This window comes from Dyella thiooxydans, assembly GCF_001641285.1.
Lineage (GTDB): Bacteria > Pseudomonadota > Gammaproteobacteria > Xanthomonadales > Rhodanobacteraceae > Dyella_A > Dyella_A thiooxydans.
The window spans coordinates 115,195-227,643 of the sequence record NZ_CP014841.1 but is presented as its reverse complement, the minus strand read 5'-3'; the positions used below and the strand labels follow the sequence as shown (position 1 = coordinate 227,643).

99 protein-coding genes (2 of these 99 cut by a window edge) are annotated in these 112,449 nt (G+C 68.9%); 41 read left to right on the top strand and 58 right to left on the bottom strand.

From position 1 onward, the window contains the following. From ATSB10_RS00990 to ATSB10_RS00980, 3 genes are all read right to left on the bottom strand, one after another. A protein-coding gene (locus tag ATSB10_RS00990) for a hypothetical protein (RefSeq protein WP_063674280.1) crosses the window boundary here: on the bottom strand, positions 1-403 show its start. 413 nt of this gene lie to the left of the window's left edge; 403 of the gene's 816 nt are visible here — the first part of the coding sequence; it begins with the start codon at positions 401-403; the stop codon falls past the left edge of the window. Between the two features lie 566 nt (positions 404-969). Next, on the bottom strand, positions 970-1,956 hold the full coding sequence (locus tag ATSB10_RS00985) for a malate dehydrogenase (RefSeq protein WP_063670016.1): 987 nt from the start codon (positions 1,954-1,956) through the stop codon (positions 970-972). Between the two features lie 114 nt (positions 1,957-2,070). Continuing rightward, positions 2,071-3,270: a pyridoxal phosphate-dependent aminotransferase gene (locus tag ATSB10_RS00980; protein WP_063674279.1), complete on the bottom strand. Its 1,200-nt coding sequence runs from the start codon at positions 3,268-3,270 to the stop codon at positions 2,071-2,073. Positions 3,271-3,459: 189 nt separating this feature from the next. Here ATSB10_RS00980 and ATSB10_RS00975 point away from each other — a divergent pair, with 189 nt between their 5' ends. After that, positions 3,460-3,717, top strand: coding sequence for a GlsB/YeaQ/YmgE family stress response membrane protein (locus ATSB10_RS00975; protein WP_063670015.1), 258 nt, complete (start codon positions 3,460-3,462; stop codon positions 3,715-3,717). A 38-nt stretch (positions 3,718-3,755) separates the two neighbouring features. On the opposite strand, the gene ATSB10_RS00970 is transcribed toward ATSB10_RS00975, so the two are convergent. The 5 genes from ATSB10_RS00970 to ATSB10_RS00950 all read right to left on the bottom strand — a co-directional run bounded on the left by ATSB10_RS00970 (position 3,756) and on the right by ATSB10_RS00950 (position 9,083). Beyond that, positions 3,756-4,160, bottom strand: a complete 405-nt coding sequence (locus tag ATSB10_RS00970) for a YidB family protein (RefSeq protein ID WP_063670014.1) — start codon at positions 4,158-4,160, stop codon at positions 3,756-3,758. Between the two features lie 148 nt (positions 4,161-4,308). Beyond that, complete coding sequence (locus ATSB10_RS00965) at positions 4,309-4,818, bottom strand: peptidylprolyl isomerase (protein WP_063670013.1); 510 nt, start codon at positions 4,816-4,818, stop codon at positions 4,309-4,311. A 111-nt stretch (positions 4,819-4,929) separates the two neighbouring features. Further along, positions 4,930-6,768: a 3-hydroxybutyrate oligomer hydrolase family protein gene (locus ATSB10_RS00960; RefSeq protein ID WP_083966026.1), complete on the bottom strand. Its 1,839-nt coding sequence runs from the start codon at positions 6,766-6,768 to the stop codon at positions 4,930-4,932. Between the two features lie 115 nt (positions 6,769-6,883). Continuing rightward, positions 6,884-7,660: a slipin family protein gene (locus ATSB10_RS00955; RefSeq protein ID WP_063674274.1), complete on the bottom strand. Its 777-nt coding sequence runs from the start codon at positions 7,658-7,660 to the stop codon at positions 6,884-6,886. Between the two features lie 52 nt (positions 7,661-7,712). Then, on the bottom strand, positions 7,713-9,083 hold the full coding sequence (locus ATSB10_RS00950; RefSeq protein ID WP_236886466.1) for an NfeD family protein: 1,371 nt from the start codon (positions 9,081-9,083) through the stop codon (positions 7,713-7,715). Between the two features lie 156 nt (positions 9,084-9,239). Between ATSB10_RS00950 and ATSB10_RS00945 the strand changes: the two genes are divergently transcribed. Continuing rightward, the gene (locus tag ATSB10_RS00945; RefSeq protein ID WP_063670011.1) at positions 9,240-9,899 is read left to right on the top strand and encodes a response regulator transcription factor; all 660 of its coding nucleotides are present in this window, start codon (positions 9,240-9,242) and stop codon (positions 9,897-9,899) included. Positions 9,900-9,933: 34 nt separating this feature from the next. Then, positions 9,934-10,506 carry a cysteine hydrolase family protein gene (locus ATSB10_RS00940; protein WP_063670010.1) on the top strand — a complete coding sequence of 191 codons (573 nt, stop codon included), beginning with the start codon at positions 9,934-9,936 and terminating at the stop codon, positions 10,504-10,506. An 82-nt stretch (positions 10,507-10,588) separates the two neighbouring features. On the opposite strand, the gene ATSB10_RS00935 is transcribed toward ATSB10_RS00940, so the two are convergent. From ATSB10_RS00935 to ATSB10_RS00925, 3 genes are all read right to left on the bottom strand, one after another. Continuing rightward, entirely contained in the window at positions 10,589-13,912 is a 3,324-nt protein-coding gene (locus ATSB10_RS00935; protein WP_063670009.1) for a hybrid sensor histidine kinase/response regulator, read from the bottom strand. A 787-nt stretch (positions 13,913-14,699) separates the two neighbouring features. Then, on the bottom strand, positions 14,700-15,737 hold the full coding sequence (locus tag ATSB10_RS00930) for an extracellular catalytic domain type 2 short-chain-length polyhydroxyalkanoate depolymerase (protein WP_157468964.1): 1,038 nt from the start codon (positions 15,735-15,737) through the stop codon (positions 14,700-14,702). 82 nt (positions 15,738-15,819) lie between these two features. Next, the gene (locus ATSB10_RS00925) at positions 15,820-18,030 is read right to left on the bottom strand and encodes a TonB-dependent receptor (protein ID WP_063670008.1); all 2,211 of its coding nucleotides are present in this window, start codon (positions 18,028-18,030) and stop codon (positions 15,820-15,822) included. Positions 18,031-18,235: 205 nt separating this feature from the next. Between ATSB10_RS00925 and ATSB10_RS00920 the strand changes: the two genes are divergently transcribed. The 3 genes from ATSB10_RS00920 to typA all read left to right on the top strand — a co-directional run bounded on the left by ATSB10_RS00920 (position 18,236) and on the right by typA (position 22,929). Continuing rightward, on the top strand, positions 18,236-19,633 hold the full coding sequence (locus ATSB10_RS00920; RefSeq protein ID WP_063670007.1) for a GntP family permease: 1,398 nt from the start codon (positions 18,236-18,238) through the stop codon (positions 19,631-19,633). Between the two features lie 292 nt (positions 19,634-19,925). Continuing rightward, complete coding sequence (locus ATSB10_RS00915; protein ID WP_063670006.1) at positions 19,926-20,621, top strand: alpha/beta hydrolase family protein; 696 nt, start codon at positions 19,926-19,928, stop codon at positions 20,619-20,621. A gap of 478 nt (positions 20,622-21,099) precedes the next feature. After that, entirely contained in the window at positions 21,100-22,929 is a 1,830-nt protein-coding gene (typA, locus tag ATSB10_RS00910) for a translational GTPase TypA (protein WP_063670005.1), read from the top strand. 72 nt (positions 22,930-23,001) lie between these two features. Here the strand turns inward: typA and dsbG are convergent, their stop codons facing one another. The 8 genes from dsbG to ATSB10_RS00870 form a co-directional block, all read right to left on the bottom strand. Continuing rightward, complete coding sequence (dsbG, locus tag ATSB10_RS00905) at positions 23,002-23,760, bottom strand: thiol:disulfide interchange protein DsbG (protein WP_063670004.1); 759 nt, start codon at positions 23,758-23,760, stop codon at positions 23,002-23,004. Further along, positions 23,757-24,611 (bottom strand): TlpA family protein disulfide reductase, encoded by an 855-nt coding sequence (locus tag ATSB10_RS00900; RefSeq protein WP_063670003.1) that lies wholly within the window; start codon positions 24,609-24,611, stop codon positions 23,757-23,759. Before ATSB10_RS00900 ends, dsbG begins: the two co-directional genes overlap by 4 nt. Positions 24,612-24,698: 87 nt before the next feature. Further along, complete coding sequence (locus ATSB10_RS00895) at positions 24,699-25,676, bottom strand: c-type cytochrome (RefSeq protein WP_063670002.1); 978 nt, start codon at positions 25,674-25,676, stop codon at positions 24,699-24,701. Then, on the bottom strand, positions 25,673-26,347 hold the full coding sequence (locus tag ATSB10_RS00890; RefSeq protein ID WP_063670001.1) for a c-type cytochrome: 675 nt from the start codon (positions 26,345-26,347) through the stop codon (positions 25,673-25,675). Before ATSB10_RS00890 ends, ATSB10_RS00895 begins: the two co-directional genes overlap by 4 nt. Beyond that, entirely contained in the window at positions 26,337-27,305 is a 969-nt protein-coding gene (locus tag ATSB10_RS00885) for a molybdate ABC transporter substrate-binding protein (RefSeq protein ID WP_063670000.1), read from the bottom strand. Before ATSB10_RS00885 ends, ATSB10_RS00890 begins: the two co-directional genes overlap by 11 nt. Positions 27,306-27,331: 26 nt before the next feature. After that, positions 27,332-28,216, bottom strand: coding sequence for a metalloregulator ArsR/SmtB family transcription factor (locus ATSB10_RS19640; protein ID WP_083966024.1), 885 nt, complete (start codon positions 28,214-28,216; stop codon positions 27,332-27,334). Between the two features lie 139 nt (positions 28,217-28,355). After that, a complete protein-coding gene (locus ATSB10_RS00875; protein ID WP_063669999.1) occupies positions 28,356-28,634 on the bottom strand; it encodes a hypothetical protein in 279 nt (92 codons plus the stop codon). Positions 28,635-28,662: 28 nt separating this feature from the next. Further along, entirely contained in the window at positions 28,663-29,271 is a 609-nt protein-coding gene (locus ATSB10_RS00870; protein ID WP_063674268.1) for a class I SAM-dependent DNA methyltransferase, read from the bottom strand. Between the two features lie 108 nt (positions 29,272-29,379). On the opposite strand from ATSB10_RS00870, the gene ATSB10_RS00865 reads away from it, so the two are divergent. The 3 genes from ATSB10_RS00865 to ATSB10_RS00855 all read left to right on the top strand — a co-directional run bounded on the left by ATSB10_RS00865 (position 29,380) and on the right by ATSB10_RS00855 (position 32,579). Further along, positions 29,380-29,667, top strand: coding sequence for a hypothetical protein (locus tag ATSB10_RS00865; RefSeq protein WP_063669998.1), 288 nt, complete (start codon positions 29,380-29,382; stop codon positions 29,665-29,667). Positions 29,668-29,784: 117 nt separating this feature from the next. Then, positions 29,785-31,368 (top strand): DUF1800 domain-containing protein, encoded by a 1,584-nt coding sequence (locus ATSB10_RS00860; RefSeq protein WP_063669997.1) that lies wholly within the window; start codon positions 29,785-29,787, stop codon positions 31,366-31,368. 8 nt (positions 31,369-31,376) lie between these two features. Next, positions 31,377-32,579: a DUF1501 domain-containing protein gene (locus tag ATSB10_RS00855; protein WP_063669996.1), complete on the top strand. Its 1,203-nt coding sequence runs from the start codon at positions 31,377-31,379 to the stop codon at positions 32,577-32,579. 9 nt (positions 32,580-32,588) lie between these two features. Here ATSB10_RS00855 and ATSB10_RS00850 read toward each other — a convergent pair whose 3' ends face one another. The 3 genes from ATSB10_RS00850 to ATSB10_RS00840 are packed head-to-tail and all read right to left on the bottom strand — an operon-like array spanning position 32,589 to position 34,348. Continuing rightward, positions 32,589-33,032: a DUF1579 family protein gene (locus tag ATSB10_RS00850; protein WP_063669995.1), complete on the bottom strand. Its 444-nt coding sequence runs from the start codon at positions 33,030-33,032 to the stop codon at positions 32,589-32,591. Positions 33,033-33,059: 27 nt separating this feature from the next. Beyond that, entirely contained in the window at positions 33,060-33,983 is a 924-nt protein-coding gene (locus tag ATSB10_RS00845) for a sensor domain-containing protein (protein ID WP_063669994.1), read from the bottom strand. Then, entirely contained in the window at positions 33,983-34,348 is a 366-nt protein-coding gene (locus tag ATSB10_RS00840; RefSeq protein WP_017461925.1) for a PadR family transcriptional regulator, read from the bottom strand. Before ATSB10_RS00840 ends, ATSB10_RS00845 begins: the two co-directional genes overlap by 1 nt. Before the next feature lie 655 nt (positions 34,349-35,003). Here ATSB10_RS00840 and ATSB10_RS00835 point away from each other — a divergent pair. Together ATSB10_RS00835 and ATSB10_RS00830 are read left to right on the top strand one after the other, a co-directional pair. After that, positions 35,004-36,083 (top strand): GGDEF domain-containing protein, encoded by a 1,080-nt coding sequence (locus tag ATSB10_RS00835; protein WP_169816692.1) that lies wholly within the window; start codon positions 35,004-35,006, stop codon positions 36,081-36,083. Positions 36,084-36,096: 13 nt separating this feature from the next. Then, positions 36,097-38,997: a putative bifunctional diguanylate cyclase/phosphodiesterase gene (locus tag ATSB10_RS00830; protein WP_169816691.1), complete on the top strand. Its 2,901-nt coding sequence runs from the start codon at positions 36,097-36,099 to the stop codon at positions 38,995-38,997. Positions 38,998-39,257: 260 nt separating this feature from the next. Here the strand turns inward: ATSB10_RS00830 and ATSB10_RS00825 are convergent, their stop codons facing one another. Then, a complete protein-coding gene (locus ATSB10_RS00825; protein ID WP_063669991.1) occupies positions 39,258-39,590 on the bottom strand; it encodes a helix-turn-helix domain-containing protein in 333 nt (110 codons plus the stop codon). A gap of 270 nt (positions 39,591-39,860) precedes the next feature. Between ATSB10_RS00825 and ATSB10_RS00820 the strand changes: the two genes are divergently transcribed. From ATSB10_RS00820 to ATSB10_RS00810, 3 genes are all read left to right on the top strand, one after another. Then, positions 39,861-41,516, top strand: coding sequence for a methyl-accepting chemotaxis protein (locus ATSB10_RS00820; RefSeq protein WP_083966021.1), 1,656 nt, complete (start codon positions 39,861-39,863; stop codon positions 41,514-41,516). 92 nt (positions 41,517-41,608) lie between these two features. Next, the gene (locus tag ATSB10_RS00815) at positions 41,609-43,504 is read left to right on the top strand and encodes a putative bifunctional diguanylate cyclase/phosphodiesterase (RefSeq protein ID WP_169816690.1); all 1,896 of its coding nucleotides are present in this window, start codon (positions 41,609-41,611) and stop codon (positions 43,502-43,504) included. Between the two features lie 126 nt (positions 43,505-43,630). Then, positions 43,631-44,503: a CHAD domain-containing protein gene (locus tag ATSB10_RS00810; RefSeq protein ID WP_063669988.1), complete on the top strand. Its 873-nt coding sequence runs from the start codon at positions 43,631-43,633 to the stop codon at positions 44,501-44,503. Positions 44,504-44,587: 84 nt separating this feature from the next. Here the strand turns inward: ATSB10_RS00810 and ATSB10_RS00805 are convergent, their stop codons facing one another. The 7 genes from ATSB10_RS00805 to ATSB10_RS00775 all read right to left on the bottom strand — a co-directional run bounded on the left by ATSB10_RS00805 (position 44,588) and on the right by ATSB10_RS00775 (position 52,111). Beyond that, on the bottom strand, positions 44,588-45,082 hold the full coding sequence (locus ATSB10_RS00805) for a hypothetical protein (RefSeq protein ID WP_063669987.1): 495 nt from the start codon (positions 45,080-45,082) through the stop codon (positions 44,588-44,590). Next, positions 45,082-46,002 (bottom strand): HAAS signaling domain-containing protein, encoded by a 921-nt coding sequence (locus ATSB10_RS00800; RefSeq protein WP_063669986.1) that lies wholly within the window; start codon positions 46,000-46,002, stop codon positions 45,082-45,084. The genes ATSB10_RS00805 and ATSB10_RS00800 overlap by 1 nt, the downstream gene beginning before the upstream one ends. Then, the gene (locus ATSB10_RS00795; protein WP_063669985.1) at positions 45,999-46,346 is read right to left on the bottom strand and encodes a PadR family transcriptional regulator; all 348 of its coding nucleotides are present in this window, start codon (positions 46,344-46,346) and stop codon (positions 45,999-46,001) included. Before ATSB10_RS00795 ends, ATSB10_RS00800 begins: the two co-directional genes overlap by 4 nt. Before the next feature lie 85 nt (positions 46,347-46,431). Next, positions 46,432-48,234: a GGDEF domain-containing protein gene (locus ATSB10_RS00790; RefSeq protein WP_063669984.1), complete on the bottom strand. Its 1,803-nt coding sequence runs from the start codon at positions 48,232-48,234 to the stop codon at positions 46,432-46,434. Between the two features lie 12 nt (positions 48,235-48,246). Next, entirely contained in the window at positions 48,247-49,869 is a 1,623-nt protein-coding gene (locus ATSB10_RS00785; protein ID WP_063669983.1) for a methyl-accepting chemotaxis protein, read from the bottom strand. Positions 49,870-50,069: 200 nt separating this feature from the next. Further along, complete coding sequence (locus ATSB10_RS00780; protein ID WP_063669982.1) at positions 50,070-51,449, bottom strand: ATP-binding protein; 1,380 nt, start codon at positions 51,447-51,449, stop codon at positions 50,070-50,072. Continuing rightward, positions 51,446-52,111, bottom strand: a complete 666-nt coding sequence (locus tag ATSB10_RS00775; protein ID WP_063669981.1) for a response regulator — start codon at positions 52,109-52,111, stop codon at positions 51,446-51,448. The genes ATSB10_RS00780 and ATSB10_RS00775 overlap by 4 nt, the downstream gene beginning before the upstream one ends. Before the next feature lie 160 nt (positions 52,112-52,271). Between ATSB10_RS00775 and ATSB10_RS00770 the strand changes: the two genes are divergently transcribed. From ATSB10_RS00770 to ATSB10_RS19135, 10 genes are all read left to right on the top strand, one after another. Further along, a complete protein-coding gene (locus tag ATSB10_RS00770; RefSeq protein WP_063669980.1) occupies positions 52,272-53,654 on the top strand; it encodes a TolC family protein in 1,383 nt (460 codons plus the stop codon). After that, entirely contained in the window at positions 53,651-54,733 is a 1,083-nt protein-coding gene (locus tag ATSB10_RS00765; RefSeq protein ID WP_063669979.1) for an efflux RND transporter periplasmic adaptor subunit, read from the top strand. The genes ATSB10_RS00770 and ATSB10_RS00765 overlap by 4 nt, the downstream gene beginning before the upstream one ends. A gap of 14 nt (positions 54,734-54,747) precedes the next feature. Then, on the top strand, positions 54,748-57,795 hold the full coding sequence (locus ATSB10_RS00760; protein ID WP_425478208.1) for an efflux RND transporter permease subunit: 3,048 nt from the start codon (positions 54,748-54,750) through the stop codon (positions 57,793-57,795). A gap of 31 nt (positions 57,796-57,826) precedes the next feature. Next, positions 57,827-58,855 (top strand): YncE family protein, encoded by a 1,029-nt coding sequence (locus ATSB10_RS00755; RefSeq protein WP_063669977.1) that lies wholly within the window; start codon positions 57,827-57,829, stop codon positions 58,853-58,855. 161 nt (positions 58,856-59,016) lie between these two features. After that, a complete protein-coding gene (locus tag ATSB10_RS00750; RefSeq protein WP_063669976.1) occupies positions 59,017-59,724 on the top strand; it encodes a dienelactone hydrolase family protein in 708 nt (235 codons plus the stop codon). A gap of 314 nt (positions 59,725-60,038) precedes the next feature. Further along, positions 60,039-61,241: a M23 family metallopeptidase gene (locus ATSB10_RS00745; RefSeq protein ID WP_169816689.1), complete on the top strand. Its 1,203-nt coding sequence runs from the start codon at positions 60,039-60,041 to the stop codon at positions 61,239-61,241. Continuing rightward, a complete protein-coding gene (locus tag ATSB10_RS00740) occupies positions 61,238-62,068 on the top strand; it encodes a CDP-diacylglycerol diphosphatase (RefSeq protein ID WP_157468962.1) in 831 nt (276 codons plus the stop codon). Before ATSB10_RS00745 ends, ATSB10_RS00740 begins: the two co-directional genes overlap by 4 nt. 119 nt (positions 62,069-62,187) lie before the next feature. After that, positions 62,188-64,230 carry a glucosidase family protein gene (locus tag ATSB10_RS00735; protein ID WP_063669973.1) on the top strand — a complete coding sequence of 681 codons (2,043 nt, stop codon included), beginning with the start codon at positions 62,188-62,190 and terminating at the stop codon, positions 64,228-64,230. Positions 64,231-64,321: 91 nt separating this feature from the next. Beyond that, a complete protein-coding gene (locus ATSB10_RS00730) occupies positions 64,322-64,600 on the top strand; it encodes a hypothetical protein (RefSeq protein WP_063669972.1) in 279 nt (92 codons plus the stop codon). Between the two features lie 104 nt (positions 64,601-64,704). Continuing rightward, the gene (locus ATSB10_RS19135; RefSeq protein WP_157468960.1) at positions 64,705-65,154 is read left to right on the top strand and encodes a hypothetical protein; all 450 of its coding nucleotides are present in this window, start codon (positions 64,705-64,707) and stop codon (positions 65,152-65,154) included. A 111-nt stretch (positions 65,155-65,265) separates the two neighbouring features. Here the strand turns inward: ATSB10_RS19135 and ATSB10_RS19130 are convergent, their stop codons facing one another. After that, complete coding sequence (locus ATSB10_RS19130; protein WP_157468958.1) at positions 65,266-66,621, bottom strand: hypothetical protein; 1,356 nt, start codon at positions 66,619-66,621, stop codon at positions 65,266-65,268. Between the two features lie 202 nt (positions 66,622-66,823). Between ATSB10_RS19130 and ATSB10_RS18825 the strand changes: the two genes are divergently transcribed. The 3 genes from ATSB10_RS18825 to ATSB10_RS00715 all read left to right on the top strand — a co-directional run bounded on the left by ATSB10_RS18825 (position 66,824) and on the right by ATSB10_RS00715 (position 68,683). Next, positions 66,824-67,447, top strand: coding sequence for a uracil-DNA glycosylase (locus tag ATSB10_RS18825; RefSeq protein ID WP_083966017.1), 624 nt, complete (start codon positions 66,824-66,826; stop codon positions 67,445-67,447). A gap of 331 nt (positions 67,448-67,778) precedes the next feature. Beyond that, a complete protein-coding gene (locus ATSB10_RS00720; RefSeq protein ID WP_236886465.1) occupies positions 67,779-68,258 on the top strand; it encodes a GNAT family N-acetyltransferase in 480 nt (159 codons plus the stop codon). Continuing rightward, positions 68,255-68,683 carry a hypothetical protein gene (locus ATSB10_RS00715; protein ID WP_063669970.1) on the top strand — a complete coding sequence of 143 codons (429 nt, stop codon included), beginning with the start codon at positions 68,255-68,257 and terminating at the stop codon, positions 68,681-68,683. The genes ATSB10_RS00720 and ATSB10_RS00715 overlap by 4 nt, the downstream gene beginning before the upstream one ends. Before the next feature lie 236 nt (positions 68,684-68,919). Here ATSB10_RS00715 and ATSB10_RS00710 read toward each other — a convergent pair whose 3' ends face one another. Next, positions 68,920-69,183: a hypothetical protein gene (locus ATSB10_RS00710; protein WP_063669969.1), complete on the bottom strand. Its 264-nt coding sequence runs from the start codon at positions 69,181-69,183 to the stop codon at positions 68,920-68,922. Between the two features lie 123 nt (positions 69,184-69,306). Here ATSB10_RS00710 and ATSB10_RS00705 point away from each other — a divergent pair, with 123 nt between their 5' ends. Further along, complete coding sequence (locus tag ATSB10_RS00705) at positions 69,307-70,017, top strand: hypothetical protein (protein ID WP_063669968.1); 711 nt, start codon at positions 69,307-69,309, stop codon at positions 70,015-70,017. A 144-nt stretch (positions 70,018-70,161) separates the two neighbouring features. Then, positions 70,162-71,112: a peptidylprolyl isomerase gene (locus ATSB10_RS00700; RefSeq protein WP_063669967.1), complete on the top strand. Its 951-nt coding sequence runs from the start codon at positions 70,162-70,164 to the stop codon at positions 71,110-71,112. A gap of 120 nt (positions 71,113-71,232) precedes the next feature. Here the strand turns inward: ATSB10_RS00700 and ATSB10_RS00695 are convergent, their stop codons facing one another. Next, positions 71,233-72,795 carry a methyl-accepting chemotaxis protein gene (locus ATSB10_RS00695; RefSeq protein ID WP_205631078.1) on the bottom strand — a complete coding sequence of 521 codons (1,563 nt, stop codon included), beginning with the start codon at positions 72,793-72,795 and terminating at the stop codon, positions 71,233-71,235. Positions 72,796-73,010: 215 nt separating this feature from the next. Beyond that, positions 73,011-74,876 (bottom strand): ABC transporter ATP-binding protein, encoded by a 1,866-nt coding sequence (locus ATSB10_RS00690; RefSeq protein WP_063669966.1) that lies wholly within the window; start codon positions 74,874-74,876, stop codon positions 73,011-73,013. A 134-nt stretch (positions 74,877-75,010) separates the two neighbouring features. Between ATSB10_RS00690 and ATSB10_RS00685 the strand changes: the two genes are divergently transcribed. From ATSB10_RS00685 to ATSB10_RS00670, 4 genes are all read left to right on the top strand, one after another. Then, positions 75,011-75,694, top strand: a complete 684-nt coding sequence (locus ATSB10_RS00685; RefSeq protein WP_063669965.1) for a PadR family transcriptional regulator — start codon at positions 75,011-75,013, stop codon at positions 75,692-75,694. A gap of 10 nt (positions 75,695-75,704) precedes the next feature. Then, positions 75,705-76,478 (top strand): siderophore-interacting protein, encoded by a 774-nt coding sequence (locus ATSB10_RS00680; protein ID WP_063669964.1) that lies wholly within the window; start codon positions 75,705-75,707, stop codon positions 76,476-76,478. Positions 76,479-76,613: 135 nt separating this feature from the next. Beyond that, complete coding sequence (locus ATSB10_RS00675) at positions 76,614-78,809, top strand: AsmA family protein (protein ID WP_063669963.1); 2,196 nt, start codon at positions 76,614-76,616, stop codon at positions 78,807-78,809. Between the two features lie 52 nt (positions 78,810-78,861). After that, entirely contained in the window at positions 78,862-79,791 is a 930-nt protein-coding gene (locus ATSB10_RS00670; protein ID WP_063669962.1) for a DMT family transporter, read from the top strand. 3 nt (positions 79,792-79,794) lie between these two features. Here the strand turns inward: ATSB10_RS00670 and ATSB10_RS00665 are convergent, their stop codons facing one another. Beyond that, complete coding sequence (locus ATSB10_RS00665) at positions 79,795-80,697, bottom strand: LysR family transcriptional regulator (RefSeq protein ID WP_063669961.1); 903 nt, start codon at positions 80,695-80,697, stop codon at positions 79,795-79,797. A 112-nt stretch (positions 80,698-80,809) separates the two neighbouring features. On the opposite strand from ATSB10_RS00665, the gene ATSB10_RS00660 reads away from it, so the two are divergent. The 4 genes from ATSB10_RS00660 (at position 80,810) to ATSB10_RS00645 (ending at position 83,997) form a co-directional block, all read left to right on the top strand. Continuing rightward, positions 80,810-81,451 carry an NAD(P)-dependent oxidoreductase gene (locus tag ATSB10_RS00660; protein WP_063669960.1) on the top strand — a complete coding sequence of 214 codons (642 nt, stop codon included), beginning with the start codon at positions 80,810-80,812 and terminating at the stop codon, positions 81,449-81,451. Between the two features lie 60 nt (positions 81,452-81,511). Next, positions 81,512-82,441 carry a 23S rRNA (adenine(2030)-N(6))-methyltransferase RlmJ gene (locus tag ATSB10_RS00655; protein WP_063669959.1) on the top strand — a complete coding sequence of 310 codons (930 nt, stop codon included), beginning with the start codon at positions 81,512-81,514 and terminating at the stop codon, positions 82,439-82,441. A gap of 63 nt (positions 82,442-82,504) precedes the next feature. Continuing rightward, a complete protein-coding gene (locus tag ATSB10_RS00650; RefSeq protein WP_063669958.1) occupies positions 82,505-83,017 on the top strand; it encodes a Slp family lipoprotein in 513 nt (170 codons plus the stop codon). A 71-nt stretch (positions 83,018-83,088) separates the two neighbouring features. After that, complete coding sequence (locus ATSB10_RS00645; protein WP_063669957.1) at positions 83,089-83,997, top strand: cation diffusion facilitator family transporter; 909 nt, start codon at positions 83,089-83,091, stop codon at positions 83,995-83,997. 10 nt (positions 83,998-84,007) lie between these two features. On the opposite strand, the gene ATSB10_RS00640 is transcribed toward ATSB10_RS00645, so the two are convergent. Then, positions 84,008-84,400, bottom strand: coding sequence for a VOC family protein (locus ATSB10_RS00640; protein WP_063669956.1), 393 nt, complete (start codon positions 84,398-84,400; stop codon positions 84,008-84,010). A gap of 171 nt (positions 84,401-84,571) precedes the next feature. Between ATSB10_RS00640 and ATSB10_RS00635 the strand changes: the two genes are divergently transcribed. Beyond that, positions 84,572-85,189, top strand: a complete 618-nt coding sequence (locus ATSB10_RS00635) for a GNAT family N-acetyltransferase (protein WP_205631077.1) — start codon at positions 84,572-84,574, stop codon at positions 85,187-85,189. 142 nt (positions 85,190-85,331) lie between these two features. Next, complete coding sequence (mfd, locus tag ATSB10_RS00630; RefSeq protein ID WP_063669955.1) at positions 85,332-88,850, top strand: transcription-repair coupling factor; 3,519 nt, start codon at positions 85,332-85,334, stop codon at positions 88,848-88,850. Between the two features lie 4 nt (positions 88,851-88,854). Here mfd and ATSB10_RS00625 read toward each other — a convergent pair whose 3' ends face one another. From ATSB10_RS00625 to egtB, 3 genes are all read right to left on the bottom strand, one after another. Further along, positions 88,855-89,841, bottom strand: coding sequence for an NAD(P)/FAD-dependent oxidoreductase (locus ATSB10_RS00625; protein WP_063669954.1), 987 nt, complete (start codon positions 89,839-89,841; stop codon positions 88,855-88,857). A gap of 125 nt (positions 89,842-89,966) precedes the next feature. Continuing rightward, entirely contained in the window at positions 89,967-90,944 is a 978-nt protein-coding gene (gene egtD, locus ATSB10_RS00620; RefSeq protein ID WP_063669953.1) for an L-histidine N(alpha)-methyltransferase, read from the bottom strand. Next, positions 90,941-92,191, bottom strand: coding sequence for an ergothioneine biosynthesis protein EgtB (gene egtB / locus ATSB10_RS00615; protein ID WP_063669952.1), 1,251 nt, complete (start codon positions 92,189-92,191; stop codon positions 90,941-90,943). The genes egtD and egtB overlap by 4 nt, the downstream gene beginning before the upstream one ends. A gap of 211 nt (positions 92,192-92,402) precedes the next feature. On the opposite strand from egtB, the gene ATSB10_RS00610 reads away from it, so the two are divergent. Next, complete coding sequence (locus tag ATSB10_RS00610; protein WP_063669951.1) at positions 92,403-92,834, top strand: DUF6491 family protein; 432 nt, start codon at positions 92,403-92,405, stop codon at positions 92,832-92,834. Positions 92,835-92,904: 70 nt separating this feature from the next. On the opposite strand, the gene ATSB10_RS00605 is transcribed toward ATSB10_RS00610, so the two are convergent. The 3 genes from ATSB10_RS00605 to ATSB10_RS00595 form a co-directional block, all read right to left on the bottom strand. Next, positions 92,905-93,339 (bottom strand): hypothetical protein, encoded by a 435-nt coding sequence (locus ATSB10_RS00605; RefSeq protein WP_063669950.1) that lies wholly within the window; start codon positions 93,337-93,339, stop codon positions 92,905-92,907. Between the two features lie 65 nt (positions 93,340-93,404). Beyond that, the gene (gene rlmKL / locus ATSB10_RS00600; protein ID WP_063669949.1) at positions 93,405-95,591 is read right to left on the bottom strand and encodes a bifunctional 23S rRNA (guanine(2069)-N(7))-methyltransferase RlmK/23S rRNA (guanine(2445)-N(2))-methyltransferase RlmL; all 2,187 of its coding nucleotides are present in this window, start codon (positions 95,589-95,591) and stop codon (positions 93,405-93,407) included. Beyond that, positions 95,588-96,115, bottom strand: a complete 528-nt coding sequence (locus tag ATSB10_RS00595; protein ID WP_063669948.1) for an alpha/beta hydrolase — start codon at positions 96,113-96,115, stop codon at positions 95,588-95,590. Before ATSB10_RS00595 ends, rlmKL begins: the two co-directional genes overlap by 4 nt. A 61-nt stretch (positions 96,116-96,176) precedes the next feature. Here ATSB10_RS00595 and ATSB10_RS00590 point away from each other — a divergent pair, with 61 nt between their 5' ends. Beyond that, entirely contained in the window at positions 96,177-96,734 is a 558-nt protein-coding gene (locus ATSB10_RS00590) for an N-acetylmuramoyl-L-alanine amidase (protein WP_063669947.1), read from the top strand. Positions 96,735-96,740: 6 nt separating this feature from the next. Here the strand turns inward: ATSB10_RS00590 and ATSB10_RS00585 are convergent, their stop codons facing one another. The 16 genes from ATSB10_RS00585 to flgL all read right to left on the bottom strand — a co-directional run. Further along, entirely contained in the window at positions 96,741-97,349 is a 609-nt protein-coding gene (locus ATSB10_RS00585) for a flavin reductase family protein (RefSeq protein WP_063669946.1), read from the bottom strand. Positions 97,350-97,443: 94 nt separating this feature from the next. After that, the gene (locus ATSB10_RS00580; protein ID WP_063669945.1) at positions 97,444-98,685 is read right to left on the bottom strand and encodes a flagellar hook-length control protein FliK; all 1,242 of its coding nucleotides are present in this window, start codon (positions 98,683-98,685) and stop codon (positions 97,444-97,446) included. A gap of 79 nt (positions 98,686-98,764) precedes the next feature. Beyond that, entirely contained in the window at positions 98,765-99,202 is a 438-nt protein-coding gene (gene fliJ / locus ATSB10_RS00575) for a flagellar export protein FliJ (RefSeq protein ID WP_063669944.1), read from the bottom strand. Then, a complete protein-coding gene (fliI, locus tag ATSB10_RS00570; protein WP_063669943.1) occupies positions 99,199-100,563 on the bottom strand; it encodes a flagellar protein export ATPase FliI in 1,365 nt (454 codons plus the stop codon). Before fliI ends, fliJ begins: the two co-directional genes overlap by 4 nt. Continuing rightward, positions 100,560-100,994 carry a hypothetical protein gene (locus ATSB10_RS19125; protein ID WP_157468952.1) on the bottom strand — a complete coding sequence of 145 codons (435 nt, stop codon included), beginning with the start codon at positions 100,992-100,994 and terminating at the stop codon, positions 100,560-100,562. Before ATSB10_RS19125 ends, fliI begins: the two co-directional genes overlap by 4 nt. Then, positions 100,991-101,632 (bottom strand): flagellar assembly protein FliH, encoded by a 642-nt coding sequence (locus ATSB10_RS00565; protein ID WP_063669942.1) that lies wholly within the window; start codon positions 101,630-101,632, stop codon positions 100,991-100,993. Before ATSB10_RS00565 ends, ATSB10_RS19125 begins: the two co-directional genes overlap by 4 nt. Further along, complete coding sequence (fliG, locus tag ATSB10_RS00560) at positions 101,632-102,636, bottom strand: flagellar motor switch protein FliG (protein ID WP_063669941.1); 1,005 nt, start codon at positions 102,634-102,636, stop codon at positions 101,632-101,634. The genes ATSB10_RS00565 and fliG overlap by 1 nt, the downstream gene beginning before the upstream one ends. Continuing rightward, a complete protein-coding gene (gene fliF, locus ATSB10_RS00555) occupies positions 102,629-104,323 on the bottom strand; it encodes a flagellar basal-body MS-ring/collar protein FliF (protein WP_063669940.1) in 1,695 nt (564 codons plus the stop codon). Before fliF ends, fliG begins: the two co-directional genes overlap by 8 nt. A 44-nt stretch (positions 104,324-104,367) precedes the next feature. Beyond that, the gene (fliE, locus tag ATSB10_RS00550; protein ID WP_017461979.1) at positions 104,368-104,715 is read right to left on the bottom strand and encodes a flagellar hook-basal body complex protein FliE; all 348 of its coding nucleotides are present in this window, start codon (positions 104,713-104,715) and stop codon (positions 104,368-104,370) included. 75 nt (positions 104,716-104,790) lie between these two features. Next, positions 104,791-106,188, bottom strand: a complete 1,398-nt coding sequence (locus ATSB10_RS00545; protein ID WP_063669939.1) for a sigma-54 dependent transcriptional regulator — start codon at positions 106,186-106,188, stop codon at positions 104,791-104,793. Between the two features lie 419 nt (positions 106,189-106,607). Further along, positions 106,608-107,159, bottom strand: a complete 552-nt coding sequence (locus tag ATSB10_RS00540; protein ID WP_063669938.1) for a PilZ domain-containing protein — start codon at positions 107,157-107,159, stop codon at positions 106,608-106,610. Positions 107,160-107,215: 56 nt separating this feature from the next. Next, positions 107,216-107,518, bottom strand: coding sequence for a flagellar protein FliT (gene fliT / locus ATSB10_RS00535; RefSeq protein WP_017461982.1), 303 nt, complete (start codon positions 107,516-107,518; stop codon positions 107,216-107,218). Beyond that, a complete protein-coding gene (gene fliS / locus ATSB10_RS00530) occupies positions 107,518-107,940 on the bottom strand; it encodes a flagellar export chaperone FliS (RefSeq protein ID WP_017461983.1) in 423 nt (140 codons plus the stop codon). The genes fliT and fliS overlap by 1 nt, the downstream gene beginning before the upstream one ends. A gap of 20 nt (positions 107,941-107,960) precedes the next feature. Continuing rightward, entirely contained in the window at positions 107,961-109,406 is a 1,446-nt protein-coding gene (gene fliD / locus ATSB10_RS00525) for a flagellar filament capping protein FliD (protein WP_063669937.1), read from the bottom strand. A gap of 355 nt (positions 109,407-109,761) precedes the next feature. Further along, complete coding sequence (locus ATSB10_RS00520; protein ID WP_063669936.1) at positions 109,762-111,216, bottom strand: flagellin N-terminal helical domain-containing protein; 1,455 nt, start codon at positions 111,214-111,216, stop codon at positions 109,762-109,764. A gap of 307 nt (positions 111,217-111,523) precedes the next feature. Then, on the bottom strand, positions 111,524-112,449 hold the 3' portion of the coding sequence (gene flgL / locus ATSB10_RS00515) for a flagellar hook-associated protein FlgL (RefSeq protein ID WP_063669935.1). Its footprint extends 298 nt past the window's final position; 926 of the gene's 1,224 nt are visible here — the last part of the coding sequence; the start codon falls outside the window, past its right edge; it ends in the stop codon at positions 111,524-111,526.

Here is a 112,449-nt window from a genome sequence, read left to right as displayed (position 1 = left end):
GCTCCGCATCTTCCGTGGCGGCTTCCGCGTCTTCCGGAATCGGTGGCAGCGGCGGCAACTTCACCCGCGCCTGTGCGCGACGTGCAGCAAGGATGTCGCGCTTGCGCAGCGCCAGCTCGCCGCGCTGGAACACCGACAGGCTGCGCCGTCCCAGGTGCTGGTCGATCATCCACAGGTGTACGTCGTCCATCGACTGGAAGTTCGGGTGCTGCACGGTCTGGAACGGCAGGCCATGCTGCTGGCAGATCGCGTAGCGGTGATGGCCGTCGATCAGGATCTCGCCCCACAGCACCAGCGCATCGCGGCAACCTTCGGCGAGGAGGCTGCGCTCCAGCGCCTCGTATTCCTCGGGCGTCATCGGCTCGATGTAGGCCTTGAGTTCTTCGTTGACGACGATGTTCATGCGGCGCGTGCCCAACCATGCAAAACGGTCGGGCATTTTAGGGATTGGGGGCGCGCAGCGCTGCCTTGTATTTCGGCGCGCCACATGCGCTGAAGCGCGGCGATGCAAAGCGAGCCGTCACTCAACCCCCTTCGGGAGTCGAGCGGGTCGGGACGAAAAGGCCCGTAGGGGAACGGGCAGGACGCCCGTTCCTTTTCGTCAGGGCAGGAGCCCTGTCGAAAAGCCCGGCCCGACCCGCGTGCCTGGAGCGCCAACGGCGCGGAAGGACGACAGACGCAGGGTGCCGTTCTCTTTGGTTACTTTCTCTTGGGCAAGCAAGAGAAAGTGACTTGGCGGCCGAAGGACGTCGAAAGCGCTTTTGAGTCTGCAACAAGTGCGCACGCCCATCCGCGCACCGCCTCGCCAATGCGGTGCGAAGTCACTGGATCCCAGCTTGACCAGCCTCCGGCTGTTGAAAAGCTCCTCGCTGGGATGACGCTGAGGAAACATCTAGCAAGGTCGGCGACGATCGAACAAAAAGAAAGGGCGGCCGAAGCCGCCCTTCCCTCAAGCCGAAACGAAGCGGCTTACTTCTTGGCGAACAGATGCTCGACGCCGGCGCGCTCCTCGCGCAGTTCCTTGTCGGTGGCATCCATGCGGGCGCGCGAGAAATCGTTGATCTCCAGGCCCTGCACGATCGCGTACTTGCCGTTCTTGATGGTCACCGGGTAGCCGTAGATCACGCCCGGGGCGATGCCGTAGGAGCCGTCCGACGGGATGCCCATCGAGACCCAGTCGCCCTCGGCGGTGCCCAGTGCCCACGAGCGCATGTGGTCGATCGCGGCCGAGGCGGCCGAGGCGGCCGACGAGGCGCCACGGGCCTTGATGATCGCCGCGCCGCGCTGCTGCACGGTCGGGATGAAGTCGCTCTCGTACCAGCTCTGCTCGACCAGGCTCAGTGCCGGCTTGCCGTCCACGGTGGCGTGGTGCAGGTCCGGGTACTGGGTGGAGCTGTGGTTGCCCCAGATGGTCATCTTCTTGATGTCGGTGTTGTGCTTGCCGGTCTTCTCGGCCAACTGGCTCATGGCGCGGTTGTGGTCCAGGCGCACCATCGCGGTGAAGCAGTTCGGATCCAGGTCCGGGGCGTTCTGCTGGGCGATCAGCGCGTTGGTGTTGGCCGGGTTGCCGACCACCAGCACCTTCACGTCGCGCTTGGCGTGGTCGTTCAGCGCCTTGCCCTGCGGGCCGAAGATGGCGCCGTTGGCTTCCAGCAGGTCCTTGCGCTCCATGCCCGGGCCGCGCGGACGCGCACCGACCAGCAGGGCGTAGTCGACGTCCTTGAAGGCGACGTTGACGTCATCGGTGGCCACCGTGCCGGCGAGCAGCGGGAAGGCGCAGTCGTTCAGCTCCATCACCACGCCCTGCAGGGCGGGCAGCGCCGGGGTGATCTCCAGCATGTGCAGGATCACCGGCTGGTCCGGACCCAGCATGTCGCCCGCGGCGATGCGGAACAGCAGGGCGTAACCGATCTGGCCGGCGGCGCCGGTGACGGCAACTCGAACGGGGGCTTTCATGGTGGGACTCCTTCAGTGAGGTGGGTTCGTTGTAGGAGCGCACCCTGTGCGCGATTGCCTCATATCGGATTGGGAAAAAGCAATCGCGCACAGGGTGCGCTCCTACAGGGGGCTTCAGGTGAGTTCGGCGAAGAATTGGGAGATGCGGTCGAGGCCCGGCTGCAATTGGGCCGTGGGGCAGGTGTAGGAGATGCGCATGGCGCGCGGCTCGCCGAAGGCCGAACCCGGCACGCAGGCCACGCCCTTGGCTTCCAGCAGCGCGGCGCAGAAGCTCACGTCGTCGGTGATCGTGTGTTCGCCGTGGCGCTTTCCGAACGCGCAGGAGATATCCGGGAACGCGTAGAACGCACCCTGCGGCCGCGGGCACACCACGCCGGGGATCGCGTTCAGCGCGGCCATCACCGTGTCGCGCTTGGCGGCGAACTCGGCGCACTTGGCCTGCGGCACGTCCTGCGGCCCCGTGAGCGCGGCCACCGCAGCGGCGGTGATCACTTCCGGGATGCTGGTGATGTGGTTGGAGTTGAGCGTGGTGACCGCCTTCGCCACCGACTCCGGTCCGGCGATGAACCCGACGCGCCAGCCCGGCATGCCGTAGGTCTTGGACAGCGAATCGACGAACACCAGGCGGTCTTTCAGCTCCGGCCTCACGTGCACGAAGTTGTGGTAGCCGATGCCGTCGAACACCATCGAGTTGTAGATGTCGTCGGTAATGATCCAGGTGTCCGGATACTTCACCAGCACGTCGGCGAGCGCGGCGATTTCCTCGCGCGTGTAGACCATGCCGGTGGGGTTCGACGGGTTGTTGAACAGGAACACCTTCGGCTTGCGCTTCAGCGCCGCTTCCAGCTGCGCGGGCACCAGCTTGTAGTTCTGGTCCGGGCCGCAGTGCAGGATGTTCGCCTTTGCCCCGACGATGTCGGCGATGTCGCGGTAGGTGGTCCAGAACGGTGCGGCGAAGCAGATCTCGTCGCCTTCGTCGAGCATCGCCTCGGCCAGGTTGTACAGCACCTGCTTGGCACCGATGCCGATGGAGAGGTTCATGCGGCCGTAGCCGGTCAGGCCCAGCGCCTCGATGTGCCTGAGGAAGGCATCCAGCAGCCCCTCGGCGCCGCGGTTGCTGCCGTACTGGCCGGAATCGTGGCTGAGCGACTCGCGCGCTGCGGCGTACACGTGCTCGCCGGGCAGGAAGTTCGGCACGCCGATGGAAAAGCTGATGACGTCACGGCCGGCAGCCTTGAGCTGCTTGGCTTTCTCGGCGATCAGCATGATCGCGCTGGGCTTGGCGCGACCGACGCGCTGGGCGAGCTGGGGCATGGTGTCCTCGAAGGGATTTGCGGTCAGCAAACCGGCGAAGTTTAACACGCGCCTACCGGCCGCCGGTCAGGCCACACCACCAAGGTCGTAACCGCGGCAAGATGCGCGAAGTGCCGCCGCAGCGGCCTGCGACGCCGGGATGGCGCGCGGAACGGGCCGGAGCGCCCACCGCCGGAGGAGGTTCCGCAGATGCATTGGCTTTGGGTATTCCTGGTCGGCCTGGTGGTCGGCGTGATCGCCAAGCTGCTCACCCCCGGGCGCGACCCGGGCGGCTTCATCGTCACCGGCCTGATCGGCATCGCCGGTTCGCTGCTGGCGACCTGGGTCGGGGTCCACGTGCTGCACATGTACGCCCCCGGCCAGTCGGCCGGCTGGATCGCCTCGGTGATCGGTGCGGTGGTCCTGTTGCTGGCCTACCACATGGTGTTCAAGAACAAAGCCTCCTGAGCGAGGGGCCCGGTGCACCGGCGCCGGGCCCCTGCCGTTCAGCCGAACAGCTTGCCGGCCAGCCCGGCCAGTGCGCTCAGATCGACGCCACCGGTGCCCGACGGCACCTGGCCATCCGGCGTCAGGTGGTCGACCGCATGCGGAAGCACCTGCGACAACTGGCCGAGCAGCGCCTGCGGATCGGTGCCGAGCTTGCTCGCCATCGACTCGATCACGCCACCCAGGCCACCATTACCCAGTGCCTGGCCGAGCTGGCCCGGAGACACCGGCTGATTGGCGCCGGTACCCACCCAGGACTGCACCGCATCGCCCAGGCCGTGCTGTTGCAGCATCGCCACCAGCCCCTGCACGCCGCCGGCGCGCTCGATCAACTCGCCGGCCACCCCCAGCAGGGATCCGCCGCCCTGCCCGCCTCCGCCCATCAGATCTCCCAGCAACGACATGGCTCGAACTCCCTGGACCGGCGCGCCACCGCGCCTCGTCCGCCGAGCATAGGCCGATCGATCGGTCGCAACCACCGCGTGGCATGACAGGCCTGAAACGACAGCGGCCACCCGAAGGTGGCCGCCAAATATCGCCTGAAGACCGGGCTCAGCCGCGGGCGTCGAGGATCGCGTTCCACTCCTTCACGCGCTCGGCCTGGGCCGCCAGCAGCGCATCGACGTCGCCTTCGACGGTGGCCTTCTCGATCACGTCGCCCTGGCGGATCGCGTCGACCACGGCTTGGTCCTCGGCGCCCAGCACTTCGCCGAACACGCTGTGCTTGCCGTCCAGCCATGGGGTGGCGCCGTGGGTGATGAAGAACTGGCTGCCGTTGGTACGCGGACCGGCATTGGCCATCGACAGGATGCCCGGCTTGTCGTGGCGCAGCGACGGGTTGAACTCGTCCTCGAACTTGTAGCCCGGGCCGCCGGTGCCGGTGCCCAGCGGGCAGCCGCCCTGGACCATGAAATCGGCGATCACGCGGTGGAACGACAGGCCGTCGTAGTAGCCGCGGCGCACCAGGTTGACGAAGCTGGCGACGGTAACCGGCGTCTTGTCGTCGTGCAGGCGCAGGCGGATCGGGCCGCGGTTGGTCTGGAGCGTGAGCTGGATGGACATGAGGCAATCCTTGGGTTCGGGTGGAACGCGTCGCCGCGCCGGGGCGCGGCGGCAAACGGCCGCCAAGAATAACGCAGGCACCCGGCGCGCGCCGAGCAGGCACGGCGGCGCTCAGGGCAGGTCCAGCATCTCCCGCCGCAGCATGCCCTCGCCGCGGGCGGAGGCCGCCGGTGTCGGCAGCGCCTTCGGCCAGGATGCCCCCTCGAACAGATGCGCCCACATGCGGTCCAGCGCCGCGTAGCCGTACGGCATCAGGGGTACGTGCGCGGCGCCGAACCCCGGCACGGCGAGGAACGCGTCGAAATGCTGGGCGTACGGCACCCGCCAGTACAGCGGCGCGCGCCCCTCGCTGCGCAGCCAGGCGATATAGGGCTCGGAGCTGAAGGCGGTCGGCAGCAGGCCGTCGCCGGCGCCGTGCAGCACCCACAGCGGCAGGTCCGCCCGCGGCAGCTTCACCGCGGTGGCGGCGATGCTGGCATGCAGCGTGCGCGCCTCGCTGCCGTCGCCGGTCCACAGGTTGCGCAGGCAGTCGAGCCCGGCCAGGGTCGGATCGTCGGAGTGGTCCATGCCGCCACGCAGGGCGATGCCGTTGCCGGGCGGGATACCCGAACCGTCCGCCCACCAGGATGCGCGCGTCGCCGCGCCGGCCGGCGCCGGATGGTTGTCCTTGTCGATCGTGACGTAATGGAAGCCGCACGGCATGTCGATGGCGCCGGTACGGGCATAGGACGACGCATAACCGGCAGCGATCACCCGCCACAGATCGAACGCTGTGGTGCTGGCCGCGGTCGCCATCGCCTCGTCGGTCCAGCCATGGGAGCGCAGCCGCTCGTAGGCCGCCTCGCCCTGCGCCGCCACCGTCGCACCCGGCAATCGACCGTCGGTGTGCAGGCTGGCGCAACGCTGGATCCACGCCGGCGGGACCGAGCCGTCCGGCGCACGGCCGAAGGGTACCCGGGCGAAGCGTGGCGAGGTCAGCGCACAGGGCAGCCAGATCGCCGCCTCGGTGGCGTAGTCGTACATCGGTCGGCCGTGGCCCGCGACGTAGACGTTCGGCTCCAGCGCCACCACGCCGGCGAACAGGTGAGCATCGTCCAGCCCGGCGGCCTGCAGCACGGCACCGCCGCCGTTGGACAGCCCGGTGGCGATGATCCTCGTGTTCTGCGGCGTGAACGGCGCCTGCCCGGGAAACGCGCGATCGAGCATGGCCAGCCCGAACTGGGCCGCCTGGATCACGTCGCGGCCCCAGTCGGCTTCGGGGTTGTCGCCGGAGTGCATCTGCTTCACCGCGATGCCGGCATCGGCCGGTGCCGGCTGCGGCTCGAACTCCAGCACCGCCTCGCCACGCTTCGCGCGCGTGCCGTCCAGCTGCACCCCGCTGTCGTCGGCGTAGTTGAAATACCCCGGACCGGTGCCCTTGTCGGTGTAGGCCACCGCGCAACCTTTCGGCAGGCCCCAGGCGCCAGCCAGCGAGATCGCGCCATAGACACCGCGCGAGCCGGACGACGGCGCCACCACCAGGCAACGATGCACCGGGTCGAAATGATCCGGCACCTGCAGCAGCACGCGATGCGGCTGGCTCGCGCCGGGCACGCGGGCGAAGGCCTGGTACTCGCGTCCCGGCACGTTCGGCACGCCACCGTAGACTGTGCCGTAGCCGCCCAGAGGGCCGAGGTCGGCGATGCCTTTCCAGTTGGTCTGGATCGCGCGCCGACGCAGTTCGGCGGATGTCGGATGCTCGGGATCGGCGATCGGCGAGGGGGCGCCGGCGAGGCCGGCCAGTCCCAGGCCCGCGCTGAGCAGGTCGTCGTGGTCGCGATGGTCGGTGACGCGGACGTCGCCGACCAGGAATCCGGGATGGGTCATCGCCGCCTCCGGTGGGGATGGGAGCGCAGCACAGGCCGGCAGGGCCAGCGCCAGCAGCGGCAGGCAGAAGGTGCGCAGATTCATCCGTGCACCATAGCAACCGCCTGCTTGGCCGCCATCGTACGAAAGTCCATGCCGGTGCACCGCATGCGCCGGAACATGCCGCGGCCGACCGGGGCCGGCCGCGGCCACGAATGGCTCAGTCCGGCCGCGTACCGCCCAGCTTCTGCGGCAAAGCCTCCATCAACGGCTTGATCAGGTCCAGCGGCAGCGGGAACACGATGGTCGACGACTTGCCGTTGGAGGACATGTCGGCCAGCGTCTGCAGATAGCGCAACTGCAGCGCCTGCGGCTGCTGTGACAGCATCTGCGCCGCATCGCGCAGCTTCTCCGAGGCCTGCATCTCGCCATCGGCGTGGATCACCTTGGCGCGACGCTCGCGCTCGGCCTCGGCCTGGCGGGCGATCGCGCGGACCATGGTGTCGTTGAGGTCGACATCCTTGATTTCCACGTTGGCCACCTTGATGCCCCACGGATCGGTCGCCTCGTCGAGGATGCCCTGCAGCGTCTGGTTGATCGATTCGCGCTGCGAAAGGATCTCGTCCAGCTCGTGCTGGCCGAGCACCGAGCGCAGCCGCGTCTGCGCCAGCTGGCTGGTGGCCTGGTAGAAGTCCGACACCTGCAGCACCGCCTTGTCCGGCTCCACCACGCGGAAGTACACCACCGCGTTGACCCGCACCGAGACGTTGTCGCGCGAGATCACGTCCTGCGGCGGCACGTCCATCACCATGATGCGCAGGTCCACCCGCAGCATCCGTTGCACCACCGGCACCAGCAGGATCAGGCCCGGCCCCTTGGTGCCGGTGTAGCGGCCCAGCGTGAGCACGACCCCGCGCTGGTATTCCGGCAGCACCTTGATCGAGGAAAACAACAGGAACGCCACCAGCAGCACCAGCACACCCATGAATCCGAACATGTCCATCTCCATCCGTTACAGGAAAGCCGCCGGCGGACCGGCGGCGCATCGATCAGGCCGGCGCGACCCACAGCAGCAGGCCGTTCCGGCGCAGTACCCGCACGTGCGCTCCCGCGGGCAGCGCAACCTCGGCGCGTACCCGCCAGCGCTCGCCCAGCACCCGAGCCCAACCCTCCGCGCCGGGTTCCAGCGCCGCCAGCAGCTCGCCTTCGGCATCGCGCAGGGCATCGTCGCCGCTGATCCGCCGCGCGCGACGCGCGGCAAGCACCAGCCACAGCAGCAGTGCCAGCAACAGCGACGCGGCCACCGCGATCCCGGCGATCACCCCGATGTTCACCGCATACCCCGGTGTTCCCGAATGCATCAGCATGACCGACCCCAGCACGAACGAAATGACCCCGCCGACACCGAGCGCGCCGATCGTCGGCGTCAGTGCCTCGGCCACCAGCAGGCCGATACCCAGCGCCATCAGCGCCAGCCCGGCGTAATTCACCGGCAGCAGCTGCAGCGCGTAGAACGCCACCAGCAGGCAGATCCCGCCAACGATGCCGGGCAGCATCGCGCCCGGATGCAGCGCCTCCAGCAGCAGGCCGAAGATGCCGGCGAGCAACAGCAGATAGGCGATCGTCGGATCGGTGATGACGGACAGGAAGCGGACGCGAGCCCCTGGCGCGAAATCGCGCACCGTGGCGCCGCGCAGGTGCAGAGTCACCTCGCGCTCGCCGACCCGCACGGTGCGGCCGTCGGCCTGGGCCAGCAGGTCGGGCAGGTCGGTGGCGATGAGGTCGATCACCCGCTGCTGCTTCGCCTCGGTCGCGGTCAGCGTGGCCGCTCCACGCACCGCCTGCTCCGCCCAGGCCGCATTTCGGCCGCGCAATTGCGCCAAGGAACGGAGGTAGGCGATGGCGTCGTTGAGCACCTTGTGCGTCTCGGCATCGCCGCCGGGCCCGGCGAGCGACGACGGCGAACCGGATGAGGCCGCGCCCGCGGGGACGGGTGTGGCCTTCGGCAGCGGCAGCGGCGTGCCGCCGCCCAGGGACACCGGCGTCGCCGCCCCGAGGTGCGTGCCCGGCGCCATCGCCGCGAGCTGCGCGGCGTAGAGGATGTAGGTGCCTGCCGAGGCGGCCCGTGCCCCGCCCGGCGCCACGTAGACCAGCACCGGCACCGGGCTGGCCAGCATGTCGGCGATGATCTCGCGCATCGATCCGGCCAGCCCGCCCGGGGTGTCCAGCTGCAGCACGATCGCGCGGGCGCCGGCAGCAACCGCCTGGCGACTCGCGTCATGGACGTATTCCGCGGTGGCCGGACCGATCGCCCCGTCCAGCGCGATCCGCGCCACCATCGGCGGGGCGTCCGCCACCGTCGCGGCGCGCACGGCCGATGCCATGCCGAGCAGCAAGGCCGCGATCGACAGCAGTGACATCGGGTATCGCCACATCCCTGCCATGTCCGTCGTCCTCCGGGCGCCTCGACACTACCCCGAGCGTAGCGCGTCGAGTGTTCAGAAGCAGATAGCGCGGGAGCTGGACGTGACGATCCACCCTCGACGGCACCGGCGGGCCCGGCTACCGTTCGATGGATGACCCGCCTGCTGATCGCCGACGACCACCCGCTGTTCCGCGCTGCCCTGCACCAGGCCGCGGCCGGCAGCGTGGCCGGCTGCACGGTGCTGGAGGCAGCCGATCTGCACGGCGCGCTGGAAGTGCTGCGCACGGATGCCGACATCGACCTGGTGCTGCTCGACCTGCACATGCCCGGCAGCCAGGGGCTGACCGGGCTGGCCGCGCTGCGCGGCCAGCATCCGGGTGTGGCCGTGCTGGTGGTATCCGCGCACGACGAACCGCGGGTGATCCGCCGCGCGCTCGACCACGGCGCCGCCGGCTTCATCCCCAAGAGCGCCAGCCCCGCCGAGATCGGCGAGGCGATCCGCTGCGTGCTCGACTGCGGCACCTGGCTGCCGCCGGCGCTGGCCGAGAGCGTGGCCGCCCTGCCCGCCGACCCGGCCGACGGCGATCTGGCCGCCCGGCTCGCCAGCCTCACCGAACAGCAGTACCGCGTGCTGGTGCTGCTGGCCGACGGCCTGCTCAACAAGCAGATCGCCGACCGGCTGGCGATCCAGGAGCGCACGGTGAAGGCGCACGTCACCGCGATCTTCGAGAAGCTCGGCGTGCGCAACCGCACGCAGGCCAGCGGCGTGCTGAAGGCACTGGAGCTGGGCGAACCCGCGCGGGTCGTCTGATTCACCCCTCATCCCCCGACGAAGGAGACTACCCATGACCGACGCCTCCCGCGCCGACACCGCCCTGCTGTTGATGGACCTGCAGCCCGGGATCCTTGCGAACTACGCCGACGCCGACTACCTGCCGCGCATCCGCCGCGCGCTGGCCGCCGCCCGCCACGCCGGACTGCCGGTGATCTGGGTCCGCGTGGCGTTCCGCGACGGCTACCCGGAAGTGTCGGCCGACAACGCGATCTTCGCCGGCATCCGCGGCAGCGGCCGCCGGCTGGAATCGACCGAAGCCGCCGGCATCCATCCGGACCTGGCAGTGCAGCCGCAGGACGTGATCGTCACCAAGCGGCGCATTGGCGCATTCGCCGGCAGCGACCTGGACGTGGTGCTGCGCGGTGGCAACATCCGCCACCTGGTGCTGGCCGGTGTCTCCACCAGCGGCGTGGTGCTGTCCACCGTGCGGCTCGCCGCCGACCTCGATTACCGCCTCACCGTGCTCGCCGACGGCTGCATGGACGGCGATGCCGAGGTGCATCGCGTGCTCACGGAAAAAGTGTTTCCGCGCCAGGCCACCGTGCGAACGATCGACGACTGGATCGGGCACGTCGCCGCCTGACACTCCCCTGTAGGAGCGCACCCTGTGCGCGACGGCTTGTCCGCCGCCGGCACAGAAGACCATTCGCGCACAGGGTGCGCTCCTACACCGGGGCCTGCTGTGCGCTGGCCACACGCTGCAGCACCTGGCGCAGGGCCAGCGGCTTCAACGGCTTGTGCAACACCACCGCGCCGAGATCCTGCAACCGCTGGCGCAGTTCGCTGTCGCGGTCGGCGGTGAGGATCACGGTCGCGACGTCCGCGTGACGCTCGCGCAGCTGCACCCACACGTCGATGCCGGTGCGGCCGGCGTCCAGGTGGTAATCGAGGATCTGGATGTCCGGCCGCCACGGCGCGGCCAGCGCCTGCTCGGGCTGTCGCGCCGCATGCACCTGCCAGCCCCAGCCGGCGAGTAGATGCTCGAGCGCCGCCAGCGCTGCCGGCTCGTTGTCCAGCACCAGTGCACGGCCCGATGCCACCGGCAGCAGCGAGGACACCGGCGGCACGGCCGGGCGCATCGGCCGCGCCAGCGGCAGCACCAGATGGAACACGCTGCCGCGCCCCGGCGTGGAACGCAGGCCCAGCGGATGCTCCAGCAGCGCCGCCATGCGCTGGGCGATCGACAGGCCCAGACCCAGGCCCTGCCCGCCCGCCGCGCTGCCGCGTCGGAACTCCTGGAAGATCAGCTGCTGTTCCTCCGGCGCGATGCCCGGGCCGGTGTCCCACACCTCCACCCGCACCATGCCGCCACGACGGCGCACGCCGAGCAGCACGCGGCCGCACTCGGCATAGCGCAGCGCGTTGGAGAGGAAGTTCTGCAGTACCCGGCGCAGCAATTGCGGGTCGGTGCGCACCCAAGCACGGGTGGCCACGGTGTCGAAGCGCACGCCACGGTCGCGGGCGATCGCCCGGAACTCCGCGGCCAGCGGGTCGAGTACCTCGGCCAGTGCCAGCTCGCGCGACTGCGGGTGCAGGCGGCCGCCCTCCAGCCGGGCGATGTCGAGCAGGCCGGCGAGCAGGCCTTCGGTGGCCGCCAACGCACCGTGGAGGTGCTGCGTGGTGGCGGCATCGGCACCGCGCTCGGTGAGCGTATGTGCGAACAGCTGCGCCGCGTGCAGCGGCTGCATCAGGTCGTGGCTGACCGCGGCGAGGAAGCGGCTCTTCGCCTCGTTGGCGCGCTGCGCCTCTTCCGAGGCCTGCACCAGCGCGCGGGTGCGCTCGTCCACGCGCTGCTCCAGCGTCTCGTTGATGCGCTTGAGTGCCCGTTCGGCCTGGCGGAACGCGGTGACGTCGGTGAAGGTGGCGACGAAGCCGCCGCCGGGCATCGGGTTGCCGCGGATCTCCACCACGGTGCCGTCGGGAAAGCGCCGCTCGGACAGGTGCCGCGTGCCGGAGCGCATGTGCTGCAGGCGGCGCTGCACGCGCGCCTCCAGCGTGTCGGCGTCGAACACCTCGCCGACGATGCCCAGCGCCACCGCGTAGCGGGTCAGGTCGGCCACCGGCCGTCCCACCTGCAGCAGCTCGGACGGGTAGTCGAAGAGGCTGGCGTAGCGCGCATTCCAGGCCACCAGCCGCAGCTCGGCGTCGACCACGCAGATGCCCTGGCTCATGTTTTCCAGCGCCGCCTCCAGCACGCGCTGGTTGAAGCGCAGGTCCTGTGCCGCCTCGCCGACGATGGCCGCCACGGTGTCCAGGTCGCCTCGGCCCTGCCGGTGCACCACCTCCAGCAGCAGACGGGCCGACGCCGCGCCGATCACCGCGGCCAGTTCGTGCTCCACCTCGGCCATGCGTGCCGCACCCGCCGGCCCCTGCGCCGGCGACTGCGCGAACAGGTGCTCGACCCGCTCCGGCGGCAGGAAGCGCACCGCCAGCGCGCGCAGCTCGGCCACGCCGACGTCGCCGACCCCGGATGCGCCGGTCGCCTTGCCGTAGCGGGTACCGGCGACCCAGCCGATCACCGCCACGTTCACCGCCAGGCTCAGCACCACCGCGCGACCGAGCCGGCTCCAGTCGCCCAGCCCGAGCAGATGATCCGGCCCCAGCCAGTCCAGCCCGAACGGCCCGGCCAGCAACCACCCTGGCGCCTCCGGCAGCACCACCGGCAGCAAGGTGTAGAACCACACCACGGTGCCGAGAGCGAGCCCGGCGAACACCGCGCGCGGCCCGAGCTGCGGCCGGTACACCGCCACCAGCAGGGCCGGCGCCAGCCCGGCGAGGGCGGAGAAGGAAATCGCGCCGATGTCCGCCAGCGCGTCGTTGCGCGCCAGCACGCGGCTGTAGCCCCAGGCCAGCAGGACCACCGCGAGGATCGCCACCCGGCGCTGGATGAGCACCTGCCCGCGCAGGTCGCCACGCTCGCCGCGGCCCCAGCCGGCACGCACGCGCAACGGCGCGATGAAGTGGTTCACCACCATCAGGCTCAACGCCAGCGTCGCCACCACCACCATGCTGGTGGCCGCGCTCAGGCCGCCGAGGAAGGCGACCAGCGCCAGGCCGTGCTGCTCGCGCGCCATCGGCAGCGCCAGCACGTAGAGATCCGACGGCACGCCCTGCGGCCCCAGCCAGGCATCGCCGAGCTTCGCCAGCGGCAGGATCGGCAGGGCGATCAGCACCATGTACAGCGGAAACAGCCAGCGTGCGGTGCGCACGTGGCGCTCGTCGCGGCACTCCACCACGCCGGCGTGGAACTGGTGCGGCAGGGTGAACATCGCCAGCGCGCCGAGCAGGATCAATGCCGGAAAGCCGCGACTGTCGTGCGGCACCGGCATCGGTGGCGGCAGGTTGGCCGGCAGCGGCGCGAACAGCAGCGTGCCCAGCGCCAGCATCGCGCCCAGCTTGAACAGCGACTCGAACGCCATCGCCAGCACCAGGCCGCGGTTGTGCGCCGTGGTCGCCGCCCGCCGGGTGCCGAACAGCATCGCGAACAGCGCCATCAGCAGCGCCACGTACAGCGCCGAATCCTGCCACGGCTCGGATTCCCCGAGCTGGCCGCGGTTGAGCGTGGCGTAGCTCATCGCCACCGCCTTCAGCTGCAGCGCGATGTACGGAACGATGCCGATGATGATCACCGCGGTGACCAGCGCCGCCAGCCCGGCGTGGCGGCCGAGGCGCACCGAGACCAGGTCGGCGATCGAGCCGGCGTTGTACTCGCGCGCCAGCTGCACCAGCCGCTGCAGCACGGTGACGGCGAGCAGGTACATCAGGATCGCGCCGACGAAGGTCGGCGGCAGCCACCAGCCGGAGCGGCTGGCCTGGGTGACCGTGCCGTAGAAGGTCCACGAGGTGCAGTGGATCGCCAGCGACAGCGCGTAGACGATCGCCCAGCGCTTCTCCAGCAGATGCGGTCGACGCTCGCCGAACTGGGCCACGCCGAACAGCAGGCCCAGCCACAGGAGCGCTGCGGTGGCGATCAGGGGGGTGCTCAGCATGACTTGTGTGCCTTGGGGAGCCACTTCAGTCGCGACGACGCCGGATTCCTCCAAGGCCTCGAAGCAAAAAGCTTTCGTCCTCCTGCGGAGGGCGAGTCACTTTCTCTCGCTTGCCCGAGAGAAAGTAACCAAAGAGAGGGGCACCCCGATGGCGCGCCCTGCGGGCATCCTGCCCTCCGGGTGCGCGGGTGGGTTCCGGGGGTTCGCCGACAGGGCTCCTGCCCTGACGTCGAACTGGCTCGCATCCATGCGAGCCCCCCCTGCGGGGCCTCTCCTACACCCACCCGCCGCGCCATAGGGGCCCCGGATAGAGCAGCGCGCCCCCAGCGCACACTTCTTAAAAGAGCCAGAGCAACAGCAAAGCATCGCTTTGCGGTTGCTTTGCTGTTGCTCTGGCTTTTCAGCCTTTCGGCTTTCCACCGAGTGCGGGCCAGGATGGCCCGCTGCCCTACCCGGGGCCCCTGTGCGGCGGTGAGGTGGGGACGACAGGCCGCGTAGCGGTCATCGGCACGGACGCCGATGACTTTTCGCCCGGACAGGAGTCCGGTCGAAAAGCCCGACCCCGCCTCACGGACTTGCCGCCCATGGATGGGCGGCAAGCGCCAAGCGGGGTGTCGTTTTCTCTTGGTTACTTCTCTTTTGGACAGGCAAAAGAGAAGTAACTCGCCCTCCGCAGGAGGACGAAAGCTCCTCGCTCTGAAGCCTATGGCTCCAAATGGAGCGAGAGCGTCACGCACAGGGTGCGCTCCTGCAGCCCGACGAAAATGCGGGCGGCGGCAGGCCGCCATCAGTGCCCCGCGGGCAACCCAAGTGCGCGCACGGCGTTGGCCAGCCAGCGCAGCTGCACGCCCTGGCGGGTGTCGTAGTCGGAGCCGGAGTATCCCCACCAGTCCCAGCATGCCTGCGGATTCAAGGGCGCGAAGCTTGCGCGGGTCTGAGGATAAAGCACCGCCACGCCGTAGACGTCGGCCCAGCGGTTGAAGCCGGCATCCTTCACGAACGCCTCGCCGATCGCATCCGCGTTCTGCTTGCAGCCGTGCAGCGCCACCACCAGGCCGCAGGGCTTGCCCGCGGCGCAGGCCGGCGGCAGGTAGAGATACCCCTTCGCCGCCAGCAGCGCATCCTTGCCGTCCGGGCGCAGCGCGTCCTGGTCGAAGCTGCGCAGCGTGCCCTGCGCCTCGGTCGCCGCACGGGCCGGCGCGCCGAACAGCTGACGGAAAATCTCGCCCGCCGCATCGAAGCCGCAGTGGCCGAGATACGGCGACACGGACTTGTCGCAGTCCTCCCCGGAGGCGGCCACCGGCAGGTTGTGCGCGAACGCGCGGCCGCCGTCGTCGACCACCTGCATGCCGGCCAGCGCAGGCGAGCCGGCCTTCAGCTGCTGATAGAACTGCGCGCCAGCCTCGGCCACCGCCGGCGCCACCGTGGCGTCGTCGCGACCGTGCAGCAGGTACACATGCGCCCCGGCCAGCGCATCGAGCGAGCCGAGCTGGCCGGCCGCCGCGCGCTTGCGCGCACTCGCCACCAGCGCGGCCACGTCGATCGCCGGCGCGCCCTTCATGCAGCTGGACAGTGCGGTCTGCAGGTTGCCGCCGGCGCAGCCGTAGGGACCGCCGGCGACCATCGCCGCATCGTGGAACAGTTCCGGATAGGCCAGCTGCGCCTGGGTCGCCATGTAGGCGCCGGACGAGAGACCGACCACGGCGGTGCGCCCGGCCTCCAGGTGCAGCTTCGGCAAGCCGCCGTCGTCGTGCGCGGCACAGGCCGCGGCGGTGCCGAACAGCAGGCCCAGGGCGGTCAGGCGCAGGCGGTGGAGCATGGACATGGCGAATCCTCTCGATCCGGAAAAACAACGGCCCGCGCGACCGGGGAGCGCTCGCGCGGGCCCTTGAGGCGGGGAGACTGCCTCAGAACGTGTAGCGCGCGCTCAGCGTGACCATCCGCGGGGCACCGTAGAAACCGGTGATGATGCCCAGCGAACCGATGTTGTAGCCGGTGGTGCGGTACGACTTGTTGGCCAGGTTGGTGCCCTGCAGGCTGAGGCTCCACGGCTGGTCGATCTGCCAGATGATGCCCGCATTCCACAGCCCGTAGGCGCCCTGGGCGATCAGCGGCGACAGCGTCGTCTCCGGGTACACCATGGTCTGGTAGGTGTAGTTCACGCGGGCGGTCAGGCTGCCGCCGTTGCCGACCGGGCGGGTGTTCTCCAGCGACAGGCCGCCGGACCACTTCGGTGCGTTGGTGAACTTCTGCTGGTCGGCGATGTTGACGCCACCGCTGAGGAACTCGGTGTATTTCGTATGCAGGTAGGCGAAGTTGCCGCTGAGCGTCCAGCCGTCGGCCGGCTTCCAGGCGAACTCTTCCTCCAGGCCGTCGATGTGGCCCTTGCCGGCGTTGGTGAAGTCGCCGAAGAAGCCCTGGCTGCCGTTGGGCAGGGTGTACGAGGTGAACACCGACAGCTGGATGTCCGAGTACACGTTGCGGAACAGCGCGGTGTTCATCATCAGCGCGTCGTCGAAGAAGGTCATCTTGCTGCCCAGCTCGTACGACTGCACCTTCTCGTCCTTGATCGGGCGGCACGAGGTCGGGATCGCCGTGCAGTTGGCGCGGATGTTGTAGCCGCCGGAGTGGAAGCCGGTGCTGTAGCTGGCGTAGAGCTTGACGTTGTCGTTGACGCTCCAGTCCAGCGAGACCTTCGGCGAGGCGTTGTTGGTGGTGTGCGAGCCGGAGAAGTTGGCCGCCACCGAGATCGGCGTGCTGAAGGTCTCGTCGGCGTAGCCGTAGTTCTGGATCAGCGCGCTCTTGGTCTCGCGGGTCATGCGCACGCCGACGTCGAGGCTCCAGCTCGGATTGATGTCCCAGGTGAAGTCGCCGTAGGCGGCCAGGCTGCGCGTGCCGATGCGCCCGCCGGTGCTGCCGTAGAGCGAGTAGCCCAGCGTGCTGTAGGGCGGCGAGCCGAGGAAGATGTTGTGGATCTGGCCGCTGGCCGAGCCGTTGAAGTAGTACAGGCCGGCCACGCCGTGCAGGCTGCCGCCGGCGTCGTAGTTGGCCTGCAGCTCCTCGCTGAACTGGTGGTCCTTGTACATCGCGGTGACGTCGGCGATCTTCTCCGGCAGCGTGTCGAAGTCGATCGCGGTGTCGGTGTGCGAGCCGCGCACGGCGGTCACCGACTTCAGCGTCCAGTCGCTGCTGGCGACCCAGTTCAGGGTCAGGCCGGTGCCGTACAGCGTGGTGTTGTTGAGCTGGGCCATGCCGCCGCGGGTGTCGAAGTTGCTCGACAGCGGCGCGTAGGCCGGATCGAACTTGTTGGCGATCAGCATCTTCGCGCCGCGCGGGTTGGAGTTGTCGCGCACGCCGTCCACTTCGAGCTGGGCGTTGAAATGGTCGCTGGGGAAGTATCCGATCGTCGCCCGGGCCGAGTTGGTGTTCTTGTTGCCGTTGCGGCTGCCGGTGTTGAGGTTCTTGCCGAAGCCGTCGTTGTGCTCGCTGGCGACCGCGGCACGGCCGCGCCAGACCTTGTCCGCACTGGCGCCGCCGATACTGGCCTTGATGTCCTTCTCGCCGTGGGTGCCGGCGGTCACTTCCACCGCGCCCTCGGTCTTGGTCGGCAGCGGATTGGAAACGTACTTGATCGCGCCGCCGATGGTGTTCTTGCCGTACAGGCTGCCCTGCGGACCGCGCAGCACCTCGATCCGGCTGACGTCGAACACGTCCAGCACCGCGCCCTGCGGGCGGGCCACGTAGACGTCATCGAGGTAGATGCCCACCGCCGGGTCGAAGCCCCAGGTCGGGTCGGCCTGGCCGATGCCGCGGATGTAGGCGGTCAGCGTGGTGTTGGAACCGCGCGCGGCATAGATCTGCAGCGACGGTACCTTGCCCTGCAGGTCGGCCAGGTTCTGCACGTTCTGCTTTTCCAGCGACTGCGCGGTGAACGCGCTGACCGCGATCGGCACGTCCTGCAGCGTCTCCTCGCGCTTGCGCGCGGTCACCGTGATCTGGTCGAGCTGCTTGGCCTTGTCGACGCTCGGCGCACCTGCGGTGTCCTGCGCGTGCAGCACGGGGCTGCCGGACAGGCCGATCACCAGGCCGATCGCGAGACTGAGATGCGTGCGCTTCATGGTTTCCCCTTCCCTTCGGTGAGCTGGTCGCCTCGGGGGCGACTCGCGTGGACGCAGCCATCGACGATGGATGCCTGTTGGCTGGCAAGCCTAGGCAGCGGAGGGCGCCGTCACACTTGTACCTTCGTACAGTGCCGATGGCGGCGGGGGGTGCGGATACTGCGGACCCCATCGTGATCCACGCCACCGCCGAGGAACCGCAAGGATGGCCTTCCTGATCGTGCTCGCCGCGCTGTGCTTCCTGATGTTCGCGGCGTACCGCGGCTACAGCGTCATCCTGTTCGCGCCGCTCGCCGCGCTGGGCGCGGTGCTGCTGACCGAACCTTCGCTGGTCGCGCCGATGTTCACCGGCCTGTTCATGGAGAAGATGGTCGGTTTCCTGCGACTGTACTTCCCGGTGTTCATGCTCGGCGCGCTGTTCGGCAAGCTGATCGAGCTGTCCGGCTTCTCCAAGGCGATCGTGGCGGCGACCATCGGCCTGGTCGGGCGCAGCCGCGCGATCCTCTCCATCGTGCTGGTGTGCGCACTGCTGACCTACGGCGGCGTGTCGCTGTTCGTGGTGGTGTTCGCGGTGTACCCGTTCGCCGCCGAGCTGTTCCGCGCCAGCGACATCCCCAAGCGGCTGATCCCCGGCACCATCGCGCTGGGCGCGTTCACCTTCACCATGGACTCGTTGCCGGGCACGCCGCAGATCCAGAACATCATCCCCACCGCGTTCTTCGGCACCACCGGCTGGGCGGCGCCATGGCTGGGCACGATCGGCGCGGTGTTCATCCTCATCGTGGGCCTGAGCTACCTGGAGTGGCGCCGCCGCCAGGCCGCCGCGGCCGGCGAAGGCTATGGCACCGACCTGGTGAACGAGCCGGCGCCGTTCGAGCACGGCAAGCTCGCCCACCCGCTGCTGGCGGTGCTGCCGCTGGTGCTGGTCGGCGTGGTGAACAAGCTGCTCACCGACCTGATCCCGCGCCTGTACGGCGCCAGCAGCTCGTTCCTGCCGGCAGTGATCGGCACCCCGAAGCCGGTGGTGCAGGAGACGGCGAAGATCGCCGCGATCTGGGCGGTGGAAGGTGCGCTGCTGGTCGGCATCCTGTGCGTGCTCGCCGCCGCCTGGAAACCGGTGACCCGCCGCTTCGCCGAGGGCAGCAAGGCGGCCGTGGGCGGTGCGCTGCTGGCCTCGATGAATACGGCGTCGGAATACGGCTTCGGCGCGGTGATCGCCGCCCTGCCCGGCTTCAAGCTGGTCGCCGACGGGCTGCGCGCGATCCCGCATCCGCTGGTCAACGAGGCGGTGTCGGTGACCGCGCTGGCCGGCATCACCGGTTCGGCCTCGGGCGGCATGAGCATCGCGCTGGCGGCGATGGCCGACACCTTCATCCACAACGCCCAGGCCGCCGGCATCCCGATGGAAGTGCTGCACCGCGTGGCGGCGATGGCCTCCGGCGGCATGGACACGCTGCCGCACAACGGCGCAGTGATCACCCTGCTGGCGGTGACCGGCCTCACCCACCGGCAGTCGTACAAGGACATCTTCGCGATCACCGTGGTGAAGACGCTGGCGGTGGGCGTGGTGATTGCGGTGTATGCGATGACGGGGCTGGTGTGAGCGCCACCCGCGGCTCGTATAGAACCTGCTCGTATAGAACCTGTAGGAGCGGCTTCAGCCGCGATGCTCTTGCTCCTGATGCACAACTGAAGCCTGGAGCATCGCGGCTGAAGCCGCTCCTACAGCAAGCTTGTTGAACCTTGATGCCGCGGCACTAAAAGCCAACCCCCCCCCCGCCCGACATCCCTCCCCCGGCGCCCACCACGCCGCGATGTCGCTACCGATCCGGCACCGCGCACCCGCGCGGCGCCATCCGCCTCGTCACCGAGGCCCGTAGCGAAGGAGGAAAGACATGATGTCGATCAAGCACGTCCTGCTCGCCCTGCTGCTCCTGATACCCGCCACCGCGGCCCACGCCGTCTGCCACGACACCGTGGTGATGGTCCACGGCAACACCGGCAGCCCAAGCGACTTCGTCAACACCTACAACCTGCTGCGCCAGAACGGCTGGAGCGACGCGCAGATCGTCCGCCCGTCCTGGGGCGACCCTTACTGCGCCGCCTGCAACGACCACAACGGCAGCGAGGAGACGCCGGTGAAGAACGCGATCTCCAGCGCCATCGCCGGTTCGTGCAGCGGCAGGATCGACGTGATCGCGCACTCCATGGGCGTGACCCTGGCCATGCGCGAGATCGACAAGCTCGGCGTGGCTTCCAAAGTGGACACCTTCATCGGCATCGCCGGCGCGGTGCATGGCCTGTGGAGCTGCGGGGTGTACCCGTACAACGTGCTCACCAGCACCTGCGGCACCTACGGCCTGTCGATCGGCAGCCCGCTGCTGGAGTCCTTTGCCGGGCACCGCTACGGCACGCACATGTACTCGTTCAAGTCGTGGATCGACGAGATCAACTGCTACGGCGGCGTGTGCACCGTCGATGGTGTGCATACCTCGTCGATCCCCGGCGAGGACGCCAGCTTCGACTACCCCTACGGTCACTACCAGCTGCTCTGGTACACCGCCGCCGACCAGATGGCGCTGATCCGGTAGGAGCGCACCCTGTGCGCGACCGGCCTCCCGCCACCCGACGAAGCGCGTTCGCCCACAGGGTGGGCTCCTACCGAAAAGGCCCTGGCCCCGTAGGAGCGCACCCTGTGCGCGACCAGCCTCCCGCCACCTGACGAAGCGCGTTCGCCCACAGGGTGGGCTCCTACAGAAAAGCCCCGGCCCCGTAGGAGCGCACCCTGTGCGCGACCGGCTTCCCGCCGCCCGACGAAGCGCAGTCGCCCACAGGGTGGGCTCCTACAGAAAAGGCCCCGGCCCCGGTAGGAGCGCACCCTGTGCGCGACCGGCTGCGCCAGCCTGAATCGCCCGATCCCCCGGCCTTGGGCGCACCGGGTGGCCGGCGCCGCCTGAACCGCCCGGCGCGGCGGCGCAGCAATCTGTCACACAAGCCCGTATAATCCGGCGGTTATTCCTTCAGCCCACCCTTCAGGCGGCCCCCATGGCGCCCGCCGAGCCTTTACCCATGTCTATCGAAAACCTGCGCAACATCGCCATCGTCGCCCACGTCGACCACGGCAAGACCACCCTCGTCGACCAGTTGCTGAAGCAGTCCGGCACCCTGGCCGAACGCACCGTGCTGGCCGAGCGCGTGATGGATTCGAACGACCAGGAAAAGGAGCGCGGCATCACCATCCTGGCGAAGAACACCGCGATCACCTGGAACGGCAACCGCATCAACATCGTCGACACCCCCGGACACGCCGACTTCGGCGGCGAGGTGGAGCGCGTGCTGTCGATGGTGGACACCGTGCTGATCCTGGTCGACGCGCTGGACGGCCCGATGCCGCAGACCCGCTTCGTGACCCAGAAGGCGTTCGCGATGGGCTTCAAGCCGATCGTGGTGATCAACAAGATCGACCGCCCGGGTTCGCGCCCGGAGTGGGTGGTGGAGCAGGTGTGGGACCTGTTCGACCGCCTCGGCGCCACGCCGGAGCAGATGGACTTCCCGATCGTCTACGCCTCGGCGCTGAACGGCTACGCCTCGCTGGACGAGAACGCCCGCGAAGGCGACATGACCCCGCTGTACGAAGCGATCATGCAGCACGCACCGAAGCCGGAAGTCGACCCGGACGGCCCGTTCCAGATGCGCATCAGCCAGCTGGACTACAACAACTTCGTCGGCGTGATCGGCATTGGCCGGATCCAGCGCGGCACCCTGAAGAAGAACATGCCGGTGGCGATCATCGACCGCCACGGCAAGAAGCGCCAGGGCAAGGTGCTGCAGGTGCTGGGCTTCCTCGGCCTGGAACGGATCGAGCAGGACAGCGCCGAAGCCGGCGACATCGTCGCCATCTCCGGCATCGCCGACCTGACCATCTCCGACACCGTCTGCGCGCTGGACACCCCGGAGGCGCTCCCGGCGCTGACCGTCGACGAGCCGACCATCTCGATGACCTTCCAGGTCAACAACTCGCCGTTCGCCGGCAACAAGGACCTCTCCGGCGGCAAGTTCCTCACCAGCCGCCAGCTGAAGGACCGCCTCGAGCGCGAACAGGTGCACAACGTGGCGCTGCGCGTCGAGCAGGGCTCGGATGCGGACAAGTTCCTGGTCTCCGGCCGCGGTGAGCTGCATCTGTCGGTGCTGATCGAGAACATGCGTCGCGAAGGCTACGAGCTGGCCGTGTCGCGTCCCGAGGTGATCATCAAGGAGATCGACGGCCAGAAGATGGAGCCGTTCGAGCAGCTGGTGGTCGACGTGGAAGAGATCCACCAGGGTCCGGTGATGGAGCGCCTGGGCATCCGCAAGGGCCAGCTGAAGAACATGGAGCCGGACGGCAAGGGTCGCGTGCGCCTGGAGTACATGATCCCGGCGCGTGGCCTGATCGGCTTCCAGAACCAGTTCAAGACCCTCACCCAGGGTTCGGGCCTGCTGTTCCACGTGTTCGACCATTACGGTCCGAAGGAGGAAGGCCAGATCGCCAAGCGCCAGAACGGCGTGATGATCGCCAACGCCGCCGGCACCACTCCCGCCTACTCGCTGGGGCCACTGCAGGAGCGCGGCAAGCTGTTCGCCGCCGAAGGCGACAACGTGTACGAAGGCCAGCTGGTCGGCATCCACGCCAAGGACAACGATCTCACCGTCAACGCGATCAAGCCCAAGCCGCTGACCAACATGCGCGCCTCGGGCAAGGACGACGCGATCCAGCTGTCCCCGGCGATCAAGTTCTCGCTGGAGCAGGCACTGGACTTCATCGACGACGACGAGCTGGTCGAGGTCACGCCGAAGGAGATCCGTCTGCGCAAGAAGCACCTCACCGAGAACGACCGCAAGCGGGCCTCGCGCGGCGGCTGACCGGGTTTTCCGGTCCGCTCCGCAAAAAAGCCGCCCCAAGGGGCGGCTTTTTCGTACCCGGAACGGCCAGGCCTACTTGCCGAAGATCGCGTCCAGCATGTCCGGCGGCGGCATGCCGTCGGACATGCGGATCTTGCCGGCCGCGTCCTTGTAGATCACCGCGGGCGTGCCGGTGACGCCCAGCTGGTCCATCAGGGCCGCGTTGTCATCCAGCTTCTTCGCCGTCGCCGCGGAGACCTTGGCCAACGGCTGCACCGGGCTGTTGCCGAAGTGCTGCTCGTGCTGGCGCAGGGTGGCGGCCGGATCGGATGCGTCCAGCACGGCGGCGGCGCGTGACTCGCTCTTCGGCGCGATCACCGCGACCATCACGTAGCGCACCTGCAGGTCACCCTTGGCCAGCTTCGGCTGGATCGCCGCCCACAGGTGATGGCAGTACGGGCACTCGGTGTCGTTGAACACGTAGACGATGCGCGACGCCTTCGGCGAGCCCTCGGCGATCCAGGTCGACTTCTCCAGGCTGTTCCAGGTACCGGCGTCGAACACGGGCCGGCTGGCCTCGGCCATCGGCGCCTGGGTGAGGTCGTGCCCGTTCTCGTCGAACATCTCGCCGACGAAGGCATGCTTGCCGTCCGGCGGCACGTAAAGCGGCACCAGATGACCGCGGTAGCTCGCCAGATAGGCGCGGTAGCCATCGGGGGCCGGCAGGCTGCCCTTGATCTCCAGGCCCATCTTCTGCTGCAAGGCCTGCACCGGCGCCGGGTACTTGGGCACATCCTGTGCCTGGGCACAGGCGCTCAGCAGCAGGGCCAGGCCCAGCAAATGAAACTTCATCGGGCTACTCCAGGGTGGATCGGCGCCGACGGGGCACCGGACAGAATGAGCCGCATCTCGGCGGCCAGGGTGGCCGGCGACAGTGCTCCGACATGCATGCTACGCAAAACGCCGCCGGCATCGAAGAACAACGTGGTCGGAAACACCCGGGCGTTCATCTGCTGCGCCAGCGACTGGGCGGGATCGACCAGCATGTGGTCCGCCTGCAGGCCGCTGGCGACGAGAAAGGCCTTCACTTCGGCAGCCGACTCGCCCTGGTCGACGAACACGAAGCGCACCTCCGGGTGCGTCCGCTGCGCCTCCACCAGCACCGGCAACTCGCGCCGGCACGGCGGGCACCAGGTCGCCCACAGGTTGAGCACCACCGGCTGGCCGACAAAGGCGCGCAGGTCCACCGGACGGTCGTCCAGGTCCTGCAGGGTGAGCGCCGGCAGCGGCGCGTGCATGGCCACGTCCAGCCGCTCCACGACGAGCAGGCCGAAGCCCCAGACCAGCAGGCCGGTTGCCAGCGAAGCCGTCAGCGGCAGCCGCAGCATCGGTCGCCGCCAGCCTAGGCCCAGCGCGCCGAGAACCAGCGCCGCCACGCCGGCCCACAGGGAGAAACCCGCATCGCGAGGATCGATCACGCTCAGCGGTGCGTCGGCGTACTGCGGCCACCAGCGCACCACGAAGGCGATTCGCGCCACCAGCAGTGTCAGTACCAGCAACGCCCACAGCGCCGGCTCGACCCTGGCGCGGCCACGCCGGTGCAGGAATGCCGCCACCGCCAGCGCGGTGACGACGCCCGCCACCAGCAGCACCGTATCCAGCGACCACGCCAGCGGACCGATCGATACCACCGGGGCAGCCATCAACACATCCCCCCGACCGCAGCGGGCCAGCGCAGGTGGAGGGCCGCACCGACGCACGGTGCGGCACCCGTACACGTCCGCACCCGGCTACTTCCGCGTCGCCGGTGCCGAGCCCAGCAGATGGCCGTTCACCGTGGTGCCGTACAGCGACATCGGCGAGTCGTGGTACGCCTTTCGGGTGGCTGCCAGGTCGCCCTTGTAGCGCGGGTCCTGCGGGCGCTCGTGCCCGTCCATGTACATCGCCACGTCCCACGCGTCCTGGTCGGTGAGCGTGCCGCCCTGGCTCAGCGGCATGTTGGCCTTGATGAAGGCCGCCGCGTTGTCGAGCTGGTGCATGCCGGCGCCCCAGTTGAACGAGTCCGGCCCCCACAGCGGCGGAAACACGTAGCGCCCGGCCACCTGCTGGCCCTGCCCATCGGCACCGTGGCACAGCGCGCAATGCGCCTTGAACACCGCTTCGCCACGCACATAGTCGGGCGGCTGCGGCGGCTTGAAGCCCTTCTTCGGGTAGCCCGCGCCCGGCAGCTTCTCGCCGGTGGGCGCGCCCTTGGCCATCCAGAACGCATAGGTCTCCAGCGCCACCATCTCCTTCGAGTCCAGCGGCGGCGCCTTGCCGTTCATGCTGTACTTGAAGCAGCCCTGCAGGCGCTCGCCCAACGTGTTCACGTGACCGTTCTTCGCACGGTAGGCGGGATAGGCGACGTAGGCGCCCCACAGCGGCGCGGAGTTGGCCAGCCGTCCGGCATCGAGGTGGCAGTTGGAACAGCGCAGGCCGTTGCCGACGTAGGCCTTCGCCGCCACATCGGTGTTGATGAAGATCTCGCGGCCCTCGCGCACCACATCGCCGAACGGCCCCGGCGGGATCGCCGATTCCGGCGGCGGCTCGAACGCGGCCGGCCCGGCCTTCGCGGCGGCCGCTGCCTGGGCGTGGGCCGCCGCGCCGGCCGCTGATGCGGCGCTGGATCCAGTGGCCGGCGCCGGTTTGGAAGCTTCCGGCGGTGCGGCGTGCGAACAGGCCGCCAGCGCCAGCACGGCCAGGCCAATGAGCAGATGACGCGGCGTCATGGGCGGGACTCCTTCGGCGGAAACGGTTGGGCGGCGAACCAGTGCGCCACCGCATCGATGTCCCGGTCGCTCAGCGAATGGCTGATGTTGCGCATCAGACCCATCGGATCGTTGTGGCGACTGCCGCTGCGGAAGGCCTTGAGCTGCGCCGCCAGATAGTTGGCCGACTGCCCCGCCAGCGGCGGGAAATCCGCTCCCACGCCCACGCCGCCCGGGCCATGGCACTGCACGCAGGCGGGCACCTGCTTCGACCAGCGCCCGCGCGTGGCCAGCGTCTCGCCGAGGTGCTCCGGATCGGCAAAGGGCGTGGTGCCCGCAGCATCCGGCGTCGCGACCGCCGGCATCCTGCTGAAGTAGATCGCCAGCGCCTTGCGCTCCGCCTCGGTCAACGCACTGGCCTGCAGCTTCATCACCGGGTTGTCCCGGGTGCCGCTGGCGAAAGCGTCGAGCTGCGCCTGCAGGTAGGCCGCGTTCTCCCCGGCCAGCCGGGGAAAACCGCCGGACGCCTGACCACCGCCGTCGGGCGTATGGCAGGTCTGGCAGGGCGCCGCGCCCTTGCCATTGCCCTGCGCGGCGATCGTCGCCGCGTCCTGCGCCGCGGCCGGCAAGGTGGCCGCCATCAACAGCGCGGCCGCGGCGATCGCATGTCCGCGCCAACGATCAATGCGCATCGTGGCCGCCCCCGGCGACGGTCTGGAAGCCGTACTTGCGGTAGATCGCCTGCGCCGCCGGCGTCTGCATGAAGCGGAGGAAATCCTTCGCGGCCTGCGCGTGCGGGGCATCCTTCATGCGTGCCGCGGTGTAGGTGGCGATGGAGTTCTGGTCGGCGGGAATCGCGATCGTCTCCACCGGGCGATGCAGGATCTCCTGCTGGAAGTACGCCTCGGTGGACCACACCGGCGCCGCGTCCGACTCGCCCTGCAGCACGCGCAGCGGCGACTGGCGATGGTGGATGTGGGTGAGGAAGGTGCTGCCGTCGGCCACCTTGGTCTTCATCATCGCGGTCACCAGCGCCTCGCCCCCGGCCTTGCGGTAGCTGGCCTGGATCTGCCGGGCGATGCCCTCCCAGGCGGGGTTCGGCATGCTCACCCGCACGTCGGGCCGGCCCAGGTCCTTCAGCCCCTCGACGTGCTTCGGGTTGCCCTTGGCGACCATGATCGCCAGCGGGTTGCGCACGTAGTCGACGGTTTCGGCGAACCAGCCGTGCTCCTTCTGGCGCTCGGCGATGGCCGCCTTGCCCGCAGTGTAGATGTCCGGCTTCAACGCGATGCGCAGGTTGCCCATGACCAGCGAACCGCTCTCAATCTGCTTGGCCAGGATGCCCGGCGGCAGCGTCTCGACGTAGATGCGCTGGTACTGCGGATAGGCCTGGCGGAACGCGTCCATCAGGTCGTGCACGACCATGAACTGGTTGCCGGCGAAGAACACCGTGAGCTGCGGATCGGCGATGTCGCCGTGCAGGTCGGCGATGGCATCGACCGGCGGCGCACTGAAGTGCACGCCGCCCGCCGGCGGTGGGTTCCAGGACGGAAGGTAGTCCGTGCTCTGGGCGGCTGCCGTCCCGGCGGTCGCCAGGGCAAGCAGCGCCAGGACGCACGTCGCCGCGAGGCGGGTGGCCGAACGGTTCATGGGCGTGTCTCCGTTGCCGGGCAGGGTCAGAGCGGCATCAGGGCATAGCCCTTCTGCTGCAGCTCGGTGATGGTGGTGAGAGCCGACAGCGCCAGCGTGACGCTCTTGTCCACGGCATCGTACGGATACTTGTGCTCGGCGACCGCCTGCCCGCACACCGCGATGTCGACACCCGCCTTGCGCAGCTCGGCGATCACCGGCAGGTTCGGGTTGTCGGTGCCGAACTCCTGGCGATAGTGCGCGTTGTCCAGCGCGATCGCGGTGGCGCCGCCGGAGGCGACCGCAACGATGTGCAGATGCTTCAACGGCACGCCGGCCCAAGTGTAGAGATTGACGGTGCGCGCCACGCGCTCGATACCCGGATTGACCTCGTCCGGCTTGGCAGCGGCCTTGGTCAGGCCGAACACGATCTTGTAGTTCGCCTTGACGTCGGGCTTGTACGACGCCTGCGGCAGCTCGTGCATCTTGCCGGCGGAGTGGATGGTGGGCGTCACCCAGAAGTTGTCTGCGGCCAGCGCCCCGGAGCTTGCGAAAGCCAGGCCGAGCACGGCACCCAGGGCGGTCACGGTCTTGTTCATCGGAACTTCTCCTTCGGTAGATAGCGGCCGGGCAAGGCCGCAGATGCCAGAGAGCACCGCCGGCAGATGGGCGGATGCGGATTCATCGAGTCGATAGAGCAGCTGGCGCGCCTGGCGCCGCTGGAGCACCAGTCCCTCTTCACGCATGCGGGCCAAGTGTTGCGACAGCGCCGACATCCCCACCCCGAGCTCCTTCGCCAGCACGCCGGCCGAGGCCTCGCCGCCGTGATGAAGCCGGCACAGCACCAGCAGCCGTACGGGGTTGCCGAGCGCCTTGAGCTGGCGCGCCGTTTCCACCACGAGAGGGTGTCTGGTCGGGTTCCTGCGGCTCACAAATTCACATTTCAGTAAAAGTTGAAATGTTTTAGCGCAGGCGCTCGAGCCCTGTCATTTCGCATCGCACAAGTGATTGCTGCCGGCCAGCCCAGGACCGCGCGGACGCGGGTCCCACCGACCCCGCCACCCGACGCAATCAGGCGTCGACGGCCGCCAGCCAGAACATCCACGCCACCGCGCCTGCGGCCAGCAGGAGCACGGATGCCCCGATCCGCGCCAGCACGCGCCGCCCCCGCCCTTTCGCCATCCGCCGTCGCTCCCGGATGTACAGAGAGAGCAACTCCCGCCCGGCTCCTGCGCCGTCACGTTCGAGCGACTCGACGATCCCGGTGGCGCGCGCTCGCGAAGCGCGCCGCTCCTCTTCCAGCATGCGCTCCAGCGCCTTGCGCCGACGCCAGGCCAATGGCCACTCCATGGTCTGCCTCCGGTCTTTCGTTGAACGCCTAGAACGCCAGCTGCGCCCGCTCCAGTGCCGCGATCCTTCGCTCCAGCCGCGGCCCCAGGTAGGCCTGCGAACCGCACGGCAGCAGGCCGGCCTCGCGGAAGGTACGCAGGTACCACGAGGCGTTGCGGGCGACGAAGCCGTGCAGGTCGCCGGCCGGGTCGTCCTGCCGGGTGAACACCTCGATGAAGGCGACGCCCTCGAGCATGTCGACCAGTCCCTCCAGCCCGGCACGGATCTCGGCGGCTTTGAGGTAATGCAGCACGTCGCTGCACACGATCAGGTCGTAGCGCTCGTCGAAGCGCAGGTACTGCAGCTGGCCGAAAGTGGCCAGGCCGATATCGCGGCTGCGTCCGTAGCGGGACACCACGTATTCGCTGGCGTCGAGGCCGCGATACGCGATGCCGGGACGGAGCGCGCGCAGGTGGGCGCGCCACGGCGCCTCGCCGCAGCCGATGTCGAGCACGTTGCGGATCGACCGCCCGAGGTAGAACTCCGCCAGCGACACCGCCAGCGCCACCTTGCGACGCAGCTCGGCCGGCGCGGCCACCGAATGCTCCGGATGGCGGTACCACTTGTCGAAATAGGCGCGGTCGTAGGTCTTGGGCACGGCAGGCATCCAGTGGATCGATCCGTCATGGTAACCGGCGCGCGGCATCACCTCGCGCGAACATCCGCCGTTCCAGCATGGCGCACACCACCTGCAGGAGAAGCCCCCATGCCCATGGTCCGCATGCGCCTGATCGGTAGCCGCGAGGACGCCGACGCGGTGATCAATGCCGTGCACGGCATCGAAGGTATCGAGCACGTGGAGGAGGTGGACGACCTGATGTCCACCATGCGCGACGACTCCAGCTCCAGCGAACTGGTCGACGACAGCGAGGGCCATGTCTACTGCCTGGAAGTGCGCGCACCGAACGCGCTGCGTGCACAGGCGGTGCGCAGCATGGCCGAGTACGTCGGCGGCCGGCGCGGCATGGCGGTGGAGTTCGTCGACGAGTTCTGACCCGGCGCAACGTCTTGCGAAGAATGAACGCAGAATCGCTGCCACACCTTTCCTGTGCACCACACCGCATGCACCGCGTTGAAGATGGCGCTGACCGCCCCGGAAGGACGCCCCTGCATGCGCCGATACACCCGCCTCGCACCGCTCGGCCTGTTGCTTGCACTGGCCGGCGCCCTGTCGGCACCGGCCGCGGCGGACGGTGCACCACTGACCCACGACGACATCGCCTGGCTGCGCCGCGCCAGCTTCGGCATCGACAGCGCCACCCTCGCCCGCTACCGCGAGCTCGGTCGCGACCGTTGGCTCGACGAGGCCCTGGCCGACCGCGACGACCACCTGCCGCCCGCCATCGCGCAGGAGATCGACGGCTACGAGGCGATCGCCACGCCGCCGGCGCAGCTGGTGATGTCCTATCGCGAGACCCTGCGCCAGGTAAAGGCGATGCCGGACGGCGACGCCAAGGTCGCGGCGAAGAAAGCGGCGCAGATCCACGGCCGCGAACTGATGCGCCAGGCCCAGCAGGCCGAGCTGCTGCACGCCATCTACGGCAGCAATCCGCTGAAGGAACAGATGGTGTGGTTCTGGCTCAACCACTTCAGCGTGTACGGCAACAAGGGCCCGGTGCGCCTGCTCGCCGCCGACTACGAGGAACACGTGATCCGCCCGCACGCGCTGGGCAAGTTCCGCGACCTGGTGATGGCCACGCTGAAGAGCCCGGCGATGCTGGTGTATCTGGACAACGCACAGAACGCGAAGGACAAGATCAACGAGAACTACGCACGCGAGCTGATGGAGCTGCACACCCTGGGCGTGCACGCCGGCTACACCCAGCAGGACGTGCAGCAGCTGGCGGCGATCCTTACCGGCGTCGGCGTGATCCGGCCGCGCGACGCGATGCGCGGCCCGCGCATGAACCGCCGCGGCCGCTTCGGCGGCTTCGATCGCTTCGGTGGCGAGCGCCCTGGCGTGGTGCGTCAGGGCCTGTTCGAGTTCAATCCCGCGCGCCACGATTCAAGCGACAAGGTGTTCCTCGGCCAGCGCATCGACGGCGGCGGCTTCGACGAAGTGGAGCATGCGGTCGACCTGATCGTGCGTCAGCCCGCCTGTGCGCAGTTCGTCTCGCGCGAGCTGGCCGAGTACTTCGTCTCCGACCACCCGCCGCAGGCACTGGTGGACGCCATGGCCGCCACCTTCCAGCGCACCGACGGCGACATCGCCGCCGTGCTGCGCACGCTGTTCACCTCGAAGGCGATCACCGCGACCGCTGGCGCCAAGTTCAAGGATCCGGTGCAGTTCGTGGTCTCGGCGATGCGCTTCAGCCTGGACGGCCGACCGATCACCAACGCCCAACCGCTGGTCGCCGCGCTCAACCAGATGGGCGAGCCGCTCTACGGCCGCATCACGCCGGACGGCTGGCCGCTGGACAATGCCAGCTGGGCCGGCTCCGGCCAGATGGCCAAGCGCTTCGACATCGCCGGCATGATCGGCACCGGACGTGCACCGCTGTTCGCCCCCGACGGCACCCTGCCGCGCCGGCAGCCGGGCGAACGCCCGGACCCACCCACCCTGAACGGCCCGCTGTTCGCCCAGGCGATGCAGCCATGGCTGTCGCCGCACACCCGTGACGCGCTGGCCCAGGCGAAATCGCCCGCCGAGTGGAACACCTTCCTGCTGTCCTCCCCCGACTTCAACACGCGCTGAGGTTCACCATGGACCGTCGCCAGTTCCTCCGCACCGCCGCTGCCGCCGCGCTCGCCGCCCCGGCCCTGTCGTTCTCCGGCCGGCTGTTCGCCGCGCCGACCAACACGCCGCGCTTCCTGCTGGTGTTCCTGCGCGGCGGCTACGACTGCAACAACCTGCTGGTGCCGACCGGCAGCGACTTCTACTACGAATCGCGTCCGACCCTGGCGATCGCCCGGCCGGACACGGCCAACCCGGACAGCGCGCTGGCGCTGGACGGCGGCTGGGGTCTGAATCCGGTCCTTCGCGACTCGATCTACCCGCTGTGGCAGAAGAAGCAGATCGCCTTCGTACCGTTCGCCGGCACCACCGATCTCTCGCGCAGCCACTTCGAGACCCAGGACCATATCGAGCGCGGCGAGCCGATGGATCACACCGGCGACTACCGCTCCGGCTTCATGGCGCGGCTGTCCGGCCAGCTCACCGGCACGCCGGCGATCGCCTTCACCAACAACCTGCCGCTGAGCTTCCAGGGCGCCGGCCACGACATCCCCAACATCTCGCTCAAGGGCAACACGAAGTCCCACTTCAACGACCGGCAGGCCGCGATCCTCGCCAGCATGTACCAGGGCACTGCAATGGCCGCCGCCTCAGCCGACGGACTGGCCCTGCGCAAGGATGTCACCGCCGATCTGGAAAAAGAGATGGTCGCCGCCAGCCGTGGCGCGCCCAGCGCACGCAACTTCGCCAGCGAGACCCGCCGCATCGCCACGCTGATGCGCGACCAGTACCGGCTCGGCTTCGTCGACGTCGGCGGCTGGGACACCCACGTCAACCAGGGCAGCGTGAAAGGCGCCCTGGCCAACAACCTGCGCAACCTCGGCGAAGGCCTGGCCGCCTACGCCGATGCGCTGGGCGACGACTGGAACGACACCACCGTGGTGGTGCTGTCGGAGTTCGGCCGCACCTTCCGCGAGAACGGCGACAAGGGCACCGACCACGGCCATGGCACGGTGCACTGGGTGCTCGGCGGCCGCGTGCGCGGCGGCCGCATCGCCGGCGAGCAGGTCGCCGTCACCCAGCCGAACCTGCTGCAGAACCGGGACTACCCCGTGCTCAACAATTACCGCGACGTGCTCGGCGGCCTGATGCAGAAGTTGTGGGGGCTGCGCGCCGGCCAGGTGCAGTCGGTGTTCCCGCAGGCGCGGCCGGTCGACCTCGGGCTGGTCTGAGCCGGACGCTCAATCACCGATGCGGTGGTAGGTCGCCTCCATCACCGGCTCCCAGTTCGCCCCCTGGTCGAAAGAACTGGCCAGCTCCAGCCGGAAGCATTTCGCATCCTGCAGCGTGTACCGATGCCGTGTCTCGCCACGTGGCGAGCGCCGGACGATCACCAGCATCCCATCCTGCCACGCGCCACCGGCCGGTTCCTGCGGCACGAATCCGTAGCTGTCGAACCAGTACAGCGCCACACGGTGGTCTGCCCCGGTGGCGAACACCGCATGCACTTGCAGGGCCGGATGACCGTCACGCTGCTGCCGGTAGTCCTGCACCAGCACGCGCCCGCCGAGTTCGATGCGCGCTTCGATGAAACCGCGCGCCAGCCCCGCTGGCCCCCAGCGCGTGGCCGAAATCCGCTCCTCGCCTTCCCAGCGGCCAGCCATCCGTTGCCATGCATCCGTCATGTCGCTCCCCCGACGGTTCCGTATCGATTACCGCGCCGCACCCGCCACCAGCAGGTGCTTGGCCAGTTGGCCCTGCAGCTGGCCAAGCGCCCGCACCAAGTGCAGGGTGGCGAAGAACAGCAGCACGCCACCGACGCCCACAGCGATCAGCTCACCCCAGCCCGGCACGTGCGGGCCCATGCCCCAGTCGAAGGTGAGGGTGCCGTCGGCAAACACATGGTTGATGCCGTCCATATCGATCAATCGCGCGAACGGCACCGCCATTCCGGCCAGCGCCATCGTCATCAGCGTCACGGTCAGCGTGAAGTACGCGATGCCCAGCGGCAGCATCAACACCATGTAGAACATCGTGGTCCAGGTGCGCCAGTCGGTGAACATCGCGCCGATGCGCTGCAGCAGCGATCCGTTCTGCGCCGGGTACGGCGGCCGACGCGGCATGCGCACGCCGAGCATCGCCTCGACGATGCGCCCCTCCATCAGCGACATCGCACGCACCACACCGAAGAACAGCACGATGAACGGGATGCCGATGATCAGCACCGACAGGCCCGCCGACATCGACAGCCCGACCACCACCAGCACGAAGTAGGCGATGCCGGTGCCCAGGGCCAGCAGCATGTAGAACAGCGCGCCCCACGCACGCACGTCGGCGGCCACGCCGAAGAAGCGGCCCAGCAACGAGCGGCGCTTCGGCACCGGGGGCGGCCGCAGCGCGCGCTGGATCCTGATTTCCTGGTCGCGGTACAGCTCGGCCACCTCCTCCGGCGCCCCGTAGCTGCCGACGACGTGAGCGAGCATGTCCGCCTCGCTGCGTCCCGGCTGCTCGGCCAGTTCGGCGCGCAGGTGTTCCTCGGCGTCGTACAGCGCGTCCTGGATCAGCGCGGGATCGGCCCCGCGCAGGGCGTCGCGCAGTTGCGCGAGGTATTCGGCGATCGTGCGTGGCGCATTCATCACAGCTCTCCCTCCAGAACCCGGTCCATCGAGTCGCGCGTGGCGTGCCAGGCGTCGGTCCAGACGCGGAGCACCTCGCGACCCGTCTTGGTGATGCGGTAATAGCGGCGCGGCGGCCCGCTGACCGAGGGCTCGACCTCGCTGCTGAGCAGCTCGGCGGCCTCCAGGTTGCGCAACACCGGATACAGCGCGCTCTGCTTGCCCGCGAGCACGCCCTCCCCCGCCGCCTCCAGCCGCTTGGCGATCTGGTAGCCGTACATCGGCTGCCGCGCACGACCCAGCACGGAGAGCAGCGCCAGCGATACCGTGCCGGCCGACAACTCCTTCTGGAACTTCTTCAGCGCGCTGGCGACGTCCTCATCCACGGCTTGCCCGCCCTGCTACCTGTGTCGGCATCAAGCATAGTGTTTAGTTATGACTAGTCCATGGGCATGAAGTCATGGCGTTCGATGCAACTGGCTTGTGGTGACTTTGTTGTGACGCCCAAGTGAGGGGATTACCGCCCCATCTCCCTATCCACGCGTGCGCTATGCGCACAAACCACAAGTGCTGCTCGGTAGCGACGCATTCGTTATTCCATTCCGGACTATTTCAGCTCAAGATACCCGGCACGTTGCCGCTACATGGGCGCCCGAGTCGTCCAAGGCCCCAAAACTTGCCTGGTCATAACGACCGAGGCGAACCACAGAAGTCGAGCACGCAGGGAGTCATGCTCCGCGCCCCCACCCATCATCGGTGGTCAACGCACGATTACACCCTGGAGCAAAACGATGCCGACCCCATGGACAGCACGCCCATCGCCCCGAAGCGGTCGAGCCCCGTCGTCGACTGACCCGCCCTGCCTGCATGCTGCACAGGGCCGGGTAATGCCCGCTCGCGACACAGCGATCCCTTCAGCACCTCGCCCCAGCGCTGGCTAAGCCAGCGCTAATGCCACCCGCTCATGCTGCCTGCTGGGGGACTGTGTGCCCTCCAGACGGGCGCGCCGTAAAACGTAACCTTCGGATTTCACCACTTCATATGACAGCCCACTCAGTTTCGCGGACGGGCAAGGAATGCACCGCTTTCGACGCCGCAGCGCCGGCCAGCCCCAAGGACCGCCTGGCAGACATCGAGACACTCATCACCAGGCATCGCCATGCGATCTGCGGGCTACTCTCCGCTGCGCTCGGCATCGTTTCCATCGCTGAGCCGGTCACTGTCCATATCCGGCAGAACGATGCATGGTTGACAGCGGCCATCAGCCTCGCTGTGGCGTGCTTCGCCAATGCCGCCCTCACCCTGGGCCGCAACGCACGGCTGGCAACGCACCTGCTGGTGGCGATGGTGGCGGGATTCGTGGTGCTGCAGGTGGACATGCGCACCGGCATGGCCTGGGCGTTTATCGTGCCGCCGCTGATTCTTTTCATGCACCCGCCCCGACGCGGCTTTGCCTATGTGGTCGGCGTCGCCGGCGTGCTTTTGATCGCGTGTTTCTCGTTACACGACGCGCGCGACCTGCAGCGCGCCGACAACATCGATTTCATCTGCAGTTTCGCAGTAGTGACCACGGTGTCCACGCTGTTCTCCCGTGATCTGCTGGCCACCACCGCGGCCGTCACCGCCATTGCCTTTCGCGACCCGCTGACCGGGCTGCTGCAGCGGGACATTTTCGAGTCCCTCGCGAAGGCGCAGATGAAGCGCGCTGCATTCGGCGAAGCCGCGCTGTGCGTCGCGATTATCGACATCGACAACATGAAGCGGATCAACGACGAATGGGGCCACGCAGCCGGTGATTTCGCGATTCAGCACGTGACACGTGCTCTCACCGCCGCCCTGCGCGAGGCAGACCTGTGCTCAAGGATCGGCGGCGACGAGTTCATGGTGCTGTTCAACGGCGCCGATGCCGACCAGGCGAGCCAGATCGTCGAGCGGGTGCTGCATTGCGTGAGCATCCCCGATGCCAGGGCCCCGTGGCATTCCGAGCATCGGCTGACCGTGTCGGCAGGCGTCGCCCAGCTTCGTGGCGATGAGAAATTCTCCGATCTCTACCTGCTGGCCGACCGCGCGCTCATCAGAGCCAAGCGCAAGGGCCGCAACCTCGTGGCCGGTTCGAACTGAAGAGCGCACCTCCATGGTCAATGACACGCCGCCGCGCCGCACTCCCTCGCCCCTGTCGGGGATCGCTCGGCGACTGACGGGCTTGCGCAATATCGGCCGGAGTCTCCGTGACCGCGTGCTCATACTGACCGTACTCGCCGCACTCCCGGGCCTGCTGGTGGCGGTGGCAGACGGACTCAACCTGAGCCGGGTGCAGGAGTCCAATGCCCGACAGGCGCTCTATCAAACGCTCAGCCACAGCAAGAGCGATTACGCCGATGCTGTGGATGACCTGCTGTCCGACACCGATATCCTGGTGCGAAGCAGCACCGAGGACGGAACACGGTGCCCGTCCATGCTGCCAATCATGGCCAAGCTGCACCCGGACTACGCGATCGTCGCCATCATGGCGCCTACCGGCGCGACTGTTTGTTCGACCCACGCGAGCACGGCTGCGGCTGGCTGGCTCGACGCCATGCATGTGACGATCGATCGGCTGACCCTCGGCCAGAGCAACTCACAGAGCACCCTGGTGGCAGCACACCACGGTTACCCGATGATGCTCGTGTCGGCTCGACGGACCGGGAGCGCCGCAGCCCCCGGCTCGATTGCCGTCATTGCCACGCCTTACTCCCCGCTCGAGCGCCTCGGTCCCTCCCGCGATGGCGCACAGATCAGCATAGACCTGCGCGATCCCGCCGGGCACCTGATCCACGTCAGGAACAGGGGAACCGGTTACAGCAATGCGGCACCGACAACCGACGACGTTTCGCCGGGAGCTGACGACCTGTCGCTGCAGAGCGACAATAAAAGCATCCGGGCCACTCTTCGACTGATCCATCACGGGCTGCCAAGCGTGCTACGCATCGAGCTGCCCAAGTCCATCGTTTACTCCGACGCCTACGTGTCGCGCCAGCACAACACGGCGTGGCTCGCCTGCGCCCTGGCGGCGCTGCTCATGGTGGGTGCCATGGTCGGCCGGCAGATGATCGCCGTGCCAGCCGGGGCGATCATGCGCACCATCACCCGCCTTTCCAACGGGGACCTTGCCGCGCGCACCGGCCTTCGCACCAAGCGTGACGAACTTACGCAGGTCGCCTCCGCGCTGGACAAGATGGCCGACACGCTGGAGCAGGAGGACATCCGCCGCACTCGATCTCTGGACCTGCTCCGGCAAACCAACCGTCTTCACGAGATGCTCGGTGTGATCGGTGCCGCGACCGGTGCCCGGGACGATGACGGCGCATTCTTCGAGGATATCTGCCGGCTTGCCGTGGAGATCGGCGGCATACGCGCCGCCGGCATCTTCGAGTTGAGGGAGGCGGGCGACCATCCTCTGGTCACACTCGCCTCCCACCCCGCCCCCCCAACCGACGCCGGCCAATCGAACCACCTGCTGCCAACCGCCAATCGTGCCGCGCACTCTTGGCACGTCGAAACGGTGCATGCGGCCGGCGAACGCGGCACGGGGGCGACGGTGGCGATTCCGCTGGGCCATGCCCAGGACGGTCGCAAGCGCATCATCGCGTGCGCATTCGACGACGCCCGGCTGCTCGAGGAAACCACCTATCGCCTGCTTGGCCAGATCGCACAGGACGTACAGCTGGGCGCGCGCATCATCCAGACCGAATCGGCGCTGCAACACGCGCGCAGCCATGATGCGAGCACCGGTCTGCCCAATGAAACCCATTTCTACGACAGGGTACACAGGGCCTTGCGCGACCCGAAGCGCAAAGACGCCGCCGTCGGCGTGTGCCTTCTGGACGCCGGTATCGAGAGCGCCGCGGCGGGTAAGAGCCTGGTCTCCGCCAAGACCCACGTCATCCAGTTAGCCGAGCGCATTGCATCGCGGCTCGGCCAAGCAATCGACATGGCGCTCCTCCCCGGTCCGTCATTGGGAGTTCTCGTCACCCCCGGACTGGACCACGCTTCCACTCGGGACTGGCTGGACGCTTTGGCCAAAGCAGCCGTGTCCCACGACGACAAGGCGACCGTTGATCCTGGCCCACCCTTGCGCATGGGGGTCGCGTTCTGGCCGGAAGGCGGCGACACGCCGCAATCCCTGCTTGAATCGGCGCAAATCGCGCTGCGAGCTGCCACCGGCCGGGAGGGTGCCATCACCTACTACAGCAAACAGTTGGGGGACGTTGCGCGCGAACTCAGGGAGATCGAGCGGGCAATGCCGGGCGCACTTGCCGACGGTGCAATGCAGTTGCACTACCAACCGATCGTCGACCTCGCAACATCGCAGATCGCAGGATTCGAGGCCCTACTGCGCTGGAGCGACATCCGGCTGGGTTACATCGCGCCATCGAAGTTCATTCCGATCGCGGAACGCTCGGGCCTGATCTCCGCGATCGGCAGGAAAGTCCTGCGCGATGCATGCACACAGGCCTCGCACTGGGCCCGCGAAGCGAGCAGCGACCTGTTCATTACCGTGAACGTCTCGCCGGTCCAGCTGACTGATCGGGATTTCGTCAGAAACGTGCGGGACACTTGCGGTAAAGCTGAAGCAGAGCCGCAGGCGGTCAAGATTGCCTTCGAGATCACCGAGAACGACCTGATCGCCGATATCGCTCACGGCGCTCGAGTCCTGCAGGATCTGAAAGAGGCCGGGATCGATATCCTCATCGACGATTTCGGCAGCGGCTATTCCTCGCTCAGCTACCTGCATCGTCTACCCATAGACGCACTGAAGATCGACAAGTCGATAACCCGCGACTTGTCCATCAGCGACCGCGCGCGCGCCGTATGCAGCGGGATCGTGGCCATCGCCAAGAACCTGCAGGTCCGTACCATTATCGAAGGCATCGAAACGGCCGAGCAGGTGGCCCTGGCCAAGGCCCTGGGTTGCGATTTGGCCCAGGGCTTCCTGTTCGGCAAGGCCTCGGACCCGGCGTCAGCCTGGGCACGGGTGGGCAGGCCCCTGGTTTGAGCCCATCGAAAGCATCGTTTCGAACACTGCGCTGGGAGGTCTGGGAATCGAATGTGCGCCCGATCCGCGCCGTCGAACGCGAGGCCCGGTCGTGGTCCAGGAATTCCCGCGGCAGGGTCGTGACGACCGCACCTGGGATGACCGGTGCCGACCCAGAATCCATATCGGGCCGGATTTTGCGCCGGCGAAAGCACGTCCCATCGTGCACGGCCGTCGCGGGCATCGGTACCAGGCGCCGCACCACCCGCCCGCGCGATCGATCAACCCGGTACGCGCATCCGTTGGCGTCGTTTGCTTTTCCGCATGAGGGCCGCGATCGCCGTCGCCATATGCTCGGCATCGAGAAAATGGTAATTGCGGTAATCGAGAAAGGCATCCAGGACGACACCCGCATCGACATCGAGCGCCTCGCAATAGGCTACGAATTCCATGATGTCGATTCGGCGCTCGCCGCGCTCGCACTTGGACACGTAAGACTGGGTTGTGCGGAGGCGCTGCGCCAGCTGCGCCTGGGTGATGCCCACCTCCTCCCTGACCTGCTGCATGAAGCTGAGGAGCAGGTGGTAGTGGTCCTTGTGGATGGTTCGCGTCATTGCGTCACTACTGTGTTTGACGCACCGTAGATTCCTCGTCGAAATAGTCCAAAACGGAATATTTTCCGTTTAAGATCCACGACTCGGGGCCGCTAATTGCAAACGCCATCCTGTTGCCTTCCAGCAAGTGATGGATGAAACGGCCGCCATCAGGACAGGTGCATCGCACCCACCCCAGGGCGGCAAATATTTGCGATACGCATCCCGAATTAATCCGGCGGGCACGTCCGCCGCGTTCCTTCGGGTCACATGCCTTTTCGGAGAACGAACATGCAACTCCCGCAGTGGACGATCAAGGTCAGGTTGATAGTTACGCTAGGCATACTTTCGGCACTGTTGGCCGCGGTCGGCATCATGGGCATGGTGGACCTGTCCGGCAGCAACGTCGCCCTGCGCGACATGCATGCCAACAAGCTGGTCCCCGCGATGGCGCTGGCCCAGGCGCTGGACCTGCTGGGCAGCGAACGAACCTCGGTGCATCGCGCGATCGGTTCGCGCGATCCCGCCCACGCAGCGTCCGCCGAGCAGGCGCTGCAGGCGGACGCCGGCGACCTGAAGCAGTTCCTCGGCACCTTCCACCAGGCCAGCCTCTCGCCGCAGGAAGCCACCATCGGCCAGCACCTGGACGCGGACCGCAGCGCGTTCCAGCAAGAGATGAACTCGGCGGTCTCCGATCTGGCCGCCAAGCACTACGACCAGGCCACCCAGACCATGGACGGGCCGGCTGAAAAAGACTACGGCGCCCTGCGCCACGACATCGGCGCCCTGTTCAACCTGCAGGAAAAGATCGCCTCGGCCTCCTTCGCCACCGACGAGGCGCGTGAGTCGCGTGCGGCGGAGACCACCATCGGCGCCATCGCACTCGGCCTGCTGCTCGCCGGCGCGATCGGCTTCCAGCTGGTGCGCTCGATCTCCCGTTCGCTCGCCGAAGCGGTGCGCGTGGCGGACAACATCGCTGGCGGCAAGCTCAACAACCGGGTGGAACGGATCTCCGGCGACGAAGTCGGCAAGCTGCTGCTGTCGCTATCGCGGATGGACGCGAAGCTGGCCGAAGTGGTGGCGGATGTCCGCGCCGGCTCCGAGTCGGTGAGTACCGCGGCCCGCCAGATTGCCCAGGGCAACGACGACCTCAGCCAGCGCACCCAGGAGCAGGCGTCGAGCCTGGAGGAAACCGCCTCCTCGATGGAGGAGATGACCGCCACCGTGCGGCAGAACGCCGACAACGCCGTGCACGCCAATCATCTGGCCCGCGGTGCACGCGAGCAGGCCGAGCACGGCGGCAGCGTCGTGCAGCGTACTGTCGAGGCGATGGAGCAGATCTCCGCCTCTAGCCAGAAGATCGCCGACATCGTCGGCCTGATCGACGAGATCGCGTTCCAGACCAACCTGCTCGCGCTCAACGCCGCCGTCGAGGCCGCCCGCGCCGGCGACCAGGGCCGCGGTTTCGCCGTGGTCGCATCCGAAGTGCGCAACCTGGCGCAGCGCAGCGCCGCGGCCGCCCGGGAGATCAAGGGCCTGATCGGCGACAGCTCGGAGCGCGTCCGACTGGGTGCCGAACTGGTCGACGAATCGGGACGCGCGCTGGCGGGCATCGTCGACAGCGTGAAGAAGGTCACCGATATCGTTTCGGAGATCGCAGCGGCCAGCTCGGAACAGTCCGCCGGCATCGAGCAGGTGAATCTCGCCGTGACCCAGATGGACGAGGTCACCCAGCAGAACGCGGCGCTCGTCGAGGAAGCGGCCTCGGCCAGCCGGGCGATGGAAGAGCAGGCCATGAGCCTGCGCCGCCAGGTCGCCTACTTCCGGATCGACGAAGAGGCACCCCCCACTGGCGCAGAGGCAGCCAAGTCACCGCGCCCGGTCGCATCCAGGATGTCCAACGCCCCGGTCGCCGTCGCGGCGGCGGGAGGCTGGAACGAGTTCTGAGCGGTGCCCCGGCAGCCCCGCATCGTGCGATGCGATGCGGGGCCACGCTGACTTTGCGAAGTACCCCTTTTCATCCCGGGAGCATCGAGTCAATGCGAAACAGCATGGAGACGCTGGCCGAGCTGCAGCGGCAGCCGAGGTTGCTCGCTAAACGCTACTTCCTGCTCGGCCTGGCCTGGGTCGCGATCTCCGACTCCATCGCCATGACCCTGCCACCGGGAGAGTGGGCAGACGTCTATTTCGCCTCCAAGGGCCTGCTGTTCGTGGTGCTGTCGGCGGTGCTCATCTATGGGCTGCAGCGCCGCGCCGTCGACCGCTTCCTGCAGAGTCGATCCCGACTGGATCGCCTCGAGCGCAGCTACTCCCGGCTGGTCGACAACCTGCCGTTGCCGTGTTTCGTGGTCCACCCACAACACGGCCACATCCTGGAGGCGAACCGGGCGGCCAACGACACCTACGGCATGCAGGCGCCGGCCGGGCGCATCCGCCGGCTGGCGGACCTGGATGCCGCTCCGCGCCTCGCGCTACCGGACGCGCCCGGCGAGCAACTGGCCCGGCACCGGCGCGCCGACGGCAGCGATGCCGAAGTGCGCCTGCTGAGCACGCGCCTGCGTCGCGAGGAAGGCGACGTGGATCTGGTGGTCTGCCTGGACATCACCGCGCAGCTCCACGAACAGGAGCTGCAGCGCCTGCGCGCCGGCATCGATCCGCTGACCGGCCTGCCGACCCGCGGCGTGCTGCACGAGCGGATCGGCCGGTCCATCCGCACGGCGCCGGACGGCCACCGGATGGCCGTGCTGTTCATCGACCTGGATCACTTCAAGCTGATCAACGACGTCCAGGGCCATCCCGCCGGCGATCGCCACCTGCGCGACATCGCCATGCGGATCGGCGCATTCGCGGACCACCACGTGAGCGTGGGTCGCTTCGGGGGCGATGAGTTCATCGTGGTGATGACCGGCCTCGACGACGACGATGCACCGGTCAGGCTGGCACGCGACATCCGCGCCGCGGTCGCCGAAGCCGTCTGCACCGACGACTTCGGCGTCGCCGGCACGTGCAGCATCGGCATCGCATGGTGGCCCGAGCACGGAGCGGATGCCGACACCCTGCTCAGTGCGGGGGATGCCGCGCTCGCCCATGCAAAGCAGAGCGGACGCGACCGGATCGTCGCCTTCGATCCGAGCATGCGGCGTGCGGCGACCCGCTACGTATCGCTGGTACAGGGGCTGCGCCAGGCCCTGGCGGCGGGCCGCATACGTTTCCGCTACCAGCCCCAGTACTGCCTCTCGACCGGGGAGGTGGTCGGCGTCGAGGCACTGAGCACCTGGCACGAGCCCGATGGCTCGGAGGTCAAGGCCAGCGAGTTCATCCCGGTCGCCGAACGCAGCGGCCAGATCGTCGAGCTCGGCCTGCTCGCCCTGCGCGAGTCGCTGGCGCAGCTGGGGGCGTGGAGCCGCGACGGGGTCTACCGCGGCCCGATCGCGGTCAACGTCTCGCCGGTGCAGCTGCGTCAGCACGGCTTCGTCGACCAGGTCCACGCCTCGATCATCGCCTCGGGGCTGCGGATGGACCGGGTGGAACTGGAGATCACCGAGACGGTGGCGCTGCATCTGGACGATGAGCTCCGCACCAGCCTGATCCGACTGGCCGCCATGGGCGTCACCATCGCGATCGACGATTTCGGTCGCGGCTACTCCAGCCTCTCGCACTTCAAGCGCCTGCCGATCGGCAAGGTGAAGATCGACGCCTCGTTCGTACGCAACGTGGACCGGCTGACGGACAGCCAGGCGATCGTCAGCTCGATGCTGCAGATGGCCGCCTCGCTGGGCATCGGCACGGTCGCCGAGGGGGTCGAGCGGATCGAGGAAGCACGCTGGCTGCGCGACCATGGCTGCGACGCGGTGCAGGGGTATCTGCTCGGCCGTCCGGCCGCGGCCGACCGGCTCGACCTGGAGCGCAGCAGGACGCTCGACCCACCCGCCTGATCCCGCCCACTCCCCTGCAGACTGGCCTGCGGCGGCGCGGCGGCATGTCGCATGCCCGACGCGTTGGCGGCGGACGGCGCGAGGTGCACACTGACCGCTCCGGCGGATGCCCACGCGTCGAATCCCATGCAGCGAGACAAGCACCGCAGCGATCGCAGGCAAGGGGGCGCCATCGACATCCGGCTCGAGGCGCCGGGCCCGCTACTCGCGACCGCCGCCGATCGCGAGTGTCGCCGTATCGTCCGCGCCCTGGCCGACACGCGCCACCGCCATCACGGCATCCATCGGGCACGCAAGGCGATCCGTACGCTGCGCGCCCAGCTGGGCCTGCTGAAGCCAGCACTCGACCGGCCCGGTCGCGAGCGCCTGCGCCGGATCGATGCGCGGCTGAAGCGGCTGTGCCGAAGCCTTTCGCCGCTGCGCGATGCGCATGTGGCCGCCGTCACGGCCAGCACGCTGCGCGGAACGGTGACACCGGCCGCTCGGTCGGTGCTCGAGGCGGCACTGGTCGCCCGGCGCGATGAAACCCTGGAGGACGCGTTGCGCCAGGACCCCGGCTTCCGCGACCGGCGCGAGACCACGGGAGCGATCCGCGCCGAGGTCGCCGCCCTGCCCTGGCACGCGCTGGGGGAACGTGCCGCCAGGCGCGCACTCCGACGTAGCCGCAAGCGTGTCGAGCGTGCGGAGCGCAAGGCCCGCCGCTTGCCCACGTCGCCGATGCGACACCGCTGGAGACGACGCCTGCGTCGGCTGCGCCTGCAGCTGGAAGCGTTCCATGCAGCGCTGCCCACCGGGCCCGACGCCGTGCCGACGCACGCTGCCGGACATCACGCACTGAAGCAGCAGACCGACCGTCTCGGCCACCTGCAGGACGTGCAGCTGATGTGCCGGCTGGCACGGCGGATCGCACCGGTGCGCGACGATCCGGTGCTGCGCACCGTCCTGGCCGCGGCCATGCGCGAGGCGCGCGCCGGCTTCGCCGCCGATGACCGCGGATGAGGGCCCCGCCACGCCCCCCCGGATCACGGCGCGACGAGCCGAGCCGCGTGTACCGCCGCAGCCACGCACGGGCCTTGAGCCGGGCTAGTCCCGCAACTCCCACGTGCGGGTCCTGAAATCGAACGACCACACGGCGAACGGCATGTAGGTCACCCCGTAGAAAAAGTGCGGCACCTGCCCCTCCTCCTCGTAACCGGCGAAGTCCAGGCTGGCGACCAGACCGTCGTGCGACAGGCCGATTTCGGTGAGATCGTCGGGGTATCGATGATGGACGGCGTGGAACTGCTCGATCTCCGCGACGATGGCATCCGCATGGCTACGCGCCACCGCATGCCGCCAACCCTGGACAGCCGCCACCACCAGCAGTGCAGCCACCCACACCCCGAACTCGGCGGCCACATGCGCTCGCGCTTCCGGCCTCCGGATGAACCGCAAAGCGGCGGCGGGCAGCCAGATCAACAGCCCCAGCACGACCATGTAGGCCATGAAACCGGCGTGTGGCACCGACAGCAGCGCAGCTGCCAGTGACGCCATCGCGACCGGCCCCCAAAGCAGACGCAGCTGCTCCGCAAGTCGCATCACGGCGTCGGGCTTCCCTGCATCGTCGGCAGTCGCGAGGCGCGTTGACGACGGCGCAGCTTGACCACCAGGTCGATCGCCACGAACAGCATCACCAGCGCGATGCCGCCGCGCGCGCCCTGGTCGGTCGCCTCGGCCAGGAACATGCCGCCGGTGGCGACCCACCAGCCGAGCAGCAGCAGCCAGGCTGCGTCGAACGCGATATCCAGCCGGCGCAGGTGCACCGACCAGCGCCCCTGCGAAAGTGCCCGCGCCATCACCACGAAATGACCGATCCACAGCGGCAGCGCGAGCCAGGCACGCCCGTGCAGGAAGGCCGGATCGAAGGCGAGCACGCCCGGCAGCGGCGGTGGCATGGCGCCCACCAGCCACGGCAGGCTGGTCATGCCGGCCACGCCCACCACGAAGCCGGCCAGGCCGAACGCCATCGCGCCGCGATGGACGCGTTCGGGATCCACCTGGTGCGGACTCCAGGCCGGCTTCGGCAGGCCGCGCTGGCGCAGCCACGCCGCCAGCAGCGAGAGCATCACCAGCAGGCCCGGCCACCACAGGGCACCCAGTCCCCAGCTCAGCCACCAGCGGGCGAACGACTCGCCGCGGAACACGCCGGGCAGCGTGAGCGCCCACTGCAGGCCGACACCAACCAGCGCCATCCAGACGAACGTGCGGGTCTGCTCGGCAGGAACGATGACCAGGCCCGGCGCGCGATAGCGCGCGGCGACCTCCGTCGGCGTGCCGAAGCCGCGCAGCAGCTCCAGCACCATGGCGTCATCGGCCGGCCGGCCCGCCTCGCGGGCGCGGTCGTCGAGCATGTCGGCCAGCAGGCCGCGCAGCTCCAGGTCGATGCCTTCGCGCGCGCCACCGGGAACCCGGCGCATCACCTCGGCCAGGTAGGCGTCGATCACCTCGTTCGGATTCATGTCGTCCCTCCCTCCAGCAGTCCGGCCATGGTTCCCGCCAGGGCATTCCATGAAGCCGTCAGTTCGGCGAGCAGGTGCTCGCCGGCGTCGTTGAGCCGGTAATAGCGGCGCGGTGGGCCATCCTCGATGCGCCATTCGGAGGCGAGCAGGCCCTGCGCCTCCAGCCGTCGCAGCAGCGGATACAGCGTCCCCTCCTCGATCGGCATGCCGCGCACGGCCAGCGCCTGGCGCAGCGAATAGCCGTACTGCCTCTCGCGCAGCTGCGAGAGCACGGCCAGCACCAGCGCGCCCCGGCGCAACTCGAGCTCCAGCTTGGGCAGCGGGTTGTCCGTCAGCTTGACCATGCATCACCCCGTATCGTGTGACGCATCATACATAGAGTTACACAGTATGCAAGCACAGGCCGGCAAAGGCGCTCAGCGGCCAGGCTCAGGCCGCCGGTTCGAGCAGTTCGCCAGGCGTGGCGGCGAGCCGGTGGAAACCGAGCCGCCCGCGCTTGGCATGCCGTTTGGCGCGGGCGGCGAGGGTCGCGATCAGTTCCGGCCGGCGCGGCGCCTGCGCCGGTACCTGCACCGCGCCGATCGACACCGTGGTGAGCGCGAAGAACTGACGCGCGCCGCGGCGATCCTCGCCCTCGATGCCACCCCGGGCGAGGTCGTCCTCGTCGAACAGCACGCGGGCGCGTTCGTTGAACTCGGCGATGATGTCCGCGCACCGCGCCTCCCAGTCCCCGCTCTGGAACAGCACCATGAAATCGTCGCCGCCGATGTGGCCAACGAAGTCGTGGCGGGCGTCGATGCGCGCGGTGAGGATCGCCGCCAGCAGGCGGATCATCTCGTCGCCGCGGAAGTAGCCGTACTGGTCGTTGAACGGCTTGAAGTCGTTGAGATCGACATAGGCGGCGACGAACGGCCGCTGCTCGCGCATCAGCCGCTCGATGTGCTCGGTGACCGGGATGTTCCCGGGCAGGAAGGTCAGCGGGTTGGCGTAGCGCGCCGCCTCGATGCGCTGCTCGGTGACCCGCCGCACCAGCGACTCGCCGGTGCCCAGGCCGAGGTAGCGCCCCTCGCGGGTGACGATGAAACCGTCGGTGAGGTAGCGCTGGTCCTCGCCGCGCAGCACGTCGGTGAGGCTGTCCAGCGACTGCTGCTCGTCGCACAGCAGCGGCTCGGCGTGCATGAACACGGTGCACGGCTTGCGCCCGAACAGTTCGCGCGCAAACGGCTGCGCCATGCGCTCGGCGAACACGCGGCGGTTGATCAGGCCGACCGGGCGATCGTGCTCGGTCACCGCCACCGCATGCAGCGACTCGTGCCGCGCGAACAGCGCCACCACGTCGTCGTTGAGCTGGCTCGCGTCGACGTGGGGCGCGGCGATCACCATGTGCCCGGCCTGCAGCGGCCGCTGCGTCACCGGCCCGCGCGGTCGCGGCGGCACCGGCACGGACTGGCTGCGGATCGCCTCGCGCGCCTCCGCGCACACCTCGCCCACCAGGTGCGGCAACGGCGAACCCAGCAGATAGCCCTGCGCGTAGGTGATACCCAGCTCGCGCAGCATGCGCAGGTCTTCGGGTTGTTCCACGCCCTCGCCGACCAACTCGGCGCCGAGCGTCTCGGCCACACTGCACAGCGCGCGCACGATGGCGAGTTTCTCCGCGCTGCGCGCCAGCCCGTTGACCAGGTAGCGATCGATCTTCACCGCCTCCGGATGCAGCTCGTTCCACATCTCGAAGTTGGAGTGGCCGTTGCCGAAATCGTCCAGCGCGATGCGCGCGCCGCGTGCGCGCAGGTAGCCCAGCGCGTGGGCCAGCTCGGCCGGGTCCTCGACGATGTCGCGTTCGGTGATCTCCACCGTGATGCGGTCCATCGCCAGGCCGGCACCACCCAGCGCCGCGATTACCTGGTCCGGCTGCAGGCCGCCGTGCAGGATCGCCTGCGCGCTCAGGTTCACCAGCAGCCGGCCATGCCCGCCCTGCGCCGCGAACGCAGCGCACACGGTGCGCGCGGCCAGCAGCTCGAACTCGCCCAGCCGCCCCTTGGCGCGGGCCAGGTCAAGCATGTCCAGCACACTGAGGCCGCTGGCCGCCTCGGTCGGACGGCTCAATCCCTCGTGCGCGACCACCGCCAGCGTGTCCAGCCGCACGATCGGCTGGAACACCGCGCGCAGACCGGCACCGCCGGTGACCTGGTCCAGCAGCGAGCAACCGCGATCATGACCGGATGCCGGGTCCATCGCGCCCCGGCCTCAGGCCGCCGCCTCGTCGACGACCGGTGCCGCGCGCGACGGTTCCGGTACCACCCCATGCAGGTCCGGCAGGCGGAAGAAATCCACGTCGCACACCAGCGCGGTCACCGATTCCAGCATGGCCCGGCTCGCCGCTGCGGCCTGCTCGCCGAGTGCGGCGTTCTCCTGGGTCATCGCGTCCATCGCGGTCACCGCCTGACTGGCCGCGGCGATCTCTTCGGCCTGGCTGCGGCCGGCGGCGAGGATCACCGTTACCGTTTCGGCCAGGCGCTCGACGCTGTGGCCGATGCTGTCGATCACCTCGCCGGTGCGGTTCACCCGCTCCATCCCGGCGCGCACCGCCTGCTCGCTGTCGGTCACCAGGCCGCGGATGTCACGTGCCGCTTCGGAGCAGCGCTGCGCCAGTTCGCGCACTTCGCTGGCGACCACGCCGAAGCCCCTGCCATGCTCGCCGGCGCGCGCCGCCTCGACCGCCGCATTGAGCGCGAGCAGCCGGGTCTGGAAGGCAACCTGGTCGATCAGGTCGAGCATCTCGCCGACGCTGCGGCTGGTGGTCTGGATCGCCCCCATCGAATCGATCGCCTCGCCGACGGCGGTGCGGCCGAGCCCGGCCTGGGTCCGCGCCTCGACCACTGCGCGATCGGCCTGGATACCGTGTTCGCGATGGCCCGCCAGCGTGGCGGCGACGCGCGACATCGCGCCGGAGGTCTGCTCCAGCCGCATCGCCTGCAGTTCGGTGCGTTGGCTCAGTGCATCGTTGCCGTCGGCCATGCTCGACGCCCCCTGGTCGAGCTCGGCGGCACGCTGGCGCACCCGGCGGACCACCTGCGCGAGCTGCTGGTCCATGCCCTTGAGGCCGTGCAGCAGCCGACCGATTTCGTCGTCATGGCCGGGGTCGACCGGCGCGCCCAGCGCACCCTCGGTGATCCGCGCGGTCACCTGCGTGGCGGCCGCCAGCCGACCGGTGAGCTGGTGCAGGATGCGCAGGTCCATCCAGAGCGTGAGCCCCAGCGCCGCCAGCGCCACGACGACCAGCACGTACAGGCCGATGCGGTTGGTCCGGTGCTGCGTGGCGGCGGCAGCCTGGCCATCGTCCAGCGCCGCGGCGAACAGGTTGGAGAAGTCGCTCTTCAGCGGGCCGTAGGCATCCTGCACGTCGTTGGACACCTTCAGCCGGCCCAGGTCGAACTGCTCGGCCTCGAGCAACTGCATGGTCTCGTCCACCGCCTGGTCGAATGCCGCACTGTGCGCATCGACCAGCGCCAACGCCTTGTGCTGGCGGATACCGAAGCCGCTGTCCTCGAGCCGCTTGCGGTACCTGGCGATGTCCATGCGACGTGCCTTGATCAGCGTCCTGGCATCGTCCACCGACGAGGGCAGCTCGGTGAGCGCGGCATGGGTGAGCGTCTGCAGCACCTCGTTGGCATCGTTCTGGATGCGCCCCACCGCCGACACCGGCGCCAGCGTTTCGGACACCACGCCCTGCAGCCGGGTGTCCGAGCGGCTGAGCAATCCGGCCGAGACCGCCAGCACCAGCAGCAACAGCGCGACGGTGCCGGCGAGACGGGCAATCAGGCGGGCGCCGAACGAGGACAGCGAGGGAAGAGACAGGCGCGGAAGCATGGGATGGCCGGCAGTCGAGAACGTGCGCTTAGCGGCGGGCGGCACCGGAAACTTGAGCGAAATTTCCTATATTTCTCTTTTATTTCAATATGTTGCACGATTCATGACAGGCCATCCGTGTTCCTGTCGAAACCACGCCGCGCAACCACGCAGCACTGCATGCTCGCGCGGTCCGGCTGCATTTTTGTGACGCGGCGCGCTCAGGCGGTGGCGAGCGGCAGGCTTACGCGCACCGACAGACCGCGACCCCAGGGCGCATCGAGCAGCTCGATGGTGGCGCCATGCAGTTCGGCCACCCGCTGCACGATGGACAGGCCCACGCCGTAGCCCTCGTTGTGTCCGCCCGGTTCGCGGTGGAAGCGGGCGAACACTTCGTGCCGGCGCTCCGGCGGAATGCCGGGGCCATCGTCGGTCACCTCGATCCGCACGGCGGTACCGACCTGCCCCAGCGCGAGCAGCACGTGGCCGCCCTCGGAGACGTGCCGCAGGGCGTTGTCGACCAGGTTGCGGATCAGCGCCAGCAGACCCGCGGAATAGCCGCTGACACGAACCGGCACGTCAGGCACTTCCAGCGTCACGTCGACGTGGCGCTCGCCGATCATCGGCGCAAGCTCCTCGATCACTTCGCCGGCCAGCGGCACCAGGTCGACCGTCTCCCGCGGCCGGTCCACGACACCGGCCTCCAGCCGCGCCAGCACCAGCAACTGCTCGACCCGTCGCGCCAGTCCGTTCAACGCCTGCTGCGCCTGGCCGAGCGCGACATCGGCATCGGCCGGGTCGGCATTGCCGATCGCGCCCTCCACGCTGATCAGGCTGGTGGTCAGTGGCGTGCGTAGCTCGTGCGCCACGTCGGCGCTGAAGCGGCGCTCGCGCTCCAGCGCATCCTCCAGCCGCGCGAGCTGGGTATTGAGCGCCTGCACCACCGGGCGCAGCTCGGTGGGGGCGGCCTCGAGCGCCACCGGCTCGCGGCTCCCTGGCGCACGCGCAGCCAGGTTGTCGGCCAACCGGTCCAGCGGCCGCAGGCCGCGGCGCACCGCCCAGCCCACCAGCAGGGCGATCAACGGCAAGCCGACCACCAGCAGCAAGGCGTGGTCGAGCCACAACGCGCGCAGGATGTCGTGACGGCTGTCGTAGCGTTCGCCGGCCACGATGCACACCCCCGCCGGTACGTCGCAGGTGCGGTAGGTGCGCCAGCGATAGCCCTGCCACTCGATGTCGGCGAAGCCCGCGCCGACCGCCATGTGCACCGGCAGGGCCGCGAAGTTCGCGGTGGCCAGGCGCACCCGACCGTCGCGATCGATCACCTGGAAGGCGACCTCGGACTCGAATGTGTGGCGCGACTGCGCCAGTGTCGCTGGCGGCTGGCCGGGCGCCCGGGCGGAACCGGCCAGCGCATCGATGCCGGCGCCACGCACCATCAGCTGCAGCACATGGGCGGCCTGCGCCAGCCGGCCGTCAGCCAGCTCGTCCATCTCGCGCAGCGTGATGCGCATGCTGAACAGGCCCAGCGGCACCAGCACCGCCACCAGCGCGCCGATCACCAGCCAGCGCAGCCGCCAGCGCAGGCTCGACGGCCTCATGCCGGTTCCCGCGGCATCATGTAGCCGAAGCCGCGCACGGTCTGCACCGCATCGGCACCGAGCTTGCGGCGCAGCGAATGCATCAGCACTTCCAGCGCGCCACGCCCGACCGAGTTGTCGAAACCGTAGATGGAGTTCTCCAGCGTCTCGCGCCGCACGATGTGACCGGCGCGCTCCATCAGCGCCTGCAGCAGGGCGAACTCGCGCCGGGTCAGGTCCAGCCGCTCGCCGCGGTAACTGACCTCGGCGCTGCCCAGGTCCATGCTGATCGCGCCCACCTCCAGCCGGTTCGCCGCCACCCCGTGGTGGCGACGCGAGACCGAGCGGATCCGCGCGGCCAGTTCGTCGAGGTGGAATGGCTTGACCAGGTAGTCGTCGGCGCCGGCGTCCAGCCCGCTGACGCGTGCCTCCACGCTGTCGCGGGCGGTCATCACGATCACCGGCGTGGCGACCTTCTGCCGGCGTGCCTCACGCAGCACCTCCAGCCCGTCGCGCCGCGGCAGGCCCAGGTCGAGCAACACCAGGTCGGCGCTGCCGTCGGCCAGGCCGGCGATCGCCGACTGGCCGTCGCGCAGCCAGGTGACGGTGTAGGCGAGCCGCTCCAGCGCGCGCTGGATGGCGGCGCCCAGTTGCGGATCGTCCTCGACCAGAAGGATGTGCACGCCTTGCCCTCGTCTGTCCTGCGCCGTTGCGGCGATCCGGGGAACCATGCCGCATCAACCTTCGAACAAGCTTAACGCTGCCTCCGGCACCCGCCCGGCCGCTAAGGTGAACCGAAGCCAGGCCCGCTAGCGTGACCGTTTTCGATCGCGGACACCACGCATGCCCCGCCCCTCCTCCGCGCGACCGGCGACCGCCCGATGGCCCGCGTTGCTGGCTGCCGTGCTGCTGACCGGCTGTACCAGCTACCACGCGCGGCCGTTGCCGAACCAGGCCGGTGCGCGACGTGTCGCCGACCTGGTCGCCCCGGCGCCGCGCAGCTGGTTGCCGGCACATCGTTTCGACCCCTCCGACGGTCTGGACGTCACCGAGGTGGCCACGCTGGCGGTCGCCAACAACCCGGACCTGCGCACCCAGCGCGATGCGCTCGGCGTCGCGCGAGCCCAGGCCTTCGACGCCGGCCTGCTGCCGGATCCGCAGCTCGACGCCGGCATGGACTTCCCGCGGCACAGCGGCCCGGGCCTGACCAGCGCCTTCAACCTCGGCCTCAGCGCCGACATCACCTCGCTGCTGCTGCGCTCCTCGCGCGTCGCGGCGGCCCGCCAGCAGGCGCGGCAGGTGAACCTGGACCTGCTCTGGGCCGAATGGCAGACGGTGGCGCAATCGCGCCTTCTGTTCGACCAGGTGCAGGCATTGCGCGCGAAGCAGCGCGAACTCGATGCCGAACAGCGCGCGCTGGCCCCGCTGGATGCGCACGTGCAGGCCGCCCTGCGTGCCGGCAACCTCACCCACGACCAGGCCAGCGCCGGGCTCAACGCCCTGTCCGACGTGCGCCAGCAGCGCGCCGACAACGCGCTGGCGCTGCACCAGGCCGAAGCCGACCTGCACCAGTTGCTGGGCCTGTCCCCGGAGGCTCCGCTGTCGCTGGTCGGAGCCGGCTACGACGTCACGCCCACCACGGCACAGGTCGATGCCGCGCTGACCGCGCTGCCCCGGCGACGCCCCGACCTGCTCGCCCTGCAGGCCGGCTACGCGGCACAGGAGGCCTCGTTGCGCGAGGCCATCCGCGCGCAGTTCCCGGCGATCACGCTGGGCGTGAACACCGCGCGCGACACCAGCGCCGTCTACACCAACGGCTTCAGCGTCGGCATCAGCCTGCCGCTGTTCAACCGCAACCGCGGCAACATCGCCATCGCCACCACCACCCGCGAGCAGCTGCGCGACGACTACCGCAGCCGCCTGCTCGCCGCGCACGGCGACATCCGCCACCTGCAGGCCGACCTGGCCACGCTGGATGCGCGACTGGCCACGCTGACCGTCCACGCGCGTGCGCTCGACGCCGGCCGCCGCGCCGCCGAAGCGGCCTGGGCCCGCGGCGACCTCGACTGGCCGACCTACCTCAGCCTGCGCGGCAACGCGCTGGCCGCCGACCTCGCCCTGATCGACCTGCGCCAGCAGCGCGGCACCGATGCCATCGCGCTCGAGGCCCTGCTGGGCAACACCGACCTGGCCTCCACCTCCGACGACCGCAAGGCCGCGCCATGACACCGAAGCTCCCCCCGACCCGTCTCCTGCTGCTCGCCTCGCCGCTGCTGCTGGCTGCCCTGCTCGCCGCGTGCGGCGGCAGTGCCGGCGGTGACGACGACGATGACGCCGCTCCCAGCGCAAAAGGCGTGGTCGCCGTGCAGACGGTGACGCCCACCCGCGCCGCCTTCCACGCGACGGTGGAAGCCTGGGGCCGCGCGGTGACCGATCCTGCCCGCTCGCGTACTCTCAGCCTCGGCCACGGCGGCCAGGTGGAAGCGCTGGAGGTGGCGCCCGGCCAGCGCGTGAAGCGTGGCCAGGCGCTACTGGCGATCGCGCCCGACCCGGCCGCGCGGGCCGCGGTGGCGCAGGCGCAGAGTGCGCTGACGCTGGCGAAGAACGAACTGCAGCGCACGCAGCAGCTCGCCAGCCAGCGGCTCGCCACGCAGTCGCAACTGGCGGCCGCGCGCAAGAACCTCGCCGATGCCGAAGCGGCTTTGCAGGCGCAGCGTGCGCTCGGCGGTGGTGCAGCGCGCGAGACGCTGGCCGCGCCGGCCGATGGCGTGGTCACCAGCATCTCGGTGGCCCGCGGCGAACGCTTCGCCGCCAATGCACCACTGCTCGGCTTCGCGCCGGACCACGCGCTGGTCGCCGAACTCGGCGTGCCGCCGCCAGCGGGCCCGCAACTGAAGCCCGGCCAGACCGTCGAACTGGACAACGTGTACGGCGATGGCAAGGCGCTCACCGGCGCCGTCACCGTGGTCGGCCAGGCGGTCGATCCGCAGTCGCGCCTGCTGCCGGTGCGCGCCACCCTGCCGGCCGACGCCGCGCTGGCCGACGGCACCGCGGTACACGCGCGCATCCAGGTGTCGGACATCACCGCGTGGTCGGTGCCGCGCGCCGCCGTGCTGCACGACGACCATGGCGACTACCTGTTCCAGGTCCAGGGCGACAAGGCGCACCGCGTCGACGTCACCCTGCGCAGCGGCGACGGCGATCCGGTCGGCGTCGACGGTCCGCTCGATGCGAAGGCGAAGGTGATCGTGCAGGGCGTGTACGAGCTTTCCGACGGCGACCGCGTGCGCGAGGCGTCGAAGTGAACCTGTCGCTGTGGATGCAGCGACACCGGCGCTCGCTGCTGTTCCTGGCCCTGATGATGGCGCTCGGCGGCATCGCCAGCGCGTTCCTGATGCCGGTGGCGCTGTTCCCGAACGTGGCGTTCCCGCGCATCCAGGTCACCCTGGATGCGGGCGACCGCCCGGCCGACCAGATGGCGATCGAAGTGACCACGCCGGTGGAGGAAGCGGTGCGCCGCGTGCGCGGCGTGCGCGACGTGCGCTCGACCACCAGCCGCGGCAGCGCCGACATCGCGGTGCGTTTCGACTGGGGCGCGGACATGGCGCGCGCGCTGCAGGAAGTGAACGCGGCGGCCGGGCAGATCCTGCCGCAGCTGCCGCCAGGTACCCAGCTCAGCACCCGGCGCATGGACCCCACCACCTTTCCGGTACTGGCCTACAGCCTGCGCTCGCACACGCTCTCGCCGAGCCAGCTGCACGACCTGGCCGAGTACCAGCTGCGCCCGCTGCTCAGCGGCATCAACGGCGTGGCCCACGTCGGCGTGCAGGGTGGCGAGGTGGCCGAGTTCCATGCCGACGTCGATCCGGACAAGCTGCGCGCGTTCAACCTCAGCCTGGACGACGTGACCCAGGCCGTGGCGCAGGCGGCCACCATCGACGCGATGGGCCGCGTGTCCGACCACTACAAGCTGTTCCTGCTGTTGGCGAACAACCAGCCGCGCACGGTGCAGGCGCTGGAGGACGTGGTGCTGCGTGCGTCGCCCGCCGGCGTGGTGCGCCTGCGCGACGTGGCGACGGTGCGCCTCGACCACGTGCCGCAGTGGATCAAGGTGAACGCCGACGGCCAGAACGCGGTGCTGCTGCAGGTCTACCAGCAGCCGGACGGCAACAGCGTGCAGATCGCCAGGGAGGTGCAGCAGCGCCTGGCCGACTTCGCGCCGCAGATGCCGGCCGGCGTTACCGTGGCCAACTGGTACGACCAGACCCAGCTGGTGACCCACGCCGCCGGCAGTGTGCGCGACGCGATCCTGATCGGCGTGGTGCTGGCCGGGCTGGTGCTGTTCGTGTTCCTGCGCAACACCCGGGTGATCCTGGTCGCGCTGATCGTGGTGCCGGCGGTACTGGCGGTCACCGTGCTGTTGCTGCGCGTGCTCGGCATGAGCTTCAACATGATGACGCTGGGCGGCATGGCCGCGGCGGTCGGCCTGATCATCGACGACGTGATCGTGATGCTCGAGCACATCATGCGCCGGCTCGGCGGGGGCACCGACGAAGCGCAGGTGCACGAGCGCATCGCCGGCGCGGCGTGGGAGTTCACCCGGCCGCTGACCGGCTCCAGCGCGGCGACGGTGGTGATCTTCCTGCCGCTGGCGTTCCTCTCGGGCGTCACCGGCGCGTTCTTCAAGGCGCTGTCGCTGACCATGGCCAGTGCGCTCATCATCTCCTACCTGCTGACCTGGATCGCCGTGCCGCTGCTGGCCGAGCGCTTCCTCGACCGCAAGCACCGCGACGAGCCGCCACCGAGCCGCTTCGGCCGGCGCGTCATGGCCGGCTACGAGCGCACGCTGGCCGCGTGGCTGAAACGTCCTGTACTGGTACTGGCGCTGGTGGTGCCCTTGCTGGCGCTGGGCGGACTGGCCTACACGCGGGTCGGCACCGGCTTCATGCCGCAGATGGACGAGGGGGGCTTCATCCTCGACTACATCTCGCCACCGGGCACCTCGCTGGAGGAAACCGACCGCCTGCTGCGCCAGGTGGAAACCATCATCCGCGCCAACCCCTACGTCGACACCTATTCCCGCCGCACCGGCGCGCAGCTCGGTGGCGGCCTCACCGAGGCCAACGAAGGCGACTTCTTCGTGCGCCTGAAAAGCGGCTCGCGCCCCAGCACCGAGACCGTGATGACGCAGGTGCGCCAGCAGGTGGAAGCCAAGGTGCCCGGCCTGGACATCGAACTGTCGCAGTTGATGGAGGATCTGATCGGCGACCTGGTGGCCGTGCCGCAGCCGATCGAGGTGCAGTTGTACGGCGAGGATCCGAAGCAGCTGAACGACACCGCCGGCAAGGTCGCCGCGCTGATCGGCAAGATCCCCGGCGTGGTCGGCGTGCGCAACGGCATCAACCCCGCCGGCGACGCGCTGGAGATCCACGTCGATCCGGCACGCGCCGCCCTGGCCGGGCTGGATCCGGCCGGTGTGGTGGCCCAGGTCAACGCCGCCGTGGACGGCACCGTGGCGGCGCAGCTGCCGGCCGAAGGCAAGGTGGTCGGCGTGCGCGTGCGGCTGGACCACAGCGCGCGGCGCGATGTCGGCTCCATCGACTCGCTGCCGATCCGCACCGCGAATGGCCATCACCTGCCGCTGTCCGAGCTGGCCACGATCACCCCGGTGCAGGGCCAGCCGCAGATCACCCGCGACAACCTCAAGCGCATGGTCGCGGTCACCGGCCGCATCAGCGGCCGCAGCCTGGGCTCGGCGATCGCCGACGTGAAGGCCGCGCTGGGCAAGCCGGGCGTGCTGCCGAAGGGCATGTTCTACCAGCTCGGCGGCGTCTATCACCAGCAGCAGCAGGCGTTCCGCGGCCTGACCATCGTGATGGTGGCGGCGATCGCGCTGGTGTTCACCCTGCTGCTGTTCCTGTACGAGAGCTTCCGCGTCGCGCTGGCGATCATGGCGATGCCGCTGCTGGCATTGCCGGCAGTGTTCATCGGCCTGTGGGTGACCGGCATCGAGCTGAACATCTCCTCGATGATGGGCATGACGATGATCGTCGGCATCGTCACCGAGGTGGCGATCTTCTACTTCTCCGAACTGCAGCAGGCCGAGGCCGACGAGACGGCGGAGCGGCTGCCGCTGCATGACGCCCTGCACCGCGCCGGCAGGCACCGTACGCGCCCGATCCTGATGTCGACGCTGGCGGCGATCCTCACCCTGCTGCCGCTGGCGCTGGCGATCGGCCAGGGCTCGCAGATGCAGCAGCCGCTGGCCATCGCGATCATCGCCGGCATGCTGCTGCAGCTTCCGCTGGTACTGCTGGTGATGCCGGTGCTCTACGCCCTGCTGCAGCGTAGCCGCACGTCACCCTGACCCCACCGCCAACCCGACGAGGAAACCCGCCATGACCGCCCTTCCGCGCACCGCCCTTGCACTGTTGCTCGCCGGCGTCCTCGCGCCGGCGTTCGCCGCCGGCACGGCCCCGGCCACGCCGCTGCACGTCGTCGACCGTCTCGCCCTCGGCGGCCCCGGCGGCTGGGACTACCTCGCGGTGGACACGGCACGCCACCACCTGTTTGTCAGCCGCGGCGACCGCGTGATGGTGGTCGACACGACCACCGGCAAACTGTCCGGCACCATCCCCGGCACCAGCGGCGTGCACGGCATCGCCTTCGATCCCGCGCGCCGGGAAGGCTTCACCAGCGACGGCCGCGCTGCCTCGGTGACCGTGTTCGACCTCGACACCCTGAAGGTGCTGGCGACCGTCCGCGGCACCGGCGAGAACCCCGATGCGATCGCCTTCGACCCGGCCTCCGGCCACGTGTTCACGCTCAATGGCCGCAGCCACTCGGCCAGCGTGGTCGATCCGGCGAAGCGCGCCGTGGTGGCGACCATCGCCCTGCCCGGCAAGCCCGAGTTCGCGGTGGCGGACGGCAAGGGGCATCTGTACGTGAACATCGAGGACAAGTCCGAGCTGGCCGAGATCGACACCGCCAGCGACAAACTGCTGCGCACCTGGTCGCTGGCACCGTGCGAATCGCCCAGCGGGCTGGCCCTCGACGCCGCACATCGTCGCGCCTTCTCGGTCTGCGACAACCGCGTGATGGCGGTATCCGACGTCGACAAGGGCGCCGTGGTGACCACCGTGCCGATCGGCGAGGGCCCGGATGCCGCCGCGTTCGATCCGTCCACCGGCACGGTCTACAGCTCCAACGGCGAGAGCGGCACGCTGACCGTGGTGCACCAGGTCGATGCCGACCACTACAGCGTGGCCGCCACCGTGCCGACGCAGAAGAGCGCGCGCACCATGGCGCTGGACCCGACCACGCAGCGCATCTACCTGTCCGCCGCCACGCTGGGCAGCAAGCGCAACGCGCGCGGCTGGCCGATGGCCGAGCCGGGAAGCTTCGTGGTGCTGGAAGTGGCGCACTGAGGCAACGCGGAACCGGGCGCGCATCCGATATGCTGGACGGGTCGTAGGTTTGCGGCCGCGATGATCGGCCCCGTCCCGGTGTCGGGCCGCATCGCATGCGCGGGGCGCCGCACGCGCCCCGCCCTCCCCCCTCTCTCCCGATCAACCAGCGAGGCATCGCCATGACGACTCATTCCGGATCCACGGTCACCTTCAAGCGCCCCGACGGCAAGGACGTGCAGGGATACCTGGCCACGCCGGCCCGCGCCGAGGGCGCGCCCGCCATCGTCGTGATCCAGGAGTGGTGGGGCCTCAACGACCAGATCCGCGGCGTCGCCGACCGCCTGGCGCGCTGCGGCTACTTCGCGCTGGTGCCCGACCTGTACCGCGGCAAGAGCACGGTGGAGGAAGAGGAGGCGCACCACCTGATGGAAGGCCTGAACTTCGCCGACGCCGCCACGCAGGACATCGCCGGTGCGGTGGCCTACCTGCGCCAGCGCTCGCGCAAGGTCGGCCTCACCGGCTTCTGCATGGGCGGCGCGCTGACCGTGCTGGCGCTCGGCCAGGGCGTGGCGGTGGATGCCGGCGCCACCTGGTACGGCATGCCGCCGCTGGAGTACATCGACGCGGGCAAGATCACCGCGCCGGTGCTCGGCCACTGGGCCACGCAGGACGAGTTCTTCCCGATCGACAACGCCGACAAGCTGGAGGCCAAGCTCAAGGATGCCGGCGTGAGCGTCGAGTTCCACCACTATCTCGCCTATCACGGGTTTGCCAACGAGACCGCCGCCGGCCCCGGCCGCATCAGCCGCACCCAGTACGACCCGGTGTGGGCGGCGCACGCGTGGGACCGCACGCTGACCTTCTTCGGCCGCACGCTCTGGGGTTGATCGGTTCTTCCACGTGTGACCGCAACGGCCTGGGAGGCGCGCTTCCCGGGCCGTCGCTTTTTGCGGCATCGACGCGCCACACACATTTCGCAGGATGCTGCGCCGGATCGGGGGAACACCGCCGCCGCCGCGCGGTCCCATCTGCCGCTTGCCCGCCTGCGGACCGCATGCGTGGCCCCGGGGCATCTGCAACCCGAATCATCCCGCTGCGAGGGCAGCGCACCGTTCTGCGGTCCGTCGTCACGGCACGCGCAGCGGCCGTCGCATGGCGGGATGACGATCGGACCGGCAACGACAAGCAGACGAGGATGTGGATGAGGCGATGGCTCCTGGCGTGTTCCCTGTGGTTGATGTGCGTTGCCGCCGTGCCGGCCCATCCCGTCGAAACCTCCTGCATTTCCCACCATCACGACATCCGCCCGGGTGACACCGCGGTGGCGCTGGCGCGCCGCGATGGCGTGGACGCGCATGCCTTCGCCAACTGGCTGGCCCGCGCCGGCGACACCGACCGCCACGCGCTGCGAAGCATGCGCCCCGGCGATCATCTGGACCTGTGCATCGCCCGGGTCGACGGTCACCCCGCCACGATCGGCCGCCTGCGCGTGCGGTCCGATCGCGCCGGGCGACATCGAGCCGCGCAGGAGCCGACCGTGGCCAGCCTGGTCGGCATCCGTGCGTCGGTGGTCACCGTGCCGCTCGCCGGCGCCGGAGCGTCGGTCGCGCACCCGCTGCGCTCGCAGGTGACTGTCACCGAGCCGCTGCCGGCGGCCACGAGGCTCGCCAGCGCGCTGGCCGACGTGGTCGGCCGACGTCCGGTGGTGGAGGCCCTGGCCGCTTACGCGCACCACGTCTGGCACCTGCCGGCGACCCTGCCGAAGGACAGCCACTACCGCCTCGCGATGCTGGAGGATCCTCGCCACGGCGCGGGCCACCGGCTGGCGATGGTGGCGCTGGAAGCCCACGGCCACATGTGGCGGGCGTATCACTACATCGATGCCAAGGGGCACGACTACGTCGTCAGCGCCCACGGCCGCGGCTTCGAAGTGCTGCGGCCGCGCCACCCGGTGAACCACGCGCGGATCTCCTCCGGCTGGGGCTGGCGCATCCAGCCGGTGCTGGGCGGACGCGAGTTCCATCGCGGCATCGACTACGCCGCCCCCATCGGCACCCCGGTGCATGCGGCGATGGACGGCACGGTGAGCCTGTGCGACTGGCACGGCGGCTACGGCCGGGTGGTGGAGATCCGACATGCCCACGGGCTGCGTACACGCTACGGCCACCTGAGTCGCTTCGCCGCGAAGCTGCACCCGGGCAGCCGGGTGCACAAGGGGCAGGTGATCGGCTACGTCGGCAGCACCGGGCTCTCCACCGGACCCCACCTTTACTACGAGATCTGGGAACATGGTGTACGCGTCGACCCCCTGCGCCACGCTCCACTGACCGTCGCTGCGCGGCTCGACACCCACCAGCGCAAACGCCTCCGCCACCTCATCGCCAGCGTGCAGCAGACTTCGTGACCTCCCTCGCCTCCCGCACCGTGTTCGCCGCCCTCGTCCTGGCCTTCGGCCTGAGCGCGACAGCGCAGGCGCAATCTCAGGCTGGAGCGGCAATGGTGCCGCAGGCCGATTGGAAGGCCACGCATCACGAGGATCCGGACGCTCTCTGGAAGATCGTCCACGACCACTGCGCCCCCGCGGCAGCCAGCGGCGTCTATCCGCCCTCGCCCTGCGCCGCCGTGCACCAGGGGCCGGGCGGCTACGCCGTGCTGAAGGACCGCCACGGCGCCTACCAGTACCTGGTGCTGCCGCTGGCCCGCACGCAGGGCATCGAGAGCCCGGAACTGATCCGGCCCGACGCGCCCAACTACCTCGCCGCAGCCTGGCGCGCACGGCTTTACGTGGAGGCCGCGCTCGGCTCGACGCAGCCGCGCGAGTCGCTCGGCCTGGTGGTGAACTCGCCGGAGGGGCGTTCGCAGAACCAGCTGCACATCCACGTCGACTGCATGCGCCGCGACGTGCGCGATGCGCTCGCCCGCCAGCTGCGGCACATCTCCTACCACTGGCGCTGGCTGCCCGTCGGCCTGCCGCCCCACGGCCATCGCTACATGGCGCGCTGGGTGGATGGTGTCGATCTGCACATCAATCCTTTCGCCGACCTCGCCCGCGCACTGCCCGCGGGTGACCGCATGGCCATGCACGGGCTCGCCGTGGTCGGCGCCTCGCGCGGCCCGGCCCGACCCGGCTTCATCCTGCTCAGCGACCGGATCGGTCCGGACGACCGCGCCAACACCGAAGAACTGCAGGACGTCGACTGCACGCTGGCCCGCCGCCCGCCGGCGCTCTGACCCGCACGGGAAGACACCCGCCCCACCCGTGGGCGGCAGTACGACGTTCTTGCGTCCGCCAGCGCGCTAGCATGGCCGCTCGGCCGGGCACCGACCGGCGAACACGACGGGACGATCCGATGCAGGCAAGGCAATGGGTGGGCGTGATCGGCGCACTGGTGCTGGGCGTGGCGCAGGCGACGCTGGCGACGGGCGCGGAAACCTTCGACCGCAGCGAAGGCCTCAACCTCAACCGCTTCGTGCGCCAGGGCGACGTCGCCGCGCACATCGTGCTGCGCTCGGGCACGGACCCACGGCTGATCGTCGCCTTCCCGGCCGGCAACAGCGGCGTGGGGCTGTGGTTCGATGCGGTGTCTGCGCCCGCCACATGGCGCTTCGATGGCCCGGCCACGCCACTGACCCAGGCCGACGCGAAGGGACGCCCGCTGCACGGCGTGCGCTTCACCGCCACCCTCCACACCGCCGCGCTGGCGCCGAAGCAGGCCGTGCTCTCCAGCATCCGCGTGCTGCGCGACTACCAGGGCCTGGGCACCGCGCCGAAGCCCGTACTCACCGACGCGCGCGCCAACGGCAACACCCTCGCCTGGTCGCGCGACCGCCTTGACGGTGCCCCCGGCTATGCGCTCTCGCTCACTGCCGTGCACGGCACGCTGCATGACGGCCGCTTCGTCGCCGGCCCCGACGGCGACATCACGCTGACCATCACCGCGCTCTCCGGCGAGAAGCCGCTCACGCCGGTGTCCGGCCATGCACTGCTCAACGCGCATGCGCAGGACGACCGGGCCGCGCGGGAGGCACTGGCCTTCCTCAGCTACCGCGAGAAGTACCTCGCCGGTTCCTGGCGCTTCGACACCTACTTCGGCCGCGACACGCTGATGTCGGTGCGCCTGCTGATGCCCGCGCTGCAACCGGCGGCGGTGGAGACCGGCCTGCGCTCGGTGCTGGAGCGCCTGTCGCCCGACGGCCAGGTGGCGCACGAGGAGGACATCGGCGAGTTCGCCATCCTCGATCACATGAAGACCGACGGCTCGCGCTCCGACGCCCCGGTGTACGACTACAAGATGGTCGACAGCGACTACCTGCTCGCCCCGGTGACGCAGGCTTGGCTGCTCGACGACGCGCGCGGCCAGGCCCGCGCCAAGGCGTTCCTCGCCGGCAAGCTGGGCGACGCACACGCCGGCGATGCGCTGATGCGCAACCTGCGCTACATCGCGGCGCACACCCAGGCCTTCGCGGCCGATCCGGTCGCGGCGAACCTGGTCTCGCTCAAGCCCGGCGTACCGGTGGGCGACTGGCGCGACAGCAACGACGGCCTCGGCGGCGGCCGCTACGCCTACGACGTCAACGCGATCCTGATCCCCGCCGCGCTCGACGCCGCCAGCGCGCTGTACCGCAGCGGTCTGCTCACGCCGTACGCCAGCAAGCAAGACCAAGCGATGCTCGCCGGCCTCGCCCATGCCGCCAAGGTCTGGCGCGAGAAGGCCCCCGCGCTGTTCACCGTCCACGTCGACACGGCCACCGCGAAGCAGGACATCGCCGCCTACGCCAAGGCCATGGGCGTACCGAACGCGCCCGCGCTGAGAGCCGTCGGCGACCGGCCCGTGCAGTTCCAGGCGCTGTCGCTGGATGCCGACGGCCAGCCGATCCGAGTGCAGAACAGCGACGGCGGCTTCGCCCTGCTGTTCGGCCACCCGAGTCCCGCGCAGCTCGACGCCGAAGCCGAACTGCTGCGCCGCCCGTTCCCCGCCGGCCTGATGACCCCGGTCGGCATGCTGGTCGCCAACCCCGCCTTCGCAACGACGGCCGAACAGGCGCGCTTCACCCCCGGCGCCTACCACGGCACCGTGGTGTGGTCCTGGCAGCAGGCCCTCACCGCCGCCGGCCTCGCCCGCCAGCTCACCCGCACCGACCTGCCGGCCAACACCCGCAGGCACCTCGAAAGCGCGCAGGCCTGCCTGTGGCACGCCATCGACGCCACACGCGACATGAGCAACTCGGAACTCTGGTCCTGGCACTACGCCGAAGGCCGCTACCAGGTCGCCGCCTTCGGAGCGAGCGGCAAGGACGCGGACGAGTCCAACGCGGCGCAGTTGTGGAGCACGGTGTACCTGGCGATTCCGGCGCCGGCCAGGACAGCGGCCAAATGCAAGGATCGAGGTTGAGTGAGCCGCGAGGATTGCTTACAGCAGAAGCATCGTGAGTCCGGTGCGTTATCGCCCCAAAGTGGACACTAGGCCTGAATTTGGAGAATCAATGGGCAACTACGCCGTATTCCTCGAAGGGGCCAATTTCCGTTTGAGTGAGGGCGGGAATTCACTCTCCGGCTTCTTCATAACCAAGCGAGTGGAAGCGCCAGATATCGATGAGGCGAAGCGGATTGCGATCCAAGAGTTATGGCTGCGCCCAGAGCTGGTAGGGCAAGAAGGAAGCGCTCCAACGCCGACCATTGAAGTCAGGGTCGTCGAAGAGCTTCTTGTGTCGATGAAGATGAAGGACACGGGGTTGCATGTATTCCCTATGGACGAGGACTAGCATTTCCGGGCCTCGGATAAAGGCGAAGTGAGTGACCGCTTCTCATATCGGACGTGCTGGGGGAGAGAATGGACTGCTGTTCGGTCGAGTTCGTGCCAATCGACATGGCCACGCTGGCCCGTACGACGGCGTTGTTCGAACAAATTCGAGCCTCGAAGGAAGAGGGGGTGGCTTTGGACGACTCGGTGTTCTCCGCACAGCTGACTGATGGAGAAAGGTCGTTCTTTTGGAGTCCGTCGGAAGATGAACGAGCCGAGTGGTCGGCGATGTGGCTCGGAACACCGCCGGGTCAGCGCCATCTGCTTCCAGGGCCGCAGTGGGATCTCGGATCTATGCTCGACTCCATTGCCGATGGCGAGTACGACCTGATGACTATCGAGGATCGCGGACAAAGCCATCATTTGCTATTCAACCCGCTAAGTTACCCATTTGGCGGGACCGGCTGCATGGTGGCCTTCTTGGAGTGCTTTGGACACAAGGTCATCACCATCAATGATGGAACAGGACGGGTTCCTTATGCGCCACGGTTGCTTTGGAAGCCGAAAGGGCGATGAGGTTCTCACATCCGCTTCCGACCCAAACCAGCCATCCAAGCAGACGGCTACGCCGCTGCTTAACTCCAGCGCCTGGCAGTCTTGATAAGTTCTTGACCGAAAAATCGACCCTTACTCTTCACCAGTTTTTTTGGCCGCCATGGCCGCGAAAGCCTGGTCGAACACTGCATTCGCGTCTGGGAAACGCATCGTTCTCCCGAGCAATTCGTCTAACTTTGTTTGTCCTGCAATGACCAGCACACCGCTCTCGTGAGCATTCCTTAGTGCCGCGCTCGGTGGAACTTCCATCGCGACGGCTAGTACAGGCAGAATGCGCATCGCCGAATGACCACTGATGTCAAGCGCCATTCTTATGGAATGCGTACGTTTAACAAGCTTGGCAACCTTTTCAGGACCGAACGGCTCAAGAGTGCATTCAACGACCATGATTCCCCTGTCACAGGCGAAGACCGCATCTGGCTCATTGGTGTTATAGCCACTCTCGCGGTCGAAGTACTGAGGGCCGAAACCTAGCATCCATCCGGTGACAGCTATCGCTCGCTCAAAATCGCTCTGCCTCTTTTTATCTCCCTTGGCGTGCATCCACTTCGTTAGGCGCTCAATCTTGGGGTCACTGATTTCCCATACGGCTCTGCGAGGATTCTGTGATGTGTTCGGATCAAGAACCCAGTATTGGTGCTGTGCGCGGCCGCCGTATCTTGCGTAGCACTGAACCCACTCCCCGCGCTCGACGGCAATAGCCAAGTCACCGAGTAAGAAGTTGTCGTCTTTACGCCATGGGATGTCTTTCCCGAGAACGGTTCCTCTATCGCGAGCGATTCCCTTTGTGACCGTTCGGTAGCCGACGCTGATTTGGTTTGTATCGATACTATCGAACGTTCTTACTTTGATGAGGGCGACTTGGCCGTCGTTAGTCGAAAGGTTATCAATAAGGACTACCTGCCATGCAACCAAGTCGACCGTGCATTCGTCGTGGATTGGCCCAAGTCGATAGGTCTGCACCAATTCAAGCAGTGTGTCGTAAGGTGGATCCCCCGCTTTCAGTGCCCAGTCATACGCCGCATCCAAATTTAGCTCATGAAGTTCACCAATCAGCTTCCATGTGTCTAGGCGCGTTTGCTCGTATTGCCCCGGGGAGCTTGGTGGTGTCAATACAGTGGGCCTTCGATCAAGCCCTGAGGCCGACATGACGAGTCGGCGGTGGTGAATAATGATGTATCCGTTGGAGATGGAGTCACAAAATGATTGCAATTCCGAATGATGGATCTCGACATAGCCCGCGACGATGTCAGCACATACGTATTCGTTCGGAGCGGAGAAGGTGCCGGTGTCGTTGATGTGGAGTACGCCCTTGATGAGCACCGTATAGTTCGCAACTTGGACAGCCAAGTAGCTAAAGTAATGGCGCTGTGTGTGGCTGGCTCGAGCCAAGACCCAGTCGGAGATCTGTGTAGCACTGGCATGCATGGCGACCGTCCCTTGTGACCTCAAAGGCAGGCATGCATCATGCCCGATCTGCGCTGCTCCCGCCTCCGGCTAAATCGTGGCGGCTGAGTGACCGCTCCTGGCCGCAGGCAGCCCTTGCGATCATGGCCGCGACCGAGGATGCCCCGAAGGGGCGCCCCAAGCAGACGCTCATGTCGAACGTTAGACATTGGAATTCAGCTCGATGGATGCCCCCAAATCACTCGCAAACGAGTTAGAGCGGAGCGCACGTTCCGCGATGCTTTCGAAATCTCACATGGCTGCCTTGGCTGGCTTTGTGAAGCTCATACGTGATGCGAAGGGCCCCTTCTACAAAGTCCCCGACTTTGACCCCCTTGACGGTGGCGAGTCCGCGCAAGTTATGTTCCTGCTTGAAGCTCCTGGCCCGAAAGCGGTTGCTAGCGGATTCATCTCCCGCAACAACCCCGACGAAACGGCCAAGAACTTTTACCTACTTAATCAAGAAGCAGGAATTGATCGCCGCCGCACCATCATCTGGAATGCGGTGCCTTGGTACATAGGGTCAGGCACCAAAATTCGTCCGGCGAAACGCGATGATGTGCACGAGGCAGATGCGTGGCTCAAAGAGCTTCTCAAGACGCTCCATCTGCTTCGTATAGTCGTGCTCGTGGGCAAAAAGGCACTGTATACGCGGAATGTCATTCAGGACGTGCGCCCGGATATAGAACTCATGGTCATGCCGCACCCGAGCCCGATGTTTATTAATCGCTATCCTGGCAACCGCGACCGTGTGCTGAAGCATCTACAGTCTGTAGCAGATCGGCTGGCCTATTTCGATGATCAATAGGTACGCCTTGCTGTTTTGGAGAGAGGCCAGATGCATTGACGCAGCCGGGCGGCCATCCGTTCCTGGCCGATAGCAGACACCATGTCCTGTTCGATTACGATGAATCGAACAGGGCCACCCCCAAGTGATAGGCGTACCCAACCCGGCCAATCGATCCGCATGAGGACCACGTACATCCGCAAAGCCACCCTCGCAGACGCACCCATCGCCTTCGCCATCCGGCGCGAGGCGATCCTTACCCAGTGCACGGGGTACTACGCGCAGAAATTAACGGGGTCGGGTTCACTTATAATCCATGGTTGATCGACGTAGGCGCGGCCCATTGTCTTCGGTGGAAGCCATACGCATCCGCACAGCCACCCTTGCAGACGCACCCACCGCCTTCGCCATCCGACGCGAGGCGATCCTTACCCAGTGCGCGGGGTACTACCCGGAGCAGGACCTGGCGATCTGGACCTCGGGCGAGATGTCCGAGTTGTTTGCCCTCCGCGTGGCCGATGCATTCCACGTCGCGGAGATCGACGGCGGCGTGGTGGGCACGGGCATGATCGACCTCGCCTCCGGGAAGATCGATGCGATCTTCGTGCGGCCCGACTGGATGGGGCGCGGCGTCGGGCGAGCACTGATGAGCCACCTCGAGTGTCTTGCGCAGGCGGCCGGCCTGACCTCCATCCATCTCGACGCCACCCTCAACGCGGCGCCGTTCTATCGGCGCCTCGGATTCGCAGGCGAAGCTACATCCACCTATCGCTCGTCACTCGGTGTCACCTTGGCCTGCATCCCCATGACCAAGCCGCTGGCGCCGCCATGACCGATGCCGCCGACCGACTGAAAGCGCAGATCCGCAGGAACGCGGACGAGATCGCGAGGCTGCACGGCCGCATCCACGAGACCGTTCGCGAGCGCGGCCAGAGTGAGGCAAAGCGCCAGCAATGGCAGCGCGCCTGCGAGGAGTTTCATGCCCGCTACGATCGGCTGGCGTTCCCGGGCGGGCTCGACGGGGCCTTCGAACGACTGGCCGCGGGCGACCCGGAGACGCTGGAGGCAGCGATCTGCTTCGTCGAGCTCCGCCCGTATTTCTTCCGGTCGGGATACCTGTTCGAGAAGCTGCTGAGGAGGGCCCGGCATGCGCCACTCAGTGAAGCACAGGCCGCGCGGCTGGAGACTGTCCGCACCGCTCGTGACGCGTGGCGCGCAACGAAACGCATGAGCCAGAAGGAATCGGCACCTGAATAGGTCAGCAAGCCCGGGACCGGAACGGGAGCAGGTCCGTTCCGACAAGTGAGGCAGATAGATCCTGCCGCCGTCGCCTAGGGCGTCTCGCCCGTCAGCGCGACAGGCCCTGACTGCTACGCACGCAGATGGTGTATCGCATCGACCACCGCCTCGACCCGCGCTCCGTCGGCCGGCTTGACCAGCCAGCCGACGACGGTCCCTGACTTGCCGGGCCGAAGCCGCCCAGCCAGCGTGTCTCAGGGGGCCATGGCGACATCCGGCTCGTCGGCCAGATACGGCTTTCCGGAGGCCGGAATGATCACCGTGCGCCAGCTGACGCCGCAGTAATCGTCGTCCCCTCCGGAGCACTCGCCAAGATCCGAGATGCCGGGACGGACGACGCGGGTATCCGGCTGGATCACCAGCATCATCACCAGCAGCGCGAGAAGAACGCCCGCGAATGCCGAGACATCCATGGAGAGCGCCATGGGTAGGCTACTGCTCGATCGCACATAGCTCATGCCAGCCTCCTGATCCCGTCATCACAATCCACCGGGAACAGCCATGCCCGGGGCCGCGTGTGAAGCAAGCAAGCCCTAGCCTATATTCCACGCAGCCGGTTTGCACCGAAGGAGATACACCCCATGGATTGCCTGCAGAAGATCGGATGCGCCGCCCTTGTCCTGGCCTGGCTTCTCCCAGGAAAACTGCTCGCCGGTGGCTATTCCGAGTACGAGAATCACCAGATCTGGCAGCTGCGCCTGGCCGCCCAGCGACACGCTGCGCAGGAAGCCAAGGACCAATGCGCCTGGTCTCCGGCCTCGCCGACCACTTTCAGCGATCAGCTTTCCTCGATTCCAGAGGTGCCCGACCAGCGGCTGCTTCTGAGCATCATGGCGATGATCCGGCTGGACCAGAACGCCCGGGCGATCGCAGTCGCGATGCGCGACCGGAAAAGCTCGGCCTGGGAAAATGTCAGGGAGGTGGATGCGGCCAATCTCGCCGGACTGAAAACCATTGTTTCGAAATATGGATTCCCCACCCCTCGCCAGGTGGGGGATGACGCTGCCAGCGCCATGCTGATTCTGGTGGCGCACGCGGACAGTGACCCGGGCTTCCAGAAGGACGTCGCACGGAAGATGGACGAAGAAGTCGCCGCCGGCTCGCTGCCGACCTATTACCCGGCGGTGTTGAGATCGATCCGCCCGAGGATCACGGGGGCACCCGCCAGACCAGATGGCGATCCATCCCCAGACGATCGGGGTACTTACCGCACGCCGAAAGAGTGCTACGAGCACCGATATCAGGATCGCTTCAATGCTTATATCCGTCGCTGGTACGAGCCAGCGCCCTGACGGTTGCGCAGGTGCAGCGATGGAAGCGAATGGGTCCGGCGCCGCAACGTAACGGGGACAGGTTCACCTCAAACGGTACGTTGCGGCCTCCCGGCGCCCCTCTGTTACCGTCACTCGCTTGCACCACCGCCAACAGGGGAAACCATGCCGACCTTCCACCCGACCGCACTCGCTCTTGCCCTCGCCGCCTGCCTGCTCGCCTCGCTGCCTGCGCTGGCCGACCAGGCCAAGCCGAAGCCCTCGCTGACGCCGAAGGAGATCCTTGCCGCGTCGAAGCCGGCCGAGTGGCGTACGCCGGATCCGGACAACCTGCTGGTGATGACGCTGGCCGGGGGGCACCGGGTGCTGATCGAGCTGGCGCCGGATTTCACGCCGCTGCATGCGGCGAACATCCGCACCCTGGCGCACGAGCATTACTTCGACGGGCTGGCAATCATCCGCGTGCAGGACAACTTCGTCACGCAATGGGGCGACCCCTACGACGACGACAACGCGGATCGCTCGAAGATGAAGCCGCTCGGCACGGCGAAGAAGACGCTGCCGCCGGAGTTCACCCGTCCGCTGGACCCGAAGCTGGCCTTCACTCGCCTGCCCGATGGCGACGTGTACGCTCCGGAAGTGGGTTTCTCCGGAGGCTTCCCGGTCGCACGCGACCCGGCCAGCAAGGAGGAGTGGATCACCCATTGCTACGGCACCGTGGGCGTGGCGCGCGACGTCGGGCCGACCACCGGCAACGGCAACTCGCTGTACGCGATCATCGGCCAGGCGCCGCGCGGGCTGGACCGCAACCTGGCGGTGGCTGGTCGGGTGATCGATGGCATGGAATACCTCTCCGCGCTGCCGCGCGGCACCGGCCCGCTGGGCTTCTACGAGAAGGCCGAGCAGCGCACGCCGATCGTCTCGGTGCGGCTGGCCGCGGACCTGCCGCCGGCCGAGCGGCCGAAGGTGGAAGTGCTGCGCACCGACAGCGCCAGCTTCGCCAGGCTGGTCGAGGCCAAGCGCAACCGCCGCGATGCGTTCTACACGCGCCCGGCCGGCAAGATCGACCTGTGCAGCATCAGCGTGCCGACGCGCGACCCGGCAGAGGCGAAGTAGCACGCTATCGCTCGCAACGCCGGCCCGGGGCTGGGCGTGAGGCCGGCGGGTGGGCGTGCGGCGAGCACCCTCAACTCACCCCAACCCTCTCCCCGACGGGAAGAGGGAGCAAGGTGACGGCTAGGGCGCGCGCGACACCTGGTCGGCGGTGCGGAACACCGACACCGCCTGACGCAGGCGTTCGGCCTGCTCCTGGAGGCTGTGCGAGGCGGCTTCGGATTGTTCCACCAGCGCGGCGTTGCTCTGCGTGGCCTCGTCCATCTGGGTGACCGCCGAGCCAACCTCGGCGATGCCCTTGCTCTGCTCCTCGCTGGCCGCGGCGATCTCGCTCATCAGGCCGGCCGATTTCTGGATGGCCTGGGCGATGCGACGGGTGGACTCGCCAGCGCGGTCGACCAGGTCGGCGCCGGTATCGACGGTGGCCACCGCGCTCTGGATCAGCCCCTTGATCTCGCGTGCCGCCGCCGCGGCGCGCTGGGCCAGCTCGCGTACCTCGGCTGCCACTACGGCGAAGCCCTTGCCGTGCTCGCCGGCGCGCGCGGCTTCCACCGCGGCGTTGAGCGCGAGGATGTTGGTCTGGAACGCGATGCCGTCGATCAGGCCGGCGATGTCGCCGATGCGCTCGGAACTGGTCTTGATGTCGCCCATGCTGGCGACCGCCTGCTCGACCAGCGCGCCGCCCTCCTTCGCCTGCTGCGCCGCGCTGGCCACCAGGGCGTCGGCCTCGCGGGCGTGGTCGGCGTTCTGCCGCACGGTGGCGGTGAGCTGCTCCATCGCCGCGGCAGTCTCCTCCAGCGAGGCGGCCTGGTCCTGCGTGCGATGCGAGAGATCGGCGGTGCCGCCGGCGATCTGGCCGCTGGCGGTGTGGATGCTGTCGCTGGCCTGGCGCACCTGGGTCACCACGTCGGCCAGGCCGACGCTGATGCCGTTGATCGCCTGCAGCAGCTGGCCGACGTCGTCGCGCCGGTCCACCGCGACCTGGGCGCTGAGGTCGCCGGCGGCGATCTTGCCCGCCGCTTCCCGGCACTCGACCATCGGCCGGCTGACGTTGCGCTGGACCAGCCACCCGGCCAGCGCCGGCACCAGTCCGCACGACAACAGCGCCAGCAGCAGCACCTTGCTGGTGTGCCCGCTCGGCAGCCACCACCACAGCACCAGCCAGATCGCCAGGTTGCAGGCTGCGGTGGCCAGCGCCACCCGCCAGGGCATGCCCAGGCTGCGCATGCGGCTGACGTCCAGCCCCACGTAGCGCGCGCCGATCACCTCGCCGCCGGCGTCGGACACCGGGTCGTAGCGGGTCATGAACTGGGTGCCGAAGATCGTCGCGTAGCCGGTGAACGAGGTGCCCGCCAGCAGCCTGGCCCAGGCCGGATGCGAGCGGTCGAGCAAGGTACCGACGGCGCGGGTGCCGTCCTTCTTCTTCACCGAGGTGGCGATCCGCACGAAGTCGTCGCCGCTGCGCACGAACACCGTGGCGGTGGCGCCGCGATCGGCGGTAAAGCCGTCCGGCAGCGAAAAGTCCAGGTTCAGCGGCTTGCCGCCGCTGCGCAACACCGGTGTGTCGCGTCCGCCGACGGCGATGGTCTTGCCGCCGTCCAGCGCGAAGTCGCCGGGGAAGCGGCCGGCGAACTCCGTCGCCAGGGATTCGATGCGGGTTTTCAGCGGTACCAACCACGTGCGCATGAGACGGCCCTTGTCCTGTCGCGAGGATGTACCGGCCGAACGGCGGGACATCATCCACCGGCCTCCGGCCTCTGCCGGAATCGCGGGTGGTCTCCGCATGTCGGTCGTGGACAGCAAAACTTTACGAATCCCGCCGTTTTGCCGCGCCGACCTTGGTAGCACTTTCGACGCCGCAGGTACCGACGCAATGCAGCATCGCCGGCCCGGCGAGGCGCTCAGCGGTAGCCGGCCGCCTGCAGCTCGAACAGCTCGGCGTAGTGGCCGCCGGCGGCGACGAGCTCGTCGTGCGAGCCGGACTCGGCCACCCGCCCGCCCTCCAGCACGATGATCCGGTCGGCCATGCGCACGGTGGAGAAGCGGTGCGAGATGATCACCGCGGTCTTGCCGTGCGACAGCTCCTTGAAGCGCTGAAACACCTCGTACTCCGAACGCGCGTCGAGCGCGGCGGTGGGCTCGTCGAGGATCAGCAGCGGCGCATCGCGCATGTAGGCGCGGGCAATGGCGACCTTCTGCCACTCGCCGCCGGACAGGTCCACGCCGCCCTTGAACAGCTTGCCGAGCATCTGCGCGTAGCCCTTCGGCAGCTTGCCGATCACCTGGTCGGCGAGGCTGCGCTGGGCGGCATCGCTGATGCGCGGCTCGTCCTCGCGTGCCTCGATGCGGCCCACGGCGATGTTGTCCGAGGCGTTGAAGTAATAGCGCACGAAGTCCTGGAAGATCACCCCGATGTTCAGCCGCAGGTCTTCCAGGTCGTACTCGGCCAGCAGGTGGCCGTCGAGCAGGATGCGCCCCTCGTCCGGGTCGTACAGGCGCGACAGCAGCTTGACCAGGGTGGTCTTGCCCGCACCGTTCTCGCCGACCAGCGCCAGCACTTCGCCGGCGCGCAGGGTGAAGCTGAGATGGCGTACCGCCCAGCGCTCGGCGTCCGGATAGCGGAAGCCCACGTCCTCGAACACAAAGCCCTCGCGCAGCGGCCGCGGGAACGGCCGTGGATTCGGCGGTGAGAGGATCTCCGGCTGGATCCGGAAGAACGAGAACAGATCGTCGAGGTACAGCGCCTGGCCGGCCACCTGCGAGAAGCCGGTGAGCAGGGTTTCCAGCAGCGTGCGCAGGCGGCGGAACGAGGTGGAGAGGAAGGTCAGGTCGCCGATCGAGAACGCGCCGGTGACCGTGCGCCAGGCGATGAACGCGTAGGCCGCGTAGTAGCCCATCGTGCCCAGCGTGGTGAACAGCCCGCCCCAGCTGGCACGGCGCAGCGCGATGCGGCGGTTGGCCAGGTAGATCGACTGCGACAGCACACGGTAGCGGTCGATCAGGAAACGGTTGAGGCCGAAGCTCTTCACCTCCTTGGCGTTGGACGCGCTGGCGCCGACCATGCGCAGGTAATCCAGCTCGCGCCGCTCGGGCGTCCACTGGTAGTTCACCGCGTAGCTCTGCGCGTTGAAGTGGAACTCGCCGAGGAAGGCCGGCACCAGTGCCACCGCCAGCAGCACGATCAGCCACGGCGCGTAGACGGCCAGCCCCACCGCAAAGCTCACCAGCGTGATCGCATCCTGCGCCTGCTGCAGCAGTTGCGAGAGCAGCGAGCTGCGCCCGGCGATCTGCCGTCGCGCGCGGTCGAGCTGGTCCTGCAGGTCGGCGTCCTCGAAATCCTCCAGGTCGAGCGAGGCGGCGTGCTCCATCAGCCGGATCGAGGTGAGGTCGGCGTAGCGCTCGCCGAGCAGCGAGTCGACCATCGCCACCACGCGGCCGAGCAGGTCGGCCAGCACCGCCAGCGCGAACTCCAGCGCCAGCAACGTGGCGAGGTGATCGAAGCGGCCGTCGTGCAATGCGGTGGTGAGGTCGCCCGGAAATCCGCCGAGCCGGACCTGGTGCACCACCTCGTCGACGATCAGCTTGCCGACGTACAGCGTGATGACCGGCAACAGCGCGCGCACCAGCCGCAGCAGCACGCTGGTGAGGGTCATCCAGCGGCTGGTCGTCCAGATGCTGTGCAGGAAGGCAGGCACGTTGCGCAGGGCGGCAAAACGCTCGCGCAGGCTCTTGGGCGCGGGCGGCGGCTGGTGGCGACCGCCACCCATGCCATGACCGGGAGGAGGCATCGATGCTCCTTGGGAAGATTGGGTAAGGAATACCGCCGACGGGCGGGACTTGTCTTTCGATATTCTTGCGATATATCTTTTCCGGGTCAACAACGATATATCGGAGATACATCATGCGCTGCCATCACCACGGCTTCCACGGCGACCGCCATGACCATCACGACCACCGCCCCTTCCACCGCGGCGACTGGCGCGCCTTCTTCGACCACGCCCGCGAGCACCTGCGCGAGGCCGGCCGCCACGGCTGGCGCGGCGGCCCGTTCGGCGGCGACCGCGGCGATGCCTTCGCCGAGCTGGGCGGAGGCCTGCGCGGTGGCGGTCGTCGTGGTGGCGGCCGCATGTTCGGCCACGGCGACCTGCGCCTGCTGCTGCTCGCCCTGATCGAGCAGCAGCCGCGCCACGGCTACGAACTGATCCGCACCATCGAGGAGATGTTCAACGGCCAGTACAGCCCCAGCCCCGGTGCGATCTATCCCACGCTGACCATGCTGGAAGAGCTGGGCCACGCCGAGGTGCAGCCGGAGGCCGGCGGTCGCAAGCGCTACGCGATCACCACCGAGGGCAAGGCCTTTCTGGACGAGAACCGCGCGGCGGTCGAGGCGGTCATGGAACAGACCCGTCACACCGCCCGCATGGCCGCACGCGCCGCCATGCCGGAAGCCGTGCACAAAGCCATGCACGCGCTCAAGCACGCGCTGCTGATGCGCGGCACCGACTGGAACAAGGCCGAAGGCCAGCGCGTGGCGAAGATCCTCGAGCGCGCCGCCAGCGAGATCGCCAGCGGCCGCGAGGAGTGAACACGCGACGATGACCACACACGTCCATACCCCCCTGCGCCATCCGCTGGTGTTCCGCACACTGGAAGTGCAGCGCGTCGAAACCCTGACCCCGCACATGCGCCGCGTCGTGTTCGGCGGCGACGAGCTGCGCGGCTTCGTCAGCGCCGCGCCGGACGACCACGTGAAGCTGTTCTTCCCCAACAGCCGCGGCGAGATCGTGCGTCCGGCGATCGGCCCGGACGGGCCGATCCACGCGCCTGGCGTGGACTACTCGCCGATGCGCGACTACACGCCCCGCCGCCACGACGCCGGGGCCAACGAGCTGACCATCGACTTCGTGCTGCACGGCGACGGCCCGGCCGCCAGCTGGGCGGCGCAGGCCGCGCCGGGACAGACGATCGGCGCCGGCGGCCCGCGCGGCTCCATGCTCGTCGCCGACGATTTCGACACCTATGCGATGTTCGGCGACGAGACCGCGCTGCCGGCGATCGGCCGCTGGCTGGAGCAGCTGCCGGCCGGCAAGCGCGCGGTGGCCTTCGTGGAGATTCCCGACGACGCCGACCGGCAGACGCTGGCCTCGCGTGCCGACACGACGATCCACTGGCTGCCGCGCGGCGGCGCCGATGCCGCCACCGGCACGCATCTGGAGCAGGCGCTGGCCGCGTGGACCCTGCCCGCCGGGGAAACCTTCTGCTGGATCGCCGCCGAATCCGGGCGTGCGCGTCGCCTGCGCCAGGCCCTGGAAGGGCGCGGTGTGGCGAAGGACTGCCTGAAGGCCACCGGTTACTGGAAGGCCACCTGAGCGCGGCGCGGCGATGAATCGCCGCTGAGGGTCTGCACGGCCCGAGCACGAAATCTTGCCGCGCGGCCGGTTATCCCGGTTGCCTGCCGCGCCGCCCGTCCCGGGTGGCGCAGCCAGGTATCGAGGAGGCGCCGGATGAAACGCAGCCGCAGGATCCTCGCCGGGATCGCCATCTCCGCGTTGACGCTGGTGGCGTTGCTGGTGGTGCTGGTGGAACTGTTCGACTGGAACCGGCTCAGACCCTTCATCGACGACTCGGTGAGCCAGGCCATCGGCCGCCCGTTCGCGATCCACGGCGATCTCACGGTGAACTGGCGCCGGCCGCAGGACGAGACCGGCTGGCGCAGCTGGCTGCCGTGGCCGGAGTTCACCGCGCGCGACATCACGATCGCCAATCCCGACTGGACGAAGCAGCCCCACTTCGCCCATCTGGATGCGTTGCGCTTCCGGCTCTCGCCGCTGGCGTTGCTGGCGCACCGCATCGACGTGCCGTCGCTGCAGCTGGTGCAGCCGGGCGTGGACCTGGAGCGCGACGGCCAGGGCCGCGACAACTGGACCTTCACCCTGCCGCACGGCGACACGGCGTCGCGCTGGTCGCTGCAGCTCGGCAATGTCGGTTTCGACAAAGGTCGCGTGACGCTGGACGACGCGACACACAAGACCGACCTGACCGTGCAGATCGAGCCGCTGGAGAAGGCGATTCCCTACGACCAGGTCGTCGCGCAGAGCGAACAGGCGGCGCAGACGCAGGCACGCGACGTGGCCGGTGCCGGCGCGGCCAGGGCGGTCGCCGGCGACGCCGCGGCCGACAAGGTCGCGGGCAAGGACGGGCACGGCGCGAAGGGCGAAGATGTCGGCAAGGCCGACCGCGCCGCCCGCGACACGCGCTACCAGTTCCGCTGGACCGCCGAAGGCCGCTACCAGGGTGCACCCGCCAGGGGCAGCGGGCGCATCGGTGCGGTGCTCGCCCTGCAACGCAAGGACCGTCCATTCCCGGTGCAGGCGCAACTGCAGGTCGGCGACACCCGCATCGGCCTGGCCGGCACGCTCACCGATCCGTTGCACCTCGGCGCGCTGGATCTGCACCTGTGGTTCGCCGGCACCAGCATGGCCCAGCTGTATCCGCTGCTCGGCGTCACCCTGCCCGACACCCGCCCCTATGCCACGCGCGGCCGCCTGAGCGCGACGCTCGGCGACCGTGGCAATCACTTCGAGTACCGGCACTTCCGCGGCCGGGTGGGATCGAGCGACCTGTCCGGCGACCTCGTCTTTGCCACCGGTGGCGCACGGCCGAAGCTCACCGGAGACCTGCACTCGCGCACCCTCGAATTCAGCGACCTCGCCCCGCTGATCGGCGCGGACGACAGCCGGGAGAAACAGCAGCGCGGCGACGGCACGCCGCAGCCGCCAGACAAGGCGCTGCCGGTGGAGCCGTTCCGCACCGATCGCTGGCGTGCGATGGATGCCGACGTGCACTTCGCGGCCGACCACATCGAGCACGTGCAGGCGCTGCCGATCGACTCGCTCGCCACCCACCTGGTGATGGACGACGGCAGGCTCACGCTCGATCCGCTCGCCTTCGGCCTGGCCGGCGGCGAGGTCCACGGCCAGCTCAGCCTGGATGGTGGCCAGTCGCCGATGCGCGGCCACGCCGAGCTCGACGCCCGGCACATCCGGCTCAAGGCACTGTTTCCGGAATTCGATGCCATGCGCACCAGCCTGGGCGAGATCAACGGCGGCACCGACCTCGACGCCACGGGCAATTCGGTCGCCGCCCTGCTGGGCAGCGCCAACGGCGAGGTGAAGCTGCTGATGAACGATGGCGCGATCAGCCGCAACCTGCTGGAAGCCGCCGGCCTCAACGTGGGCAACATCATCCTCGGCAAGCTGTTCGGCGACCGCACCGTGCAGATCGACTGCGCCGCCACCGACCTCTCGGCGCGCCACGGCCTGTTCCGTACCCGGCTGTTCGTCTTCGACACGAAGGACGCCGAGATCGACGTGGACGGAACGGTGGACATGGCCAGCGAAAAGCTCGACCTCGACGTGAAGCCGGAGACCAAGGGGCTGCGCATCCTGTCGCTGCGATCGCCGCTGTACGTGCGTGGCACGCTCAAGCATCCCGACGTCGGCGTGCAGGCCGGGCCGCTCGCCCTGCGCGCCGGCGGCGCGGTCGCGCTCGGCGCCGGCGCCGCGCCGGCCGCCGCGCTGCTGGCACTGATCTCGCCGGACCACGACCAACCTCCGAACACCTGTCAGCGGGTGCTGCGGCAGCTGCGTGGAACCGGCGGCCTGCAGGTCGGCGAGCCCAAGCGGCGATCGTCGAAATAACCGCGCGACGGACGGCTAGAATGGCGCACCTCCCCCGCGCCCACGCCGCCCCATGCAGCCCGTCAACCTGGCCCGCCTGCAGATCCACTTCTGCGTCCTGCTGTGGGGCTTCACCGCCATCCTCGGCAAGCTGATCACGTTGCCCGCTCTGCCGCTGGTGTGGTGGCGCATGCTGCTGGTGGCCGGCAGTCTGCTGCTGGTGCCGCGGGTGTGGCGCGGCCTGCGCGCAATGCCGTCGCGACTGCGCTGGGCCTACGCCGGCATCGGCGTGCTGGTGTCGCTGCACTGGCTGACCTTCTACGCGGCGATCAAGCTGTCCAACGCCTCGGTCGGTGCCACCTGCATCGCGCTGGGGCCGGTGTTCCTGTCCTTCATCGAGCCGTGGATCGCGCGCCGGAAGTTCGATCCGCGCGAGCTGCTCATCGCCGTGGCGGTGGTGCCGGGCGTGGCGATGGTGGTCGGCGGGGTGCCGCACGGCATGCGCATGGGCATCGCGGTCGGTGCGTTGTCGGCCCTGTTCGTGGCGCTGTTCGGCGCGTTCAACAAGCGCCTGGTGGAGCACGGCGATCCGCTCACGGTGACCTGCCTGGAGCTGGGCACCGGCACGGCGTTCCTGACCCTGCTCGCCCCGCTGCTGCCCCACGTCGGCAGCGCCTTCGAGGTACCCGGCCTGCACGACACCCTGCTGCTGCTGGCACTGAGCTTCGGCTGCACTCTGCTGCCGTTCGCGCTGGCGCTGGTGGCGCTGCGCCACCTGAGCGCGTTCGGCGTGCAGATGGTGACCAACCTGGAGCCGGTGTATTCGATCGTGCTGGCGATCCTGCTGCTCGGCGAGCAGCGCGAGCTGCACGCGTGGTTCTACGTCGGGGTGGTGGTGATCATCGGCGCGGTGTTCATCCACCCGCTGCTGCACCGGGACGCGCGCGAACCGGCCCAGCCGGAGCTGCTGGGCACGACCGAGAGCCACAACGTGGTGGAGTGACGCTCAGCCACCCGCCGCCTGCAGGTGCTCGATGAACGCCCGCACCTTGGCCGGCGCGCGCGGCCCCGGGTACACGGCATGGATGCCGCCATCGGGCAGGTGCAGATGGGCCAGCAACGCGACCAGCCGGCCGGCACGGATGTCCTCGTCCACCAGGTAGTCCGGCAGCACGGCGATACCGACCCCCGCCAGCACCAGACCGCGCACCGCCGCCGCACTGTTCGCCTGCGCGAGCGGTCGCGGCCGCACCGTGCTGCGCTTGCCGCCGCGGGTGGTGAAGTTCCAGCGCAGCGGATTCGGCAATGCCGACATGGCGACGACGCTGTGCGAAGGCAGCTCGTCCACGCGCCGCGGCGTGCCGCGCTCGGCGAGATAGGCGGGAGCCGCCACCAGCAACTGCCGGAAGCTGCCGAGCCGGGTGGCGCGCAGGCTGGAATCGCGCAGCCAGCCGCCACGGATCGCCAGGTCGAAACGCTCGGCAATGATGTCGCTCACGTGGTCGCTGAGCACCAGGTCCACCTGCACCGCCGGATGCTGCCGCATGAAGCTGGCCAGGCGCGGCACGATCACCGCATTGCCGTAGTCCAGCGACGTGGTCAGGCGCAGGGTGCCGCTGGGCCGGTCGCGCGCGGTACCGACACGCTCGATCGCCGCCTCGGCCCCGGCGAGCAGCCGCACGCAGTCGGCATGGAAGGTGGCGCCGGCCTCGGTCAGCGACATGCGCCGCGTGCTGCGCACCAGCAACGTCACGCCCAGCTCCTGCTCCAGCTTCGCCAGGTGCTGGCTGACCATCGCCTTGGTCATGCCGAGTTGCTCCGCCGCCGCCGTGAACGAGCCCGCGCGTACCAGCGCCACGAACACCGCCAGCCGGTTGAGATTGACCTGGTCCGCCCGCTCGCCACGCATCGCATGCTCCTTTCACTGTCAATCAGAACTTTACAGTGATTTGCATCATAGGGCGTTTATCTCAACCAATCGGAAGCGCAAGCTCTGCTCCGTTCCGATACGGAGAAGCCCCATGAAACTCGTACTGTTCGGCGCCACCGGCCACATCGGCCAGGGCATCCTCGATGAAGCACTGGCCCGCGGGCACGAGGTGGTCGCAGTGGTCCGCGATGCATCCCGCCTGCCGCAGCGACATGATCGCCTGACCGTCGTCACCGCCGATGTGGCGCAACCTGCGGGCTGGACCAGCGCACTCCACGGCAGCGAGGCCGCCATCGCCAGCCTCTCGGCCCGGCGCGATCAGGACGCCAGCCGCGTGCCCGGCTATGCCCGCACCCTGCTGGACCAGCTGCCCGACGCCGGCATCACGCGGCTGGCCTGGGTCGGCGGCGCCGGTTCGCTGGAGGTGGCGCCCGGTCGTCGGGTGATCGACGATCCGGACTTCCCCGCTGCATGGAAGCCCGAGGCCGAAGCCCAGGGCGAAGCCCTCGCCGCGTTCCGCGCCTACCGCGGGCCGGTGGAATGGACCTACGTGAGCCCGCCAGCGCTGATCGAGCCCGGCGAACGCACCGGCGCCTACCGCGTCGGGGGCGAGCAGCTGCTGGTGGACGCGCAAGGCCGCAGCCGCATCTCGATCGGCGACTACGCCGTCGCCCTGCTCGACCGGGTGGAACGCCGCGACGCCGCCGACCGCCGCATCACCGTCGCCTACTGACCGCGCCGGGACGCGCCTGGCAGGGGCCTATAATCGGGTGCCCTGCCCGACGTGCCTGCCATGAACTATCGCCACGCCTACCACGCCGGCAACTTCGCCGATGTCCTCAAGCACGTCGTGCTGCTGGCGCTGGTGGAAGCGCTGGAAGCGAAGCCCACGCCGTTCGCCTACATCGACACCCATGCCGGCAGCGGCTGCTATGCGCTGGAAGGCAAGGAGGCCGGCAAGACCGGCGAGTACCGCGACGGCATCCGCCGCCTGCTGTTTCCCGACCTCGGCGCGGGCAATGGCCAGGCGGCCACCCTGCCGCCGCTGCTGCGCCGCTGGCTGGACTGCATCCTCGCGCTGCCCGGCAACGAGGACGGGCTGAAGCTCTACCCCGGCTCGCCGTTGCAGGCGGCCCGCGCGATGCGCGAGGGCGACAGCGCGCACCTGTGCGAGCTGCATCCGGAAGAAGCGGCACGCCTGCGCGAACTGTTCGCGCGCGACGCCCGCGTGCATGTGCACCACCGCGACGGCTACGAAGCGCTGAAGGCGCTGGTGCCGCCGCCGGAGAAACGCGGACTGGTGCTGATCGACCCGCCCTACGAGGCGCAGGACGCCGAATACCGCGTGATCGAGCGGGCGTTGAAAGCCTCGCTGGCCCGCTGGCCGACCGGCGTCTACGCGGTGTGGTATCCGATCAAGCTGCGCAGCCAGGTGCAGCCGTTCTTGCGCGGGCTGCAGCACGGCATGGCCCGGCGCGTGCTGCGCGCCGAGCTGCTGGTGCATGCCGACGACTCCCCGCTGCGGCTCAACGGCTCGGGCATGGTGATACTCAACGCGCCGTGGAACCTGGACGAGGTGCTGCGCGAACCGCTGCGCGCGATGGCGCGCCTGCTCGGCCAGGGCCAGCCGGCACGCTGGAACCTGGACTGGCTGGTGAACGACAGCGGCGATACCCCGCCGCCGCCCCGCTCCCCGGCGCCGCGTTCCCCCCGTCCGCGCTAAGCTCGCGCTACCGTCGCGGCCTCCGCGACGGCATCCATTCGTGCCCATGCTCCGGAGCCCGCCATGCGTCGCCTCGTCCGCCCCCTGTCACGACTGCTCGCCCCGCTGACCCTGCTGGCCCTGGCCGCGTGCGCGCCCGCGCCGATCTACAAGACCTCGCCGAACCTGGTGTCCGCGGTGCCGTTCCAGGTCGCCAGCACGCCAGAGCGCTACGCCAACGGCCACGTGATCTGGGGCGGCCGCATCGTCGCCGTGCACAACCTGGCCGACCGCAGCGAGATCGAGGTGCTGGCCTTTCCGCTGGACAGCTCGCAGCGCCCGCAGGTCGGCGACAGCGGCAACGGCCGCTTCATCGCGGTGATGCACGGCTTCGTCGAGCCGATGGATTACCCGGAAGGCGCGCTGATGACCCTGACCGGCACGCTGGCAGGCAGCCGCGCCGGCAAGGTCGGCGAGGCGGACTACGTGTTCCCGCTGGTGACGGTGGACCAGGCCCACCGCTGGACGCAGCAGGAGCTGCAGTCCGGCCGCAGCAACGTGCACTTCGGCATCGGCGTGGGCGTCGGCATCCACTGAGCCCCGCGCGTCGTCGCACGGACTTGCGGCGCCGCTACACTGTGCGGCCCGACCCGTGATGGAACACCCGCATGTCCGGCCACGCCAATTCGCTCAAGGCGATCTTCCTCGCGCTCGGCGCGAACTTCGCGATCTTCCTGGCCAAGCTGGTCGCCGCCCTGGTGACCGGCTCGGGCGCGATGCTGGCCGAGGCGGTGCACTCGCTGGCCGACTGCGGCAACCAGGGCCTGCTGCTGCTCGGTGTGCGCCAGGCCAAGCGGCCGCCGTCGGATGAATTCCCGCTCGGCTGGGGCCGGGCGATGTACTTCTGGTCGTTCCTGGTGGCGATCCTGCTGTTCAGCGTGGGCGGCATGTTTTCGGTCTACGAGGGCGTGCACAAGCTCGGCCACCCCGAGCCGCTGAAGTGGCCGTGGGTGGCGCTGGGCGTGCTGGTGTTCGGCGTCGTCGCCGAAGGCCTGTCGATGCGCGGCTGCCTGCAGGAAGTGAACAAGGCGCGTGGCGAGCAGCCGCTGTGGACCTGGTTCCGCGAGACCCGCTCCAGCGAACTGCTGGTGATCTTCGGCGAGGATCTGGCCGCGCTGATCGGCCTGTGCCTGGCCGCCCTGGCGGTGGGCGCCACCATGCTCACCGGCAACCTCATGTTCGACGCGCTGGGCACGTTGGCGATCGGCGTGCTGCTGCTGGTCGTCGCCGTCGCGCTGGCGGTGGAGGTGAAGGCGCTGCTGATCGGCCAGGGCGTGGAACCGCGCCGGCGCGCCGAACTGCTGACCTTCCTCAAGAGCCGCGCGGAAGTGGCCGAGGTGCTCAACCTGATCACCCTGCAGATGGGCCCGGACGTGATGGTGGCGGTGAAGGCACGGATGGAGCCGACCAGCTCCGACCGCGGCCTGATCGACGCGATCAACACGGTGGAAGCGGCGATGAAGGCCGAGTTCGGCGAGATCCGCTGGAGCTTCTTCGAGCCGGACGTGACCGACTGAGCGGAGTCACTCAGCCCTTCGGCTGCAACAGATCCCACGGGTTGCCGTACAGGTCCTCGAACACGGCGACGGTGGCATAGGGTTCTTCGCGCGGCGTCTCGCGGAACGTGACGCCCGCGGCCAGCATGCGCCGGTAATCACCCCAGAAGTCATCCGAGCGCAGGAACAGGAAGACCCTGCCGCCCGCCTGGCGGCCGACCGCGGCACGCTGCTCGTCGGTCGCCGCCCGCGCCAGCAGCAGACCGGTGCCTTCCGAGCCTGGGGGCGCCACCACCACCCAGCGCTTGCCGCCGCCGAGCGGCGTATCCTCGCGCAGGGTGAAGCCCAGCCGGCCGGTGTACCAGGCGATCGCCTCGTCGTAGTCGCTCACCAGCACGGTGAGCTGGGCCAGGCTCTGGGGCATCGTGGCATTCCTGTGTGGCGGGTTGCCGCATCGCGACATGATCGGAGCAGACCATCATGGCACGAACAAAGGGAAATCAACGGAAATCCAGCCATCCTAGCCCACCATGGCGGCCATACCAGTGCCCGCATCATTCATGCTGCGTCGCACTAAATACGCTACAGTATGGCCATGAACACGCAGCTCGCCTTCCCTCGCATGCGTCCCGCCCAACAGATGATCGTCCCGCCGCGCAGTCGTGAGCGCTTCGCGCCCCGCCTGGAGGCCGTGCCCACGGCCAACCTGGGCGAGCCGGTGCGCACCCGCGATGGCCGCAGCCTGTTCCTGCGCGGCATCCGACCCGACGACGTGGCGGCGCTCAAGCGCTGCTTCACCCGCCTCTCCCCGGAAGACATCCGCCGCCGCTTCTTGCACGCGATGTCCGAGCTGCCCGAGCCGATGGCACAGCGCCTGTGCAACATCGACCCGGCCAAGGAGACCGCGTTCGTGCTGATGGACGAGGCCGTGGAACCGGCCGAGATGCGCGGCGTGGGCCGCATCTACGTGGACGAGTCGGCCAACAGCGCCGAGTTCTCGGTGCTGGTGGAGCACGACTGGGCAAGACGCGGCCTCGGCGCCCTGCTGATGCAACGCCTGGTCGACGACTGCCGTCGCCGCGGCCTGCACGAGATCTGGGGCTACGTGCTGCTGGAGAACCGGCCGATGCTGGAGCTGTGCCGCGAGCTCGGCTTCCAGCGCCGCCCGGCGCTGGACGAGCCCGGCACCACGCAGATCTCGCTGCACTTCTGAAGTCCCGCGCATCGCACCCGAAGCCCGCCGCCCGGCGGGCTTCGCCGTTTCAACCCGGGCCTGCCGGCGGCGGCGGCCACCCACGCTACAATCCTGCGCTTTACCCGCGCGCTCCGCGCCCCGACGAGCCACGCGCCAGTCCATGCCCAGCAGCACCACTTCTCCGCTCAGTCACCCGCCGCTCCCCACCACGCCGCGCCAGCGCCGCTTCTGGACGCCGCCGCACGGCTCCGCTCGCGCGCTGCTGATCGCAGAGGCGGCGCGTTCGCACGGCGGCCTGCTGGTGGCGGTGACCCGCGATACCCAGCGCGCCTCGGCGCTGGAGGACGAACTGAAGCTGTTCGCCGGCACCCTGCCGGTGCTGCACTTCCCGGACTGGGAAACCCTGCCCTACGACATCTTCAGCCCGCACTCGGAGATCGTCTCCCAGCGCATCGCCACGCTGTACCGGCTGCCTTCGGTCACCCGCGGCGTGCTGGTGGTGCCAGTGGCCACGCTGATGCAGCGGATCGCCCCGCGCAGCCACATCACCGGCGCTGGCCTGATGCTGGCCAAGGGGCAGAAGCTGGACCTGATGGCCGAGCAGCGCCGGCTGGAATCGGCCGGCTACCGCTACGTGCCGCAAGTGGCCGAAGCCGGCGACTTCGCCGTGCGCGGCGCACTGATCGACATCTTCCCGATGGGCGCGGCCGAGCCGTACCGCATCGAGCTGTTCGACGACGAAGTCGAATCGATCCGCAGCTTCGATCCGGAAACCCAGCGCTCGCAGCAGCCGGTGGACAAGGTCGAGCTGCTGCCCGGCCGCGAGTTCCCGCTCACCGAGAACGCCGCCAAGGATTTCCGCACGCGCCTGCGCGAGCGCTTCCCGATCGACATCCGCCGCTGCCCGCTCTACCAGGACATGAAGGAAGGCGTGACGCCGGGCGGCATCGAGTACTACCTGCCGCTGTTCTTCGAGCAGACCGCCACGCTGTTCGACTACCTCGCCAGCGACGCGCTGTTCGTGCTGGGCGAAGGCGCTGGCGAGGCGGCCGAGCAGTTCTGGACGCAGACCGCCGAGCGCTACGACCAGCGCGCGCACGACATCGAGCGCCCGGTGCTGCCGCCGACCGAGCTCTACCTCTCGCCCGAGCAGCTGCGCGAGCAGTGGAACAAGCGCCTGCGGGTGGAGATCGTGCCCTCCGGCCACGAGCACAGCGTCGACGTGGGTACCCAGCCGGCGCCCGAGGTGCCGCTCAACCGCAAGGGCGAGGAGCCCGGCACCTCGCTGCGACATTTCCTGGCGAGCTACAAGGGGCGCGTGCTGGTGGCCGCCGACTCGGCCGGACGGCGCGAGTCGCTCATCGAGCAGCTGGCGGCGGCGGGGATGAAGCCGGCGAATGTGGATGGCTGGAGTGGCTTCCTGAGCCGTCATCCCGGCGAAAGCCGGAATGACGGCAAGCTAGCGACAGACGGCAAGGCAGGTCCAGCACCGGCATTCGCCATCACCATCGCCCCGCTGGAGCAGGGCTTCGCGCTGACCAAGCCGGCGATCACCGTACTGACCGAGCGCGAGCTGTTCGGCGAGCGGGTGCGCAGCGAGCGGCGGCGCCGCCGCGGCCAGGCGCGTGATCCGGACACCATCATCCGCGACCTCACCGAGCTCTCGATCGGCTCGCCCATCGTGCACGTCGACCACGGCGTGGGCCGCTACCAGGGCCTGGAGTCGATGGAGCTCGGCGGCATGCAGGGCGAGTTCCTGATCATCGAGTACGCCAAGGGCGACAAGCTCTACGTGCCGGTGGCCCAACTGGGCCTGGTCAGTCGCTACTCCGGCACCGCGCCGGAACTGGCGCCACTGCACTCGCTGGGCGGCGACGCATGGGAACGCGCGCGCCGGAAGGCCGCCGAAAAGGTGCGCGACGTCGCCGCCGAGCTGCTGGCGATCTACGCCCAGCGCGAGGCGCGCGGCGGCGAGTCGATGCCGATCGATCGCCAGCTGGTGGAGGAATTCGGTGCCAGCTTCCCGTTCGAGGAGACCCCGGATCAGGAGCAGGCGATCGACGCGGTGCTGGGCGATCTGGCCGCGCCGCGCGCGATGGACCGGGTGATCTGCGGCGACGTGGGTTTCGGCAAGACCGAGGTCGCGCTGCGCGCCGCCTTCGCCGCGGCCACGGCGGGCAAGCAGGTCGCCGTGCTGGTGCCAACCACGCTGCTCGCCCAGCAGCACTACCGGAATTTCGCCGACCGCTTCGCCGACTGGCCGGTGAAGGTGGACGTGCTCTCCCGCTTCCGCTCCACCAAGGAAGTGAACGAAGCGCTCAAGCGACTCGCCGACGGCCAGATCGACGTGATCGTCGGCACCCACAAGCTGCTGCAGCCGGACATCAAGTTCAAGAACCTCGGCCTGGTGGTGGTGGACGAGGAGCAGCGTTTCGGCGTGCGGCAGAAGGAGCAGTTGAAGAAGCTGCGCGCCGAGGTCGACCTGCTGACCATGACCGCCACGCCGATCCCGCGCACGCTGAACATGGCGATGGCCGGCCTGCGCGACCTGTCGCTGATCACCACCCCGCCCGCCCACCGCATGGCCGTGCGCACGTTCGTGGCGGCATGGGACCCGGCGACGATCCGCGAGGCGTTCCAGCGCGAGCTGTCACGCGGCGGCCAGGTCTACTTCCTGCACAACGAGGTCGAGTCGATCGAACGCACCGCGCGCGAGCTGCAGGAGCTGATCCCCGAGGCGCGCATCGGCATCGCCCACGGCCAGATGCCCGAGCGCGACCTGGAGCAGGTGATGGCGGATTTCCACCGCCAGCGCTTCAACGTGCTGGTGTGCACCACCATCATCGAGACGGGTATCGATATCCCCACCGCCAACACCATCATCATCAACCGCGCCGACCGCTTCGGCCTGGCGCAGCTGCACCAGCTGCGCGGCCGCGTCGGCCGTTCGCACCATCGCGCCTACGCCTATCTGGTGGTACCGGACCGCAAGTCGATGACGCCCGATGCCGAGAAGCGGCTGGAAGCGCTGGCCTCGCTGGAGGAACTGGGCGCCGGCTTCACCCTGGCCACGCACGACCTGGAGATCCGCGGTGCCGGCGAACTGCTGGGCGATGAACAATCCGGCCAGATCCAGGAGATCGGCTTCGGCCTCTACACCGAACTGCTCGACCGCGCGGTGCGCGCGCTGAAGAGCGGCAAGGTGCCGGACTTCGACCTGAGCTCCGAGCACGAGACCGAGGTGGAGCTGCATCTGCCGGCGCTGATCCCGGACGACTACCTGCCCGACGTGCACGCCCGCCTGACGCTGTACAAGCGCATCGCCAGCGCGCGCAGCGACGAGCACCTGCGCGACCTGCAGGTGGAGATGATCGACCGCTTCGGCCTGCTTCCCGAGCCGACCAAGAACCTGTTCGCGCTGGCCACGCTGAAGCTGATGGCCACGCCGCTGGGCATCCGCAAGCTGGACTTCGGCCCGACCGGCGGGCGCATCCTGTTCCGCGAGAAGCCCGAGGTCGACCCGCTGCTGATCATCAAGCTGATCCAGAGCCTGCCGCGGGTCTACAAGCTGGAAGGCCAGGACAAGCTCAAGGTCACGCTGGACCTGCCCGGCGCCACCGAGCGCATCCGCAGCGCGCAGGAAGTGCTGATCATGCTCGGCGCCCGGCGCCCGGCCTGAGTACTCAGGCGCCGAGCGCGTCGGCGATCGATCCGGCCATGGCGATGCCGCTCTGGAACGCGTTCTCGACGCGGGCGCCGAGGCACCAGTCGCCGCCCGCCCACAGGCCGTCCGCGGGATCGGCGAGGAAGGGCCGGCCCAGCGGCTGCATGGTCATCGCGTAGCGCCAGCGGTGGGCCCGGGCAAACACGGGCGACGGCGGTGCGGGGAGCTGCGCGGCGAGCGCGGCCAGCAGCCACGACACCACTTCGTCGGGTGTGCGCTCCAGGTGTTCCTGGCTCCACGCGGGCGAGGCGTGCACCACCCAGCGGTCGATGCCGTCGTCCCCGCCGAACCGGCTGGCCTGCCGCGCGAGCCACGCCACCGGACCGTGGTCCAGCCGCGCGGCCTCGAACGGCAGCTCCCATGGCGTCCCCAAGGCCAGCATCAGCGCCCAGCACGGCGCGACCGCCACCGCGCCCAGTGCACCGGCCAGCGGCGACCCGGCCCGTTCCAGCAGCTCCCGGGCCTGCGGCGCCGGCGCGGTAATCGCCACGGCATCGAATCCGTCGAGGCAGCTGCCCTCGTCCAAAGCGAGCCGCCAGCGCCCGTCGTGGCGCGACAGCCCGGCGACCGTCGCCTGCAGCCGGATGTCCACGCCCACGGCCAGCGGCTCGACCAGGCGCTTCATGCCGTCCTCGCCGATCCACCAGGAACGGGCCGGCGCGTCGGTACGGGGCGCAAGCCGCGGCGACCAGGGCCGCACGGCACCGGACCGTGCCCATGCCTCGAGTTCGGCGGCGAAATGCGGATCGCGAGCGGTCACGAACTGCGCGCCGTGATCGAAGCGATCGCCGCGATCGGTGCGCCGCGTCGCGATCCGCCCGCCCAGCCCGCGGCTCTTCTCCAGCACCCGCGGGGCGAGGCCGCGCCGGTGCAGTTCGCGCGCGCAGGCCAGGCCGGTCATGCCGGCGCCGACGATGGCGATGCGCGGGGACGATGAAGCGGGCATGCAGAAAACTCCGGCGCTGGGGGAACGGTGCCGGGATGGCTCTGGCGATCCCCGCGGGGATCGCCAGAGCACACCGGCCCCTCGCATACGCACGGCGGCCCGCGGTGGACGCGGGCGGCGGGATCTCAGGCGCGCACCAGGTACTGCACGCTGAACATCCGTTCGGGGTCCAGCCAGACCTCGCGCACCGCCAGCCCGGCGCGATGGGCGAGCGCGGCGAAATCCTCCAGCGAGTACTTGCAGCTGTACTCGACCTGCATCGCCTCGTTCTCGCGGAAGCGCACCTGCTGACGCCCCACGCGCACGACCTGGTCCTCGCTGCTGAGGATGTGCGTCTCAATACGGCCGGCCATCGGGTTGTAGCGCGCGCGATGGCGGAACCGGCGCAGGTCGAAGTCGCTGCCGATCGCCCGGTTGACGTGGGCGAGCATGTTCAGGGTGAACTCGGCGGTGACGCCCGCCGCGTCGTTGTAGGCGGCCTCCAGCAGCGCCGTGTCCTTCTTCAGATCGACGCCGATCAGGATGCCGCCGCTCTCGCCCATTTCCGCACGCATCTTGCGCAGCAGCACGGCGGCATCGGCCGCCTCGAAGTTGCCGATGGTGGATCCGGGAAAATAGATCACCGTCCTGCGCGTGGCGCGAGGGGCGATCGGCAGGCGCAGCGCGCGGGTGAAGTCCGCGCACAGCGGCTGCATGGCGACGTCGGGAAAGCGCTCGCCCAGGCGCTGCACGCTCTGTCGCAGCGGTTCCGGGGAAATCTCCACCGGCACGTAGGCGACCGGCGAGGCCAGATGCTCCAGCAGCAGGTCGGTCTTGATCGCGTGGCCGCTGCCGTATTCCACCAGCCTCACGTCCGGCCCGAGCGCGGCAGCGATCTCTGCGCCGTGCGCACGCATCAGCGCGATCTCGCAACGCGTGAGGTAGTACTCCGGCTGCTCGCAGATCGCCTCGAACAGTTCCGACCCGCGCTCGTCGTAGAACAGCCAGGAAGGCAACCGCTTTGGTGTGGCGGCCAAGCCGCGCTGCACCACTTCGAGGATGAAATTGTCGGGGGGGCGACGATCGTCGTCGCGCAGCCAGGTGGCCTGGAGTGTGCTGCTCATAAGTCCTTTCCGAGTCGGATCCCTGCGAACTGCCAGCGGGCATGGGGAGGGAAGAAGTTGCGATAGCTTGCGCGCACGTGGTCGCACGGCGTGACACAGCTCCCCCCGCGCAACACCCACTGCCCGTTCATGAACTTGCCGTTGTATTCGCCCAGCGATCCCGGCAGCGGCCGGAACCCGGGATAGCTGACATAGGGCGAGGCGGTCCACTCCCACACGTCGCCGAACATCTGGCGCAGTCCTTCGCCCGGCATGGTGGCCTGCGGATGGAGGCGCGCCTGCTCCTGCAGGTTGCCCTGCACCGGCAGCCCAGCGGCCGCAGCCTCCCATTCGGCCTCGGTCGGCAGGCGCATCTCGGCCCAGCGCGCGAACGCGTCGGCCTCGAAGTAGCTCAGGTGGCACACCGGGGCTTCGGGATCCAGCGGCTGCACGCCGCCGAGGGTGAATTCGCTGGCCAGGTCGTCCTGCCAGTAGAGCGGGCGCTGCCAGCCCTCGGCCTGCACCGTGGCCCAGCCGTCGGACAGCCACAGGCCCGGATCGAGGTAGCCGCCGTCGTGCACGAAGGCCAGGTACTCGGCGTTGGTTACGAGCCGGTTGGCCAGCGCGTGCGGCTGCAGCAGCGCGCGATGACGGGGCGTCTCGTTGTCGAAGGCGAAACCCGTTCCGCCGTGGCCGATCTCGACCACGCCCTCGCCGCCGGACAGGAAGCGCAGCGGCTGGGATGGCGACGACCGCGCGACCCAGCCGTCCGGGCGGTACGCCGGACGCAGCGGGTTACACCACAGCGCATGCTTGATGTCGGTGAGCAGGAGTTCCTGGTGCTGCTGTTCGTGGTTCAGGCCCAGCTCCACCAGGGCGGGAAGGTCCGGATCGTCGCCGGCTTCCAGCCATTCGCCGACCGCCTCGTCGACGTAACAGCGGTAGTCGAGCACCTCCTGCAGCGAGGGACGGGACAACAGCCCGCGCCGGGGTCGGGCGTGCATCGGGCCCACCGACTGGTAGTAGGAGTTGAACAGCACCATCCAGCCCGGGTGGCGCGGCACATAGCCGGGGCGGCGGGACAGCACGAACTGCTCGAAGAACCAGGTAGTGTGCGCGAGGTGCCACTTGCCCGGACTGGCATCGGGCATCGACTGCACCATCATGTCCTCGGGCGACAGCGGCGAGGCCAGTGCGACCGTGACCTGGCGGATGCGGTCGAAACGCGTGCGAAGAGACGTGTCGGCGGACAGGCCCGGCACCTTCATGGTGCGCACCGGAGGCCGAGAGCATATGAACGGGAACGACGGCCGAAGCGCGGGAGCATGCAGAATGCCGTGCAGGGAACCGAACACGGATTGTCCTGCACGGGACGTTCAGATCCTGTGATCCGCGGTTGGCCGATAGTGGACACGCGCATGCATTCCGTGTTGCATGCCTCACCGTATTCCCTGCCGATCGCGAGGTGCCCCCGTGAGAATGGCCATCATCCTTCCTGTCCTGGCGTTGGCGACGAGCACCTGCGCCGCCGCACAGGTCACACCGGCCCGCGCACCGTTGCGGCCGATCAGCGAATGCATCCGTGTCGACCAGATCAATGAGTGGCACATCGTCGACGACCGCACGGCCACCGTACGCACCGGACCCAGGCGCTACGTGGTCGGGCTACAGGCCCGGTGCCCGCGACTGGGGCAGCCGCCGGCCGGACTGATCTTCCACCCCAACCGCTCGAATCTCGCGCTGGGGGTGTATCGCATCTGCGGTGAGGTAGGCGAAACGGTCAGCTCGCACCACCAGCCACCCTGCGCGATCCAGTCGGTGCGGATCGTCGACAAGGCGGAGTTCGACCGACTTTCGGCGAAAGCGCGACGCAGCGGCAGCGCCGCCGACCAGCCCACCACCAAGCCGTAGGCCTTGAACGAAAAACGCCCGGCCATGGCCGGGCGTTTGGGGGGCGTATCTCGTCCCGTCGGACAGCGGATCAGTCGCCGTCGTCGTCGTAGCCGTCGTCACGGACGTAGCGGGTGTCGTACGGATCGCTGTAGACCACGGTCCGGGTGACCACGCGCCGCTCGACCACCGGACGATCCTCGTAGATCACCGTGGTGCGCGGGCGGGTATAGACCACCGGGGCGTCGTAGTACACCGGGCGCGGATTCACCGCTGCGTCGATCAGACCGACCATCGCACCGGCGACCAGCGCACCGGCGATCCAGCGACCGCCCTCCCAGTGACCGCCACGGTGATAGCCACCGTGATAGTAGCCACCGTGGTAGCCGTGATAACCACCGCGGTACCCATGCCCCCAGCCGCCGTGACCCCAGCCATGCGCGCTGGCGGCGAATGGCATGGCCAGCGCCGCGGCGATCATCACGCCGGCGGCGGCGAGTTTCTGTTTGCCAAGGATGCCAGTCATGCGAGCTACCTCCTTCGAACCTGGAGGCCATGCTCGGCTCCGGCCACTTAATCGCCACTGAAAATTCATCGCCGCTTGATTCTTGCGCTGTCCCACGGATTTTCGTTCGACGGACCGTGCAGGCGCAGCAGCCAGCAGCCGTGGATGTCCGCCCGGCGGGCGAAATCGAACGGGATGCTCGGCCCGCTCCAGTCCTCGATGCTGAACCGCTCTTCCAGCGCCGCGCGATCGAGCGCGAAGCGGCGGAAATTGTTCGAGAACACGATCACGCCGCCGTGCGCCAGCCGGTCGCCGCAGGCGTTCAGCAGGGCGACGTGGTCGCGCTGCACGTCGAAATCCTCGGCGCGCTTGGAGTTGGAGAAGGTCGGCGGATCGACGTAGATCAACCCGTAGCGCTCGCGGTCGGCGCGCAGGAAGGTCATCGCATCGGCCTGCATCAGCCGATGCCGCGCGCCGCTGAAGCCATTCAGCGCGAGGTTGCGCGACGCCCAGTCCAGGTAGGTGGCCGACAGGTCCACGCTGGTGGTGTCCTGCGCACCACCGGCCGCGGCATAGACGCTGGCCGTGGCGGTGTAGGCGAACAGGTTGAGGAAGCGTCGCCCCTGGGCCAGCTCGCGCAGCTTCGCCCGCACCAATCGGTGGTCGAGGAACAGGCCGGTATCCAGGTAGTCGGTGAGGTTCACCAGGAAGTGCAGACCGCCCTCCTCCACCTCGACGAACTGGCCCTGCTGGTCGAAATGGCCGTACTTGGAGCCGCCCTTGCCGCGTTCGCGGGTCTTCACCGCGACATGGTCGCGCGGCACTTCGAACACCTCGCCGGCCACCCGCACCAGCTCGCGCAGGCGGGTCTGCGCCACCGCCGGGGGTACCTCGACCGGCGCGCGGTATTCCTGCACGTGCAACCAACGATCACCGCCGGCACCGCCGTAGACGTCGATCGCCGCGGCGTACTCCGGCAGGTCCTGGTCGTAGGCGCGCCAGCAGGCGATGCCCTCGCGCTCCAGCCGCTTGCGCAGGTGGCGGACGTTCTTCTCCAGCCGGTTCTTCACCATCTGCGCGCCGGGCGACAGCGGCTTCGGCTCGCGCGCCACGGTCTCGCGGGCGTGCAGCTCGAAGGTAAGCAGCACCGTCTCCAACGCCCCGTTGTAAAGCGTGTATTTCTTGTCCGCGCGCAGCGGCATGGCCCGACCCAACTCGGCGTCGCCGGCCAGCACGGCGGCACGCCAGCCCGCAAAATGCGCGCGCAGGGTTTCGCCCAGCGCGCGATACAGCTGCGGCATCTGCTCGCGCTCGCCCAGCCGTTCGCCATACGGCGGATTGGTGATCACCAGGCCGCGCGTCACGCCTGGCGGCGGCGCCGCATGGGTGGCGTCATGGCGGTCCAGCGTGAAGAAGCCGGCAACGCCGGCGGCCTGCGCGTTGCGCTTGGCGGTCTGCACCATGCGGGGGTCGGCATCGGCGCCGAAGAAGCAGGCGCGCAGCGCGCGCAGACCGGCTTCGGCGCGCCTACGCGCCTCCTCGTGCAGACGCTTCCACAGCGCGATGTCGTGCTGCGCCCAGCCGAGAAAACCGAAGTACTCGCGATGCAGGCCCGGCGCCACGTCGGCGGCCATCCACGCGCCTTCAATGAGCAGCGTGCCCGAGCCGCACATCGGATCCAGCAGCGCACCACCCTCGGCGTAGATCTGCGGCCAGCCACCGCGCAACAGCATCGCCGCGGCCAGGTTTTCCTTCAGCGGCGCCTCGCCCTGCATCTCGCGCCAGCCGCGGCGATGCAGCGGGCTGCCGGAGAGATCCAGCGACAGCGTGGCGCGGTCCCGGCGCAGGCGCACGTTGATGCGCACGTCCGGCTCGTCGGTGACCACGTCGGGGCGCTGGCCGGTGCGCTGGCGGAACTGGTCGACCACCGCGTCCTTCACCCGCTGGGCGAGGAACTGGCTGTGGTTGAGCTTGCTCTGCGTGGTGTGCGCGTCGACCGCCAGGGTGGCCCGCTCCGACAGGTGCGCGGACCAGTCCACCGACTGCACGCCGGCGTACAGCGCCTCGTCGGTGGCCGAGTCGAACTCGGCCAGCGGCAGCAGCACGCGACTGGCCAGGCGCGACCACAGGCAGGCGCGGTAGGCGGTCTCCAGCGTGCCGCTGAAGCGCACGCCCGAGAGCGCCTCGTGCACGTCCTCGGCACCGAGCGCGACCAGTTCGTCTTTCAGCAGGTATTCCAGGCCCTTCGGGCAACTGGCGAAGAACGCAGTCATGCGCGGCCCGCCACGTGCTCGAGGAACAGTCGGAACTGCCCGGCGATGGCGTCCACGCTCTCGGACAGCCGGTGATCGTCGTCGAGGATCAGCAGCGGCAACTGACGCCGTTCGGCGAAGGCGTACATGTCGTCCAGCGGGCAGAGTTCGTCGCGCCAGCCGTGGATCAGCACGGTGGGGACGTCGGGGGAGACGTCGAAATCCACCTCGCAGCCGGGGATGGACTCCGGCGTCGCCATCAGGAACAGGCCCGCCACCGGCTGCTCAAGCGAGGCCAGCCCGGAGACGAAGGCGCCCATGCTGGAGCCGACCAGCACCGGCGGCACCGGCTGCGCCCGGATCAACGCCTCCAGCCGTGCCAGCCGCGGTGCCACCGAGCCGGCCAGGCCGAGCGCGTCGTCCTCGCGATAGTCGGGACGCAGGGTGGACCAGCCCAGCGATTCGGCCAGCCGGGCCAGCGCGCTGACCTTGGTGGCGTCGGGGCCGGATTCGGCACCGTGCGAGAGGATGATCGGGGGGCGCATGGCGGCGACTCGGCGTGGCGGGTCGTTCATGATACCGCGGCACCGTGCGAGACTCCCGCGCATGCCCGTCACCGTCCACGACCATTTCCTGCCCTACGTCGACCGCCTCGAAGCGCGCCCGGCCGACGCCGTCACCCTGGTGGTGATCCACTGCACCGAGCTGCCCGACCTGGCGATGGCCCGCGAGTACGGCGAGCGCGTGCTGCACGACAGCGGCACCGGCAACAGCGGCCACTACTACGTCGACCGCGACGGCCGCATCGAACGCTACGTGCCCGGCACCCGCGTGGCGCACCACGTGCGCGGCTGCAACCCGGCGTCGATCGGCATCGAGCTGGTCAACTCCGGGCGCTACCCCGACTGGTTCGACTCGCGCCACCAGGCGATGGACGAACCCTACCCGCCTGCGCAGATCGCAGCACTGAAAGCGCTGCTGACGCAGCTGCGCGCCGAGTTTCCGGCACTGCGGCAGATCGCCGGCCACGAGGACCTCGACACCGCCCGCGTGGCGGCCAGCGACGATCCGTCGCTGCAGGTGCCGCGCAAGCGCGATCCCGGTCCGCGGTTTCCGTGGGACGAGGTGCTGGCCGGCGCGGAGCTGGAGCGCATCCGCGCCTGAGCACGCCTAGGGCGGGCGCTTCATCGGGAAGCGGTCGCGCGTGGTCGAGTACCACAGGCCGCCCATGCGCCCGACGAGGTCGAGCTTTTCGGGGTCGACATGACGCTCATCGGCCATCACCGCATCGTCGATGTGGGCCAGCAGCACGCGCGCGAAGATCAGGAAGTGCCGCGGGCTCTCCGCCGGGTACGGCGTGATGCTCTCCACCTCGCATTCGAACGCGACCGGAGCCTGCAGCAGTCGCGGCACGGCGACGCGGGTACCCGGCACCGTCTCCAGACCGTTCACCTCGATCTCGCTGACCTCCGGCGGCAACGTGGCGGCCGTCTCGTTCATCACCGGCGCCATCGCAGCGTTGACCAGATGGATCACCAGCTGTCCGGTCTCACGCGCGTTGACCAGGGTGTCCTTCAGCCGCCCACCGGGATTGAGTCCGACATTGACCATCAACGTCGGCGGCTGGTCGCAGATCACCTGGAAGAAACTGAAGGGTGCCAGGTTGGCCACGCCCGCGGCGGAAACCGACGAAACCCAGGCGATCGGCCGCGGCGTCACGGTGGCGGTCAGCCAGCGGTAGGCCTCCTCGGCGCTGAGGCCGGCCAGGTCCAGTTGCATCGTGGGGGTGTCCTTCGCGGGAAGCAGGCGCGCAGTCTAGCCTTCGCCGACCGTTCCGAGCGGTCGGATGGCACGCTCCAGGCGTCGCACTGCGTCAGGCGAACGCGTCGAGCAGGCCCACCGCACTGATCGTCGCCGGGGCCGCGGCCACCTCGCCGATCGCCGCATCCGTCGCATCGCCGGCGCCGCCGGACGACGAGGATGAGCGGTTGCTATCGCCGCCTCCGGCCGACTGCTGCCCGACCTGCGCCTGCCCCAGCGAAAGGCCCTGCTGGGCCAGCAGCGTGTCGAGCTGCGGCAGGGTCTGCTGCAACGCATGCACGGTCGCCGGGTGCTGGGCCGCGAAGGTCACGTCGACCTGCCCGTTGTGCTGCACGCTCACCTTCACATCGAGCGAGCCGAGCTCCTCTGGATGCAGCTTGATCCGCGCCTGCTTGATGTCCTGCCCACCGAGCCAGGCCACCTGCTGGCCGAGCTGCTGGGTGAAGTCGGTACTGCCGACCTGGCCGGTGATGGTGAGCGCGTGCGGCGCCACCGCCAGCGGCGCGGAAGCGGCCGGTGAGCTGGCCTGCATCAGTCCGGCCAGCGCATCGATGCTGGTCTTGTCGTCCTGTCGCATGGCGGCCTTCGGCAGGCCGGAGGCGAACAGATCGTTGAAGGAGGCCAGACCCTGCAGGGTCTGCCCCGTGCCGGTCGCTGTCGGGCTGGCGTCGGTAGCGGTCGTGCTGTCGCTGGCCGTGGCAGCGGCCGCGGCCGGATCGGTGCTGCCGGACACAGTGGCGCCGGCCGTGGGCGAACCGCCCAGCGACGCCTTCAGAATGCTTGCCGCCATGACCTTGGCGGCGCCGCCGGTGACGACCGAGGCATTGGCCGGCATGGCCTGTCCCAGCAAGGCGAGCATCGCGCCGGCGACCGAAGCGGCGCCGCTGGCCGATGCGTCGTCGTCGTGTGCTGCCGGTTTGTCGGTCGAGGCGTCGGAAGAAGTATCGGCATCGCCGTCGGACGGAGGCTGGGCCTTGACGCCAGCGACCAGCGACGTGGTGGTCGCGGCGCTGCCCTGATCCGCCGCCGTTTTCGCCGTGTCCTTGGGATCGGCGGCCTTCGCCTGGCTGTCCGCGCTCTTCGGCGTCGGCTTGCTGGCGCCGGTATCGGTGTGGCTTGCGGTGTCGGGGGCGGACCGGGCCGCGTCCCTGCCGGACTGCTGCTGACGGGCGGCGTCCAGGTGGCTGTCGAAGACACGGGCCGCGTCAGCGGAACCGGCGCGGGACTCGCTGGCCGGAGCGGCGGCGCTGGGCGTGGCAACGGAAATCTTGGGAAGCGGTGCGGTGGCGGGCATGGTGACCTCGTCGGAAATTCGTCGCGGACGACGTGTTACAGGCTGGGCAGCAAGGTTCGCGCCAACGGGCGCATGGCGGTCAGCGCGAGAGCCCCGGCGGGCGGCGGTGCTGCATGCGTTCGTCCACATCGGACTGCTCGCGCCGGTCTTCGGCCTTGCGCTCGGCTTCGCGGTAACGGCTCACCACGCTGTCCAGCGCCTTCTCCCGCGCGTGCGCCTCGCGCCAGTGGCCGCGCGCATGCTCCAGGTGACGCTGCTGGCGCTGCACCTCGGCCACCTGCTGGGCGATCGCCTGATCGATGCGGTCGATGAACTGCTGCAGGTTGAGCAAGGCCTGCACGCTGGTACCGCCGGCCTGGGCCGAGGCGTAGTCGTGCCGGTAGCGCTTGAGTTCCTCCAGCTGGTGTTCGGCGCGGGCCAGCTTCTGCTGCTGCTCGGCCAGCCGCTGCATGGCCTGGTCGCGGCGGTCGTGCGCCTGGTCCACGGCCGGCTGCAGGCGGTCGGCGCGCGACCTCACGCCTCACCCTCGCCAGTGAGCGCACACAGCGCCTCGATGCCCTGGACCAGGGTCGCCGGCTCGTCGACCTCCTGCTGCAGGAACGCGCGCAGCCGCGGCCACATAGCGATGGCATGGTCGACCTGCGGATCGGAACCCTTCTGGTAGGCACCCACCGCGATCAGGTCGCGCTGCTGGCGGTAGGCCGAATAGATCTGGCGGAAGCGCTGCGCAGAGCGCAGGTGCTCGCGGCGCACCACCGCCGGCATCACGCGGCTGATCGACGCCTCGATGTCGATCGCCGGGTAGTGACCGGCCTCGGCCAGGTCGCGCGACAGCACGATGTGGCCATCGAGGATCGCACGCGCCGCATCGGCGATCGGGTCGTGGCGGTAGTCATCACCTTCGGTCAGCACGGTGTAGAAGGCGGTGATCGAACCGCGACCCTCGGCATCGTTGCCGGCGCGTTCGACCAGCGCCGGCAGCATCGCGAACACCGACGGCGGATAACCCTTGGTCGCCGGCGGCTCGCCGATCGCCAGCGCGATCTCGCGTTGCGCCTGGGCGTAGCGGGTCAGCGAATCCATCAGCAGCAGCACGCGCAGCCCACGGTCGCGGAACCATTCGGCGATCGCGGTGGCGTACTGGGCGCCACGCAGGCGCTTGAGCGGCGGCGCGTCGGCAGGGGCGGCAACGATCACCGCGCGGCGGCGCCCTTCCACGCCCAGCGTGTGCTCGACGAATTCCTTCACCTCGCGACCGCGCTCGCCGATCAGGCCCACCACCACCACGTCGGCATCGGTGTACTTGGTCATCATGCCCAGCAGCGTCGATTTGCCGACGCCGGAACCGGCGAACAACCCCAAACGCTGGCCGCGGCCGACGGTGAGCAGCGCGTTGATCGCACGCACGCCGGTGTCCAGGCGGGTGTCGATCGGCTTGCGCTCCATCGGGTTGATCGGCTCGGCCTTCAGCGAGGCCTGCTCGTCGGTATCCAGCGGCCCCATGCCGTCCAGCGGCAGGCCGTCGGCACCGACCACGCGACCGAGCAAACCCTGCCCCACCGGCAGGCCGCCGGCGTGGGCGCACGGGCGCACCCGGGCATTCGGCAGCACGCCGTGCATCTCGCCCACCGGCATCAGCAGCAGGCGTTCGTCGGCGAAGCCCACCACCTCGGTATCGAGCTGGTCGCCGTCGGCGGCGTCCACCAGACAGCGCGAGCCGAGCGCCGCTTCGCAGCCCTCCGCCTCGAGCGTCAAGCCGACCACGCGGCGCAACCGGCCTTCCACGGTCAGGGTGTGCGCCAGCTCGGCGCGCCGGCCGCGACGGGCGAGCCGTTCGCGCCAGTGTTCGCTGCGCCGGGCCTGCAGGTCCGGACTCACCGCGAGCTCCCGTCGCGCAGTGGCCGACGACGGGCCTGGACCGAAGGGAAATCGCGCCGCGGGTGGGCACCCGTGGGACGGGGGGATCGCTTGGGCCAACCTGCCACGCCGTCGGGGGAGGCAAACGGGGAGGTTGGCTTCGCGGGGACCCACCAGCGGCGCGAAACGGAGAGGCCGCGGCAGCAACGCCGCCACAGCCTGCGAAGCAGGATCAGACGCAGGTACACCGTCACGCGGCCAGCCACCTGCGACCGGCCCGAGCGGGCATCGCGACGGGCGAGGCGCGCGGCCAGGCGGGGATCGCCCGGCAAATCGGCCAGCACCACCCAGCCGGCCTGCGGCTGCGCGGCGCCGTACATCGCGCGATGTCTCGGGGTGGCCGGATGGGCGGCCATCGAGACGACCTTGCTGGCGTGAGCGGGACGGGTCATGCCGTCACCTCGTCACCGCCGTCGTCGTCCGAGCCGATGCCCAGCACCGCGTCGACGATGGCGGCCAGGCGGGTATCGACGCGGGCATCCAGTCGCGAGCGCTCGCTCTCGAGCGCGCAGTCGCCCCGCGAGAGCGCCGGATCGGGCAGCAGTTGCCAGTGCTCTTCGGCCACCTGGTGCTCGCGCAGCACCGCCAGGTCGTCGGGATGCACGCGCACGCGCACCTCGCGGGCCGCGGACGGCAGCGCCCGCGCGGCCTGCTGCACGGCCTGCACGATCAGTGCCGGCGAGGTGACCAGCTCGTGCGCGATCACCCGGCGGGCGATCACCGTGGCCAGTCGCGCCAGTTCCTGCTCGGTCGCCTCGTCGAGCGCTTCGAGCGGGCGCGCAGCGGCATCCAGCAGCGTCTCGAACTGCCGCACCATGGCTTCCCGCTCGCGCTTCGCGTCGGCCAGGCCCTCGGCGCGACCGGCGGCATAGCCTTCCTCGCGCGCCTGGCGCTCGAGCGCTTCCAGTTCGGCGACGGTCGGCGGGCCACCCTCTTCCGGCGCCGACTCGGCGGCCTGGCGATCCACGACCGACGGCAGCTCCCAGCGCTGGAACCCGCTGAACGCGTCGCGAATGATCTGCGCGGCCATCAGACGAAGTCATCCCCGCCGGCAGAGAGCGTCAGCTGACCGGCATCGGCCAGGCGACGGGCGATCATCAGCACTTCCTTCTGCGCCGCATCGACCTCGCTCACGCGGACCGGACCGGACACTTCCAGATCGTCGCGCAGCATGTCGGCGGCGCGCTTGGACATGTTCGCGAAGATCTTTTCGCGGATGGCCGACTCGGCCCCCTTCAACGCCACCGTCAGGCGCGCCGACGGCACTTCGCGCAGCAGCGTCTGCATGCTGCGGTCGTCCAGCTCGGCCAGGTCGTCAAAGACGAACATCAGCTCCTCGATTTTGCCGCCCAGGCCGGCATCCTGCGTGCGGATCGCCGACATCAGTTCGGCCTCGCGACTGGACTCCATCGAGTTGAGGATGTCCGCGGCCGCCTTCAGGCCACCGACGCTGGCCGACTTGAGCTTGTTGGAGCTGCCGGAGAACTGGCGCTCCATGATCTCGTCCAGCTCGTTCAGCGCATGCGGCTGCACGCCGTCGAGCGTGGCGATGCGCATGATCGCGTCCGAGCGCGTGCGCGGCGGCAGGTAGCCGAGCACCTCGGCCGCCTGGTCCGGTTCAAGATGGGCCAGCACCAGAGCGATGATCTGCGGATGCTCCAGGTTGATCAGCTCGGCGATCGCCCGGCTCTCCATCCACTTGAGCGACTCCAGCCCCTTGCTGGAGCGACCGAGCAGGATGCGATCGATCAGGCCGCCCGCCTTGCTCTCGCCCAGGGCGTTGGTGAGGATCTTGCGGATGTAGTCCTCGGTGCCGACGCCCAGTGCGGTCTGGTGGCCGACGTCCTCGTTGAGGCGGTTGAGCACGCCCTCGACTTCGTTGCGGCTGACGCTGGTGAGTCCGGCCATCGCCGAACCGACCGCCTGCACGTCGCGCGCGGACAGGTGCTTGAGCACCTCCGCGGCATCCTGCTCACCCAGCGTGAGCAGCAGGATCGCGGCCTGGCGGGCGCCGTCGGAAACCTGCTCAGCCATTGTCGCCCACCCAGTTGCGGACGACCTGCGCCACCTGCTTGGGGTTCTCGCTCACCATGCGCTTGGCCATGTTGATCTTCTGCTCGTAGGCAATCGCCTGCCCGATGCGGGCCGGTTCATCCTCCGGAATATCGGCGACCTGCACGGAAACTTTCGGCATCGGCGAGGGCAAGGCGTTCGCCTCTTCGACCGGGCGGCCCGGACCGCGGCTCAGGCTCTTGAGCAGCGGCCGCAGCAGGCCGAAGGCCACCAGCAGGGCGACCAGGATGCCGCCGCCCTGCTTGATCAGGTCGAGCATGCCCGGGCGCTGCCAGAACGACATCGTCGGCTCGCTGGTGTCGTCGGCGCTGGGGTCGCGATGGAACGCCTGGTTGACCACGCTGACCGTGTCGCCGCGCGCGGCGTTGAAGCCGACCGCATTCTTGGCCAGGTCGGTCAGGTGGGCCAGTTCCTGCGGACTGAACGGCTCGCTCTTGGCGTCCTTGCCGGTACCGACGGTCTTGTTGTCGACCACTACCGCCACGCTCAGGCGCGCCAGGCGACCGGCCGGATCGGTGACGTGGCTGATGGTGCGGTCCAGCTCGAAGTTGCGGGTCGCGCTGGAAGAACTCTCGGTCGGCGTGGATGCGGTCGAACTGGTGGCGGCCGCACCGTTCGCACGCGCCTGCGGATTGGCCGCGGTGGGCTGCGCGGGGGTGTTCGGCGGCTGGTTGCTGAGCGCGCCCGGCACGCCGTTGTTCGTGTTCGCGTCGGTGCGTTGCTCGCTGCTGGTCTGCTCGCTGCGCAGCGCGGGATGATCGTGGTCGTAGGTTTCCGACGCCTTCTCGGTCTGGCTGAAGTCGAGGTCGACGTAGACCTGCGCACGCACCTTGCCCGGGCCGACCAGCGGCGTCAGCAGTTCCTCGATGCGCTCGGCGTAGGTGTTCTCGATGCGCGTGGCCAGTCGCAACCGGGTATCGCCGACCGATGCGGCGCTGTCCGGGGCGTCGCCGGTGAGCAGCTGCCCCTGCTGGTCGACCACCGACACCTGCTTGGGGTCGAGGTCGGGCACGCTGGCGGAGACCAGGTGCACGATCGCCGCCACCTGGCTGGCGTCGAGCTGGCGACCGGGGAACAGCGACACCAGCACCGAGGCGCTGGCCTGATGGTTGTCGCGGATGAACGCCGACGGCTTGGGCAGCGCCAGGTGCACGCGCGCCGAACGCACCGACTGCAGGTTGGCGATGGTGTTGCCCAGGTCGGTCTCGAGCATCTGCTGGTAGCGCGTGCGCTCGGCCAGGTCGCTCATGCCGAACGGCGAATCGGCGCCCGGGACGGTGGTGGCATTGGCGCTGCCCTGCGGCAGGCCCTGCCCGGCCAGGCGCAGGCGGATCGAGGCCAGCTGCGACTGCGGCGCCATGATCGACGCGCCGTCGGCGCTGAGCGTGTAGGGCGTATTGGTGGACTGCAGCGCCTGGGTGATCGCGGCGGCGTCCTTCTGGTCCAGCCCGGCGTACAGCAGTCCGTAGTTGGGCGAGCGCGACCACAGCACCACGGCCACGCCCATCGCCACGGCCAGCGCCACGCCGACCAGCAGCATCAGTTGGCGCGAGGCCGGACTGCGCGCGATGTCGCGCAGGTCCAGGCGCGCGGCGGGGCGATCGCCGTCGACCTTCGGTTCCGTGGGGGTCATGCCGCCGTCTGCCATGGGGGGTGCTCGCTATCGGGGATGCGGGGTGGGGAGAGCCGCGCTCAGACCGGCATGTTCATGATGTCTTTGTAGGCATCGACCAGCTTGTTGCGGACCTGGGTCATCGCGTTGAGCGAGAGGTCGGCCTTCTGGATCGCCACCATCGTGCGGGCGAGGTCGGCACCCTTGTCGCCACGCTCGAACGCCGCCGCCATGCGGCCGGCTTCGGCCTGGCTGTCGCCGACCGCGGCGATCGACTGCCGCAGCACCGCGCCAAAGCCGCCACCGGGGATCGCCGCCGGCGACGTGGCCGGCATCGCGGTGGAGGAAAACGCCACCTCCGGCGAACGCACCTGCGTGGACATCTGGCGCATCTGGGAAAGCAGGTTGTTGACGTCGATCGTGCTCATGACGGATTTCCAACGCGTGACGGGTTCCAGTGCCAGTGCTGCACGATGCGTGCCATCCAAGCGGATTGCTAAGCGTCAGGCCGCCAGGCCGTTCTGCAGGCCGTACTTGCGCAGCTTCTCGACCAGGGTCGTGCGCTGCATGCGCAGCAGCTTGGCGGCATGCGCCACCACGCCGCCGGTGGCATCCAGCGCCTGTCGGATCAGCCCGACCTCGATGTCGGCCAGGTAATCCTTCAGGTCGATGCCGCCTTCCGGCAGCAGCGCCGCGTCGTTGACCGCGCGGGCAGCCTCGACCACCGGCGTGTCCATCACCTCGAGCAGGCGGTGGCCGCTCGGCTCCTCCACCGCGACGTTGCCGCGGTAGCGCTCCGGCAGCTCGCCGGCGCGGACTTCGGCATGCGGATAGAGAATGGCCAGCCGCTCGACCAGGTTGCACAGCTCGCGCACGTTGCCCGGCCAGCCGTAGCCGCGCAGGGTCTGCAGCGCACCGGCGGAGAACTTCACCGAGCCGACGCCGCGGCTCTCCAGGCGCTGGTTGAACTCTTCGATCAGCACCGGCAGGTCTTCCAGCCGCTCGCGCAGCGCCGGCAACTCCAGCGGGAACACGCTCAGGCGGTAGAACAGGTCCTCACGGAACTTGCCGTCGACGATCGCCTGCTCCAGGTTGCGGTGGGTGGCGGCGATGATGCGCACGTCGCAGCGCTGGGTCTTGTTGCCGCCGACGCGCTCGAACACGCGCTCCTGCAGCACGCGCAGCAGCTTCACCTGCATCGGCAGGCTCATGTCGCCGATCTCGTCGAGGAACAGCGTGCCGCCCTCGGCCAGTTCGAAGCGGCCCTTACGGGCGCTGATCGCGCCGGTGAAGGCACCCTTCTCGTGGCCGAACAGCTCGCTCTCCAGCAGCTCGGCCGGAATCGCGCCGCAGTTGATCGCGATGAACGGCTTGTCCTTGCGCGACGAGCAATCGTGGATGGTGCGGGCGACCATTTCCTTGCCGGTACCGGACTCGCCCAGCACCAGCACGCTGGAATCGAACGGGGCGACCTGGCGGATCAGCGAATTGACGCGAGCCATCGCGCGGGACTCGCCGACGAAGCGCTGTTCGGTACGACGCACCCCCTGCAACGGTTTGCAGGCCTGGCGCACCGCCTCGGCAAACTGCTCGTAGCGCAGCGGGAAGCGGATCGCCACCACCCGGCCGGCGAATACGGCGCCGGGCGAAAGCAGGCGCGAGGCGAGCGGCGCGTCATCGGCCACCAGCACGACGGCCTGGCCGTCGCCGCCGAGCTGGTCGAGCTGCTGCTCCAGCAGGCATTCGTCCGTCACCTCGCCGACATAGATGCCGCGGCCGGTGCCGGCGACCGGCTGGTAGTCGATGCGCCGCGGATGGAACCCAAGGAACTGCAAGGCCGCCATGACAGAGTCTGACCGGGAGGGATTCGACTCGAAGACCAGGAAGTCCGTGTTGTCCATCGTGGTAACGCCTCTTGCTCGTGCTTCGGGTGGGAGCGGCGTGGGGTGGGGGAGCCGCTTTCAGTTTTCAGGGATGACGGTTTCCCGTCGCCCCTTGCCCGGAACAGGGAGCAAGAAGAAGGCCACGCATGCGGCGTTTTGCGGTAGATAAACGTCACCTGAAGCGACGTGTTTGGTCACCTCGCGTGAAGAGGCCGGAGCATCATGTGAAGTCGATCACGAAACGCTCGCGTAACCCCCGGATTCACGCGTTTTCATGGCGGGGGACGGTGACCAAATGTGGCACGACGAGTTGCCGACGCCGCCAAAAAAATTTCGCGCCGGCACCCCGGAGCGTGAATCGGATCACACTCGCCGGGCGTCACCTGCAATCGGTTGCAGGCTTTCCGCATCGTGATGACCCTTTCGGTCCGTCCAGGTCAGGTCAGGGACTGACGCGTCTCGGCAATTTTGCGCCTATGCGTGCGGAACACGAGGCGTTCCAGCGCGTCGGCGTGGGCCTCGCCGAGGGGGCGGAAGGCGAGAAACGCACGGCCGTCATCGAACGGACGTTCGAGCGAGGCGGGCAACTCCAGCACCAGGCTGGGACATACGTCGGGATGCAACCGCACGCAGAGATCCTGCCCGGCAGGCAGCAGGTCGGACGGCACCACGATACCCAGCGAATTGAAGCGAACGGCCCGCCGCGGCGGGAGGCTGCCGACCGGTTGCAGCGCGCGCCCAACCAGCTCGACCAACGCGTTCAGCTTGGCATCCAGACGCGCCAGCTCCTGCATCACCGGGCCGTCGTCCTCGGGTTCCGGACGTCGTTCCTCCAGCGCCGCGATGCTGGCCATCGCGGCCACGTTGCGCTCGGCCAGCCGCGCCAGCGAGGCGGTATCCTCATCCACGTCACGCGCCGTCACCGCCACGCGCAGTTGGTCGGCGACGCTGACGCGCTCGGAAAATTCGGACCACAGGGCTTGGGACATGTCGATCTCCCGCGGAACCGCCGATGCATCGGGCGGCAATGAACGGCGCACTGCGCTCAGGACGAACCGGCGGCAGTGATGTAGGCGCTCACGGCGCGGTGGCCGGTGCGGGCGTGCGCCCGCTTCTGCTCCACCGCCTCACGGGCCGCCGCTGCCAGACCCAGCAATTCCTGCTGATCCTGGTAGAGCCGGCGCAACGCCATCAAGCCAGCCGCATTGACCGGCGCCTGCCGCAACAGCCGGTCGCATTCGGCCTGATGGGCCGTTGCCGCGGCCCAGTCGCCCTCGCGGGCGCTGGACAGCATCAGGGCGCTGAGTTCCAGCGCGCGCTGCAGATCCGGGTGAGCGACGGATTCCATCAGCCCTTCTGCGCCTCCGCCTGCGCCAGATAGGCGCCACGGATGCCCTGCCAGCCTTCGCGCACCGGAGCGAGCAGGCGCGAAGCTTCGTCCAGGGCGGACAGGTCATCGTGCAACTGGGCATACAGCAGCCGACGGATGACGTACTCGTACAGCGACTCCAGCCGCTGGCTGAAGGACGGATCCACCTTGTGGTCGAGGCTGTCGCGCAACTCCCCGACGATCGCCACCGCCTTGGAGATGCAGGTGCCCTTGGCCGCCACGTTGCCGTGCTGGACGTGCCCGCGGGCCTGCGCGATGCGGTCCAGCGCGCCGTCGAGCAGCATGCCGACGAGCTGGTGCGGGTCGGCGCTCTCGACGCCGCCGGACACGCTGTTCTGCTGGTAGAGGGCGCTGGCGTGGCGCATCGGTCCGTAGGTCATGGGGTGCTCCGTGAAATCACTTACTTGGTCTTGGTGTAGGTCGCTTCCAGCGCGGCCAGCTGGCTGGTGAGGTAGCTGCTGGTGTTGTTCAGCTGCGACATCAGCGTGTCCAGCGCGTTGTACTGCTGCAGCAGCTGCTGCTGGTACACGCTCATGCGCTGGTCGAGCTGGGTCTGCTGGGTGCCGAGCTTGGTCAGGCTGTCGTTGAGGCTCTGCTGCCGCGTGGCGATCACGCCACTCGAACTGGTGAAGCCGTCCAGGGAGGAGTTGAGCTTGGTCGCATAGCCGTTGGTGCCGGAAAACAGGTCCTGCACCGCCGAAGGATTGCTGGACAGGGCCGCGTTCAGCTTGTCGCTGTCCAGCGCCAGCGTGCCGTCGGCCTGGCGCGTGATGCCCAGCACCGCCAGCGAGCCGATGCTGTTGCCGGCCACCTTGCTGCTGAGCACGCTGGAAATCTGCCGCTGCACCGAGTTCAGCGTGGTGTCGCCCAGCAGGATGCCGGCCTGGCCGGTGGTGCTGTCGTAGCTGGAGAGCGTGCCGACCGTCTGCTGGTAGCTGTTGTACGCGTCGACGAAACCCTGGATGGCATCGGTCGCCGCGCTGTTGTCGCGGGTGACGGTCAGCGTGGTGCTGCCCGGCGCCGTCAGGTTGAGGGTGACGCCGTCGATCGCGCCGCTGACGCTGTTGGTGGCGCTGGTGATGGCGATGCCGTCCAGGCTCAGACTGGCGTCCTTGGCCTCATTGGAGCCGGCCGTATTCAGCTGGGTGGCCAGCGTCGACAGACCGCTGCTGCTGCCCGAGCCGGCGGTCACGGTGAAGCCGTTGGCCACGCCGGTCTTGGCCGAGCTGAGCAGCAGCTGGGCGCCGTTGGCGCCGTTGACCACGGTCGCCTCGACGCCGGGATTGCCGGACGCGCCATTGATCTTCGCGGCGATGTCCGAAATCGTGTCGGTGGCCGATACCGCCACGTCCACGCTGTTGCTGCCCACCGCCAGGGTCAACGTGCCGTCGCCCACCGCGGTGGCGGCACCGTAGGCGCTGCTGGCGCGCTTCTGCGCGGCCGCCAGATTGTTGACCACCAGCGAGTAGTTGCCCGGCTGGGCGCTGCTCAGGGTGGTGGCGCTGCCGACCGTGGTATCGGCAAGGGTGGCGCCGAAACTCTGGAACGTGCTGGTGAGGGTGAGCTTGGACAACGCCGACTGCAGCGAAGTCAGCCCGCTCTGCAGCGAGGCCAGGCCCGCCAGGGTCGCGTTGGTCTGGGTCTGCCGGTCGGTGATCTGGGCCTGTGGCCCCGCCTTCTTGGCATTGACCAGCGCGGTCACGATGCTGTTGACGTCCAGGCCCGAGCCGATGCCCGCCGACGACAGCACGGCGCTGCCGGTGCCACTGGTCGACGTCGTGCTGCCCGAAGAGCCGGTCGAGGTGCTGGCGGTGCTGGTCGAGGTGAGGCCGCTGATGGTGGTCATGCCGGTACCCGTGGAAATTTTGACGGTTGGCGGACGAATTCACGTCCACCGGGGCCTTTCTGCAAGAACCTCGCCAGCCGCGCGGAACGCATCTCCGATGCGGCCGCAGGATCGCCTGCGGACGTGCCACCGTCCCTTGCACTCGGTATCGGCAGGGCCGTCGGATACTGAAGCGGTCCACACTCGTCCGCCGCACGCTGGAGGGGGTGGCGCGGACCCCCGGGGATTCCGGCACGGGCGCCGGCCGCCGCGTCGGTGACGAAAAGAAAACGGCGGCATCGAACCCGTCGATGCCGCCGTGGATTTCTTGCTGTCGGAGCCAGGAGCCGCCGAAGCGGCCCCTGCCCTTGCCCGGTTACTGCAGGAGCTTGAGCACCTGCTGCGGCTGCGAGTTGGCCTGGGCCAGCACCGAGATACCCGCCTGCTGCAGCACCTGGGCCTTGCTCAGGTTCGCCGTCTCGGCCGCGAAGTCCGCGTCCTGGATGGTCGACTGCGAGGCCTTCAGGTTGGTCGACTGCGCAGCCAGCGTCGAGATCGTCGACTGGAAGCGGTTCTGCACCGCACCCAGCTGGGCGGCGAAGTCACTGACCGACTTCAGCGCCACGTCGACGCGGGAGATCAGGTCGTTGGCACCGTCCACCGTACCCACCGAGCCCTTGGCCAGCGAGCCGCCGGTCGCCGCCGAATTGCCAGCGACATAAGTAGCGGTGGTGTTCGCGTCCTTCGCATTGGTACCGATGATGTTGCCACCGGTGTCAGCGATCTTCAGCGCGCTGTTGGAGTAGAAGTTCACGCCCTTGCCGTCGGCGCTCACCGCGGCGCTGACACCATCCACTCCGGCCGCATTGATTGCGTCGGACAGGTCCTGCAGGCTCTTCACGCCGGTCAGGTCCACGGAGGTGCCATTGATTGACAGACCCTCGCTCGCAAGGCTCGGGGCGGCATTGACCGTCGCCACCGCCGCTACCGCGCCGGTCGAGTCGGCGGAGCTGCTCACCGCGACAGGAGTACCCAGGCCGAGCGTGCTCGCCGCAGTGCCGCCGAAATTGATCGTCTTGGTCGCCGATGCATTGGTGATCTTGAGCTCACCGTTGGTGTCAACCGTGGCGATCGAGGAACCCGCCGCCGTGTTGATCGCGCTGGCGAGGCCGGCGACCGAGGTGTACGTACCCGCGGCAACGTTGCTGGTGGTGGTACCGCCGTCCACCGACACGGTCAGATCGCCCGCGGCCAGCTTAAGACCGGTGGTGGTGCCGAACGTGGCGCTGATGTCGCCACTCTGCACTTCGGCTACCGCGCCCATGTCGCTTGCCTTCACGCTCTGGCCCAGCGCCACGGACACCGTCTGGCCGACGTTGGCACCGATCTGGAAGCTCTGCGACTGCAGCGAGCCGTCCAGCACCTTCTTGCCGTTGAACGTGGTCTGGTTCGCGATGCGGGTGATTTCCTGCAGGCGCTGCTGCACTTCGTTGTCGATCGTGGCGCGGTCGGCGTTGCTGTAGGTGCCGTTGGCGGACTGCGCGGCCAGGTCGCGGATCGCCTGCAGGTTGGCGGTCACCTGGTCCAGCGCCGAACCGGTGGTCTGCGCCAGGTTGATCGCGTCCGAGGCGTTGGCGCTGGCCTGGGCCAGGCCGCCGATCTGCGTGGTGTAGCGCTGCGAGATCGCGAAGCCGGCGGCGTTGTCCGCGGCGCTGTTGATCTTCAGGCCCGAGGACAGGCGCTGCGTGGCCTGCGCCAGCATGCTGCGCGACTTGTCCAGGTTGTTCTGGGCGTTCAGCGAGGAAACGTTGGTGTTGATGACGAATGACATGGGAACTCTCCTGTCGGAAACCGTTTAGTGCCGGATCGGATGGGCTTTGGGTTGTTTTCCCGGCGGGGTTCCGTATGGGATGCCATCCGCCTCAGGGACTGTTTCGTCACGGGTGAAAATTACTTGAGTACCTGCACTTGCTTTTTTTTCGCGACGTGTTTCGCACGACGCGGACCGCGACAGAAACCTTGGCCTGCATCGGCCGGAAGCCGCGCCACTTGAGGGTTTCCGGCCGATGCCGCTGAAACGGAAAACGCCGCGCAGGGGCGCGGCGTCTTTCGGTCCATGGCAGTGCGGCGAATCAGGACTACTTGATGTAGTTGAACAGGCTCATGGATTTCACCTGCGCAAACACCTGCTGGGATGCCTGCAATGCGGCGGACTGGATCGACAACTGGCTGATCGCCGAATAGACGTCCACATCGCGCGTATCGGACAGCGTGGACTTGTAGGTGACGTTGAGATCCTGGTAAGCGGCGCGCTGCGCAGTCAGCGCATTGGTACGACCGCCGATGTCCACCTCGGCGCGGCTGACCCCGGCCTGTGCCTGGTCGAGCGATTCGAGCTGGCGGTTCAGCACGTTGACCATCTGGGTACTGTCGCCACCGGACTGCAGCGCCGAGATCATGTTGTTGAACGTGCTGAAGATGTCCTGCGACCCTCCGGACTGGATGCCCACCGTGTCGCCCGCCTGGGGCGTGCCGGAGAGATTCACTGTCAGCCCGTTGAAGCTGATACTGCCGCCGGGTGCATAGGTGCCGGTGAGCGGATTGCCGCCGGCGTCCACGGCCGGGTTGCCCGAAGCATCGGTCGCGGTCCAGTTGCCGGCGCCGTCGAAGGTGAGCGTGTAACCGCCGTTGGTGGCGATGCCCGCGGCATAGGCCGTCGGATCGCTGACCTCGTTCGAGCCGACGACCAGGGTGCCGGTGTTGGCGGCGCCGGCCGAGGCGACGAACTGGCCGTTGCCGGGGGGAAGCCCCATGAACAGGCTGCTGCCCGACTCGCCGACCGGTACGGTCAGGCCGCTGCCGATCGATGCGTGCGGCTGGCTCTCGTTGCCGGTGTAGCTCACGCTGCCGTCCGCGTTCTTCACGAATGGCGCACTGGTGTTGCTGGTGCCGGCAAACAGCGCCTGGCCGGTGGCGTCGGTGGTGTTGGCCATCTGCAGCAACTGGTCGCGCATCTGGCCCAGCTGGACGGCAATCGCCTGGCGGTCGCTGTCCGACAGCGAAC

What these genes read in the sequence shown, in the direction of transcription:
- ATSB10_RS00985 (WP_063670016.1), bottom strand. Translation starts at nt 1,956, where the DNA reads ATGAAAGCCCCCGTTCGAGTTGCCGTCACCGGCGCCGCCGGCCAGATC.
- ATSB10_RS00980 (WP_063674279.1), bottom strand. Translation starts at nt 3,270, where the DNA reads ATGCCCCAGCTCGCCCAGCGCGTCGGTCGCGCCAAGCCCAGCGCGATC.
- ATSB10_RS00975 (WP_063670015.1), top strand. Translation starts at nt 3,460, where the DNA reads ATGCATTGGCTTTGGGTATTCCTGGTCGGCCTGGTGGTCGGCGTGATC.
- ATSB10_RS00970 (WP_063670014.1), bottom strand. Translation starts at nt 4,160, where the DNA reads ATGTCGTTGCTGGGAGATCTGATGGGCGGAGGCGGGCAGGGCGGCGGA.
- ATSB10_RS00965 (WP_063670013.1), bottom strand. Translation starts at nt 4,818, where the DNA reads ATGTCCATCCAGCTCACGCTCCAGACCAACCGCGGCCCGATCCGCCTG.
- ATSB10_RS00960 (WP_083966026.1), bottom strand. Translation starts at nt 6,768, where the DNA reads ATGAATCTGCGCACCTTCTGCCTGCCGCTGCTGGCGCTGGCCCTGCCG.
- ATSB10_RS00955 (WP_063674274.1), bottom strand. Translation starts at nt 7,660, where the DNA reads ATGTTCGGATTCATGGGTGTGCTGGTGCTGCTGGTGGCGTTCCTGTTG.
- ATSB10_RS00950 (WP_236886466.1), bottom strand. Translation starts at nt 9,083, where the DNA reads ATGTCACTGCTGTCGATCGCGGCCTTGCTGCTCGGCATGGCATCGGCC.
- ATSB10_RS00945 (WP_063670011.1), top strand. Translation starts at nt 9,240, where the DNA reads ATGACCCGCCTGCTGATCGCCGACGACCACCCGCTGTTCCGCGCTGCC.
- ATSB10_RS00940 (WP_063670010.1), top strand. Translation starts at nt 9,934, where the DNA reads ATGACCGACGCCTCCCGCGCCGACACCGCCCTGCTGTTGATGGACCTG.
- ATSB10_RS00935 (WP_063670009.1), bottom strand. Translation starts at nt 13,912, where the DNA reads ATGCTGAGCACCCCCCTGATCGCCACCGCAGCGCTCCTGTGGCTGGGC.
- ATSB10_RS00930 (WP_157468964.1), bottom strand. Translation starts at nt 15,737, where the DNA reads ATGTCCATGCTCCACCGCCTGCGCCTGACCGCCCTGGGCCTGCTGTTC.
- ATSB10_RS00925 (WP_063670008.1), bottom strand. Translation starts at nt 18,030, where the DNA reads ATGAAGCGCACGCATCTCAGTCTCGCGATCGGCCTGGTGATCGGCCTG.
- ATSB10_RS00920 (WP_063670007.1), top strand. Translation starts at nt 18,236, where the DNA reads ATGGCCTTCCTGATCGTGCTCGCCGCGCTGTGCTTCCTGATGTTCGCG.
- ATSB10_RS00915 (WP_063670006.1), top strand. Translation starts at nt 19,926, where the DNA reads ATGATGTCGATCAAGCACGTCCTGCTCGCCCTGCTGCTCCTGATACCC.
- typA (WP_063670005.1), top strand. Translation starts at nt 21,100, where the DNA reads ATGTCTATCGAAAACCTGCGCAACATCGCCATCGTCGCCCACGTCGAC.
- dsbG (WP_063670004.1), bottom strand. Translation starts at nt 23,760, where the DNA reads ATGAAGTTTCATTTGCTGGGCCTGGCCCTGCTGCTGAGCGCCTGTGCC.
- ATSB10_RS00900 (WP_063670003.1), bottom strand. Translation starts at nt 24,611, where the DNA reads ATGGCTGCCCCGGTGGTATCGATCGGTCCGCTGGCGTGGTCGCTGGAT.
- ATSB10_RS00895 (WP_063670002.1), bottom strand. Translation starts at nt 25,676, where the DNA reads ATGACGCCGCGTCATCTGCTCATTGGCCTGGCCGTGCTGGCGCTGGCG.
- ATSB10_RS00890 (WP_063670001.1), bottom strand. Translation starts at nt 26,347, where the DNA reads ATGCGCATTGATCGTTGGCGCGGACATGCGATCGCCGCGGCCGCGCTG.
- ATSB10_RS00885 (WP_063670000.1), bottom strand. Translation starts at nt 27,305, where the DNA reads ATGAACCGTTCGGCCACCCGCCTCGCGGCGACGTGCGTCCTGGCGCTG.
- ATSB10_RS00875 (WP_063669999.1), bottom strand. Translation starts at nt 28,634, where the DNA reads ATGGAGTGGCCATTGGCCTGGCGTCGGCGCAAGGCGCTGGAGCGCATG.
- ATSB10_RS00865 (WP_063669998.1), top strand. Translation starts at nt 29,380, where the DNA reads ATGCCCATGGTCCGCATGCGCCTGATCGGTAGCCGCGAGGACGCCGAC.
- ATSB10_RS00860 (WP_063669997.1), top strand. Translation starts at nt 29,785, where the DNA reads ATGCGCCGATACACCCGCCTCGCACCGCTCGGCCTGTTGCTTGCACTG.
- ATSB10_RS00855 (WP_063669996.1), top strand. Translation starts at nt 31,377, where the DNA reads ATGGACCGTCGCCAGTTCCTCCGCACCGCCGCTGCCGCCGCGCTCGCC.
- ATSB10_RS00850 (WP_063669995.1), bottom strand. Translation starts at nt 33,032, where the DNA reads ATGACGGATGCATGGCAACGGATGGCTGGCCGCTGGGAAGGCGAGGAG.
- ATSB10_RS00845 (WP_063669994.1), bottom strand. Translation starts at nt 33,983, where the DNA reads ATGAATGCGCCACGCACGATCGCCGAATACCTCGCGCAACTGCGCGAC.
- ATSB10_RS00835 (WP_169816692.1), top strand. Translation starts at nt 35,004, where the DNA reads ATGACAGCCCACTCAGTTTCGCGGACGGGCAAGGAATGCACCGCTTTC.
- ATSB10_RS00830 (WP_169816691.1), top strand. Translation starts at nt 36,097, where the DNA reads ATGGTCAATGACACGCCGCCGCGCCGCACTCCCTCGCCCCTGTCGGGG.
- ATSB10_RS00825 (WP_063669991.1), bottom strand. Translation starts at nt 39,590, where the DNA reads ATGACGCGAACCATCCACAAGGACCACTACCACCTGCTCCTCAGCTTC.
- ATSB10_RS00820 (WP_083966021.1), top strand. Translation starts at nt 39,861, where the DNA reads ATGCAACTCCCGCAGTGGACGATCAAGGTCAGGTTGATAGTTACGCTA.
- ATSB10_RS00815 (WP_169816690.1), top strand. Translation starts at nt 41,609, where the DNA reads ATGCGAAACAGCATGGAGACGCTGGCCGAGCTGCAGCGGCAGCCGAGG.
- ATSB10_RS00810 (WP_063669988.1), top strand. Translation starts at nt 43,631, where the DNA reads ATGCAGCGAGACAAGCACCGCAGCGATCGCAGGCAAGGGGGCGCCATC.
- ATSB10_RS00805 (WP_063669987.1), bottom strand. Translation starts at nt 45,082, where the DNA reads ATGCGACTTGCGGAGCAGCTGCGTCTGCTTTGGGGGCCGGTCGCGATG.
- ATSB10_RS00800 (WP_063669986.1), bottom strand. Translation starts at nt 46,002, where the DNA reads ATGAATCCGAACGAGGTGATCGACGCCTACCTGGCCGAGGTGATGCGC.
- ATSB10_RS00795 (WP_063669985.1), bottom strand. Translation starts at nt 46,346, where the DNA reads ATGGTCAAGCTGACGGACAACCCGCTGCCCAAGCTGGAGCTCGAGTTG.
- ATSB10_RS00790 (WP_063669984.1), bottom strand. Translation starts at nt 48,234, where the DNA reads ATGGACCCGGCATCCGGTCATGATCGCGGTTGCTCGCTGCTGGACCAG.
- ATSB10_RS00785 (WP_063669983.1), bottom strand. Translation starts at nt 49,869, where the DNA reads ATGCTTCCGCGCCTGTCTCTTCCCTCGCTGTCCTCGTTCGGCGCCCGC.
- ATSB10_RS00780 (WP_063669982.1), bottom strand. Translation starts at nt 51,449, where the DNA reads ATGAGGCCGTCGAGCCTGCGCTGGCGGCTGCGCTGGCTGGTGATCGGC.
- ATSB10_RS00770 (WP_063669980.1), top strand. Translation starts at nt 52,272, where the DNA reads ATGCCCCGCCCCTCCTCCGCGCGACCGGCGACCGCCCGATGGCCCGCG.
- ATSB10_RS00765 (WP_063669979.1), top strand. Translation starts at nt 53,651, where the DNA reads ATGACACCGAAGCTCCCCCCGACCCGTCTCCTGCTGCTCGCCTCGCCG.
- ATSB10_RS00760 (WP_425478208.1), top strand. Translation starts at nt 54,748, where the DNA reads ATGCAGCGACACCGGCGCTCGCTGCTGTTCCTGGCCCTGATGATGGCG.
- ATSB10_RS00755 (WP_063669977.1), top strand. Translation starts at nt 57,827, where the DNA reads ATGACCGCCCTTCCGCGCACCGCCCTTGCACTGTTGCTCGCCGGCGTC.
- ATSB10_RS00750 (WP_063669976.1), top strand. Translation starts at nt 59,017, where the DNA reads ATGACGACTCATTCCGGATCCACGGTCACCTTCAAGCGCCCCGACGGC.
- ATSB10_RS00745 (WP_169816689.1), top strand. Translation starts at nt 60,039, where the DNA reads ATGAGGCGATGGCTCCTGGCGTGTTCCCTGTGGTTGATGTGCGTTGCC.
- ATSB10_RS00735 (WP_063669973.1), top strand. Translation starts at nt 62,188, where the DNA reads ATGCAGGCAAGGCAATGGGTGGGCGTGATCGGCGCACTGGTGCTGGGC.
- ATSB10_RS00730 (WP_063669972.1), top strand. Translation starts at nt 64,322, where the DNA reads ATGGGCAACTACGCCGTATTCCTCGAAGGGGCCAATTTCCGTTTGAGT.
- ATSB10_RS19135 (WP_157468960.1), top strand. Translation starts at nt 64,705, where the DNA reads ATGGCCACGCTGGCCCGTACGACGGCGTTGTTCGAACAAATTCGAGCC.
- ATSB10_RS19130 (WP_157468958.1), bottom strand. Translation starts at nt 66,621, where the DNA reads ATGCATGCCAGTGCTACACAGATCTCCGACTGGGTCTTGGCTCGAGCC.
- ATSB10_RS18825 (WP_083966017.1), top strand. Translation starts at nt 66,824, where the DNA reads ATGGATGCCCCCAAATCACTCGCAAACGAGTTAGAGCGGAGCGCACGT.
- ATSB10_RS00715 (WP_063669970.1), top strand. Translation starts at nt 68,255, where the DNA reads ATGACCGATGCCGCCGACCGACTGAAAGCGCAGATCCGCAGGAACGCG.
- ATSB10_RS00710 (WP_063669969.1), bottom strand. Translation starts at nt 69,183, where the DNA reads ATGAGCTATGTGCGATCGAGCAGTAGCCTACCCATGGCGCTCTCCATG.
- ATSB10_RS00705 (WP_063669968.1), top strand. Translation starts at nt 69,307, where the DNA reads ATGGATTGCCTGCAGAAGATCGGATGCGCCGCCCTTGTCCTGGCCTGG.
- ATSB10_RS00700 (WP_063669967.1), top strand. Translation starts at nt 70,162, where the DNA reads ATGCCGACCTTCCACCCGACCGCACTCGCTCTTGCCCTCGCCGCCTGC.
- ATSB10_RS00695 (WP_205631078.1), bottom strand. Translation starts at nt 72,795, where the DNA reads ATGCGCACGTGGTTGGTACCGCTGAAAACCCGCATCGAATCCCTGGCG.
- ATSB10_RS00690 (WP_063669966.1), bottom strand. Translation starts at nt 74,876, where the DNA reads ATGGGTGGCGGTCGCCACCAGCCGCCGCCCGCGCCCAAGAGCCTGCGC.
- ATSB10_RS00685 (WP_063669965.1), top strand. Translation starts at nt 75,011, where the DNA reads ATGCGCTGCCATCACCACGGCTTCCACGGCGACCGCCATGACCATCAC.
- ATSB10_RS00680 (WP_063669964.1), top strand. Translation starts at nt 75,705, where the DNA reads ATGACCACACACGTCCATACCCCCCTGCGCCATCCGCTGGTGTTCCGC.
- ATSB10_RS00675 (WP_063669963.1), top strand. Translation starts at nt 76,614, where the DNA reads ATGAAACGCAGCCGCAGGATCCTCGCCGGGATCGCCATCTCCGCGTTG.
- ATSB10_RS00670 (WP_063669962.1), top strand. Translation starts at nt 78,862, where the DNA reads ATGCAGCCCGTCAACCTGGCCCGCCTGCAGATCCACTTCTGCGTCCTG.
- ATSB10_RS00665 (WP_063669961.1), bottom strand. Translation starts at nt 80,697, where the DNA reads ATGCGTGGCGAGCGGGCGGACCAGGTCAATCTCAACCGGCTGGCGGTG.
- ATSB10_RS00660 (WP_063669960.1), top strand. Translation starts at nt 80,810, where the DNA reads ATGAAACTCGTACTGTTCGGCGCCACCGGCCACATCGGCCAGGGCATC.
- ATSB10_RS00655 (WP_063669959.1), top strand. Translation starts at nt 81,512, where the DNA reads ATGAACTATCGCCACGCCTACCACGCCGGCAACTTCGCCGATGTCCTC.
- ATSB10_RS00650 (WP_063669958.1), top strand. Translation starts at nt 82,505, where the DNA reads ATGCGTCGCCTCGTCCGCCCCCTGTCACGACTGCTCGCCCCGCTGACC.
- ATSB10_RS00645 (WP_063669957.1), top strand. Translation starts at nt 83,089, where the DNA reads ATGTCCGGCCACGCCAATTCGCTCAAGGCGATCTTCCTCGCGCTCGGC.
- ATSB10_RS00640 (WP_063669956.1), bottom strand. Translation starts at nt 84,400, where the DNA reads ATGCCCCAGAGCCTGGCCCAGCTCACCGTGCTGGTGAGCGACTACGAC.
- ATSB10_RS00635 (WP_205631077.1), top strand. Translation starts at nt 84,572, where the DNA reads ATGAACACGCAGCTCGCCTTCCCTCGCATGCGTCCCGCCCAACAGATG.
- mfd (WP_063669955.1), top strand. Translation starts at nt 85,332, where the DNA reads ATGCCCAGCAGCACCACTTCTCCGCTCAGTCACCCGCCGCTCCCCACC.
- ATSB10_RS00625 (WP_063669954.1), bottom strand. Translation starts at nt 89,841, where the DNA reads ATGCCCGCTTCATCGTCCCCGCGCATCGCCATCGTCGGCGCCGGCATG.
- egtD (WP_063669953.1), bottom strand. Translation starts at nt 90,944, where the DNA reads ATGAGCAGCACACTCCAGGCCACCTGGCTGCGCGACGACGATCGTCGC.
- egtB (WP_063669952.1), bottom strand. Translation starts at nt 92,191, where the DNA reads ATGAAGGTGCCGGGCCTGTCCGCCGACACGTCTCTTCGCACGCGTTTC.
- ATSB10_RS00610 (WP_063669951.1), top strand. Translation starts at nt 92,403, where the DNA reads ATGGCCATCATCCTTCCTGTCCTGGCGTTGGCGACGAGCACCTGCGCC.
- ATSB10_RS00605 (WP_063669950.1), bottom strand. Translation starts at nt 93,339, where the DNA reads ATGACTGGCATCCTTGGCAAACAGAAACTCGCCGCCGCCGGCGTGATG.
- rlmKL (WP_063669949.1), bottom strand. Translation starts at nt 95,591, where the DNA reads ATGACTGCGTTCTTCGCCAGTTGCCCGAAGGGCCTGGAATACCTGCTG.
- ATSB10_RS00595 (WP_063669948.1), bottom strand. Translation starts at nt 96,115, where the DNA reads ATGCGCCCCCCGATCATCCTCTCGCACGGTGCCGAATCCGGCCCCGAC.
- ATSB10_RS00590 (WP_063669947.1), top strand. Translation starts at nt 96,177, where the DNA reads ATGCCCGTCACCGTCCACGACCATTTCCTGCCCTACGTCGACCGCCTC.
- ATSB10_RS00585 (WP_063669946.1), bottom strand. Translation starts at nt 97,349, where the DNA reads ATGCAACTGGACCTGGCCGGCCTCAGCGCCGAGGAGGCCTACCGCTGG.
- ATSB10_RS00580 (WP_063669945.1), bottom strand. Translation starts at nt 98,685, where the DNA reads ATGCCCGCCACCGCACCGCTTCCCAAGATTTCCGTTGCCACGCCCAGC.
- ATSB10_RS19125 (WP_157468952.1), bottom strand. Translation starts at nt 100,994, where the DNA reads ATGACCCGTCCCGCTCACGCCAGCAAGGTCGTCTCGATGGCCGCCCAT.
- ATSB10_RS00565 (WP_063669942.1), bottom strand. Translation starts at nt 101,632, where the DNA reads ATGGCCGCGCAGATCATTCGCGACGCGTTCAGCGGGTTCCAGCGCTGG.
- fliG (WP_063669941.1), bottom strand. Translation starts at nt 102,636, where the DNA reads ATGGCTGAGCAGGTTTCCGACGGCGCCCGCCAGGCCGCGATCCTGCTG.
- fliF (WP_063669940.1), bottom strand. Translation starts at nt 104,323, where the DNA reads ATGGCAGACGGCGGCATGACCCCCACGGAACCGAAGGTCGACGGCGAT.
- fliE (WP_017461979.1), bottom strand. Translation starts at nt 104,715, where the DNA reads ATGAGCACGATCGACGTCAACAACCTGCTTTCCCAGATGCGCCAGATG.
- ATSB10_RS00545 (WP_063669939.1), bottom strand. Translation starts at nt 106,188, where the DNA reads ATGGACAACACGGACTTCCTGGTCTTCGAGTCGAATCCCTCCCGGTCA.
- ATSB10_RS00540 (WP_063669938.1), bottom strand. Translation starts at nt 107,159, where the DNA reads ATGTCCCAAGCCCTGTGGTCCGAATTTTCCGAGCGCGTCAGCGTCGCC.
- fliT (WP_017461982.1), bottom strand. Translation starts at nt 107,518, where the DNA reads ATGGAATCCGTCGCTCACCCGGATCTGCAGCGCGCGCTGGAACTCAGC.
- fliS (WP_017461983.1), bottom strand. Translation starts at nt 107,940, where the DNA reads ATGACCTACGGACCGATGCGCCACGCCAGCGCCCTCTACCAGCAGAAC.
- fliD (WP_063669937.1), bottom strand. Translation starts at nt 109,406, where the DNA reads ATGACCACCATCAGCGGCCTCACCTCGACCAGCACCGCCAGCACCTCG.
- ATSB10_RS00520 (WP_063669936.1), bottom strand. Translation starts at nt 111,216, where the DNA reads ATGTCATTCGTCATCAACACCAACGTTTCCTCGCTGAACGCCCAGAAC.